132 protein-coding genes, 2 tRNA genes and 2 other annotated features (2 of these 136 cut by a window edge) are annotated in these 115343 nt (G+C 36.0%); of the genes, 19 read left to right on the top strand and 115 right to left on the bottom strand.

The window, feature by feature from the left end; all coding sequences use genetic code 11:
• The 41 genes from U8519_RS00920 to U8519_RS00720 form a co-directional block, all read right to left on the bottom strand.
• Nucleotides 1-123 carry the start of a hypothetical protein gene (locus tag U8519_RS00920; protein ID WP_334328454.1) on the bottom strand. It extends 156 nt beyond the left edge of the window, so the window shows 123 of its 279 coding nt (coding positions 1-123); its start codon is at nucleotides 121-123; its stop codon lies beyond the left edge, outside the window.
• 2 nt (nucleotides 124-125) lie between these two features.
• Nucleotides 126-710 carry a phage tail-collar fiber domain-containing protein gene (locus U8519_RS00915; protein ID WP_334328453.1) on the bottom strand — a complete coding sequence of 195 codons (585 nt, stop codon included), beginning with the start codon at nucleotides 708-710 and terminating at the stop codon, nucleotides 126-128.
• Nucleotides 703-1506, bottom strand: a complete 804-nt coding sequence (locus U8519_RS00910) for a putative phage tail protein (protein ID WP_334328452.1) — start codon at nucleotides 1504-1506, stop codon at nucleotides 703-705. The genes U8519_RS00915 and U8519_RS00910 overlap by 8 nt, the downstream gene beginning before the upstream one ends.
• A complete protein-coding gene (locus U8519_RS00905) occupies nucleotides 1499-2647 on the bottom strand; it encodes a baseplate J/gp47 family protein (RefSeq protein WP_334328451.1) in 1149 nt (382 codons plus the stop codon). Before U8519_RS00905 ends, U8519_RS00910 begins: the two co-directional genes overlap by 8 nt.
• Entirely contained in the window at nucleotides 2637-2999 is a 363-nt protein-coding gene (locus U8519_RS00900) for a DUF2634 domain-containing protein (RefSeq protein WP_334328450.1), read from the bottom strand. Before U8519_RS00900 ends, U8519_RS00905 begins: the two co-directional genes overlap by 11 nt.
• Nucleotides 2992-3360 (bottom strand): DUF2577 domain-containing protein, encoded by a 369-nt coding sequence (locus U8519_RS00895; protein WP_334328449.1) that lies wholly within the window; start codon nucleotides 3358-3360, stop codon nucleotides 2992-2994. Before U8519_RS00895 ends, U8519_RS00900 begins: the two co-directional genes overlap by 8 nt.
• A complete protein-coding gene (locus U8519_RS00890; protein WP_334328448.1) occupies nucleotides 3333-4382 on the bottom strand; it encodes an XkdQ/YqbQ family protein in 1050 nt (349 codons plus the stop codon). The genes U8519_RS00895 and U8519_RS00890 overlap by 28 nt, the downstream gene beginning before the upstream one ends.
• Nucleotides 4379-5068, bottom strand: a complete 690-nt coding sequence (locus U8519_RS00885; protein WP_334328447.1) for a hypothetical protein — start codon at nucleotides 5066-5068, stop codon at nucleotides 4379-4381. Before U8519_RS00885 ends, U8519_RS00890 begins: the two co-directional genes overlap by 4 nt.
• Nucleotides 5069-5081: 13 nt before the next feature.
• On the bottom strand, nucleotides 5082-8174 hold the full coding sequence (locus U8519_RS00880) for a tape measure protein (protein ID WP_334328446.1): 3093 nt from the start codon (nucleotides 8172-8174) through the stop codon (nucleotides 5082-5084).
• Nucleotides 8175-8213: 39 nt separating this feature from the next.
• A complete protein-coding gene (locus U8519_RS00875) occupies nucleotides 8214-8363 on the bottom strand; it encodes a hypothetical protein (RefSeq protein WP_334328445.1) in 150 nt (49 codons plus the stop codon).
• A gap of 44 nt (nucleotides 8364-8407) precedes the next feature.
• Nucleotides 8408-8821 (bottom strand): phage tail assembly chaperone, encoded by a 414-nt coding sequence (locus tag U8519_RS00870; RefSeq protein WP_334328444.1) that lies wholly within the window; start codon nucleotides 8819-8821, stop codon nucleotides 8408-8410.
• 17 nt (nucleotides 8822-8838) lie between these two features.
• Nucleotides 8839-9315, bottom strand: coding sequence for a phage tail tube protein (locus U8519_RS00865; RefSeq protein ID WP_334328443.1), 477 nt, complete (start codon nucleotides 9313-9315; stop codon nucleotides 8839-8841).
• A gap of 14 nt (nucleotides 9316-9329) precedes the next feature.
• The gene (locus U8519_RS00860) at nucleotides 9330-10748 is read right to left on the bottom strand and encodes a phage tail sheath family protein (protein WP_334328442.1); all 1419 of its coding nucleotides are present in this window, start codon (nucleotides 10746-10748) and stop codon (nucleotides 9330-9332) included.
• The gene (locus tag U8519_RS00855) at nucleotides 10748-10903 is read right to left on the bottom strand and encodes a hypothetical protein (RefSeq protein ID WP_334328441.1); all 156 of its coding nucleotides are present in this window, start codon (nucleotides 10901-10903) and stop codon (nucleotides 10748-10750) included. The genes U8519_RS00860 and U8519_RS00855 overlap by 1 nt, the downstream gene beginning before the upstream one ends.
• On the bottom strand, nucleotides 10884-11312 hold the full coding sequence (locus tag U8519_RS00850) for a phage tail terminator family protein (RefSeq protein WP_334328440.1): 429 nt from the start codon (nucleotides 11310-11312) through the stop codon (nucleotides 10884-10886). Before U8519_RS00850 ends, U8519_RS00855 begins: the two co-directional genes overlap by 20 nt.
• Nucleotides 11309-11731 carry an HK97 gp10 family phage protein gene (locus U8519_RS00845; RefSeq protein WP_334328439.1) on the bottom strand — a complete coding sequence of 141 codons (423 nt, stop codon included), beginning with the start codon at nucleotides 11729-11731 and terminating at the stop codon, nucleotides 11309-11311. The genes U8519_RS00850 and U8519_RS00845 overlap by 4 nt, the downstream gene beginning before the upstream one ends.
• A complete protein-coding gene (locus U8519_RS00840; protein ID WP_334328438.1) occupies nucleotides 11712-12110 on the bottom strand; it encodes a hypothetical protein in 399 nt (132 codons plus the stop codon). The genes U8519_RS00845 and U8519_RS00840 overlap by 20 nt, the downstream gene beginning before the upstream one ends.
• Nucleotides 12107-12496, bottom strand: a complete 390-nt coding sequence (locus U8519_RS00835; protein ID WP_334328437.1) for a hypothetical protein — start codon at nucleotides 12494-12496, stop codon at nucleotides 12107-12109. Before U8519_RS00835 ends, U8519_RS00840 begins: the two co-directional genes overlap by 4 nt.
• Before the next feature lie 9 nt (nucleotides 12497-12505).
• Nucleotides 12506-12949: an Ig-like domain-containing protein gene (locus U8519_RS00830; RefSeq protein WP_334328436.1), complete on the bottom strand. Its 444-nt coding sequence runs from the start codon at nucleotides 12947-12949 to the stop codon at nucleotides 12506-12508.
• Between the two features lie 75 nt (nucleotides 12950-13024).
• A complete protein-coding gene (locus U8519_RS00825; RefSeq protein WP_334328435.1) occupies nucleotides 13025-13939 on the bottom strand; it encodes a capsid protein in 915 nt (304 codons plus the stop codon).
• A gap of 16 nt (nucleotides 13940-13955) precedes the next feature.
• Entirely contained in the window at nucleotides 13956-14507 is a 552-nt protein-coding gene (locus U8519_RS00820) for a phage scaffolding protein (protein ID WP_334328434.1), read from the bottom strand.
• A 126-nt stretch (nucleotides 14508-14633) separates the two neighbouring features.
• Entirely contained in the window at nucleotides 14634-14966 is a 333-nt protein-coding gene (locus U8519_RS00815) for a YjcQ family protein (protein ID WP_334328433.1), read from the bottom strand.
• 19 nt (nucleotides 14967-14985) lie between these two features.
• Nucleotides 14986-15195, bottom strand: coding sequence for a hypothetical protein (locus U8519_RS00810; RefSeq protein ID WP_334328432.1), 210 nt, complete (start codon nucleotides 15193-15195; stop codon nucleotides 14986-14988).
• Nucleotides 15192-16049 (bottom strand): minor capsid protein, encoded by an 858-nt coding sequence (locus U8519_RS00805; RefSeq protein ID WP_334328957.1) that lies wholly within the window; start codon nucleotides 16047-16049, stop codon nucleotides 15192-15194. Before U8519_RS00805 ends, U8519_RS00810 begins: the two co-directional genes overlap by 4 nt.
• An 11-nt stretch (nucleotides 16050-16060) precedes the next feature.
• Nucleotides 16061-16810, bottom strand: a complete 750-nt coding sequence (locus U8519_RS00800) for a hypothetical protein (RefSeq protein ID WP_334328431.1) — start codon at nucleotides 16808-16810, stop codon at nucleotides 16061-16063.
• On the bottom strand, nucleotides 16797-18212 hold the full coding sequence (locus U8519_RS00795) for a phage portal protein (RefSeq protein ID WP_334328430.1): 1416 nt from the start codon (nucleotides 18210-18212) through the stop codon (nucleotides 16797-16799). Before U8519_RS00795 ends, U8519_RS00800 begins: the two co-directional genes overlap by 14 nt.
• On the bottom strand, nucleotides 18203-19459 hold the full coding sequence (locus tag U8519_RS00790) for a PBSX family phage terminase large subunit (protein ID WP_334328429.1): 1257 nt from the start codon (nucleotides 19457-19459) through the stop codon (nucleotides 18203-18205). Before U8519_RS00790 ends, U8519_RS00795 begins: the two co-directional genes overlap by 10 nt.
• Complete coding sequence (locus U8519_RS00785; RefSeq protein ID WP_334328428.1) at nucleotides 19431-20234, bottom strand: terminase small subunit; 804 nt, start codon at nucleotides 20232-20234, stop codon at nucleotides 19431-19433. Before U8519_RS00785 ends, U8519_RS00790 begins: the two co-directional genes overlap by 29 nt.
• Before the next feature lie 34 nt (nucleotides 20235-20268).
• Entirely contained in the window at nucleotides 20269-20805 is a 537-nt protein-coding gene (locus tag U8519_RS00780) for a hypothetical protein (RefSeq protein WP_334328427.1), read from the bottom strand.
• Nucleotides 20806-20824: 19 nt separating this feature from the next.
• On the bottom strand, nucleotides 20825-21835 hold the full coding sequence (locus U8519_RS00775; RefSeq protein WP_334328426.1) for a hypothetical protein: 1011 nt from the start codon (nucleotides 21833-21835) through the stop codon (nucleotides 20825-20827).
• Nucleotides 21836-22041: 206 nt separating this feature from the next.
• Nucleotides 22042-22470 carry a transcriptional regulator gene (locus U8519_RS00770; RefSeq protein WP_334328425.1) on the bottom strand — a complete coding sequence of 143 codons (429 nt, stop codon included), beginning with the start codon at nucleotides 22468-22470 and terminating at the stop codon, nucleotides 22042-22044.
• A 218-nt stretch (nucleotides 22471-22688) separates the two neighbouring features.
• Entirely contained in the window at nucleotides 22689-22874 is a 186-nt protein-coding gene (locus tag U8519_RS00765; protein WP_334328424.1) for a hypothetical protein, read from the bottom strand.
• An 8-nt stretch (nucleotides 22875-22882) separates the two neighbouring features.
• Nucleotides 22883-23593 (bottom strand): hypothetical protein, encoded by a 711-nt coding sequence (locus U8519_RS00760; RefSeq protein WP_334328423.1) that lies wholly within the window; start codon nucleotides 23591-23593, stop codon nucleotides 22883-22885.
• Between the two features lie 12 nt (nucleotides 23594-23605).
• The gene (locus U8519_RS00755; protein ID WP_334328422.1) at nucleotides 23606-24352 is read right to left on the bottom strand and encodes a hypothetical protein; all 747 of its coding nucleotides are present in this window, start codon (nucleotides 24350-24352) and stop codon (nucleotides 23606-23608) included.
• Between the two features lie 6 nt (nucleotides 24353-24358).
• Nucleotides 24359-24811 carry a replication terminator protein gene (locus tag U8519_RS00750; RefSeq protein ID WP_334328421.1) on the bottom strand — a complete coding sequence of 151 codons (453 nt, stop codon included), beginning with the start codon at nucleotides 24809-24811 and terminating at the stop codon, nucleotides 24359-24361.
• 18 nt (nucleotides 24812-24829) lie between these two features.
• Complete coding sequence (gene ssb / locus U8519_RS00745) at nucleotides 24830-25360, bottom strand: single-stranded DNA-binding protein (RefSeq protein ID WP_334328420.1); 531 nt, start codon at nucleotides 25358-25360, stop codon at nucleotides 24830-24832.
• Nucleotides 25360-26232, bottom strand: coding sequence for a helix-turn-helix domain-containing protein (locus U8519_RS00740; RefSeq protein ID WP_334328419.1), 873 nt, complete (start codon nucleotides 26230-26232; stop codon nucleotides 25360-25362). The genes ssb and U8519_RS00740 overlap by 1 nt, the downstream gene beginning before the upstream one ends.
• Before the next feature lie 2 nt (nucleotides 26233-26234).
• On the bottom strand, nucleotides 26235-26891 hold the full coding sequence (locus U8519_RS00735; protein WP_334328418.1) for a putative HNHc nuclease: 657 nt from the start codon (nucleotides 26889-26891) through the stop codon (nucleotides 26235-26237).
• Nucleotides 26891-27685 (bottom strand): ERF family protein, encoded by a 795-nt coding sequence (locus U8519_RS00730; protein WP_334328417.1) that lies wholly within the window; start codon nucleotides 27683-27685, stop codon nucleotides 26891-26893. Before U8519_RS00730 ends, U8519_RS00735 begins: the two co-directional genes overlap by 1 nt.
• A 3-nt stretch (nucleotides 27686-27688) precedes the next feature.
• Nucleotides 27689-28600, bottom strand: a complete 912-nt coding sequence (locus U8519_RS00725; RefSeq protein WP_334328416.1) for a DUF1351 domain-containing protein — start codon at nucleotides 28598-28600, stop codon at nucleotides 27689-27691.
• A 49-nt stretch (nucleotides 28601-28649) separates the two neighbouring features.
• Nucleotides 28650-28838, bottom strand: coding sequence for a hypothetical protein (locus tag U8519_RS00720; protein ID WP_334328415.1), 189 nt, complete (start codon nucleotides 28836-28838; stop codon nucleotides 28650-28652).
• A gap of 48 nt (nucleotides 28839-28886) precedes the next feature.
• Here U8519_RS00720 and U8519_RS00715 point away from each other — a divergent pair, with 48 nt between their 5' ends.
• Nucleotides 28887-29393, top strand: coding sequence for a hypothetical protein (locus U8519_RS00715; RefSeq protein ID WP_334328414.1), 507 nt, complete (start codon nucleotides 28887-28889; stop codon nucleotides 29391-29393).
• 64 nt (nucleotides 29394-29457) lie between these two features.
• Here U8519_RS00715 and U8519_RS00710 read toward each other — a convergent pair whose 3' ends face one another.
• Genes U8519_RS00710 through U8519_RS00700 form a run of 3 tightly spaced genes read right to left on the bottom strand, consistent with a single transcriptional unit; the run spans nucleotide 29458 to nucleotide 30723 of the window.
• Nucleotides 29458-29592: a hypothetical protein gene (locus U8519_RS00710; RefSeq protein WP_334328413.1), complete on the bottom strand. Its 135-nt coding sequence runs from the start codon at nucleotides 29590-29592 to the stop codon at nucleotides 29458-29460.
• Nucleotides 29593-29604: 12 nt separating this feature from the next.
• Nucleotides 29605-29943: a DUF771 domain-containing protein gene (locus U8519_RS00705; RefSeq protein WP_334328412.1), complete on the bottom strand. Its 339-nt coding sequence runs from the start codon at nucleotides 29941-29943 to the stop codon at nucleotides 29605-29607.
• Nucleotides 29944-29946: 3 nt separating this feature from the next.
• Entirely contained in the window at nucleotides 29947-30723 is a 777-nt protein-coding gene (locus tag U8519_RS00700; RefSeq protein ID WP_334328411.1) for a phage antirepressor, read from the bottom strand.
• A 50-nt stretch (nucleotides 30724-30773) separates the two neighbouring features.
• Here U8519_RS00700 and U8519_RS00695 point away from each other — a divergent pair, with 50 nt between their 5' ends.
• Nucleotides 30774-31013 (top strand): hypothetical protein, encoded by a 240-nt coding sequence (locus U8519_RS00695; RefSeq protein WP_334328410.1) that lies wholly within the window; start codon nucleotides 30774-30776, stop codon nucleotides 31011-31013.
• A gap of 175 nt (nucleotides 31014-31188) precedes the next feature.
• Here U8519_RS00695 and U8519_RS00690 read toward each other — a convergent pair whose 3' ends face one another.
• Nucleotides 31189-31389 carry an XRE family transcriptional regulator gene (locus tag U8519_RS00690; protein WP_334328409.1) on the bottom strand — a complete coding sequence of 67 codons (201 nt, stop codon included), beginning with the start codon at nucleotides 31387-31389 and terminating at the stop codon, nucleotides 31189-31191.
• Nucleotides 31390-31649: 260 nt separating this feature from the next.
• Between U8519_RS00690 and U8519_RS00685 the strand changes: the two genes are divergently transcribed.
• The 4 genes from U8519_RS00685 (at nucleotide 31650) to U8519_RS00670 (ending at nucleotide 34253) form a co-directional block, all read left to right on the top strand.
• Nucleotides 31650-31964, top strand: coding sequence for a helix-turn-helix domain-containing protein (locus U8519_RS00685; protein ID WP_334328408.1), 315 nt, complete (start codon nucleotides 31650-31652; stop codon nucleotides 31962-31964).
• Between the two features lie 3 nt (nucleotides 31965-31967).
• Nucleotides 31968-32375: an ImmA/IrrE family metallo-endopeptidase gene (locus tag U8519_RS00680; RefSeq protein WP_334328407.1), complete on the top strand. Its 408-nt coding sequence runs from the start codon at nucleotides 31968-31970 to the stop codon at nucleotides 32373-32375.
• Between the two features lie 57 nt (nucleotides 32376-32432).
• Entirely contained in the window at nucleotides 32433-33044 is a 612-nt protein-coding gene (locus U8519_RS00675; RefSeq protein WP_334328406.1) for a hypothetical protein, read from the top strand.
• Nucleotides 33045-33125: 81 nt separating this feature from the next.
• A complete protein-coding gene (locus U8519_RS00670) occupies nucleotides 33126-34253 on the top strand; it encodes a site-specific integrase (protein ID WP_334328405.1) in 1128 nt (375 codons plus the stop codon).
• 188 nt (nucleotides 34254-34441) lie between these two features.
• Here U8519_RS00670 and U8519_RS00665 read toward each other — a convergent pair.
• The 4 genes from U8519_RS00665 to miaA all read right to left on the bottom strand — a co-directional run bounded on the left by U8519_RS00665 (nucleotide 34442) and on the right by miaA (nucleotide 37236).
• Nucleotides 34442-34515, bottom strand: a tRNA-Arg gene (locus tag U8519_RS00665).
• A 223-nt stretch (nucleotides 34516-34738) separates the two neighbouring features.
• Complete coding sequence (locus U8519_RS00660; RefSeq protein WP_334328404.1) at nucleotides 34739-35008, bottom strand: hypothetical protein; 270 nt, start codon at nucleotides 35006-35008, stop codon at nucleotides 34739-34741.
• 55 nt (nucleotides 35009-35063) lie between these two features.
• Nucleotides 35064-36317 (bottom strand): methionine gamma-lyase family protein, encoded by a 1254-nt coding sequence (locus U8519_RS00655; RefSeq protein ID WP_334328403.1) that lies wholly within the window; start codon nucleotides 36315-36317, stop codon nucleotides 35064-35066.
• Nucleotides 36310-37236 carry a tRNA (adenosine(37)-N6)-dimethylallyltransferase MiaA gene (miaA, locus tag U8519_RS00650; protein ID WP_334328402.1) on the bottom strand — a complete coding sequence of 309 codons (927 nt, stop codon included), beginning with the start codon at nucleotides 37234-37236 and terminating at the stop codon, nucleotides 36310-36312. The genes U8519_RS00655 and miaA overlap by 8 nt, the downstream gene beginning before the upstream one ends.
• 84 nt (nucleotides 37237-37320) lie before the next feature.
• On the opposite strand from miaA, the gene U8519_RS00645 reads away from it, so the two are divergent.
• Complete coding sequence (locus U8519_RS00645) at nucleotides 37321-37515, top strand: DUF3042 family protein (protein ID WP_334328401.1); 195 nt, start codon at nucleotides 37321-37323, stop codon at nucleotides 37513-37515.
• An 85-nt stretch (nucleotides 37516-37600) separates the two neighbouring features.
• Here U8519_RS00645 and U8519_RS00640 read toward each other — a convergent pair whose 3' ends face one another.
• The 13 genes from U8519_RS00640 to U8519_RS00580 form a co-directional block, all read right to left on the bottom strand.
• A complete protein-coding gene (locus U8519_RS00640) occupies nucleotides 37601-38005 on the bottom strand; it encodes a rhodanese-like domain-containing protein (protein WP_334328400.1) in 405 nt (134 codons plus the stop codon).
• 22 nt (nucleotides 38006-38027) lie between these two features.
• On the bottom strand, nucleotides 38028-38990 hold the full coding sequence (locus U8519_RS00635; RefSeq protein WP_334328399.1) for an ROK family glucokinase: 963 nt from the start codon (nucleotides 38988-38990) through the stop codon (nucleotides 38028-38030).
• Nucleotides 38987-39217, bottom strand: a complete 231-nt coding sequence (locus U8519_RS00630; RefSeq protein ID WP_334328398.1) for a YqgQ family protein — start codon at nucleotides 39215-39217, stop codon at nucleotides 38987-38989. Before U8519_RS00630 ends, U8519_RS00635 begins: the two co-directional genes overlap by 4 nt.
• Entirely contained in the window at nucleotides 39210-39881 is a 672-nt protein-coding gene (locus U8519_RS00625; RefSeq protein WP_334328397.1) for a rhomboid family intramembrane serine protease, read from the bottom strand. The genes U8519_RS00630 and U8519_RS00625 overlap by 8 nt, the downstream gene beginning before the upstream one ends.
• A complete protein-coding gene (locus U8519_RS00620; RefSeq protein WP_334328396.1) occupies nucleotides 39881-40438 on the bottom strand; it encodes a 5-formyltetrahydrofolate cyclo-ligase in 558 nt (185 codons plus the stop codon). Before U8519_RS00620 ends, U8519_RS00625 begins: the two co-directional genes overlap by 1 nt.
• Nucleotides 40439-40485: 47 nt before the next feature.
• Nucleotides 40486-40635 (bottom strand): 50S ribosomal protein L33, encoded by a 150-nt coding sequence (gene rpmG, locus U8519_RS00615; RefSeq protein WP_334328395.1) that lies wholly within the window; start codon nucleotides 40633-40635, stop codon nucleotides 40486-40488.
• A 91-nt stretch (nucleotides 40636-40726) separates the two neighbouring features.
• Nucleotides 40727-42838 (bottom strand): peptidoglycan D,D-transpeptidase FtsI family protein, encoded by a 2112-nt coding sequence (locus U8519_RS00610; RefSeq protein WP_334328394.1) that lies wholly within the window; start codon nucleotides 42836-42838, stop codon nucleotides 40727-40729.
• 28 nt (nucleotides 42839-42866) lie between these two features.
• Nucleotides 42867-43163, bottom strand: a complete 297-nt coding sequence (locus U8519_RS00605) for a HesB/YadR/YfhF family protein (RefSeq protein ID WP_334328393.1) — start codon at nucleotides 43161-43163, stop codon at nucleotides 42867-42869.
• Between the two features lie 54 nt (nucleotides 43164-43217).
• Nucleotides 43218-43694, bottom strand: a complete 477-nt coding sequence (gene greA / locus U8519_RS00600; RefSeq protein WP_334328392.1) for a transcription elongation factor GreA — start codon at nucleotides 43692-43694, stop codon at nucleotides 43218-43220.
• A 99-nt stretch (nucleotides 43695-43793) separates the two neighbouring features.
• Nucleotides 43794-44945, bottom strand: coding sequence for an endolytic transglycosylase MltG (gene mltG, locus U8519_RS00595; protein WP_334328391.1), 1152 nt, complete (start codon nucleotides 44943-44945; stop codon nucleotides 43794-43796).
• 54 nt (nucleotides 44946-44999) lie between these two features.
• On the bottom strand, nucleotides 45000-47429 hold the full coding sequence (gene pheT / locus U8519_RS00590) for a phenylalanine--tRNA ligase subunit beta (RefSeq protein ID WP_334328390.1): 2430 nt from the start codon (nucleotides 47427-47429) through the stop codon (nucleotides 45000-45002).
• 4 nt (nucleotides 47430-47433) lie between these two features.
• The gene (gene pheS / locus U8519_RS00585; protein ID WP_334328389.1) at nucleotides 47434-48480 is read right to left on the bottom strand and encodes a phenylalanine--tRNA ligase subunit alpha; all 1047 of its coding nucleotides are present in this window, start codon (nucleotides 48478-48480) and stop codon (nucleotides 47434-47436) included.
• Nucleotides 48481-48529: 49 nt separating this feature from the next.
• Nucleotides 48530-48717: a binding site (T-box leader), on the bottom strand.
• Between the two features lie 47 nt (nucleotides 48718-48764).
• Complete coding sequence (locus U8519_RS00580; RefSeq protein ID WP_334328388.1) at nucleotides 48765-49526, bottom strand: TrmH family RNA methyltransferase; 762 nt, start codon at nucleotides 49524-49526, stop codon at nucleotides 48765-48767.
• A 64-nt stretch (nucleotides 49527-49590) separates the two neighbouring features.
• On the opposite strand from U8519_RS00580, the gene U8519_RS00575 reads away from it, so the two are divergent.
• The gene (locus U8519_RS00575) at nucleotides 49591-49866 is read left to right on the top strand and encodes an acylphosphatase (protein ID WP_334328387.1); all 276 of its coding nucleotides are present in this window, start codon (nucleotides 49591-49593) and stop codon (nucleotides 49864-49866) included.
• A gap of 56 nt (nucleotides 49867-49922) precedes the next feature.
• On the top strand, nucleotides 49923-50930 hold the full coding sequence (gene yidC, locus U8519_RS00570; RefSeq protein WP_334328386.1) for a membrane protein insertase YidC: 1008 nt from the start codon (nucleotides 49923-49925) through the stop codon (nucleotides 50928-50930).
• A 23-nt stretch (nucleotides 50931-50953) separates the two neighbouring features.
• Here the strand turns inward: yidC and U8519_RS00565 are convergent, their stop codons facing one another.
• The 27 genes from U8519_RS00565 to U8519_RS00435 form a co-directional block, all read right to left on the bottom strand.
• Nucleotides 50954-52090 carry a sensor histidine kinase gene (locus tag U8519_RS00565; protein ID WP_334328385.1) on the bottom strand — a complete coding sequence of 379 codons (1137 nt, stop codon included), beginning with the start codon at nucleotides 52088-52090 and terminating at the stop codon, nucleotides 50954-50956.
• Nucleotides 52087-52773, bottom strand: coding sequence for a response regulator transcription factor (locus U8519_RS00560; RefSeq protein WP_334328384.1), 687 nt, complete (start codon nucleotides 52771-52773; stop codon nucleotides 52087-52089). Before U8519_RS00560 ends, U8519_RS00565 begins: the two co-directional genes overlap by 4 nt.
• A 328-nt stretch (nucleotides 52774-53101) precedes the next feature.
• Entirely contained in the window at nucleotides 53102-54523 is a 1422-nt protein-coding gene (gene gndA, locus U8519_RS00555) for an NADP-dependent phosphogluconate dehydrogenase (RefSeq protein WP_334328383.1), read from the bottom strand.
• Between the two features lie 71 nt (nucleotides 54524-54594).
• Nucleotides 54595-55152: a YceD family protein gene (locus tag U8519_RS00550; protein WP_334328382.1), complete on the bottom strand. Its 558-nt coding sequence runs from the start codon at nucleotides 55150-55152 to the stop codon at nucleotides 54595-54597.
• On the bottom strand, nucleotides 55152-56255 hold the full coding sequence (locus U8519_RS00545) for a nucleotidyltransferase (RefSeq protein WP_334328381.1): 1104 nt from the start codon (nucleotides 56253-56255) through the stop codon (nucleotides 55152-55154). Before U8519_RS00545 ends, U8519_RS00550 begins: the two co-directional genes overlap by 1 nt.
• 8 nt (nucleotides 56256-56263) lie before the next feature.
• Nucleotides 56264-56992, bottom strand: a complete 729-nt coding sequence (locus U8519_RS00540; protein ID WP_334328380.1) for a class I SAM-dependent methyltransferase — start codon at nucleotides 56990-56992, stop codon at nucleotides 56264-56266.
• Nucleotides 56989-57348 carry a ribosome silencing factor gene (gene rsfS / locus U8519_RS00535; protein WP_334328379.1) on the bottom strand — a complete coding sequence of 120 codons (360 nt, stop codon included), beginning with the start codon at nucleotides 57346-57348 and terminating at the stop codon, nucleotides 56989-56991. Before rsfS ends, U8519_RS00540 begins: the two co-directional genes overlap by 4 nt.
• 1 nt (nucleotide 57349) lies before the next feature.
• Nucleotides 57350-57952, bottom strand: coding sequence for a bis(5'-nucleosyl)-tetraphosphatase (symmetrical) YqeK (yqeK, locus tag U8519_RS00530; protein ID WP_334328378.1), 603 nt, complete (start codon nucleotides 57950-57952; stop codon nucleotides 57350-57352).
• Nucleotides 57945-58583, bottom strand: a complete 639-nt coding sequence (locus U8519_RS00525) for a nicotinate-nucleotide adenylyltransferase (RefSeq protein WP_334328377.1) — start codon at nucleotides 58581-58583, stop codon at nucleotides 57945-57947. Before U8519_RS00525 ends, yqeK begins: the two co-directional genes overlap by 8 nt.
• 24 nt (nucleotides 58584-58607) lie before the next feature.
• On the bottom strand, nucleotides 58608-58922 hold the full coding sequence (locus U8519_RS00520) for a YhbY family RNA-binding protein (RefSeq protein WP_334328376.1): 315 nt from the start codon (nucleotides 58920-58922) through the stop codon (nucleotides 58608-58610).
• Nucleotides 58923-58931: 9 nt separating this feature from the next.
• A complete protein-coding gene (yqeH, locus tag U8519_RS00515; RefSeq protein WP_334328375.1) occupies nucleotides 58932-60053 on the bottom strand; it encodes a ribosome biogenesis GTPase YqeH in 1122 nt (373 codons plus the stop codon).
• Complete coding sequence (locus tag U8519_RS00510; protein ID WP_334328374.1) at nucleotides 60040-60567, bottom strand: YqeG family HAD IIIA-type phosphatase; 528 nt, start codon at nucleotides 60565-60567, stop codon at nucleotides 60040-60042. The genes yqeH and U8519_RS00510 overlap by 14 nt, the downstream gene beginning before the upstream one ends.
• Before the next feature lie 66 nt (nucleotides 60568-60633).
• Entirely contained in the window at nucleotides 60634-60990 is a 357-nt protein-coding gene (rplT, locus tag U8519_RS00505; RefSeq protein WP_125567587.1) for a 50S ribosomal protein L20, read from the bottom strand.
• Between the two features lie 32 nt (nucleotides 60991-61022).
• A complete protein-coding gene (rpmI, locus tag U8519_RS00500) occupies nucleotides 61023-61220 on the bottom strand; it encodes a 50S ribosomal protein L35 (RefSeq protein WP_025024860.1) in 198 nt (65 codons plus the stop codon).
• Between the two features lie 14 nt (nucleotides 61221-61234).
• Entirely contained in the window at nucleotides 61235-61765 is a 531-nt protein-coding gene (gene infC / locus U8519_RS00495) for a translation initiation factor IF-3 (RefSeq protein ID WP_334328956.1), read from the bottom strand.
• Between the two features lie 25 nt (nucleotides 61766-61790).
• Nucleotides 61791-61898, bottom strand: a sequence feature (ribosomal protein L20 leader region).
• Between the two features lie 63 nt (nucleotides 61899-61961).
• Nucleotides 61962-63908, bottom strand: a complete 1947-nt coding sequence (gene thrS / locus U8519_RS00490; RefSeq protein ID WP_334328373.1) for a threonine--tRNA ligase — start codon at nucleotides 63906-63908, stop codon at nucleotides 61962-61964.
• Between the two features lie 305 nt (nucleotides 63909-64213).
• Nucleotides 64214-65125: a primosomal protein DnaI gene (dnaI, locus tag U8519_RS00485; RefSeq protein WP_334328372.1), complete on the bottom strand. Its 912-nt coding sequence runs from the start codon at nucleotides 65123-65125 to the stop codon at nucleotides 64214-64216.
• Nucleotides 65126-65127: 2 nt separating this feature from the next.
• Nucleotides 65128-66522 carry a DnaD domain protein gene (locus U8519_RS00480; protein WP_334328371.1) on the bottom strand — a complete coding sequence of 465 codons (1395 nt, stop codon included), beginning with the start codon at nucleotides 66520-66522 and terminating at the stop codon, nucleotides 65128-65130.
• Nucleotides 66523-66533: 11 nt separating this feature from the next.
• Entirely contained in the window at nucleotides 66534-67016 is a 483-nt protein-coding gene (nrdR, locus tag U8519_RS00475) for a transcriptional regulator NrdR (RefSeq protein WP_334328370.1), read from the bottom strand.
• 21 nt (nucleotides 67017-67037) lie between these two features.
• Entirely contained in the window at nucleotides 67038-67631 is a 594-nt protein-coding gene (gene coaE / locus U8519_RS00470; RefSeq protein WP_334328369.1) for a dephospho-CoA kinase, read from the bottom strand.
• The gene (gene mutM, locus U8519_RS00465) at nucleotides 67628-68455 is read right to left on the bottom strand and encodes a DNA-formamidopyrimidine glycosylase (protein WP_334328368.1); all 828 of its coding nucleotides are present in this window, start codon (nucleotides 68453-68455) and stop codon (nucleotides 67628-67630) included. The genes coaE and mutM overlap by 4 nt, the downstream gene beginning before the upstream one ends.
• Nucleotides 68456-68485: 30 nt before the next feature.
• Nucleotides 68486-71143 carry a DNA polymerase I gene (polA, locus tag U8519_RS00460; RefSeq protein ID WP_334328367.1) on the bottom strand — a complete coding sequence of 886 codons (2658 nt, stop codon included), beginning with the start codon at nucleotides 71141-71143 and terminating at the stop codon, nucleotides 68486-68488.
• Nucleotides 71144-71240: 97 nt separating this feature from the next.
• Complete coding sequence (locus tag U8519_RS00455) at nucleotides 71241-72644, bottom strand: MFS transporter (RefSeq protein ID WP_442892104.1); 1404 nt, start codon at nucleotides 72642-72644, stop codon at nucleotides 71241-71243.
• Nucleotides 72645-72793: 149 nt separating this feature from the next.
• On the bottom strand, nucleotides 72794-73987 hold the full coding sequence (locus U8519_RS00450; protein ID WP_334328366.1) for a multidrug effflux MFS transporter: 1194 nt from the start codon (nucleotides 73985-73987) through the stop codon (nucleotides 72794-72796).
• 199 nt (nucleotides 73988-74186) lie between these two features.
• Nucleotides 74187-75518: a UDP-N-acetylmuramate--L-alanine ligase gene (murC, locus tag U8519_RS00445; protein ID WP_334328365.1), complete on the bottom strand. Its 1332-nt coding sequence runs from the start codon at nucleotides 75516-75518 to the stop codon at nucleotides 74187-74189.
• 8 nt (nucleotides 75519-75526) lie between these two features.
• On the bottom strand, nucleotides 75527-76159 hold the full coding sequence (ytpR, locus tag U8519_RS00440; protein ID WP_334328364.1) for a YtpR family tRNA-binding protein: 633 nt from the start codon (nucleotides 76157-76159) through the stop codon (nucleotides 75527-75529).
• 16 nt (nucleotides 76160-76175) lie between these two features.
• Nucleotides 76176-76502, bottom strand: coding sequence for a thioredoxin family protein (locus tag U8519_RS00435; protein ID WP_334328363.1), 327 nt, complete (start codon nucleotides 76500-76502; stop codon nucleotides 76176-76178).
• Between the two features lie 132 nt (nucleotides 76503-76634).
• Here U8519_RS00435 and U8519_RS00430 point away from each other — a divergent pair, with 132 nt between their 5' ends.
• Nucleotides 76635-76949 (top strand): hypothetical protein, encoded by a 315-nt coding sequence (locus tag U8519_RS00430; protein WP_025024871.1) that lies wholly within the window; start codon nucleotides 76635-76637, stop codon nucleotides 76947-76949.
• Between the two features lie 12 nt (nucleotides 76950-76961).
• Here the strand turns inward: U8519_RS00430 and trmB are convergent, their stop codons facing one another.
• Genes trmB through U8519_RS00415 form a run of 3 tightly spaced genes read right to left on the bottom strand, consistent with a single transcriptional unit; the run spans nucleotide 76962 to nucleotide 79575 of the window.
• Nucleotides 76962-77609, bottom strand: a complete 648-nt coding sequence (gene trmB / locus U8519_RS00425) for a tRNA (guanosine(46)-N7)-methyltransferase TrmB (protein WP_334328362.1) — start codon at nucleotides 77607-77609, stop codon at nucleotides 76962-76964.
• Nucleotides 77610-77614: 5 nt separating this feature from the next.
• The gene (locus U8519_RS00420; protein ID WP_334328361.1) at nucleotides 77615-78844 is read right to left on the bottom strand and encodes an ABC transporter permease; all 1230 of its coding nucleotides are present in this window, start codon (nucleotides 78842-78844) and stop codon (nucleotides 77615-77617) included.
• Nucleotides 78844-79575, bottom strand: a complete 732-nt coding sequence (locus tag U8519_RS00415) for an ABC transporter ATP-binding protein (protein ID WP_334328360.1) — start codon at nucleotides 79573-79575, stop codon at nucleotides 78844-78846. Before U8519_RS00415 ends, U8519_RS00420 begins: the two co-directional genes overlap by 1 nt.
• Before the next feature lie 88 nt (nucleotides 79576-79663).
• Between U8519_RS00415 and U8519_RS00410 the strand changes: the two genes are divergently transcribed.
• The 3 genes from U8519_RS00410 (at nucleotide 79664) to U8519_RS00400 (ending at nucleotide 81395) form a co-directional block, all read left to right on the top strand.
• Nucleotides 79664-80092 (top strand): HIT family protein, encoded by a 429-nt coding sequence (locus U8519_RS00410; RefSeq protein WP_334328359.1) that lies wholly within the window; start codon nucleotides 79664-79666, stop codon nucleotides 80090-80092.
• Nucleotide 80093: 1 nt separating this feature from the next.
• A complete protein-coding gene (locus U8519_RS00405; RefSeq protein WP_334328358.1) occupies nucleotides 80094-80393 on the top strand; it encodes a hypothetical protein in 300 nt (99 codons plus the stop codon).
• Between the two features lie 102 nt (nucleotides 80394-80495).
• Nucleotides 80496-81395: a peptidylprolyl isomerase PrsA gene (locus tag U8519_RS00400; RefSeq protein WP_334328357.1), complete on the top strand. Its 900-nt coding sequence runs from the start codon at nucleotides 80496-80498 to the stop codon at nucleotides 81393-81395.
• A gap of 60 nt (nucleotides 81396-81455) precedes the next feature.
• On the opposite strand, the gene U8519_RS00395 is transcribed toward U8519_RS00400, so the two are convergent.
• The 5 genes from U8519_RS00395 to U8519_RS00375 all read right to left on the bottom strand — a co-directional run bounded on the left by U8519_RS00395 (nucleotide 81456) and on the right by U8519_RS00375 (nucleotide 88531).
• Nucleotides 81456-82394 carry a 3'-5' exoribonuclease YhaM family protein gene (locus U8519_RS00395; RefSeq protein ID WP_334328356.1) on the bottom strand — a complete coding sequence of 313 codons (939 nt, stop codon included), beginning with the start codon at nucleotides 82392-82394 and terminating at the stop codon, nucleotides 81456-81458.
• Complete coding sequence (locus U8519_RS00390) at nucleotides 82375-84840, bottom strand: ATP-binding protein (protein ID WP_334328355.1); 2466 nt, start codon at nucleotides 84838-84840, stop codon at nucleotides 82375-82377. Before U8519_RS00390 ends, U8519_RS00395 begins: the two co-directional genes overlap by 20 nt.
• Before the next feature lie 2 nt (nucleotides 84841-84842).
• Entirely contained in the window at nucleotides 84843-86021 is a 1179-nt protein-coding gene (locus U8519_RS00385; protein WP_334328354.1) for a metallophosphoesterase family protein, read from the bottom strand.
• Nucleotides 86022-86089: 68 nt separating this feature from the next.
• On the bottom strand, nucleotides 86090-86434 hold the full coding sequence (locus U8519_RS00380) for a YlbF family regulator (protein ID WP_125567535.1): 345 nt from the start codon (nucleotides 86432-86434) through the stop codon (nucleotides 86090-86092).
• Nucleotides 86435-86449: 15 nt separating this feature from the next.
• The gene (locus tag U8519_RS00375; protein WP_334328353.1) at nucleotides 86450-88531 is read right to left on the bottom strand and encodes a PBP1A family penicillin-binding protein; all 2082 of its coding nucleotides are present in this window, start codon (nucleotides 88529-88531) and stop codon (nucleotides 86450-86452) included.
• A gap of 87 nt (nucleotides 88532-88618) precedes the next feature.
• Between U8519_RS00375 and U8519_RS00370 the strand changes: the two genes are divergently transcribed.
• Entirely contained in the window at nucleotides 88619-89509 is an 891-nt protein-coding gene (locus tag U8519_RS00370) for an RluA family pseudouridine synthase (protein WP_334328352.1), read from the top strand.
• A 152-nt stretch (nucleotides 89510-89661) separates the two neighbouring features.
• Here the strand turns inward: U8519_RS00370 and U8519_RS00365 are convergent, their stop codons facing one another.
• From U8519_RS00365 to U8519_RS00325, 9 genes are all read right to left on the bottom strand, one after another.
• Nucleotides 89662-90582 (bottom strand): prenyltransferase, encoded by a 921-nt coding sequence (locus U8519_RS00365; protein WP_334328351.1) that lies wholly within the window; start codon nucleotides 90580-90582, stop codon nucleotides 89662-89664.
• A gap of 11 nt (nucleotides 90583-90593) precedes the next feature.
• Nucleotides 90594-92288: an arginine--tRNA ligase gene (argS, locus tag U8519_RS00360; protein ID WP_334328350.1), complete on the bottom strand. Its 1695-nt coding sequence runs from the start codon at nucleotides 92286-92288 to the stop codon at nucleotides 90594-90596.
• Between the two features lie 253 nt (nucleotides 92289-92541).
• Nucleotides 92542-93483: a carbamate kinase gene (arcC, locus tag U8519_RS00355; RefSeq protein WP_334328349.1), complete on the bottom strand. Its 942-nt coding sequence runs from the start codon at nucleotides 93481-93483 to the stop codon at nucleotides 92542-92544.
• 53 nt (nucleotides 93484-93536) lie between these two features.
• Entirely contained in the window at nucleotides 93537-94643 is a 1107-nt protein-coding gene (locus tag U8519_RS00350) for an aminotransferase (RefSeq protein WP_334328348.1), read from the bottom strand.
• Nucleotides 94644-94656: 13 nt separating this feature from the next.
• On the bottom strand, nucleotides 94657-96069 hold the full coding sequence (gene arcD, locus U8519_RS00345; RefSeq protein WP_334328347.1) for an arginine-ornithine antiporter: 1413 nt from the start codon (nucleotides 96067-96069) through the stop codon (nucleotides 94657-94659).
• Nucleotides 96070-96350: 281 nt separating this feature from the next.
• On the bottom strand, nucleotides 96351-97388 hold the full coding sequence (argF, locus tag U8519_RS00340) for an ornithine carbamoyltransferase (RefSeq protein WP_334328346.1): 1038 nt from the start codon (nucleotides 97386-97388) through the stop codon (nucleotides 96351-96353).
• A gap of 60 nt (nucleotides 97389-97448) precedes the next feature.
• On the bottom strand, nucleotides 97449-98681 hold the full coding sequence (gene arcA / locus U8519_RS00335) for an arginine deiminase (RefSeq protein WP_334328345.1): 1233 nt from the start codon (nucleotides 98679-98681) through the stop codon (nucleotides 97449-97451).
• Between the two features lie 565 nt (nucleotides 98682-99246).
• Complete coding sequence (locus tag U8519_RS00330) at nucleotides 99247-99447, bottom strand: cold-shock protein (protein WP_334328344.1); 201 nt, start codon at nucleotides 99445-99447, stop codon at nucleotides 99247-99249.
• 230 nt (nucleotides 99448-99677) lie between these two features.
• Nucleotides 99678-100151 (bottom strand): hypothetical protein, encoded by a 474-nt coding sequence (locus tag U8519_RS00325; RefSeq protein ID WP_334328343.1) that lies wholly within the window; start codon nucleotides 100149-100151, stop codon nucleotides 99678-99680.
• A 163-nt stretch (nucleotides 100152-100314) separates the two neighbouring features.
• Between U8519_RS00325 and U8519_RS00320 the strand changes: the two genes are divergently transcribed.
• Nucleotides 100315-100385: transfer RNA gene (locus tag U8519_RS00320), tRNA-Gly, on the top strand.
• A 254-nt stretch (nucleotides 100386-100639) separates the two neighbouring features.
• On the opposite strand, the gene U8519_RS00315 is transcribed toward U8519_RS00320, so the two are convergent.
• From U8519_RS00315 to U8519_RS00300, 4 genes are all read right to left on the bottom strand, one after another.
• Nucleotides 100640-101359, bottom strand: coding sequence for a B3/B4 domain-containing protein (locus U8519_RS00315; RefSeq protein ID WP_334328342.1), 720 nt, complete (start codon nucleotides 101357-101359; stop codon nucleotides 100640-100642).
• A 17-nt stretch (nucleotides 101360-101376) separates the two neighbouring features.
• Complete coding sequence (locus U8519_RS00310) at nucleotides 101377-101829, bottom strand: MarR family winged helix-turn-helix transcriptional regulator (protein ID WP_334328341.1); 453 nt, start codon at nucleotides 101827-101829, stop codon at nucleotides 101377-101379.
• A gap of 111 nt (nucleotides 101830-101940) precedes the next feature.
• Nucleotides 101941-102465: a GNAT family N-acetyltransferase gene (locus tag U8519_RS00305; protein ID WP_334328340.1), complete on the bottom strand. Its 525-nt coding sequence runs from the start codon at nucleotides 102463-102465 to the stop codon at nucleotides 101941-101943.
• Nucleotides 102466-102606: 141 nt separating this feature from the next.
• A complete protein-coding gene (locus tag U8519_RS00300) occupies nucleotides 102607-102732 on the bottom strand; it encodes a hypothetical protein (RefSeq protein ID WP_263854119.1) in 126 nt (41 codons plus the stop codon).
• Between the two features lie 318 nt (nucleotides 102733-103050).
• On the opposite strand from U8519_RS00300, the gene U8519_RS00295 reads away from it, so the two are divergent.
• Nucleotides 103051-103332: a hypothetical protein gene (locus tag U8519_RS00295; RefSeq protein ID WP_334328339.1), complete on the top strand. Its 282-nt coding sequence runs from the start codon at nucleotides 103051-103053 to the stop codon at nucleotides 103330-103332.
• Between the two features lie 472 nt (nucleotides 103333-103804).
• Here U8519_RS00295 and U8519_RS00290 read toward each other — a convergent pair whose 3' ends face one another.
• Entirely contained in the window at nucleotides 103805-106795 is a 2991-nt protein-coding gene (locus tag U8519_RS00290) for a sulfatase-like hydrolase/transferase (protein ID WP_334328338.1), read from the bottom strand.
• Between the two features lie 265 nt (nucleotides 106796-107060).
• Nucleotides 107061-108389, bottom strand: a complete 1329-nt coding sequence (gene glnA, locus U8519_RS00285) for a type I glutamate--ammonia ligase (RefSeq protein ID WP_334328337.1) — start codon at nucleotides 108387-108389, stop codon at nucleotides 107061-107063.
• Between the two features lie 299 nt (nucleotides 108390-108688).
• On the opposite strand from glnA, the gene U8519_RS00280 reads away from it, so the two are divergent.
• The gene (locus U8519_RS00280; protein ID WP_334328336.1) at nucleotides 108689-109660 is read left to right on the top strand and encodes a GMP reductase; all 972 of its coding nucleotides are present in this window, start codon (nucleotides 108689-108691) and stop codon (nucleotides 109658-109660) included.
• Between the two features lie 275 nt (nucleotides 109661-109935).
• On the opposite strand, the gene U8519_RS00275 is transcribed toward U8519_RS00280, so the two are convergent.
• The 3 genes from U8519_RS00275 to U8519_RS00265 are packed head-to-tail and all read right to left on the bottom strand — an operon-like array spanning nucleotide 109936 to nucleotide 113476.
• Nucleotides 109936-110076: a hypothetical protein gene (locus U8519_RS00275; protein WP_334328335.1), complete on the bottom strand. Its 141-nt coding sequence runs from the start codon at nucleotides 110074-110076 to the stop codon at nucleotides 109936-109938.
• A gap of 15 nt (nucleotides 110077-110091) precedes the next feature.
• Nucleotides 110092-111060: a glycosyltransferase family 2 protein gene (locus U8519_RS00270; protein ID WP_334328334.1), complete on the bottom strand. Its 969-nt coding sequence runs from the start codon at nucleotides 111058-111060 to the stop codon at nucleotides 110092-110094.
• Between the two features lie 25 nt (nucleotides 111061-111085).
• The gene (locus U8519_RS00265; RefSeq protein WP_334328954.1) at nucleotides 111086-113476 is read right to left on the bottom strand and encodes a glycosyltransferase family 39 protein; all 2391 of its coding nucleotides are present in this window, start codon (nucleotides 113474-113476) and stop codon (nucleotides 111086-111088) included.
• A 243-nt stretch (nucleotides 113477-113719) separates the two neighbouring features.
• On the opposite strand from U8519_RS00265, the gene U8519_RS00260 reads away from it, so the two are divergent.
• Together U8519_RS00260 and U8519_RS00255 are read left to right on the top strand one after the other, a co-directional pair.
• Complete coding sequence (locus tag U8519_RS00260; protein WP_334328333.1) at nucleotides 113720-114409, top strand: response regulator transcription factor; 690 nt, start codon at nucleotides 113720-113722, stop codon at nucleotides 114407-114409.
• On the top strand, nucleotides 114393-115343 hold the 5' portion of the coding sequence (locus U8519_RS00255; RefSeq protein WP_334328332.1) for a sensor histidine kinase. It continues 381 nt past the right edge of the window; the window shows 951 of its 1332 coding nt (coding positions 1-951); the start codon lies at nucleotides 114393-114395; its stop codon lies off the right edge, out of view. The genes U8519_RS00260 and U8519_RS00255 overlap by 17 nt, the downstream gene beginning before the upstream one ends.

Below are 115343 nucleotides of genomic sequence, written 5' to 3'. Positions count from 1 at the left end.
GGCTTGCATATCGTCACCGGCTTTAACAGATACATACGTTCCATCAAGTTTTTTTACTTTGATTGCTGCAGGAACCTTTACAATCGTATTTAATATTAGATTTAGAAAATCAGAAACTTTCATAATTATTTATCCTCCAAGAATTTACTCATCATTTGTAGTTGCACTAGCGTCTCCGAATTGTTAATAACATCGTCAGTATTAATATCATTGAACTTACTATCAACATATTCTTTAGACGCCATACCTGTTGGATCAACAGTTACTTCAACATTTTCAGTTCGACCTACAATCACATAAATAGTTAATCTAAATTGTAATAACACCTGATCAGCAAAATCAGGCATATATTCAGGTTGCTGAGCTGTAGTCAAAGCATAAAGAATTTCAGTATCCTTGCCATCTTCTTTAGCATAAAGAGCAACTGTATTGATCGAATAACCTTCCTTTAATCCATTGTTTGTAAACAATAACTCTGTCCCAATAACGGAATTACTATTTGGAATATTCTCATCCTTATTAGCAATTACCCCAGTCTGAACTTCATTGGGCAGTTCAGTGAGCTTTTGTAAATCTTCTTCCGACATAGTCGTTAAATCATCACCCGTTGATGTAGCTCTGGTGATAGTGAATTTCGTTTTTCCATTGGCAGCTCGACTGGCCAAATCTAAGCCAGCCGTTGTCAAAATAGATTCATTATATTTAGACATTCATATTTTTCTCCTTTGATATAGAATCCACAGCAATTTGTGGTTTGATCGTCCCAATAAATTTATTGGTACTAAATTTTGTACTACTCCTCATCAAAGCTCTAGAAGTAGCCTCCACAAATATTTGTGGTCCACTTGCTCCAGTAAAGACAAATAATTTTGAATCAGCTCTGAAAATCAACTTTGGTTTACTAATAGCTGATGAATAGATATTCGGTTTTATGCTACCAAAATACTGATTCATTGAACTCTCAGCAGAAGTTTTCAATCTTGGATTAACACTGGTTAAAACCTGTCTGGAGCTAACTGTTCCAAAATATTCATGAGTATTTAATTGTGTTTCAGAAGTTATAACAATACTAAAAGTGAGATTAGCAGGCAGATAAACGTTTAATAGATATTTCAAGCGTTTGATCTGATCCTTACTTATCTCACTTCTTTTTGCTTTAGTTATCACATTTCTAACAGCATATTCAACATTCACCGATGCAGGTATATCTAACGTCTTCAACAATTCTTTAAAATACTTAAGGGTTATCGGCTTAGGCGGTAACATCCTCATCAATACGTTGTATCTACGTGTCTCCAATGAATCATTGGGATTCACATCAATGCCTAGTTGGTCTTCGTAAATCGATATACCTTGTATATCAGCCTGTATAACAAATTGATTCAATAATGTTCTCAAAATTAAATCATCAAACTTAGTAAAATCGACTTGCTCTGCAGCAACTAACTTCTGCATTTCATAGACATCATCATAATAATTAGGTAAATAGTCTTGTAACTTAACCATTAATTACCACCTCACCAACCACTGGAAGTTGTGATAATTGATTATTGAATATCATCGAAATATCTTCTTCAGCACTATTAAGTAGTGGCACTGAGGAATCAACTACTCCATCAACCTTCATAACTTCACCTAAGATTTGTGATCGATAAATAACTAGTGAATATCCTCGTCCCGTCAATTTATTCAAATTGTGCCAGGATTGACGTTTCAATAGAAAATAATCATTAATTGCTTCGATGATTTTAGGCTTTACTACTTCAATATCAGATTGAACATCTACCTGAATATCAACTGAAACATCAATCGTAACTTCCTCTGGTGCAACTACTGTGACCATATGATCAATTGGGGCTAACCCATATCCCAATCCGGGTGAATCAGGCGGATCAATCTCATTTTTAACTTGTGTAAGAAGTTCTGTACTGGCTGCACGTAAATCATTATCAATGATAACTAACTTGACCGTACCGCCACCATTCCACACAGGATAGACTTGTGCACCACCAACCGTTGAAATTTTCGATAACATATCTAAATAATCAGAAATATTACCACCGTAGGCGATCCACGAATCTGAGGCAAGCAATCTTTCACGCAAGTGATCATCAGTTTCAGCGTCACGAGCAGGTACTATCACTTCAATAATCTCAGACCAGGACAATTCATCATTAGGCGTAACTGGTAAAATCTGTCCTAAATAACTATTTGACCGTACACCAACCTCTTCAGCTTCCAAAATTCCTGTTAAATCATCATTAATAGATTTAACTTTATAAAAAATAGGATCATCACCCAAAGATGCAAACCTGTCTCCAATCTCAACATTGCCAATCGGATTACCTTTTGAATCCAAGAATTTGGCTTTTACTTCAGCGAAAGTTGCTTGTTGTCTGGAAGTACCATGTTCAACCGCACGATAGTCAAGAAATTCATTATCAGCTGTCTTGATATATGCTTCTCGGATCAGCATCCCCATAGTTAATGACTGATTGGCCATCAACATTGCTGCAGGAGCTAACGCATCATAGATAATGGACCCTTGGCGCTTATCAATATCATCAGGAACTTTATCCATCATCTGCTTGAGATAATAATCAAAGTTCTGTGATTCAATCTGACTTGCTAAAATTTCAGGTGTCACTTACACTCACCTCACTTTCAATTGAGATATCACCATAGATAGTTGCACACGAACCATGGACTTTAAGAATCGTTCTATCTAAAACTTCGATGTCATCAATTGATACCGCTAATACCCGATCATCGGCTATCAATGCTTCCTTAACCATTCGTTCAACTTCGACCGTTGCATAATCAAACGACTTACCGAATAGTTCGAAGAAATCATTACCGTACTGATTGTTATAAATGGGATAAACAAACCTTTCCGTCTTTAAAATCTTATCGACAGCTTGAATCATCGCTTCATGACCATCGAATTTGTTCATTATTCGGCCATTCTTAATTTGATAGGTCAACGTAGGATTATCCATCAACATCACTCCTATCATTTCTTCTTTCTAATACATAAAATTGCTGGCCACCGTTCAAACGAATCATGGTAACCTCATCGTCAACTTGAAGTGATCCATCAATTTCAATCGTTTCAGTGACATCAGGCCGATTGCCCGACACCTCCCCGATAGTATCTGAATGTGACAGCACTCTGATACGTTCTTTACGCTTAATTACCTGCCTTCCAAGTATTAAAAAAGATTCAGTGAGTATCATTTGATTACTCGTCTGAATCTTCAATGGATCAGTATTTATTACTTTACCGTAGACTATATCGGCATAATCCGAATCACTACCACCCTTGGCATTCATCATTTGGATGAGTCGTTCTCCAGCCATGGTTCATTCACCTTCATTTCTAAACTGCAATTATAATCTGTTCCAAAATTGTGAGTTGCTTTCATAATTGCTGTATTGCTGATCCAAAAGCCCGCTTTAGACAAATCATCAATCTGTATATTGACTGAATTACCCGCAATCAAAGAAGTATCGCCTAAACAATCTAAATTCAACGTATAAACTTCTCTGTTCTTCTCCTTTAGTAAAGCCTTGGCACGCTCCTTCATTTGAGCATCATTAGCCTTGTCCTTAGCATTCTCAACAATCTGCAACTTACCCCAATCCTGGACATCATGAGCCTTTACATCACTGTATGTAAAACTAGTGCTATTTGGATCATCACCATTTGATTCTTCATCGGTAGAGGTAGAAGTTGTCTGTTGTGACTTAGAAGAATTCTTCTTAACAATACGGACTGAATTAGCAGCATCATCGATTGACTTCTCAAAAGAATAACTAGTTAACAACGATTGATCACCGATAATGATATCCAAACTATTGTATGGTGCCTTCCGTAGTTCAACCACATCATAATTGGCAAATAAGTAATACATCTGGTTAGTAGCTTTTTGGGTGGCATCAATACCAGACTTCAACATATCAAAATACGGCTTAGAATCGGCAACTTCAGCTGGCAACTTGTAATCTGAGCCATCAACGACTTTGTAAGATACTTCAGCCATTTTACAGGCTGTCTCAAAGCGTTGTGAGATAGTTGAAACTGGCCACACTAATGAATCTTGATTTTTTAAATATCTCATCTTGTCATAGGCAGTGATACTGAACTTATCATCCTTGAAGGTGGCTTTGAAAATATATCCATAAAATATTTTCTGTTCATCCCATTGGAATTCAACCACATCACCATTTTGCGGGTAAAATTCATTGTCGAATAGTAAATCAAAAGTAAATGTTCCAGCCGCAAAGTTTAGATCAGTGACCCACTTAACATTACTTACCAAATCAGCAACATTCCACGTGTCACCACTATTTCTACGTCCAATAGTAAATTTAGTAATCATGCTGATCTCACATCACTTTCTTTTACCCAACCACGGGCACCACCATCTAAACTGGTTACATGATATGGATAAGTAGCACCAGGAACCACCAAAGATATTTTTCTCTTAGCATTCTGTTCAGTCAGACCTGGGCCATTACCTTGACTGTCACGATGCAATTGACCATTCACAACGACTACTGAACCCATACCCACCTTTGCAGGTGGACTAGGTCTGATAGGTTCAGCTTTGACAGGTTCAGACTTAGCATTTAACTTCTTGGCAGCATATGGTTTGTATTCCTTAACGACTAAGGTATAAGAATATTCGCCATCATATCCATTCTTAAAGCCATATTGAAAACTTGAAATAGTAGCTTTAAATGAAATCTTTGTTGAGCTGATGACTAATCTCATCGGCTTTTTTGATTTCTGGATTTTAACTATCCAATCTATGTAATCTTGAGCGCTTCCCAATAAATTTTGAGCTGACACATAATGTTCATAAACTGGAACTAATGGCAATGTACTCTGAATACTGATAGAACGTAATTTTGCATCACCGATTAAATTAACTTCTCCCAATCCAATCACAGTTTCACTTTTATCATCGGTTTCAACTGTCAACTGAATTTCAGCGGGATTTAAGGGTAATTCAAATGTAGCATTCATATCATCAGTTATATAAATACCTAAATGAGCGTCCATATTGACCTCCTAACTATGCTAAAGAAGCATTATTCTTTTCTATAATTTTATTCTCGATAATTTGTAACAATCTATCTCCATCATATTCAGCATTGCCCGTTGAATTGATCTGAATTGCTCCGGATTCAATCACAACATTTGAATTATTTGAAGATGAATTGTCAGTTGAATCATTATTACTTGTAATTCCTAAACCAGTTCCATCTGTTCCAAAAGGTGAACTAGTTGGAACATCATTTCTAACATTTCCATTGATTCCTACATTAGTGGTTCCAGCGATACCAGATAAAGCGGAAGCTACGGCATTGATCATATCTAATGCTCTGCTGAAACCACTTGCCAGCATATCTCCAGGGTTCATACCAGATATGCCTGCCATTGTCATTGGTCCAAGTTGCGGATTCATATTAGAAGCCGCATCTACAACGCCTTGAACCATATTATTGGAGGCAGCAGTTGCATTTCCAGCATCACGATTAATTCCGATAGCCAGCCCTTGATCAAGCCATCGACCATATTGTTTAAATATTTTAGATGGTGAACCAATTCCCATGGCTGACTTAGCGGCGCCTACAACTTTACTAGCAACATCCTTAACAGCTCCAACCGCCGAATGGATCATAGATTTAATTCCATTGATCAATCCTTGAATCAAATCTTTACCAACAGAAACTAGCGAATGTACAAATCCTTGAGCAGCATTGACAGCACTTTGAATACCATTGCTTACAGCCGATACAACGTTTGACATTGCACCTACAATCGCTGAGACCATCATAGTTCCAGCCATAATAAATGCTGTGGCCAAACTAATAACTGCTGAAGCAACCATTGTTAATCCTGCAGCAACAACCATCAAAGCTGCACCTACAATTAACAGACCGGCTCCTAGAACAATTGTCGCAACACCAAGTAATAATGCACCTACTGCAGCAATCATCATCATTGGAGCTGCCACCATCAAAGCAACGGCAAAAATCATCATTCCTACACCTGCAACTAATGCAACAGCGGCAATCATGACCATGGCAACAGCCATCAACATCAATCCAACTGCTCCAACTATCGCTAGCACTGATACCATTCCTAATCCAACGCCCAATAGCAGAACTCCGACAGCAGCTAACAGTGCACCTGTTCCAACAATAATCAATGCAACTCCGAATAACAGAGCTCCAACGGCGCCAACAATAAATCCAACACCTAAAACGGCAATTGCAATTCCTAATGCAAGTACACCGATAGCACCAACTATTGCAGCTACACCGAATACAGCAACAGCACCAGCCAACGCAAGTAGTCCAATTGCCGCACTAGTACCATATTGAGAAATAAATGGTAATTGAGTAGCTAGTAATGCAATTCCGGCCGATGCTACAAATATAGCGACACCAACAAGTAATAAAGCTGCACCAAATACAAGGAATCCAGCTGCACCAGCTATAAATGCATCACCTACTAAAGTGACTACACCAATTAATAAAGCCAGAGCCACGAACATTCCAAAAAATACAGCTATTGAGGCTCCACCACCTGAAGCAATCTTTTGAGTTGCAAATGCCATCATCAACATTCCACCTCCGGCTAATGCAACACCAGCACCAACCATCATCAAAGCCGCACCCATTTGCATTAGAGACTTAGCAGAAGCACCAGTTTGTTCAGGATCAGGTATCGGAATAGATTTTTTAGATTTGCCAGATTTACTGAACGCATCAGTAATTGACGTAATCGTATCAGCGACGCCTTTAGCAGCTTTAAACAAAGCAATAGCAATTGCGAATGCTGTCACTGCCTTTGCTAAAGCATTAATATGACTAGGCTTCATTCTGCCCAGTCCATTTAGTCCAGTAATTATTGCTGTAAATACTAGGCCTTTCATGCCCGACTTGAGAATAATAAAAGCACCACCTAAGGCTTTAAGAACATTAGGATCTATTCCACTTATAGCATTTGCGATTGCACTAATAGATTTAGCAACACCTTTGATCCCTCCACCTGCTAATTTTCCAATATTTTCAAATGGATTATCACCACCAGCAAATGATGAATCAAATATTTTTCCAATCGCTGATCCAACATCACCAAACATATCTTGAATATATTTGACGGCATTAGTCTGTTTGAATCCATCAAACACTCCTTGGATTGCAGGCTGAATGGTTTGAAAAACATCAGACACTTTTCCTACTACAGAAATAGCATCATCAGCTAACTTGTCAAAATTGACCGATCCTAATTTATCAGTCAAGTCACTAACCACTTTTATTCCAACTTTCCCAACTCGATCAAAAGCACCTTGCATTTTATTAGCGGCGGTCTCTTTCAATCCATCCATTGCCTGACCAACAGTCTTAAATTGAGTTGCCATTTTTGTAAAGTTCTTATTTGTACCCGTTTTAGCAATTGCATCGAAAAAATCTTTTGTAGCAACATTACCATCTTGAACCTTAGTAACTAAGTCTTTGGTACTCATACCCATTGTTTTAGCGACTGCGGCCATACCGGCTGGAGTTTGTTCCAGCATAAGTTTGAAATCTTGCCATTGAATCATAGGCTTAGCTGCAGCTTGGGTAGCTTGCTGACTAAGCGTCTTCATGGCTTGTTGAGGGTTCTCAGATGCAGCAGCCAACCCACCAAATCCTTTAACTAACTTACCAGTGTTTTTAGTACCAACAGCCGCTAGTTGAGCATACGTTTGAGACATATCAGATGCTGAATAGATTGTTTGTTGAGCATATTTCTGCATAGAACCTTTGGCAGCAGCAATCTGTTTAGGCGATTTACCAAGCATTTGCATATTACCATCAAAAGTCTGCCATGCTTTACTAGCCTCATTAAGTTCCCCAACCATTGCAGTAATTCCAGTTGATGCCATACCAATGCCTTTAGTGATACCAGCACCTATTACTGTCCCACCTAAAACTGACTTAAATAATCCACCTGTTTGAGTAGCTGATTTATTCAGTCCATCAAAAGAATTACCATTCATAACTGATTTGAACTTACCAAAAGCTGATTGACCTTTACTAAGCCCAGAATTCAATTTATTAAGCGGTGCTGTAAATCCATCAATAATCTTAATAGCAGCACTAATAGTAGCCATAATTAACCCCCTTTCTCCACCTACACAAAAAGACAAGAACTAATGTCTTCTAGTCCTTGCCTTTCTTTCAGCTTCACGTTTTTGTTTCTCTTCTTCTTTAATTCTGAGGTCAATTCCAGCTGTGACCAGCGCTTTCTCTCTTCTGGAAAATCCAGCCCAAACTTCTGGTGTCCAGTGATATTCATTCATGCAATAAAAATAATATTGAATATCAGGAGAATCACCAGACTTTACTAGTTTTTTACTTCATCCTTCAACTCTTCGACATCTTCCATATCAAATCCTGATAAGTCTTGAACTTGTTGCATAAGTTCAATATATTCACCAGCACGAAGCATTTTCTTCAATACACCTACTGGATTAGCCAAACAATTCCAACTTTTTTGAATTTGTTCACTATTCAAATCAGGAGTAACGACACTATTCAAAACCATTAGATCAATATACTTAGATTGATCCAATTGACTGATCACTTGACGTGTTTGTTTATCCTTAATCTTACGAGTTGCATCCTTTTGTATTACCGAATTCTCATCTTCAGTAAGGGATTTAATAACAAAAGGTGATTTGAATCTTTTAAACTTCACTTCACGAGTTTCAGGCTTTGTATCTACGTTCTCCATTAAAAAATCATTAACACTAGTCATCTAAAATTCCTCCAATTTTATAAGTCAAATCCATCAAAAGCTGATACCAAATCAAATTCTTCAAATGTGAAATCAGATTCCCATTCCATTACGCCATCATCTGATTCAAAATCAGCGATAGGAATATCATCAAGATTTACTTCACCTAAATGAATAGTTTGCTTACCAGCTCTTGAAGTTTTATCTTCAATTGTCAATGTGATTTCAAAGTATAAATCCTTACCACCTTGAATATAAGGTAGAGCATATTTCAACCAATTAGAACTGATAATATATCCACCTAGCGTACCCGTACCTTCAATGGAAGTAACCTTCTTACGCTTCCAGTGGCTTCCTAATACTTGAATATCTTCCTTGTTCTTTTCCAGTTTTGCAGTGAATTTGTTACAGTCGATCAATCCAATGATTTGACCATTGATTGTTGCATACACCTTAGCATCTTTTGTTGAAATGGTATCTCTACCATTTAGAAATTCTCCAACGTTGTTAGACATTTAAGTTCTCCTCTCTATTGAACGACAATCGTCATATATAGTTTTTCCATTGAATCAATCGGTGTTACAGCAACAGTAGCAATAATCGAATCACTATCTACACCAGGTTCAACAGTTAGATCATCATTAGTAAATGATGCAATAATTCCACCATTTACTAGGCCTTGCATATAAGATAATCTGTTGGCCTTAAATAAATCACGACCTGTTTCATCATTGTTGATTTTTCCAATGAAAGTATTCTCAAACACACTTTCAAAATCTGTCGCAATATCGTCCAAGGTTCTAATAACACGATTCTTAGAAAATGACTTAGGCTTATCATCACTAAATGATGTCAGTGAGTTGATATCTTGTTCAATTACCACACGTCCACCACGTTTAGCGGTGAATACGATCCAACCACTGTTTAAAGCTTTGATTGTTTGTTCATTATTCAATGATGGATATGTCGAAATAGCACCAGGATATTCAGAATAGGTTAGTGACTTACTCGAATCAGTTGCTGATGAAATACCTGCAAAATAGCCAGTAGCAGTTGTTGTATCAATTTGTGTGCCATCTTCCAAAATTACACCATTTGATACTACTGATACTCCTTCATAGTCATATTCATATCCGCCTTCATAGACAGGAACTACAGCACGAACTTTGTAACCTTCATCATCACGTAGTCTTTGAACCGATTGTGCCAATAGTTGATGAATATTGTTATCTGGTGCAAATCCAGCTGCAGTAACGACATTGAATTGTTCTGTTTCAAGTACATCATTCATCAAATCTGTGACTTCAACAGGTTCAGTAGTCCCACCAACCAAATCATACGTAGTCGATGCTGACAATGTTTCAAGTTTATTTTGACCTGGTGCTGCTTTGAATTCAGCACCATCATCAGTGCTTTCCACAGTGGCTACTGGTTCAGTTGCATCACTTAAGTACTCAACATCAATATAATCGTTGGAAACTAATCCTTGTGCAGTAGTGGTTCTAATAACTTGCTGATCAACCACCTCAGTTCCATAAATCGTTGAAACCGTGATACGTGTTAAATCATTAGGATCTTTCACTACTGATACATGAAGTTGATTCCCTTTAGTCCCTGGATACTTAGCAGTGAACTTCCAAGGTAATGCTTCATCAGTAACCTCAGACTTCGTTCCATCATTATTATTGAGTAGTAATACTGTCAAAGCCCCTTTAAGAGTCTCTCTCAACGCACCAAATTCAGGAGTTGACAATGGTGCACCTAACAACGCTTTGAAATCAGAGTTTGAATCCAATTCAATGATTCCTTTAGCTCCCCAATTCAATTGAGTATTGCCGATCAACATTGTTCGACCTAATGAAGTATCTTGCTTAGGTTGTGCTGCACCGATTGTATTGATATACGCACCAGGACGGCGCTTATTTTGAGTTTTCCATGTTCCACCCATTAATTGATTCCTCCTTTAAATTTTCTGATCAAATTCTTTACTTCAATAAGTGAATATTGAGTGCCATCAACTAGAACAATCTTTAAAATGTCACGATCAATAGCACTGAAACCATCACTCTTCACTAATGAATCTTTAGTAAACATCTCTTTCATCAGTAATCTTTCCTTTAAATTTCATATTTTGCTGTTTTGCTGAAACATCAATTTTGTGTGCTCTAATTTGAATATTGAATGTTAATAGCAATGTATTATCATCAGATTGTTTGAAATCCCGATTACGAATCACTGCATAATCGGTTAATTGAGTGAAATTATCTAATAAAATTTCTTCAACTATTTCAATATCAGTCTTTGGCTCATCTAATTTTGGAAAATAAACTAATTGATAACTGTAACTTCTACTTTGGATATCAAACAGTTCAGGATTCACATTAGTAATGATTTTTTCAACAAAAAAAGATGGCTCTTTAAAGCCACCCTTTTGGTTTTCACGATAAATTGGAATATTAGGAAATAACTTTGATAGTTCATTCCCAATCAAATCAATAATACTTACTTTCAATTGAATAGACCCCCAAGATTCTTCATTGCTGGAGTCAGCAGTGCTGGCATCATACTGTCAATCTCAAATAGAGTTTCCATAAGCATATGTTTACCAGATACCCAGCCACCACCGCCACGAGTACGATGACCATCTTCCACATATCCGGCATATTCAACATTATTTTCAACTTCAATTAAGAATAATGTTCCATTGTACGTTGGACCGTTTAAATGCCAGCCTCTTCTTAGAGTTCCACCAGTTCTACCGTCAGTATATTGACCAACAGGAGTTCTGGATTTAACACCTTTAAGTGATTGAGTACCAACTCGCCTAGAACTTTCTTCGACAGCACGTCTAACTTCTTGTGCTTGAATCTTGCCTTTAACTTTGTCAGCAAATTTTTGAAATTCAGCATCTTCAATCGTTCCCCATGCCATTATCAACCACATCCTTAGCCTTTTCGTCCCTGATCATTGCTACTTCTTGATGACTGACATAACCTTGATATCCCTTGCTAGCTCGCTTGTATTTAGTAACATGACCATTTATATCAGTCACATAAATATCAGCTCCAGCTGGAACAAATACGCTATTATCAATCAATAACTTAGCATCATACTGATCAGTACCAAAAAAAGATTGTTCAGATGGCTTTTGACCTCCTAAAACAACCTTTGCTGGATAATTTTCAACTATTGTCACATCTTTACTATCAGAAAAAATTCCTTTTGAAGTCTCTACAACACCTTTAATAGTCACTCTATCATTCCACAACTTCGGCAGCACTCTACCCATATGTTTGAATGCCCCAATCATCGCTTGATTCTCCGATAACTATTCAAAATAGTTGCATAATCATCAGACAATGGATTAATTGATTGCAATTCAGTATATACAGTTGCTGGTGATTTGAATGTAACTGAAGTATCACCTTCAGATAATGACTGAACATCATTATTCTTGTCTTCAATTGGAACTAAGAACTGATGTGAATCTATTAGCTGCATAGAAATACTAACAATCGTCTTATCAAGTTCTTCTGGCAACTCCTCAACTGGAATATGAGTATAGCTAGTTACATCATCGACTACTTTTGAAATAACAAAATCAATAATAGAATCATAACCATCTAACTTGTTCGAATTAGGTAGTAACTTCTTAAGAGTGTCTGTTATATTTTCAATTCTTGGATGTTTTTTCATATGAACCACCTAACCTTCAGCAGCGGTTACAGTTACTTCTGCAGTGCCGATAACTTCACTGTCTGATTTAGAAGTAGCAGTAATCGTTGATGTACCTGCAGCTTTACCAGTTACTGTTCCACCACTGACTGTAGTGATTGCTGTATCGCTGGAACTCCAAGTAACCCCTGTTTCAGTAGCATTATTAGGTTCTACATTAGCAATCAATTTAGATGTATCGCCTACTTTGATAGATGCTGTACTTGGATCCAATGTGATTTTTGTAACTGGCACAACAGGAGCTACTACAGTAACCTCTGGAAAATCAAATTTATCAGTTTTGTTTCCTGATCCATCAACTAATTCACCTTTGAATGTCCCAGCTGGATAAGTGGCAGGATCCAAATCAATGTGAACTGGACTCTCACCAGTTCCAATCAATTCAGAATCCTTATACACATTTAATTTAGTCATAAGTTCCTCCTTAAAATTCGGCTGTGAAATCGGCTCCGCCATCACTTGGCTCTACCTTGATTTGAGAGGGAGCCTTTAAGCTTTTGGGGCTTTATCTGAAACTACAAACTCAATACCTTTTGTCTTAGTATTCAATAGCCAAACATCATCATATGATTGTTCATAGTAAAGATAGTTGCCACTGTTAGCAGCATTAGGTGCATCAAATCCAGCAAAAGCATACTTTTCTGGCGCAATTTGAACACCATTATAAATTAAGAACATTTCAATTTGTTTAGAATCATCAACAATCTTAGATCCAACGGTAAAGTCAAATGATGTTTGCATCAAATCAGATGGAACTACGTTAATAGTTACATCATCCAAGCTATAAACAGTACGTTGGACATTATTAGCATCTTTTAAGGCCAATTGACGGTTGATTGCCTCAGCACGCTTAAGAATTGCGTTGATCTTTGGTGTTAGATAAAGAATACGACCTTGTTGAGGAATACGAGCCTCATCAAAATTCACCATCATTTGATCAAAGGCAGTAAGAATATTTTTTTCATCAAGTGTATCTGTTGTAATACCACCATCACTAGTAGCTTCCTTACGTTGATACAACTTACTAAACATGAATCTATCTTTTTCCGGCATTTTTTCGTCTAAATTAAATTGTTTAGTAATATTAGCCATTGAAATAACCATATTTGACTCATCAACATCAGATGGATCAACTAATGTACTCCAATATCTTTCATTACCAAGTTCATATGAATCCCAATCAGTTGAATAGTTTGCTGTAGGTTGCGTAATTGTACGGCGTTTACGATCTCTACGACCTTCATCGATTGTTAAACGTGGAACCTTGATGTGCTTAGCTCCATCGAATTTAATAATTCCATTTGATGGTGAATTCCAAAGTGCTTGTGAATATAGATGACCATCATAAAAAGCTTCTTGAACTGCTTGTTGATATGATTCAGCATAATTAATTGTTGCTGGCATTTATTTTTCCTTCTTTCTATTTTTTAAACGTATTGACTAAATCTTGAACGGTATTCTTATCATTAGAACCCTGTCCACCACCTGGTTTATATTCCTGATGTTGACCCTCATCAAAGAGATAACCATCAGATTTTTTAAGTGACTCAAGTTGATCATTAACACCAATCAAATTACCTTTTTCATCTAATTTGATGTCATCCATATTGAGTAGTCCTTTGATAGCCTTAGTATTACGAACCTTGGCTGTGTTTAAGGCGTTGTCTAAAGCTCCATTCAACTTTGTAGCTGATAGTTGAGCATTAAGCTTGTCTGTATCCGTCTTATATTTGTCTTGTAGTTCAGAATACTTGTTAGATAAATCTTCGTTATCACCAGCCTGTTTTTTCAATGATTTGATATCTTTATCACGTTCAGCCATTTGCGTTTTGAGCGACTTATTTTCAGTCTTAATAGACTCAACATCCCCAAATGACTTCTTTACATTTTCAATATCAGAACCATTAACAGACATAATCTGATCAATGACTTTATCTTCCAAATTCAAACCCTTTAAAAATTCTCGTTTCATAATTACAAATCCTCTCTCGCTAGATTTACGTGGGGCGACCACAATCAAGGTATAAAAAATAAGCCTTTTTACGTCTTACTTAGGACAAAATGGCACAAAAATAGCACTCAACTCAATTGTTGGGTGCTAAGCTCCAGGAATTATTCCTTTAATATCTTTTAATGTATTTTTTACTCGTTCCATCATTGAATTGCTAAACAAATACTCAATGCCTTTTGGTGTAATCTGAACATCTCCAATGATTTTCATACCTGAGCCACCCCAAGCCTTTATTGGCGTGACTCCAGTAATGTATTCATTTTCAGTTAAGTTCAACAAGATGTAGTTCCAATACTGTTGATTATATTGGGAACCCAGTTCATTTAACTCTTCTTCAGAAATGACCTTTCCATTTTTTAAAAGTGAATACAATCTTTTCAACAACATGTACATTATAACGAAATAGTCATCTTTTGCCATTTAACCACCCCACTAAAAATTAGTTTTTAGCCATCATATTTAATAATTCTTGTTCTGATAAAGAATCAATAAAATTAATAAACCATTCATCTTCGTCATCCGTCATTTCATCCATCCATTTAGGATATTTACCACTATCATCTTCAAACTCGAAACTTGGAAACTCTGACAATTTTGTTTTATGTAGGTTATCTATTATCCATTTTTTCCTATTTTCACTAATCATCATTCTTCCACCTTTCCAAATTTAAAATCATATTTATCAGAATAATCTGATAGTGCTAATTCTTGACTTCTAACTTCATCATAACCTAATTTTACATACTTTCTAATCTGTTTTCCATACATAATATTGGCATTTCGAGTCATTTTCTTATTTGCCTTGGTATACCAATAAACACTACCATCATGACCAACTGTTAATCCCAAACCAACACTACTATTCTTTGATTTTAATGACAAAGTAGCAATATCACTCAATGATGGTGGATATCCTGATGGATGATTATGAATTGAAACATATTGCCCTTCATTACCAGATTTAAATGCATCAGTGATTTGATTATTATAGACGACGCCTTTTTTCTTGGTTGCCTTATTAGATATTGCAACTATCTTACCAGTCTGCAAATCTAATAAATAATAATCTTCAAACTGTGTGCCATTACGATGTTGTAGCATCTTTCGTCCGACCTTAGTAACCTCAGAACTTATCTTAGATAATTTAGGGTTCGAAGAAATTTTATTTTCAAAATCTTTACTACGAACATATTTTAAATTGGAACCATATGTTCCAGAACTTAATTTTTCTTCATGCTCCTGATTAATCAGATTTTTCCATTTTTTAAATGAAATGTTTTTAATCAGTTTACCTTTACCAGTATCAGGATCACGCATCCAACGTTCATCCGTCTCAGGCAATCCATCGATATGTGGAATAGTCGTACATCTACACCTTGGATGGATAATAGGATAATTCATTCCATCCCTACGATCTGATAATTTGAATATCTGGCCATCCAATCTAGCACAAATATCACAAGTATGAGATTCCAAAGTAGCCATATATTCGTACTCTTCAATACCAGATTCTTCTAGGCTCTCAGAGTTGCTTCCTCATTAACGTGTCCCATCTCAGATACAACTAATCTATGAATGTCTTTCTTGTTTACATCTTGAAATCTTGCATGCATCATATTAGAAATTTTAGATGGTGCATATCCAAGTAAAGAGCCTCGCAACATTGTATCCATCAGCTTATCAGGTAGCACTTCTTGATAATCATTCCAAATTCTCTTTGAAAAGTTATTACCAGACCAAGGCTTACTGATAATTGTTTTAAGTTGGTCATCATTAATACCAATAAAATCAGCACTATATTGAAATTTCGTACTCTGATAATTGTAAATGGTTCTCATATAAGAGTCCTTATACTGATCAGCTAGTGCATCCCCCATACGAGATCGTTCGCCTTTAGCAAAATTACCTGCTCTATTTTTAATTTGAATTTCAAGGTTCTGCAATCTGGCTATACGACTCTTGAAATATTCATTATCTAATTCTTTTTCATAACCACCTTTGATAGCTTTTTGTTTGAACTGCTCAAGGGTCATATTCCAATTAGAATTACCAATGTTGTTCAGAATCTTACGGGCTTTCTCTTCAGGAATATCATTATTCTGTGAATACCTTCGATAGTATTGATTAGCCTCAACATCAATTTGATGTAACAGTCCTTTCAATTGAGACTGCAAGGCACGTTCATATTCTTCAGTTGATCTAATCTGACTGGCTTTAGTTTGAAGAAATCGTTTCTCCCAATAAGTGAGATTACTCATCTTCATTACCGGTTAGATCTTCAAGTTGTTTGTCATTACCATATCCATCAGACTTAACGATGTTGTCTTGTCTATCCTGCAGTTCTTGCTGCCAATCAGTAACTAGCGGATTACCTTTAGCAATTGCTTCATCAGATGTAACATTGGCCACTTGTGAGACAACTTGTGCTTGTTCAACATCATTTTGAATAGCCGTACGTGTCCACGTTTGAGTGATTGTACGTCCATCAGCATCAGTTATATTCAACCAATTCATAATTGCTCTTACCAGTTGATTTACACCATCTCTGAAGTACGATTCAGTTACTGAGGCCTTCAATTCCAAATGACTGTACAACATTTTAATTGCCACACCAGTAGCGTTGTTAGTTTCAAAGTCTGATGGATCGATTCCTTGACCATGAACGAATATATCTGACTTTGTAATATCAAGTAATGAATTCCTAGCCTCAACGGGAATATCAATTGTGAGTGTATCCACTCCTGATTTATCACCGGTACCAACAGAATCAATCTTGATTGCCTTATCTTCATTTAGTGTTTTCTTAAACTCATCAAGTGATTCACCACCATAATTAGTTAGAACTAGGATAACTTGCTGCACATCATCAACATCATTCACAAACCCGTTGTATACATTATCGTAAACATCGATCAGACCTTTATACTTCAACAAGTCAGGGCGTTCATATTTGTTCTTAGGGAATGGAATAAAGGGTATACGTCCAAATTGATGATGTAAAACATTGCCGGTCCCAATCTCCATACCCGTGGATACATCGAATGTAGTAAACCTATCAGTCAGTTTAACTAAATCAGAATAATCAGGCATCATCGATTTAAAAACCGTACAATCTTTATCCGTCCAGTATTCATGAATTTTATAATACTTGCCATCATCTGGATTAAGTTGTGAGTAAGTACGTCTCACAGCTAATAACTTCTTATCCAAATCGTTTGAATAAATTGGAGTGATCTGATCAGGCGGAACGATTCCATATCTGAATTGATTATCATCGTCTATCCAATAATGAACCCAGGCTACACCGGCATTAGCAGCATCAACCACTAACTGATTCATTCTGAGATTGAAGTTATCACCCAAAGTATTTTTAATCTTGTCATTGAGATCATCATCTTCAACATCGATTGAGGGAGGAATAGTAGCAACGTACCCGGCCTCTTGATCAACAAGCAGTTGATGATAGTTTGAACTGACACGATTATCAGCGCTTCTCAGTGGTTCTTCATCCTTTCCATGCTCGCTAACCTTAGACTCGCCATCATTTCTCATAGTGATGTCGTTCTTATTAAAGTAATAATGAAGTGATTTATCAAATCGACCATTGAATTCCATTCTTCGTGCATCAGTATTCTGTAATAGTTTCTTCATTGCTTTTATTTCCACGGCTTGAAACCTCCCTTCCTAATAATTGATTCAAGTGCATACCTGGTTGCATCCATCGCATGATCGTTCCCATCAGGATATGTGGCTTTTAAATTACCATTTGCATCCCTTTCCAGTTCATAGCTACTAAACTCCCTAGCAGCATTAGGACAACGAACAGGATCAATAACGATTTCACGTAAATCCTGCAACCATTTGTATCCCTGATCACGACTGCCTGGACCTTTACGAGCTCCAATAACATTCAGATCCATATCTCTGTATTCAGCAATTGAACCAGGTGATGCTGAGTCACCGACAATTGGGTTATTGTTCGTATCAAATTTCTTGATCATTGGAACTGCAACCCTATTCTTCAGTCCAACCTGATAAATCTCATTGAAGATATAAAGTCGATGCCTCGTTATATCAAAATAGACTTCGATATATGCTAACGGATCGCTAGCAAAACCAAAGTCTAATCCACGTTTAATATTATCGAATAATTGTATTTCATCATCAGTGATTCTTCGTTGTACAACATTGTTGAATACTTCTGCACCCGTACCCGTTATTTCACCCATATATTCGTGTGCATAGGCTTTTGGGTTATCTACTTTCAACTGTTCAGCATCAGCGATGAATTCCTTACCTAGCCATTCTTTGGGAACTGACAAGTAATCAGATGAATGAACCAACGTATCATCACGTAGCTTCTCATGATCAGTTGTTTGATTGACCCAACTATTAACACTAGCAGGCGGATTGTACGAGTAAAAGGTAACGATGTTGCTACCACCACGATTCAATGACTGATTAATAGAGCGTATCTCAGCAAAATTTCTAAATTCATCAACTTCCTCATAATGTTTGAATTTGATATAGCCATGTCGGAACTTTTGAGATTTAATCTTCCTCGGCTTATCTGCACCCTTAAATCTAATCTGTTGACCAGTAGGGATGTAAGTCAATGTCATTGGACTAACTGACTCTTTCCAATAACTATTTACTCCAAGTACATCGATTGCCCAAAGGTACTGATCATATACTGAATCTCTGAGTGTTGCTGCAACCTTACGAACAACTACTGCATTGGCTTCAGGGTCTTTCAACATCCCTAGAACAATCTCAATTGATATAAAACTGGACTTAGTAGAACCACGTCCACCTCTTAACCAGTAATTACTGTGCACTCGATTTTTAATATCAATATGAAGTTGTCTGAATGATGGTGCAACCTTACTTTTTAGCAGCATCTTTTGTACCATCACTTTCATCTCCTTTCTCGATATCATCTATAATTTGAACAACATTACTATCATTTTTGTCTTTGTTAGTATCCAATAGCTTTGTAAGGCTATCCATTGCTTTTTGCTTGTCGTATAGCTTGACTACTAAACCATCTTTACCACGATGTAATTCTTGAATCAGTGACCAGTCAATCTGATCACTTGGTTTTAGGAAGATGTCTGCAACATGTTTCTCTACCGGATTATCTTCAGTATCAAGAAATACATTGCCTTCCATATCCATGACTAATTCTTTATGAACTTTGTAATCAATTACATCTCCAAGGCTGGCGAATGATTGTTTAGTGTACTCATTTATGATGTCTTCAATCTCCACATACATATTGGAATGTAGCTGCTTTTTAAGCTTATTTAACTGATCCTTCACACCAACATTTCCCAACAGTCTTGGCCCAGCTCTTAACGCCGTATCATAATTAACCCCGTAAGCATTTTGATAAGCTCTGGTTGCATTAAATCGTTGCAAATAAAAAAGGCAGAACAGTTTTTGCTTTTCAGTAAGCTCACTGTTTGCCTCTAGTTGATCTACTATTTTGGGTGCAACCTTCTTAGATTTGTGTGCACCCTTTTCTGTTTTTGTATGCACCCTATTTTGATTAGGCGCATCTCTTAACCATTTGTATCTACTTTTCCAGGATTTGACAGTATTTATTGATACATTGTACTTACTAGCAATATCTTTATACTTCATTCCTGATTGATAATCCTGTTCTGCTTGATCTCGATTAATCATTACATGCACCTAACCTCCTAAATAATAGCAAAAATTATTTTTTTCTATTCTCCCGTATAATCTTACTAATTCTACTCAATATAGTATCTATCATTAAATCCATCAACGACCAAATTGCTAGACCTAATGATATTATGTCAAAAGATTTTAATACAAAATTAACAGAACAAAATTTATCAAAAATAGATAAATTAAAGGTACCTAAGAAAAGAGAAATTAATCCTGTTACAGCGAAAAGAATTGCTACCCATGCATAAGGAGCAAAAGTATCATAAAAAACAAATCTGCTATCATCACTTTTATCATTTTTATATTTCTCTGACCATTTATAAAAGGTACCCATATCTTTACTTCCAAAAATAGCAACTAATGCTACAAGTAAGGTCATACTAAAAGATAATCCTGAAACAGATACACTCAATAGAGCTAAAGCATTAAAGTTCTTAATTACATTTACATGAAATCGAAAATACATTATTAACATCGTTATCCATATAATAATTGCAACAAACGTTGAAAAAGTGAACCATGTGGAGTTTCTACCCTTAACTAATAATTTTCTTAAGCTCATATTTTATCACCATTTACAGTTACTGTTTTTTTATAAACTTCTTTACTATCTTTTTTACTCCTTCAATATTTAATTTTTTCCCATTTGCACGTACACTCTTTAAATACCCATCTTTTGCTCCAAATAAGTCCGATGCGCTTTTAATTTCCCCTGGAGTAAAATTACTCTCTCCATCAGAATTCATTTTAACCCCCATTGAATCAGAATGAGTTTCTGTAAACACCTTATCCAACACTCTGTTTTGATTATTTCTTCTTTTAGAGTTATTTGGATATACTATTTGAAAAGTTACACTATTATACGATTTATTCAATATTACCTCGTCATAAATAGGATTTATTGTGACTTTACCAATATTAGTACCAGAACTATTAATCCTATTCTGTATTAAGCTCAATTCTTCCTTGAATTCTGCAACGGTTATAATACTTTCAATATAAATTTTTTCACTAGATTTTTCATAAAAAAATCTAATATTATCAGAAAGCTGGTCAATACCATCGTCTTTTTTAGAATCGATGACATAAAATATTTTTTCTACATCAAACAAATACTTTCTTCCATGACCATAATTACTATTTCCAGGTATTCTATCATCAACTTTATCATCAGGAAGATTACTTGATAACTCAATAATGTTAGGAAATTTTGACCTGAATGACCATAACGCTCGTTTCATTCTTGATTTTGTATGTTTTAAATATTCATTTGGCCAAAATATTCCATTATTTTTCTCACTATTTTCTATAACTTTTTTATATTCGTCTAATAATTTGCTATACGCATTCTGAAGCTCTTCAAATTCCGGAGACATTAAAACTAATTGAATATCCTCATTATACCTATTTCCATCAAACAAATATATTTCATCTTCACCTGAAAAATAATCATACTTATTAAATACTTCAATTAAAGAACTAGGTATGACGTAATTCATAAGTTGATTAATCCCTTTATTTTTATCATTCTCTGTATATAATCCAATAATAGTAGGTTTTAAGTTAAGTTTGGCAACATAATATTCAGTCATAAAAATTCCCCATATAACAGTATTTTACCTAAATTAAACACCAAAAAAAGCAGGCATACAATACCTGCTCAATATAATTATAGGGAGGTTTAGAGTTTTTCTTCTCCAAAGTCTTGAAACGAGAACTTGATCACATGCCTCTCAACTTTCCATGATACTAATTTACCACTTAAAGTTGGTCCAATAATCCACAAAAAGTCCACAGATTACATAAAAATTTTCAATTCACTTGCAACTCGTTCAATAAAATCATTTCTGAGCTTAAATGCCTGTGATCTATTACAGTAAATTATATGATTTTTGATTAATCCTTCCATTTGATAACGCGGATATTTTCTAAAATATAATTCACTGATAATATGTTTCGTATCTTCATTAGAGTTATCAAAACACTCCTCGACTGCATCACGTTGCTTCATTAATTGATTAAGTCTTCTATCTTGCTCTAATGTAATAACCATCTGTTCCTGGGGCTTTGAAATTTTTCCAGACTTTCCGCCACCAATATTTTCATCACTGTCACTAACAGGGTGCATCAGTTCTTGCTCTCGCTCATGAATATATTGATCCACTAAAGGATAATCTCTTAATATGTCTTCAATCAATCTTTTTAGTGAAGTTCTAATTTTCATCATCCCCCTCTTTATGTCTCATATCTTTTACTGGAATTGATATTGTAACCAACAATACAAACATAATAATCAATCCAGCAATTATCAATATTAAATCAGACATCTTCAATATCTCCTGATTCAATCTCTTCTAATATTTCAATATTTTTGGGATTGAAATGTGACTGAAGTCCATTGCCTATCATAATAATCCTGTATATATGTTCTTCCATGTCTTCCTCCTAAAAGGGATAAGATACATCCCTCAAAATATCGTTCTTAGTTCTGTCACTTAAATTCCTGCGTGCATGTCTAAAATCAGCTGCCATATTACGTTTTGAAATATATATAATCGTCTTTTCCAAACTCTGACACTGATCATCAAACACTCTTTCAATAGTTGACCTATAAATCTCTTCATCATTCATGCAATCACCTATACCATTTCAAGTTTTCCACGTTCGTAATACGATAACTTTTTTAAAAATAATATTTCACCATTTTCTGATAAGCTAAAGAATTCATTGATATTCATACGCAACAACTCTCTTGTAATACCCATCTCATTTGAGATATCAAGAATAGAGCCTTTAGCCACAATGACATCTTCAATAAGCAACGCATAATAGCCTGATCTATCATATTTGTAATTATTCCATTCGGTAGCATCCAAAGCTCCATATGTGATCTGATTACTCAATAATGGCAAACTGATACCTACTTCCCTACAGATATCGGCTTTGCTTATTCCTTGGTCCAACATTTGTTGGGCTTTTTCTATGTCCCATCTTTTATGTGGTAATGGTTTACGAGCTCTATTTTTATCGACTTTTGTATATTTCTGAGTATTTCGATAAGCAATACTAGATTCAGGGATGTTATCGAACCCACAATACAAATATTCAAGTCTAGCAATCACTGAACTTAAATTAATATCATTGATCTTTAACTTATCCAGTTCAGATAAACTCATATTCATAACTTGTTTTCTAATATATTTCTTAACTGACCCTCGATTACTACCGATACTATGTAAGATGTTATCCAGCACTTCATCAGATATTTCTAACCTATCTGCAATTTGAATCTTAGTTAATCCACCTAGCTTCATTTGCAGAACTCTTGCCTGTAACTCTAAAATATTCATTTCAGTCACCTCCTACGAGATGACAACTACATGCTTTGATTCGATTTCTGTCTCAAGATTTGATTTCAAGAATTCAGTGATATTACGCATGGCTTCATTCTTCCATGCACCACCGTCTGCCTCAAAAATTGCTGACTGCATACCTTCTTGCATTCTGAATACGAATCTACTCTCAGGTTGTTTAACCTCAACAAATGTACGATATGGTGCCAATATCACTGGATTTGGTACTTTGACATTGTCAATTGATGCAACGCCTGATCTGATTTTAACCGCTTGGGATGTCCCATCATCAGTTGATGTGGCAACATTTTCCTCTTTCAAGTTTCCAATGACCTTAAGTAATAGTTGCTGATCATCATTTTTAACAAATTGAGACTGCAACATAATATTCATGTTTTCCTGACTTAGAAAATTTGAATAATAAATATCAGGTAACATTGCATTTACGGTAATCAAATCTTCACGGCGTCCATAACTATCAATTGCTCCATATACATAAATTTCTGATGGTGACTTCACTTGTACGAATAGCTTTTCAGACTTACGTTCATCCATGTTCTTAAGCATTGATACTAATCCAGTTAATGTATTGATACTGATTTCCTGATCAGCAATATTAGGTGGCAAAACTAAATGAATATCACCACGGCCATCGATACTGTACGTTTTATCATCAATTTTCAATGTCTTACTCTCATTAGCCTCTAATGTTAATTCACCAATACTTTCAATCAATTCTGCAGTTAAATCCATCATATTCACCTATGCTTTCTTATTTTGTAGATCAATTACTTTTTCTGACTGTGGTTCTTTATCCGTTGACGAATCTTTTTCAATCTCATCTACTGGTTCCCCGGTATCAGACTTTAAAGTACTGTCTAAAGGATCAAAGTATGTTTGTCCAGGAGCCCCAGACTTCAATTCATTAGCCGCTATCATGCCTGTATTCTCGTCACGACCAACAAGCATTGTTGTGCTTAATCCAACTTGAGGAGCCAAATTAGATTTCACTTCGACCATTACATCAACAGCATCCCTATTGTCATTGGGCTTGTATGTTAGTCCAATAGTAATTTTTCGTTTAGCTTTCGCATCAGTATTTGGATCAAGAATATTTTCGCTTAGTTTTTTCAATTCTTTAGTAAATTTCTCTTGTAATCCACCTTCAGCTATTTCTGAAAGATTAAAGTTGATTACTTTTTTAATATCACTCATTTCATCACCCTCATAAAATTAAAATGGCAATTCATCATCACTAACATTCACTCCACCAGACTGAAACGGATCAGACATATTAGTATTTCGATTATTGTTTTGTGTGTTGTTTCCAAATGGACTTCCAAATGGTGATTGTTGATTGCCATTGCTTGGATAATTATTTCTATTCCGATTGTTAGATTGTTGATTATTACGGTTATTTGAATTTGAACCATTATTACTTTTTGGATTTGTATCAATAAATGAAAATTCATCAACGACTAGTTCAGTCACATAAACCGTGATGCCTTGATTATTCTCATAATTACGTGTTTGCAATCTACCGTCTACTGCAACCAATGAACCCTTGTGAGTCCATTGACTGAATGTCTCAGCGGCTTTACGCCAGATAACACAATTGATGAAATCTGCTTCACGTTCACCTTGAGAGTTAGTAAAATTACGGTTCACCGCAAGTGTGAAACTTCCTGCAGCAGTGCCATTTTGCGTATATCGAATTTCAGGATCACGTGTAAGGCGCCCTACTAATACACTTCTATTCAGCATTAACTTTCCTCCGAACTATTTTTATTTTTGGAGCGCATCTTTTTAAGTCTCTCTTGTAATTCTTTTTGCTTCTTAGTGGCATCTTCTTCACTAATATTGGATTCGTATTTACCCCAATCAGTTGATTTCTCTCTTTTACTTCGGTGATTTTTTTTATTTGAAAATTCACGATTGGCTTGCATTGCCATTTGATCATATTGCTTCCTTAATTTATCAGGTGAAAGAACCACAACTGACCAAAAATCATCAGACTGCGACCACTCGATCATTTTTTTGATTTTAGAGTAGTCCCTATTATCCCGTTCATGCATCAATCGAATTGAATTCGACCATTTTTGCATATTGGGTTCTTTGAATTCAGGATTATTCTCACGAATTTTATCGACAAAATAACTAGCCAATTGATAATTATCATCGGTTTCGTCATAAGTCTTTGACTTAGGACTATTACTATTAGTATTTTGTTTATCAGTACTTGGTTCATTAGTACTTAGTAGTGTTGGATTATCCGACAGCGGATTTCCCGACAACGGATTATCCGTCGACGGGTTTTCCGTCTGCGGTGAAATCGTTGATATATCAGGCTCATCGTATACTTTCCAATCTTTTGGGCCGAACTTACCTTTGCCTTCTCTTTTTTGAAATCTAACAAGATACCCTGACTTCTCTAACTCTTGAAGTCCTTTTCTAACAGAGTCTCTGCCATCTTTGCTATGTTCCATTAATTCTGTTTCATAAAAAGTCCAATCATCTGGCAGGCTTAACATATATGCTAGTAATCCTTTAGCCTTCAAAGACAATCTCTTATCTTTCAAACCAGTATTGCCAATAATTGTAAAATTAGTTTTTCTCTTTGCCCTTACAATCGCCATAACTAACCTCCTATCCTCAATTCTTTTCGATCATCAGCATCTAACTTTACAGGCTTGATGTGATATTTTTGTAGGAATGTCATAACTCCAACTTTGTGCTGCTCTGTATGATGGATTCGACATAATGCCATAAAGAAAAATCCACCATGATTAATATGATGCCTATTGCGACCAATACCGACCGCTTGTAAGTGAGCAATGTCAGCATGTCTGCCACAGATACAACAACGTCTGTGTTTCAAACATCGATACTGCATCGCATAATCATTCGGTAATAGATCCCACGTCCTAGTTTTGAATGGAACATCATATTCAAAACAGAAATCCAATAACCAACTAAGATATTCTCTTGCCTGAGTCATAGAACAATTTGACAAACTAAACTCATCTTTTCCCGTCTCAGTTAAATATCTCCACTTCATAATTTGAGGTGTTTCTTTTTCAACCATATAGCCTGACCAATCACTAATATCCCCTATCAGAGCGTATATTTTGCCTCTCTGATCAACTGAAATAGTTCGACCATCTGAGATACTTAATTCAATCATTGGTTGCTTACCATTGGATAACTTCCTCAATTTGAATGCATCAATATCATCATCAAGTTCAGCGCTGATTTTGTTACCGTTTATTGATGTTAACTTTCCAAAGAATTTCATTATCCAATTTGCTTTAGAGTTTCTTCAACTGATGTTCTTTGATTATTCAAGTAAATAATCATCTGATCAGCTGTGTTGTCTTCCATATGGTTGTAATCGACATTTGGGAATTGCTTCATGACTGTTTCAAAAATATCATTAGGATTAGTCTTCATAAGATCTGCCAGACTCTCCATTTGACGTTTGATCTGATTCATCTTTGCCTGATTGGCATAACTTACCTGTGGCTGTCTTGCTTGTGCTTGATTATTAAAGTTATCGAATACATTGAACTGATCATCAGGTTGATAATTATTTTGTTGTTGATTAAAGTTTTGTGATTGTGGTTGTTGATTGTTGTTCCAATCTTGTTCAGGGTCATCACCAGTAGTCATTAGGAAGGTTTGCATCAGAAAATTCTTCTGTGCACCAGTTTCAGCCTTGTAAATCGCCTTATCTCCTGAGTCCATTCCAATGCCAGGCATTGAGCCATGAATACTATCAATACCATCAGTGATCTCAAACTTACCCATGACAGATACAAAATTTAAATTAGAGCCCTTACCTGTTTTAGTATTCCAAACGTTCAAAATCTCATAACTAGGAATAATACTGATTCCTTGTTCAGCCAGTTTGCTTTGCAGATTGGCTTTAACAGCTGCTTCAGTTACATAGTCATAATTTTGATTCTTGTTATGGCCATCTTTTTCAATCTTGTCTAATCCCTTTTGAACGTTAGAAATTTTAGAAATCAAATTGGAAACATTGTCTTTACTAGTTGTCTTAGTTTCAATATTCTTAATCGCTTCAACCATTGATTACACCTCACTCATTTTTTCAATAACTTCTGTGGATACTTCAAATGAATCCTTAAACCGATTTACTTGTTGCATTGCTTGAATTATTCCAGCTTGAGTTCCAGTTAATTTAATTGAAACGGTGTACTCAGATGGCTTATCATCAACTACCTCACCAGTTTCAGTATTGATGACCTTACCACCAATTTTTTGTTGTAGTGCCTCTTGCTTGGCTTTCTCGGCTTCAGCAAGCTTTTGTTCAGCAATCTTTTGTTTTTCCTGGTCAATTAAGAACTGATCAATTGAATCAATAATTTCTGCTGCATCTCGTTCATTGCTTAGTTGAGCAATCCAACCAGCTGGATCAATCTTCTTGATTTTGCAATGTTCTTCAATTAAACGTTTATTAATTTCATACGCCTTATGTTGACGTTGTAGAAGCTTAACACTATCAGTAATCTGATCAGTAAGCTTCTTTTTGGTAATACTCTTATTTGTCCACTTAGGATCAAACTGGACTTCAGCAGGATCAATATTATATCCGGCCGCAATCTCAGCAATCAGCCCTAAAACATTTTCTTTACGTTCTTGACGTTGATTCTCTTCAATTTTCTTGATACCTTCATCCAAAGGTCCAAGTACATCATCAATAATTGAAGTCATATCTTTAACTTGAGATTCAAATTTCTTTAGTGGCTTATTATATTCACCTTTTATTTCTTTGCGCTTATCATCAAAGCTTTTCTTCATTCGATTAAGATCAGTACGAACTAACTTATCACCATCAACGGACTCTTCGGTAATCACTGACCATCCTTTGTATTTATCAGCGTATTTTTTAACCTGATCTTTAAGTAACTCTTGATTATTGATCTTAATTTCAGTTGGAGTGTATGTAACCCCAAAATCGATAGTTGCTAAATCATTAGCCATATTTAAACTACCTTTCGTGTTATAATTTATTTGTTAAATATTTTTGTTTCTAGTCGCCCGTCATTGCCGTGATGAGTGACTTTTTTATTTGGTTCATTTCATTAGCGGATTTCAGTAATCTACCTGTTGGATAGTCTTTTTGAAATTCACATAATGCCTGTTGCTTTCCATATTCAATGCAGGCATCTTGAAACTGTGTTAGTGAGATATCGACTATGAATTTTAATATGTAATTCATTAGTTCACTTCCCTTGATATAATTAAAAAAATAGGAGTACAAATTAAGTTGAATGATTTTCTAATATTTTTAAAAAATTTACCACCAGCTACATGGATATCATTACTTTCTCTATTGATTAGTTTTTCTCTTGCTTTTGAAAAATGGTTTTCATATAGAACCAAAGTTGACATTAAACAAGTTCAAATTGTCCAGCTATCTAATATAAGTTTTTTTATTCATTTTTATATAACTAACCAATCATCTAGAACTTTAGGAATTTATAACATAACCTTAAATTCATTTCGCTTTAATAAACATCACCACCGTTTTTCGAATATTATTAGTGATCCTGACAGAAGCGTATGGACATCCTATTTTCCAATTAATATAAGCCCGTGGGAACAACAAGATGTGCTTATAGAATTTGTAAATAAAGATGATACTCAATCTATAAAAAATCTATTAAAAGAAAACGGTACTGTTAAAATAAAAACCAACAGAAAAGATTCATCATTTGAAATAAACTTAGAATCAGATTCTATAGAATTAAAGCAAGCAATGAAAGAATGGTAGACAATATGAGTAAGCCCCACCAAATAGATTCTCTTTTTTTCATCTAACACCTCCGGGTGTTTTTTTATTTATCAAAATCAGTCAGTTCTTTCTCAATACCTTTCCAGTTATGGTACTTAGTAAACAAATAAGTAACTCCAACAACCGGAATAGTATAAAAATAAAACCACCAAAACAGTTCCCAAAACGATACATACATTTTCAAAATCTCCTATCTGGTTTTCAATTCCATAATTTCTTTCCAATGCTGATGACAGAATTTAACAAATCGTTGTGGATCAATTTGATAGCCTCCACCTTGATAAGGAATCAATACTGGACCGCCATTTTCCGCATCTAATTCTTTTCTAAATCTCGGATTTGCACATATGGCTCTGATACGCTCAGGTTTCAAATTCATACGTGCTGCAGCCTGCTTAGTATTCCAATTCACTTCTGTCATTGATACACGTTGACGCTTAATTTCTTCTTTAAGCGCCTGTCTAATCCATTCAACTGGTAATCCAATCTCCACTTTTGATAATTCTTCTTGATCAATCACTTCTTGCATGACCTATACCTCCAAAACCGTTTCATCTTGTTCAATCAATGGAAGAACATTTTTTTGTTTCAATAACTCATATAGTCCAAGTCTTCCTTTTTGAGTCCACTTAGTTGTTACCTTGGCATGTTCAGTACCATCACTCGATGTAACCATGAATGTTTCAGAATGAGTCCAACCAGTCTTTTGGTATTTCGCATATAGGAACCAATTCTTGCCTTGTTTAAATTGAACCTTCAAATCATGCAGTAACTTATTCATTGCTTGTGCACTCATACCGTAATCCTTAGCAATTATTGTAATAGAAACTAGTGATGAATTAGTCAATACCTGATCATAATAAGTCGCCTTAGGTTGCAATTCATTTACTTGCTGCTCTGCAATTAATCGACCCTCATGTTCTGTTTTCAATTGAGTTGCTAGCTTAATAAGGTAGTCTGGATCAGTTAATGTTTTTTCGATAGCTGAATCCGTTAGATACGCACCATGCTTTCTGATTGACGGTAAAACTTCATGAGTTATCCAGCGTTTAAAAACTTTAGCCTCCTTTTTTCTACTTGAAAGAATCAAGCTGTACAGGCCATATTCATTCACCAGATTAGTTTCACCAGATAAGCCCCCTAAGTTAAACTTAGTTACCTCATCTGAATCTAAACGTTGCAGTGAAACTGTCGTATTAGACAGTCCCAAAATTTTAGTAATATCTTTGGCAACAAAATACGGTTCGTTATCAATTTGAATCGTTTGTAATCTATTTCCTTTGAAATTAAATTCTTGCAAATCGTTCATTTTCTTAAACCTTTCATTTGATATACTCCTAATGGATAGGAGGTGAAAAAATGGTACATGTTTATGCAAATTTATTAGGAACTTGGACTGATTTAAGCACTGATTCCAACGCCGTAATTGGAAATCACCATCAAAGACCAGATGTTTGGTGGAATAATGGTGCTGAGATGTGGAATCCAAATTCAATGACGCAAGAGAACACTTTATATCAACAGCCATATGTTATGGTTTCATACCATGATGTAATATATCGTGTATTTCCTTCTCAGATACAAGTCGTGGAGAAATAATAGTCGTCTTTAGCTGGTCTAATATCTCATTCTGGTCATCAAGCTCAATCTTGGTGACCTTTTTTTTAAAAATAGAATCAATGATTGTTTTAATTTGAGTCCATTCGAGTTCATTCAAGCCTTCTAGTGCAAAAGAAAGCTTTTCCAATCTATCACTGATAATTATCATTCCCTTCTAAATTTCAATATATTTAAATATTCTTTCTAAATTAGTCTTAGCAGCAGGACCACTAGATTTACCTTTAATAAGATCTAAAGTATATTGTGATGACCATTTAAAATGTCTGGATACATCACTGATATTAAGATTTAAATCAATTAATCTATGTCTAACTGCGCGTTCTGTTGGAGTCATTGGATTCTTTGTAATCATCATTAACCTTCTTTCTTGTTTAAATTTTCAGTTAATTCATAAAAGTGTTGACTAAATAGTACGATTATCGTACTATTAGGGCATAATAAATAAACATTAATAAACGTCTACTATTCCTAGCCCGCCAGCTTTTAAATAGTATTATTTTTTATTGCTTATTTACTTTATTAACTTAACTGATGACATCAATATAATGACTTTCGTACTCTTAGTCAACAGTTATTATGAAATTCGTACTATTTTTTATTAAGGATGTATTTATTATGCTGATAGATAATATTAAAAGATACGCAAAATTAAGAGGTCTTTCACTAAAACAAACTGCTATTAAAGCAGGAATGAGTGAAAATACAATTTACGGATGGAAAAATCATGAGCCTTCAAAAGGCTCAATAATGGCAGTCGCAAAAACGCTTGGTGTTACTTACGAGGATTTAACCGGTATAAAAGAAAAAAAGACACCTACAAAAGTAGATGTCAAGGCTGCCATTGATGATAAAGATGTATTAATGACTTTCGATGGTAAACCCATACCGCCTGAAGATTTAGAATTAATCAAAAGACTGTTGGAGAAATAGCCTATGGATAAAATAACAACTGATCTAATAAATACAGCTATGAAAAATGGATATGGTGTTGAAATAACACATGAAATGAATCCTCGTACCACTGCGCTTACCAGTTACAAACATAAAAAAATAATTATTAATAGTAACTACTACCTGCAAAAACAAATTGTTTTTCAATTTGCTCATGAAGTTGGTCACGTCCTAAATGGTGATGCATCCAATAACCCCCTTTATTACACTCCTACAAAATACAAAATTGAAGGTGCTGCAAACAGGCATGCAATAGATTTACTAATAACTTATTATTTCAATAATGTTCCTAAAGAAGATGCTAATGTCGTTAATTTCATGGAATCATTTGAAATACCTAACAGACTTTCAAAAATGGCAATAGAAGAAATTGCACAATTTTACGATTAACATATTGTCCAAATACTGACTGACATTAAAAGCTGAATTTTTTTGGGGGAATTATAAATGCTATTTTTATTTTTCTTAGCTGTAGCTTTAATTTCTGCAGTGGTCGTTTTTCTTTGGATAAATGCAAAAATGAAAAACAACAAGTCCTTTATCACGGGTAAAATTGCAGGTATAGCATCTGTAATATGTGTAATATCATTTGGGGTCAGTGTTAGTAGTTTGTTCACTGGAAATGATAATGCTTCAACAGATAGTACTGTAGCTGTACCAAAAAAGACTACTAAAAAATCAACATCAAATAATGATCAATTAGGACTGTCAAAAAAAGATGTTGAAACATTCAATCAAAGCCTAATCGATGGTCTTAATGAAGATCAAAATTACGCTAATTCAGGTGATGAGGGTTATAAATTTTCGCAGTATATTGATACTCTTGCTTATGATAGTAACCGTGGATTGAAAATCAAGGTCACATCAGATTTTCTTAATCTAAGTGAATCTGATAAGAACACCGTTGCTGGAAAGGCTGTTGGACTGGCTGAAGCTCAATTAGCAATCATTGGTAAAAATAATGATGGTACTAAAAAGATTCATTCTAATGTCTATCAATCTGATACCAAACTTGCTAGTGCAAAGTTCTCCAACAACCGTGAATTTAATTGGAAATAAGTTATAAATTTAAAAAATTTAAATGAGTCTATGCCCTAGGCTTATTTATTTTACCCAAAATTAAGAAATGAGGTGTTAATTATGGCAAGTATATACAAAGGTGCATCATCATGGTTTTACAGAATTTCATATTACGATGAAAATAAAAAACGGAAATATATCAAAAAAGGTGGATTCAAACGCAAATCAGATGCCGTAGCTGCTGCTACTGAAGTTGAATCTAAGAAGTTCAAAATAGGCCTATCAGCTAATGACAACGTCACTTTAGCAGATTACTTCGATGAATGGGTAAATACTTACAAAATTGGTAAAGTGTCTCAGGGAGTCGAAAATAGATATTTAAGATTAGCAAAAGATGTAAGAAGTCAATTCAAAGATACAAAGTTAAAAGATATAAAGAAGTCACAATATCAAAGATTCATTGATTGGGTCGCAAAGGATCATGTAAAGCACACTGTAATCCGTACTAATGGATCAATAAGAGACGCTGTGAGCGATGCAATTGATGACGGGATAATTTACAAGGACTTTACTCACAAAGTCGTTATAACTGGTTTTACGGCCAAACGACACGAAATAAACTACCTTAATGAAAGTGATATTAATAAATTAAAGGAATATTGTGTTGATAATCAATCAATAATGTACATTACATTGTCAGAAATACTCTTTGCCCTACTAACTGGTTGTAGGTATGGTGAAGTAGTTGGACTAACTTGGGATTGCGTAAACTTCGATGACAAAACAGTTTATATAAATAAACAATACGATTATGTTCATAGAAATGGATTCAAACCTACTAAGACAAAATCATCTGTAAGAACAATATCGATCAACAATGATGTAATAAGAATGTTAAAAAAATTGGAATTGCAACAAAAAGAATTATTTTTAAAACAAGGATTCAAAAATGACAAACAATTAGTATTCATCAACAATCGTCATGAAGTTCCTACCAGCAATGGTGCAAACAAAGCTTTGACTAATGCATTAAAAGCCGCAAAGGCTGACAGAACAGATATTACTTTTCACGGATTAAGACATACTCACGCTTCCCTATTGATCAGTGATGATATCAGTCTTGATTACATTGCTGAACGTCTAGGGCACTCTGATTCTAGCGTAACCGCTAAAGTATATGTGCATTTATTGAAGAATAAGAGAATGAAGGAAAATGATAAGGCAATTACCCTTCTAAACAGCTTGTAGCAAGGGATTCAGCCTCTTAAAAAATGGCCCCAAAATGGCCCCAAACATGTAAAAAGGCCCTAAAAAGGCCCCTTTTTTGGAAATACTTTGCATATACTTTTTTACAAAAAAAGACCTGTAAGCATTGATTTAACAACACTTACAGGTCTTTTACTTTATGTTTGCATATTGTTTGAATATGCTTCTTATGTCACAGGTGAGATTCGAACTCACGACCTACGGTTTAGAAGACCGTTGCTCTATCCAACTGAGCCACTGTGACATCACTTGTTCTATTATAGAGAATGGTTTTAAAAAATGCAACGGGAAAAATTAAAAAATTTTATTTTTTTATTGGCGAATACAAATCTGCTTTTATATTGAAAAAGAAAAATTGTGATATACCTCTGCAATCTTGCAATATAACTGTGTAATAAAGCACAATTACCCTCTTTTAAAAAAATAGACTCAGCATTTACTATGTAAATACTAAGCCTATTCTAAAATCAAACACTTCTATACTGAATATCCTTATCATCGATTGGCAAAGATCTTTCAGCATCTCTCACCAAATCATGAAGTAAGTTAGAGTTCATGGGTGAAATTCCAAATATTTGCTTCTCAATCGTTGTACTCAACGTATCATCAAAACTACGCATGACGATGGAAGACTGATCTAGCAAGCTATTATTCACTAATACCAGACTTCTATACGTATCTTTATTATATCTTTTGTTAAATTCACCAATAAAGTTCTTAAGAATTACGCTTTGCATGTCCTCACCTCAAATACCATTATACGAACGTATGTTTGGTTTGGCAAGTCAATTTTTAATAGAATAACTCTTTACATGCATTAGAGATGGCAATTTTAACGTGCTCATACGTTAAACCACCTTGAATATAAATAATATATGGATCACGCATTGGTCCATCAGCAGAGAATTCAACACTTGCTCCTGATACAAACGTTCCAGCGGCCATAACAACTTCATCTTCATAACCAGACATTTCACTTGGTTCTGGAACGACATTTGAATCGATCGGTGAATATTGTTGAACTAATTTAGTAAACTTGACCATTTTATCAGGGTCATTAAAAATAATTGTTTGAATCAAATCAGTTCTATCTTCATTCCATTTTGGTGAAACATTCAATCCCATTTTAGCAAACAATGCTGCTTCAAAGATAGCACCTTTGATGGCATTACCTGTTACTCTTGGGGCAAGGAAGAAGCCTTGGAACATTTCGTCCAAACGATCGACAGTGGCACCTTCAGATGCACCAATACCAGGTGCAGTTAGACGATAACTTGCTAACTCAACAAGATCCTTCTTACCTACAATGTAGCCACCTGTCTTAGCTAAACCACCACCGGCATTTTTGATCAATGATCCAGCCATTAGGTCAGCTCCGACTTCTGTTGGTTCAATTGTCTCTGAAAATTCACCATAGCAATTATCAATAAAAATAATTACATCTTTAGAAACTGAGCGTACCTCTTTGATGATTTCAGCAATCTCAGCCACTGTGAGGCTCTTACGCGTCGAATATCCACGTGAACGTTGAATTGCTACCACCTTAGGATTTTGCTCTCTAATCTTATTTTTCATGGTCTCAAAGTCAACCTTATCACCTATCATGTCAACTGAGTCAAAACCAATCTTGTAATCAATCAATGATCCACGTTTATTACCCGCAGTACCAACGACTTCTTGCATTGTGTCATAAGGTTCACCAGTAACGTACAATAAATTATCACCGGGTCTTAAAATTCCAAACAATGCTGTTGCCAATGTATGTGTTCCAGAAACAAATTGTGGTCTTACTAAAGCAGCTTCAGTTTTGAAAACATCTGCATATACTGCTTCCAATTGATCACGTCCACGGTCATCATCCCCATAACCGGTCGTTCCTAACAAACTACTCTCATCAATACTTTCTTTTCTAAATGCTTTGAGAACTTTGTCTTGGTTATCCAATACTCTTTCATCAATTTCAGCAAGTTTACCTGCTATTTCGTTATCCACTTGTTTGATTGCTTCTTTCAACTCAACTGGAAAACTATCATTCCATCTAGCCATTATATCCTCCTAAAAATTCTTTGATCCGTTTCTCAACCTTAATTTGATAATTCGGCTCATCACTAATATTATACCAATCAACATCCATTTGATTACGAAAATACGTTAGTTGGCGTTTTGCAAAATGTCTTGAATTCTTTTTTATTTCATCCAGACACGATTCAAGTGTAGCAGTCCCTTCAAAATATGGAAATAATTCCTTGTAACCTATTCCATTCTTCGCCTGAGGTATTTGGTCACGATTCTCATAAACCGGTCTCACTTCGTCTAATAAGCCCATGTCGACCATTTTATCTACTCGCTTATTGATACGATCATACAGTTTAGCCCTATCATCAGTTAAACCGATCAAATAAAAATCTGCCCAGCGATTACCGTTGCTCTGTTCATTAATAGATTTTCCTGTCTCACGATGTACCTCGATTGCTCTGATAACACGACGAGCATTAGAAGTATCAATAACATTCATAGAAGCTGGATCTTCAACCTTTAAGATATTTATTAAACCGTCGATGCCTGAATTTTTTTGGACTTGAAGTAATTCTGACCTCAACTTATTGTCACCGTCAGCCTTACCACCCAAATTTAAATTTTGAATAAGTGAATTCAAATAAAAACCAGTTCCACCAACCACAAAAGAATTCTTCCCTTGATCAGATAATTGATCAACAACACTGATAGCTTTTTGTTGAAAGTCTTTGACAGTATATCTTTCAGTGACATCGCTAATGTTGACTAAGTGATGTGGCACCAGTGTCAATTCTTCAGGACTATCCTTAGCAGTACCTATATCTAAATTGCGATATATTTGCATTGAATCGCCAGAAATGATCTCCCCATTAAATTCTTGTGCCAGTTTCAAACCCAGTGCACTTTTTCCAACCGCTGTTGGTCCTACCACTGCAATAACTTTTTTCAAAAAATCGCCTCTCTGCATCGTATTTTATAGATATTTTATAGAAAATAAGCCATAATGGGAATTAAAGACTAGGAGGTACTTATTATGGCAAAGAAACAAAAACACTTTCGTTTTGTAAAAGGATTCTTATTTGGTTCAATTACAACAGCAACTGCAGTATATGGCGCATTACACGCTTTTAAGAAGACTGTTATCGAACCTGAAGATGCTGAAAACGACCGTATTGAAGAAAACCGTCGTCGTGCAAACCGTAAGAGTCTACAAGCACACCAAGGTTAATATTAACTGAATCCACTAAAAACATAAAAAGGAGACTTGACAATACGTCATAGTCTCCTTTTTTCATACCTCAAAATCATAAATTTTAAAGTTTAGTAGTTTTCTTTGTTTTTCCTTCCCAATCAGAAAAACGACCGTCTAACCATTTGACGTTCTCAAAGCCCCATTTTTGCAACTTAACGGCAGCACGAACACTGACAGACTTACGATCCTCATAAAGATAAACTGGTAAGTCTGGTCTTAATTCACCCTCATTGTACTTTAATTGAGAATATGGCAAATTACGAGCTCCCAAAATGTGCTTAGCATCAAAACTATTTTTTTCTCTTAAATCAACGATTTGAGCTTTTCTCATTGTTGATTCAAATTCTTCATTACTAATAGCGCCGCCCATTTGTTTACCTTTATATAAGTAATAAGCCCATGTTCCGACCCAATAGATCAAGAATCCAATTACAATGACGTACAAAATCGCGTTAATAACTTGCATTAATAAAACCCCTAACTAACTTTTAATCAACTTTGATCAATGATGCAGCGCCGATAACACCAGCACCATTACCAAGACTTGCTAATCTAACTTCGGTTGAATCCTTAATAGTTGCGAACTCATTAGCACGCATAGCTTTTTCAACCTTGTTCAATAAGAAATCACCCGCAGCTGAAACACCGCCACCGATAACAACATACTTAGGATTCAATGAGTTAGCAATATTTGCCAAAGCAAATCCTAATGAATCACAAACATAATCAGCAACGATTATTGCAAGATCATCACCTGTCTTAGCCAAATCAAATACATCCTTAGCTGAAATATCTTGACCATCATCAAGCATAGCCTTCAATTCTGAATCACCAGCGTATTCAGATGCACGATCTCTGGCAACATGAACGATACCAGTAGCAGAAGCGATTGTTTCAAGACAACCTCTCTTACCACAAGTACACATGAATCCATGCGGATCAACAGTAACATGTCCAATTTCACCGGCAGCTCCATTAGCACCATGCAACAATTGTCCATTAGCGATGATACCACCACCAACACCAGTACCAAGAGTTACAAAGACAACGTCATCAGCATTGTTACCTGCACCCTTCCATCTTTCACCAAGTGCAGCAACATTGGCATCATTTTCGATAGTTACAGGAATACCTGTACCAGCTTCAATATCACGGACTGGATAAACAGCATCAGTCCAATTCAAGTTAAATGCACCTTTAATAGTACCTTCTTTGAAATTGATAGTACCAGGTGAACCTAAACCAATACCGCTGAATTGATCAGCTTTCATATCATACATCTTAAGATGATGATTAATAGAATCAATAATATCAGGAATAATTAATTGACCATCAGATAGAATATTTGTTTCAATACTCCATTTTTGTTGAATATCTCCTTCAGCAGTTAAAATTGCAAATTTAATTGTTGTACCACCAAGGTCAACACCGATTAATTTCTTATCTGTCACTTTGATCTTTCCTTTTCTTTTTTTTCTTCTTTTCTATGCTCAGCCTTCAAGACCATTTGAGCATTAATAAAAGTTTTTTTCTCAATCATTCCATTTTCGTACAATCGTTTTACTTCAATCGACATCAGTTCAATATCCCACATTCTCTTACCTAAGTGAACGAAGGTACCAAACTTCTTGAGTAATTGTTGTACATCATAGAGGGTTCTAAAGCTCATTTCATCCATAGACTACCATACCCCTTATATACATATAATAAGAAATAGCGGCAATAATTACTAGAGCAAGTATTCTAAAAATAGTCTTTGGACGCTTGATACCAGGTAGTCCTAATGCTAGCCCAACCAGAAATCCTCCAATCGCACCACCAATGTGACCCCAAATATCAATGCCAGACATCGTTAGATCCAACGCCAAGTTGATCACGATCAAAGCCAAAAAGCTCTTACCTAACTCACCCAAGAATCTATTCTCTTTGTAAATAACAGCCAAAGCTAAGAAGGCTGCGAACAATCCGAATAATGAGGTACTGGCACCAGCAGAAATAGCATTATTAGATCCAAAAGCGAAACTAGCAAGATTTCCCATTATTCCACTTAAAAAATAAATAACGGCAAATCGCACATGGCCAACCATGGGTTCTAATATCTGACCAACGTAATATATCGAAAATCCATTCATCAAAATATGCAAAACACCAATATGCACAAACATTGGTGTAATCAATCTCCACCATTGACCTTCTTGAACTAAATTATTAGTCTTAGCACCAAAAATCAATAATGTATTAATATTTTGAGAACCACCTGAAAGCGTCTCTGCTGCAAAAACACCAAGTGTCAAAATCAGCAAAAACCAAGTTACATATGGTTTTTCTTGCCTATAACTCACTATGAATCCTTTGCCACAGAAATAATATGGTCTATTGGTTTATCCAACACATAAACAGGCCATTGTGTTTGAAGATAATACTGACGTGATAATGCCAGAGCCACGGTCTTAGTAGGATACAAAGCTAGATATCGATCATAATATCCCGCTCCAAATCCTAGGCGAGCTTTTTTATCTTCTGAAAATGCTAATCCCGGTGCAATAATTAGTTCCGGTGGATTCAAAACATCAGTCTGATAATCTTTCGGCTCTCTAACACCAAATGAACTAGTTTCTAATTCAGTATCTTTTGTATACCTTACGAATGTCATCGAATAATCTTTAAAAGTTTTTGGAATGTAAACTTCCTTACCTAAATCCCAACATTCTTTAATGATCGGAAAAGTAGGAATTTCACTTCCCATACTCAAGGTAATACCAATACTCTGAGCAGCTTTAAAATCATTATCATCAAATAATTTTGAATAGACTTCATTGATTTCTTTTTGTGCTTGATCCGACTTCATGAATTCTTCCATGATGTCGAGTTGTTTTTTTCTGAAGCTGACTTTATCCAAAAGTTACCTCCCTAGTAAAAAAAAACAACAGGAATTTTACCTGTTGTTTATTTTGTTTCGCGATGCAATGTAACAACACGCTCACGTGGGCAATATTTTTTAAGTTCTAGACGATCAGGGTCGTTACGCTTGCTTTTGCTTGTTAGATATGTACGTTCATGGCATGATGTACATTCCATTGTTATATTTACTCTCATGTTTGGAACATCCTTTCATATAATGCTTAACTAAAATTCAACTAGTCAAATATACCATTATTATCAACATTTTTAAAGTGTTAATTTTCGATTAACTTTGACCAGTCATTTTATAGTAATCTGTATAGATCTGTTTTGCAACTAATTGTGGGTAACTACCAGATTCACTAGTCAAGTTAGGAAATACGATTGCCATTGAAATATTAGGATCATCGTAAGGTCCAAATGACACTAAACTAGTAGTAATTGTTTCTGGTGGATCTTGATTATCAGGATCATCAGGATTGTAGTAGAAGGATTGGGCAGTACCAGTCTTTGCTGCAACCGCTGGAGATAGATCCTTCAATCTTGTGGCAGTTGTCCAATAGTCAGAACCGTGAACCGCATTATACATACCTTTTCTAACAACATTCAAATCAGCCTGAGTAAATCCAACCTTATTCAAGACAGTCGGTGTTGTAACTGATTCTAGTGCTCCCTTAGTACCATCATTCTTAGTCTTTTGAATTGATTGTACCAAGTATGGTTTCAATCTATACCCACCATTAGCGATAGTTGAGATATATTGGGCCATTTCAATCAAAGTGTATGAATCGTAGTTTCCGTATGCTAAATCCAGTGCCGAACCAGTCTTCAATTGTCCTTGACTGTTTCTAGTTGTACCTTCGATACCAGCAGTCTCTCCAGCAACATCGATTCCTGTCTTAACACCCAAACCGAATTGGTTGAAATACCCTCTCATGATAGAGAAGATATTAGGATCCATTGTCATTGATACCTTGGGAACGTATTTAGCATTAGCTTCTTTCATCGCCAATGCCATCATATACTCATTAGAAGACACTTCTAGAGCTTTTTCAGCGTTCATACTGCTATACGTACCGATTGGGTAAACAGACTTCTTAACTGCACTACCTGGCAAATAAATAGGGTTATCAGCCAAAGTATTATTTGTTGGTGTAATTACTCCATCCATCAAAGCACCTAAAACAGTGGCACCCTTGACAGCAGAACCCATAACAAAGGTTCGATTGATAACACCTAACGCATCTTCTGAAGTTTTACCAGTTTGCGGATCATTTCTGATACCAGCCATTGCTAAAATAGCACCAGTTTTAGGATTCTCAACCACAACGTATGCACCATCAGAATATTGAGTAATTCCGGCTGCTTGGGCAGCTGAATACTGTGTTGTTAATGCATTTTGTACTTTTTTCTGGAACTTAGAATCAATAGTCAAGTTAAGGTTTCCACCTTTTTGACCACTGTAAACTAACTTACTCTTTTTAATTTGATTACCAGAACCTATTTGAACTTCACGCTCACTCTTAGTACCAGAAAGAATTGTTTCGTAACTCTTCTCCAAGTAACTAGTACCAACACGATCATTACGTGAGTATCCATAAGCTAACATCGTATTCAACTCATCGTCAGGAATACCTTGCTGCTCTGTTGATACACCACCAATGATACTGGCGATCGACTTACCTTGAGGGTATTCACGATTCCAGTTAGTACCAATACTGATACCAGGCAGTTCCGTCAAATGCTCACTTACTTCAGCAATTTCTTTGGAAGTTAAATTTTTATCCTTCAAAAAGACCGTTGATAATGAATAGGCGGCACTCATTTTCTTAAAAAGGGTTGCTTTAGATAGTTCAGCATCACTCAGATGCATCCCCATCTTTTCAAGATACTTAATCTCGTTGTTATAGATCTTGGTGTTACTTAATGCATCACCATTTGAATCTACTCGCCAAGATTTGGGCATTTGTTTAGCAACTTTTGCTTCTTTTCCTGGAGCCGCTAAAATATAGTCAGCCTTATCACGATCTGACAAATTTTCCTTTTCAATCGAGACATATTTAGTCAATCGATTAACGATCGTATAAATATCACTAGATTTGACTCCAGAACTCTTAGTATAAGTAATTGCATTTTCAGTCGAGTTACCTACTAACAAGCGTCCCTTTGAATCATAAATCATCCCACGTGGTACGCTTCCTGTCATTACTGTCTTATCTGTTCGATCTACTTCAGCTTCAAACTTACCGCCATAAACAATTTGTAAATAGGCTAATTGAGCTACCAGCAAAGCAAACAAGGCAAAGACAATAAAAAAAAGCAGGTTTAGTCGGAATGGGATAGTAGACTTAGCTTGACTACCTGTTCTTTTCTTTATTATATCCAGTACTCTTCTCATAGGTTTCCCTTCAAAATACTATAAAGCATTATTCATTAGATTTAAAAATATATTTAGGTCCATCTAGATCAGGGTCATATTCAACCTCTAGATCATAACGGGCAAAGAACCAAGTATCGGCATCAGTAATGTAATAAGTAATTCCATCAATAACTGTACTTGACTCTGGCTTAACAGGTTTTTCCTTACGCATTGCAATAGAAAATCCATCGTGAACCATTGTCTTGCCATATACCTTACCATAGAAATGTACACCATCACCGGGTACTAAGTCCAACTCATCTTTGAACCATTTTTGTGCTTTTTCTGTCAATTCAATTTTCATTTTCCTGTCCACCTCATTCAACGTATGAAATAAACATAGCAGAAAACGGTTGCACTATGCAACTTCTACGGCTTTGATAGTGATGTCATAACTACCAACAGGAGTTTCAACTGTAACTAGATCACCGACGTGTTTGCCCATTAAAGCTTTAGCAATTGGTGAATCATTTGAAATCTTACCTGCATCTGGATCTGATTCAGCTGAACCTACAATTGTGTAGACATCAGGATCTTCACCCTCTTCTTGAACTGTAACTTTTTTACCAACTGAAACTTCATCATGGGCAATTTCATCAGTATCAACAACATTAGCATATTGAAGCATTTCGATAACTTGTGAAATACGTGATTCAACAACACTTTGTTCATCTTTAGCTGATGAATATTCTGAGTTTTCTGATAAATCACCAAAACTTCTAGCAATCTTAATACGATTAATAACTTCTGGACGTTTAACCTTCTTTAGATCTTCTAGTTCTGCTTCTAGTTTTTTCTTACCTTCTGCTGTCATTGGGTAACTTTTTTCTGCCATTTTTAAAATCCTCACTTTTTATAATCTTTATTATTTTAATCTCAAAATGTCATCTAACCGTTAGATTAGATGACATTTGCTATTATATACAATTTTTAACTATTGTCCTAGAGAAGAATTCTTTGCTTCATGCTCTGAAAGAGTATGTGAGTAGTAAACTTTTCCAGTCTTCAAGTTAGCAACAAAGTACAAGTAGTCTTGATCTCTGTCTGCCGGATTTAGTACCGCCTCAATCGATTGTAAACTAGGTTGATTGAATGGTCCAGGTCCATATCCAGAATTCTCTTTATACAAGTTATAAGGAGAATCAACAGCGATGTCTTTATAAGTCAATTTAGTCTTGTGTTTGTTCAAGGCGTACATAACAGAAATATCTGATTGAATAGGCATATTAATATCTATACGATTAAAGAATACACCTGCAATCTTTCTACGATCTTTGTTAGTAACACCTTCACGTTCAACCAATGATGCTAATGTAAGTACTTGTTGAACGGTAAGTCCCTTTTCCTTGATAGTAGCATAATAAGACTGCATTTCTTGATTTTCTTTTTGAACCATTTGGTCAACAAGTTCTCTCAAGGTCAAGCCTTTATACACACCATAAGTAGCTGGGAATAAGTACCCTTCAAGATGGTATCTAACATTCTTCTTTTCCATTGTAGAATCTAGTAATTCAGGATATTTCTTTTGAAGTGACTTCAGATAGCTCTTATTCTTCATCAACTTCAAGAAGTCCTTCTTCTTGAAACTAGTACTCTTTTGAATTTGATCACCGATCTGCTCGATCGTGACACCTTCACGAACTAAGACTGTGTTAGGTGCGGTACCTGTTGGTTCGGCGCTACCACCCTTTTGAAGCTGTTTAACAACTTCACTCAGTGACATTGATTGCTTGAACTTATAATATCCAGCTTGAAAATCAGTATAATTCTGCGCTTTGATATAAAAATTGAAAACAGCTGCACTTTTGATAACTTTATCTTGTTCCAACTGCTTGGCAATTTCTTTGCTAGATGATCCTATCGGAACTCTTACCACAACATCTGTCTTACTACTTGAATCATAAGGCTGCATTGAGCTATTTACATAATTAAAACCGATAATAGCTACAACCACAGCTAAGACTGCGATAACACCCACGACCCAGTACGCAATGTGATTTGCGACTGAGCGCTCTCTAGCACGAGTCTGAATTTTTTCCTCAGACTCTTGTTTTAATGCTTCTTTTTTTTCATCCTTTTGGCTCAAGACACAGCCTCCCGAGTTAATTTAATTAGAATTATACCATTAGTTTGAACACAATTATCTAATTTCTACATTAAATTTTTGAACTAAACTGGCTTTTACAACATCAAAAGCTTTTTCAACGGTGTCATCTGTCAATGTGTCTTCAGGATTTTGGAACACTAAGTGATAACCGAGTGACTTGTGATTTGGCTTGATATTTACACCTTGGTATACATCAAAAATATTAACATCAATCAGGTATTTGCCACCATTATTAAAGATATCTTTAATAATTGAACCATTCTCAACGTCTTTATTTACCAAAATTGCTAAGTCACGACTGATACTTGGATACTTAGGCGCAGTCTTAGCTTGAACATTGCGTTTTTGCATACCAAATAGTCTGTCAACGTTTAATTCAAATACAAATGTTTCATCAATACTATGTTCTTCTTGATAGTCTGGATGTAGTTTACCAATAAAACCAACGGATTGTCCATCTGCTATTATTTCAGCAGTTTGACCAGGATGCAAGTTTGAAATTTCATCTGTTGCTTGATATTCAAAGTTAGCATCAATATTAGTAAATGATAACAATTCTTCAACGATACCTTTTACATCATAGAAATCGACTTTTTTAGCTTCGGTATTCCATGAATCGAGGGCAATGTTACCACTGATAGCACCAGCAATGTATTCTACTTCTTCAGGACGGTCAACACCATCAAGTCGATTGAAGATTCTAGCTTGTTCAAAAATACTAATGTCATTATTGTTTCTAGCTTGATTATAGGCAACATTATTAATTAGACCTGGAATCAAACTAGTTCTTAAATATTCATGATCTTCTGTCATAGGATGCAATAGTTTTGTGTAATTAGAAGCAATGACATTGAAGTCTTCGGCTTCTTTTTTGTTCATCAACGAGAAGTTAGTAACTTCATCCATTCCTTGACCTAACAAAATATTACGCAATTTATTGCTGAACTCACGCTTAGGTGAATAGCCTCCAGCTGTTTCCATTCCTGCTGGCAAAGTACCTTTCAAGTTCTCGTAACCATGCATACGGATAACTTCTTCTACTAGGTCAGCTTCGATACTCATATCCCAACGTCTAGTAGGAATGGTTACAGTAACATCATCATTATCCAATTCTGCAGTGAAGCCAAGTTGATCAAAGATTCCCATTATTTCATCTGAAGATAGTTCAATTCCCATCAAGTGATTGATATGAGAGATCTTACCTTTGATAACTGTTGGCTTGGCTTCTGTAGCAATACCAACTAATTCGTCAGAAATTTCACTTGCGTGTGCATTATCATCAACTAATTGTGTGGCACGAATCAGTGCTTCAGAAACGGCACCATTGTCAACACCTTTTTCAAATCTGTTTGAAGCATCCCCACGAAGGTCGTGTCTTTGAGCAGCTTTTCTGACAGATGTACCGTCAAAAACCGCGCTCTCTAGAACAATGTTCTTAGTTTCATTAGTAACACGAGCACTGACTCCGCCAGCAACACCAGCAAGTCCTAGGATCTGATCACCTGAAGCAACAACTAAATCGTTCTTATTCAAAACAGTATTAGTATTTTCTTCGTCGTCTTGGTTATTTAATTCAGTTGAGAACTTCTCACCAGACTTAGCATTACGAACTGTAATTTGCTTTGTTTCAAGCTTATCAAGATCATAAGCTTGGATTGGTTGACCGTATTCGATCATAACGTAATTAGCAGCATCAATAACATTGTTCACTGGTTGAATATTCTGATTCCACAAACGACGTTGCATCCAAAGAGGACTTTCACCAACTGTAACATTCTTCAATGTTCTAACCAAAAAGTCAGGAACTAAGTCTTTATTCTCAATATTCAAAGTTAAGTCATTGGCATCAACAACTTTTGATTCATCGATCGTTGGCTTAGTAAACTTAGGCTTCTCGTCATAAGTAGCACCGATTTCCCAAGCAGCACCACGCATCCCTAAAGTATCAGCACGATTAGGTGTAATATCAAGATCAACCATATCATCATCTAAACCAAGTGCAGTTAGAGCATCAGTACCAGGAGCAACTACTTCTGGGAATACATAGATTCCGTTGTGATAAGCTTCTGGGACATACTTTGTAGGGACACCGATCTCATCTAATCCACAGATCATCCCATTTGATTCTTGTCCACGGATCTTTCCACGTTTAATACGTTTGCCTTCTGGCAAATGGGCACCGTGCAATGCAACAATAACGTATTGGTCATTCGCAACATTAGGTGCACCACAGACGATTTGAATGTCGTCATCTTCACCAACATCGACAGTTGTAATGTTCAAATGATCTGAGTCTGGATGCGGCTTGATACTTGTAATGTGTCCTACTACTAACTTGTCCAAACCCTCACCATTATGGACCGGGCTTGATTCAATACCAGTCAATGAAATCTTGTCAGCCATTTCCTCAACGGTGTGTTCAACCGGGATGTATTCTTTTAACCAATTAACAGAAATTTTCATTGTTTTAATTTACTCCTTTGAATTGTTCTAGGAATCTTACGTCATTCAAGTAGAAATCACGAATATCATTGACACCGTACTTCAACATTGCAAATCTCTCTGGTCCAAGGCCAAAAGCCATACCACTATAAACAGTTGAGTCAATTCCGGACATTTCAAGTACATTAGGATGACTTAGTCCAGCACCTAATACTTCGATCCAACCAGTATATTTACAAATACGACAACCTTCACCACCACAATTGAAACATGAAACATCTACTTCAACACTTGGTTCAGTGAATGGGAAGTAACTAGGACGGAAGCGGATCTCACGATCTGCGCCGAAGACGTGACGACAAAGAGCTTCAAGTGTACCCTTCAAGTCAGCCATTGAAACATTCTTATCAACTACCAAACCTTCAATTTGATGGAATTGATGTGAGTGAGTTGCATCGTCATCATCACGACGATAAACGACACCTGGTGAGATAACCTTTAGCGGTCCCTTTGAAAAGTCGTGAGCTTCCATGTCACGTCCTTCTTGAGCGGAAGTTTGTGTACGCATCAATAATTCATCTGTCAGATAGAATGTATCTTGCATATCACGTGCTGGGTGATTCTGAGGGATGTTTAGACGTTCGAAGTTATAATGATCTTCTTCAACTTCGTGACCAGCATCAACACGATAACCTAAGCCAATGAAGAATTCTTCGATGTCTTCGATTGTTTGGTTCAAAATATGCTTAGTACCATAAGGTCTAGGTTGTGCAGGAAGTGTCACATCGATCGTTTCTTCTTCCAATTTCTTAGCAACCATTTTACGATTCAATTCTGCCATTTTCTCCTCAATAGCAGCTTGAATATCTTTTTTAACGTTATTAGCAAGAGTTCCGATCTCAGGACGCTCTTCAACAGGAACATCTTTCATTCCTCGAAGTGCCTTCGTAATTGGACCCTTCTTACCTAACAAGTTAACTCTTAAGTCATTTAATTCTTGAATTTTTTCAGCACGCTTAGCATCATCGATACCACTAGCACGTAAGTCTTTTAATTTATCATTTAATGACATCCGTTGTTCCTCCTAAAATAATTCTAAATAAAAAAAGTCCTCGTTCCATAAAAGGGACGAGGACTCGCGGTACCACCCTAGTTCATGTCAAATAGACATGCACTCAAGGGTTTTATATAGTAAACCAAGCTTTAAAACTCAGAAAGTGAATTCGTTACTTCGTTCATTAGGCCTTCTCAGCAAACAGCCGTTTCTGAAATAAACTCCGTAATTACTATTTTTCGTCATTGTTTTTCAAATATTATATATATCGATTATACAAAAGTTCTAAACTTTCGCAAGTTTTAAATAGTTTTTAATCCGTACATTAGGATACCTGCGGCAACTGCTACATTAAGAGATTCAGCTTTTCCCAAGATAGGAATATAAATATTTTGATCTGTAACTGACAAGATGTCTGCACTCAATCCATGAGCTTCATTACCCATAACTAGCGCAAAGTCATTCACTTTGTCTAACTTGTTATATGGCATTGCCTTGTCATTTACTTCTGATCCATAGACTTTTAGTCCTGAATCTTTAGCCATTTCGATAGCTTTTTGTAAATCCATTCGATAAATTGGCAAGTGGAATTGACTACCTTGCATTGATCTTTGTACTTTAGGTTGGTAGAAGTCAGCTGAGTTCAAGCTTGTGATCACACCGGCATATCTTGCAGCATCAGCAGTACGAACAATCGTACCGACATTGCCAGGATCTTGAACGTCATCTAAGATTACCCATTGACCTTTCATCTCTGTTAAATCATCATTTTCTTGCACCTTAACTACTGCAAAAATTCCTTGAGGAGTTTTAGTTTCTGAGAGTGATTGTGCAACGTCATCAGAAATTCCCGTAGTAATATCATGATATTTCTTAGCTAAACGATCATTTTCGTTTTTTTCGGTAACGTATAGCTTAACGATTCTTTGATCGTTGGCATCTGCTTCACGTACCAAATGAAATCCTTCGATCAAATATGTACCGGTTTTTTTAATGTTTTTAGTTGCGGAAAGTTTAGCCAGTTGCTTAATTTCGTCATTCTTTTTAGATTCAATATATTTCATTAGATTCATCCCTCTTGTTTTCTATTATATAATGTTAACATATTCAAAGATTGAGGTGATACGTATGAAGCATCTTTCCATTAATGTTTCGGGCTTAGTTCAAGGGGTTGGATTTCGTTATTCCGTATTTCAATTAGCCACTCAAATGGGAGTAGTTGGAACTGTAGAGAATGAAATGGATGGCTCGGTTTCGATTGAAGCTGAAGCTGACGAACGAATATTATATATTTTTTTAAGTAAAGTTAAGGCTTCGCCTTCACCCTTTGGCAAGGTTGACAAAATGGACTATACTTTTTCAGATGACATTAAATCTTATCAAAAATTCAGCGTCATCGGTTGAAACGTCAATTAACTTAACGTATATTACTTTTATATGACTAAAAGGGTGGTTTATAAGTGAATAAAAAATTTGTCAAATATATATCAGTGCTATCACTCGTGGTAGTCCTGTCGCTAGTTATTACTGGTTGTGCTCAACAAACTGGTGCTAACTTGCACGCTCCAACCAGCGGACCTTACGGGGTTATTTACAAGTGGATCGGTACTCCGTTCCAAAACTTGATCCTAGCTACTGCTAAAGCTATTGGTGGCACTAATGCTTATGCATGGGGAATCATTATTATTTCCTTCGTAGTTCGCTTAGTTCTATTGCCACTTTCCTTGAATCAACAATACAAGTCAACAGCTCAACAAGAAAAAATGCGTGCTGTTCAACCACAATTGAAATTAATTCAAGAAAAGCAAAAAGAAGCTAAAGATCCAGCTACACAACAAAAGATCAGCAGTTTAATGATGGAAGTTTATAAAAAGAACGACTTGAGTTTAACTGGTGGACTTGGATGCTTGCCATTACTTCTTCAAATGCCAGTACTGATCGGTATTTATCAAGCCGTACAATATTCTAAAGAAATTGGTGCTGCTACATTCCTATCGATCCCACTTGGTAAATCAAGTATGGTTATTACTATCATCGCCACATTGTTCTACGTTGTTCAAGGTTATATGTCACTACAGATCGTTCCTAAAGAACAAAGAAAACAAATGCAAACAATGCTATTGATGAGTCCTATGATGACATTCTTTATCTCAATGATTTCATCTGCTGCTCTAGCATTGTACTTCCTAGTTGGTGGTATCATAATTGTTATTCAACAATTGATCACAAATTACATCATCATGCCTAAGATCAAACGTGAAGCTGATGAAAGATTGAAGAACAATCCTGTTACTGTCGTTGTTACTGAAGAATCATTGAACAAGATCCTTGGTTCTGCAACAACTGCTGCATCATCAAATAAGTCCTCTTCTGCCGCTACTGTTGACGACGGAGATGAAGATTCACATGAACTACATAAGAGTATTCGTGAATTGAACAAAGGAAAGCAAAACAGATCTAAGAAATAACAAAAAAGATGATTCAAAATCCATTAGGACTTTGAATCATCTTTTTGTTTTGCTTCAATTCGTTTCTTTTTAGAACGAGATTTAGCTTTTTCTTCTGAATCATTCTCATCATTTTGATCTTGCAACAATGGTAATTCAATTCTAAAGACCGTGCCAGAACCTACGACACTTTCTACTTCGAGTGTTCCGTGGTAGATCTCAATCAATCTTTTGGCGATAGAAAGCCCTAGACCGTTTCCTCCACGCTTTCTAGAACGTGCCTTGTCAACTCTATAAAAACGGTTAAAAATCCGTTTAACGTCATTTTTGGCGATTCCTAGGCCATAATCTTGAACAGCAATTTCTAAAACTTCTGAATTAGTTGATGCTGACAAACTTATCTCTTTTCGATCCGCAGAATACTTAAAGGCATTATCCAATAGGATGACTAATACTTGTTCCAAGTGGTTTCGGTATATCTTAACAACACTACCATCCCTAATATCATCATCAAAATTAATGACAAAGTCGGAATGAAGCATTTTGAAATCATTATATACTTGTGTGAACAGTGGCTTTACTTCCGTAGTTTGATCAAGATAATCACTATCAATCTGCTCAACTCTAGTCAGGTCAAGCATTTCTTGAATCAAGGATTGCATACGTTTCAATTCTTGCAACGAAGAATTGATCGAGTCATTCAAAACCTCAGGATCATCTTTACCCCAACGTTGTAACATGCTGAGGTGACCCTCTAACACAGCAACTGGGGTTCTCAATTCATGAGAAACATCTTCCACGAATTCTTTTTGTTGATTAGTATAAGCTTGCATTCGATCAAGCATTTTATTGATATTAACTGTCAAATCATAAATTTCATCGTTTCGCTTACGAATCTTGATTCGAGAATCAGAATCAGGTTTCTTATTCAAAGCATCGATTGTTTTGTTAATAACTTTGATATTATTCAAAACTTGCGTCACAGCAAAAAAGCTGACTGCAACACCGACTAAGAATACGATAATACCGCCAATGATCAATCTAGTATTAAAGACGTGTATTACCTCCGGTGTGGCAACCTTATCAACGGTGTGCATTGCTAAAGTAGCTACAACGATATAAGCAGCTAAAATAACGATGGAGATCATGGCAGTCCATTTAAAACGTATAGATATCCTCATCGACGCATCACGTAACCTTTACCACGAACGGTAGAAATATAACTAGGAGCTCCGCCACGATCGATCTTATTTCTCAAATACTTAATATAAACATCGACAACGTTTGTTTCTGTGCTACTGCCAGTACCCCAAACACGTTCAAGTAAGTCATCTCGACTCAAAACTGTGCCAACATTTTCCATCAAAGCGCTCAATAGATCATATTCACGTCTAGTTAAGTCAATAACTTCACCGTTACGCTTCAAGGTTTGTGTAGTCTTGTCGATCACCAAGTTCTTATACTTCAAGACTTGATCGTTATTACGAGTAACATCGATGTCCAAATCGATACGTCTTAATAATGCACGGATTCTAGCAAGTAATTCTTCAATAGCAAATGGTTTAACAATATAATCATCGGCTCCGTGATCCAGTCCTGAAACACGATCAATGATAGAATCACGTGCTGTCATCATAATGATTGGTGTGTTCTTTTCTTGACGAACACGACGACAAACTTCAATACCATTTAGTTCTGGAAGCATAAGATCAAGTAAAATTAAATCCCATTCTTCACTTAATGCAGCATCAAGACCTGTTCGGCCATCCCGTTCAACAGTTACGTCATAGTTTTCATGTTGAAGTTCGAGTTGAACAAACTTGGCCATGTTTTCTTCGTCTTCAATAACAAGTATCTTAGCCATACTATTCTCCCATATATTAAATTTTTTTAATTATCACTTAATTCATTAAGTGGATTGTGCCCTCTCAAGGCAATGCACTAATGATTTTAACATATAGCAAAAATTAAAAGAAGACAAGTTTTTTATTTTAAGATGAAAAATAATACAATTTAGTTCAAAAAATATAATAAATTAAAAATTATTTACGAGATAAGTCCCTGCTTAATGGCTGTAACATCAAACAATTAATTAAAATACTGATATATTTTAATAAACTTTTATTTTTAATTAAATAAAAAAGCCATACTATCAAAATAACTTTGATAGCACGACTTTTCGTAATTTATTTTTATTGTTCTTCATACCATGTATAGTGGAAAATACCTGGTTTATCAGTTCTCTCATATGTATGAGCACCGAAGTAGTCTCTTTGTGCTTGTACTAAGTTAGCTGGTAATACTTCTGAACGATATTGATCATAATATGTTACAGCTGACATGAATCCAGAAACAGGAATTCCTGCTTGAACAGCGTAACTTACAACATCACGAACAGCAGATTGATACTTGTCAACGATGTCCTTGAAGTAATCATTCAACAATAGATTATCAAGTTTTGAATCTTTGTCATAGGCATCAGTGATCTTTTGTAAGAATTGGGCACGGATAATGCATCCTGCACGCCAGATCTGTGCAATTTCACCATATTGTAGATCCCAGTCATAGTGATCTGAAGCAGCCTTCATTTGAGCAAATCCTTGAGCGTAACTCATGATCTTACTGAAGTACAGTGCTTTACGGATCTTTTCAACTAATTCATCAACGTTTACATCAGGCTTACTTGTTGGTCCAGCTAATACCTTGCTTGCCTTCACACGTTCGTCTTTGTATGCAGAAATGTAACGTGAATATACAGCTTCTGTAATTAGTGATTGAGGAACTCCTAATTCAAGAGCACTTTGTGAACTCCACTTACCAGTTCCCTTATTACCAGCCTTGTCCATAATCTTATTAACGATAAAGTCATCACTGCCTTCATCATCTTTTCTTGTTAGAATTTCAGCTGTGATTTCGATAAGGTAACTTGAAAGTTCGCCCTTGTTCCAGTCCTTAAATACATCAGCAACTTTGTTCAAGTCATTGTTGTACAAATGCTTCAACAAGTTGAAACTCTCGGAGATCAATTCCATATCACCGTATTCAATACCATTGTGAACCATCTTTACATAGTGACCGGCACCATTAGGTCCAATATATGATACACATGGTGCACCATCTTCGTCAGCTTTTGCTGAAATTTGTTCCAAAATTGGAGCAACCAAGTCATAAGCTTCTTTTTGGCCACCGGGCATCAATGAAGGTCCCTTCAATGCACCAAGTTCACCACCTGATACACCCATTCCGATGAAGTTAATACCAGATTCATCTAGACGTTTATTTCTTGCAATAGTATCTTCGAAGAATGTATTACCACCATCGATCAAAACATCACCCTTATCAAGCAAAGGGATAAGTTGGTTGATAACTGCATCAGTACCAGCTCCGGCCTTTACCATCATAAGAATACGACGAGGTTTCTCAAGTGATTCTACGAAGTCCTCAATTGTATAACTTGGATATAATTTTTTATCAGGATGTTCCTTAACAACAGCCTCAGTCTTTGAACCAGTTCTGTTATAAATCGCAACATCATAACCACGACTCTCAATATTTAGGGCCAAATTCTTACCCATGACAGCCATACCAATAACACCAATTTGTGGTTTTGCCATACTTTTACCTCCAACTTTTATTACATAACATACTAATCATAACAAAAAAATAAAAAAGGAGTATATAAAAGCTACTCCTTTTCCTTATTATCTTTAAATAAATTTTTTAATTTAGCAAATTCAGGATTAACTTGTTTGTCGTCCTCTTTTTGCTTTTGGTAATCATCCTCTGAGATAACTTCCCAGTTCTTGCCTGAAGGCATATTCTTACCATTTGCCTCATCCTCAGTCAAAATTTGACTAGGGATATTTAACAAAATATTATCAATTATTGACTTATAAACATCAATCGTTGGATTATCATCATCGATCGGAATGATAACTGTATTCTCATCCAATTCTTCAGTATCGATGTTGTCGATATTATAAGCTTCATTGATCCTGAATTTCATTGGCAATTCTACAGGATCTAAACTTCTTGTTGAAGGCAGAGTTACAGAGATCTCTACTTTAACATCTGAAATAACTAAGCCGTTATCGTTGAAGAGTTGACCATCGACTTTAGCAGTTCCAGCCGTAATAATATCCTCTGAACGTCCTTGTAGTTCTTTTTCTAGATCCAAATTTTCATTAAAAGCAAAGGGTTTGTCTTTGTACTTACGTACATCTTGAACATCCCAATTTAACATTAATTTTCCCCTCTCATGATCGGTATTCTTCCGAAATCTTGTTCTTTATTATCAACTAGTTCTCTAATTCTATCAACTTTTAGTTCCAGTGACAAAAGATCCGTTTCCTTTTTTCCAATACGTGTGATCAACGGAACATCAGTATCTTTTTTTAAATTATTTAAATATTTTTTACCTACTGAATCAAATCCTAAAATTCGTAAATAAGGATTTTTATAGACATAATCTATTTCAGATTTTTTAATATTCAATAAAGTATATAAAGATAATCTTCTAAGTCGAGCCATTGTGTACCGTTTTGATTTTATATTAGCTAAAAAATCATTAAAGTTATCACTATGATTAATTTCTTTTATAAATTTATATTCTAAGCCTTCAACCATTTGATAAATTTGTTGCAATTCTGTGACAGTATTACTTTGAATTTTATACTTCAAAAAATCATAATAATCATCCCAAGTACTTCTTCTCACCTCAGCAAATTGTTGTTGCGTTATATTTGGAATCAAATTATTTATGTCATCATCATTAGTAATTCTGTTTCTAATATTAGTTGCACTAATACCATCTTTTTTACGTATCACAGTTTTGACATCTATGTTATAACCAGATCGAATAATTTCTTCGACGTAATTCAATCCCAGCAGCTGATTAGGGTAATTTAATACGTCTAATCCCGCTTTCTGATAAGCTAAACTGAGATTATTTGCATATGAATTACTGTAATCTTGATCAAACTCAGGGTCGACTTGCATCAGTTGTGTAGCAATATCTTTGAAATCCAAATCATTTTCAGTTCCAAAGACTAAAGTATCGATCCCCAACTTATATAGTAAACTAATACTTCCTCGAGCAAACAAGTTTGCCGGTTCAACCGCATAAGCAAATGGCAACTCAACTACTAAATCTATTCCACTACTGATTGCCGCTTTAGTACGACTCCATTTATCGACAATGGCAAAATCACCCCGCTGTACAAAATTGCCAGATACTACGGCAATTAAGACGTCAGGGTGATATTTTTTTTTGATTTCATCAATAAAAAATTTATGACCATTGTGAAACGGATTAAATTCAGCTACAAATCCATAAATTTTTGTCATAAAATCCTCTATTTCTCTGCTTCAAAGAACCAGCGATTAGAATTTTGTTTTGGCTCTGATTTGCCAAAATCAGCACTTACTTTGATATTCTTGAATCCAATATCTTCAAGAATCGAAACAAAAGTTGTGATAGGGTAAGTTCTCTCACGATGAATCTCAGTATTAGCTTTGTATCCACCGATTTTGTCGTCCCAATCAAAGAAAGTCAACTCATGCTCAATACTATGTGGATGTTCACCTTCAAAACTACTCCACATAAAAGCTGAATCCTCTTCTTTATGGTTAAACATATAACCTGGGAAAACTTCATCCATTTGATACAACGAATGTGCATCGAACAAATATTTTCCGCCGGCATTTAAATGCTCATAAGCTTGATTGAATGCAATCGCTAGTTCATCTTCATCCTTCAAGTAACAAATAGAATCATCAAAACAAGTAATTAAATCATAATTACCTAATTCAAATAAATCTAACATATTACTCTGAATGAATGGAATCTTAACTCCCGCAGCATCAGCTTTTTCTTGAGCAATTTTCAACATTTCTTCGGACAAATCAGTTCCTGTAACGTCATATTGATTGGCTAATAAAATCGTTAAATCACCTGTACCACAGGCAACATCTAATAAATTCTTAGCCTTTCCAGCACGTAACTCAACATACTTAGCCCAATCGTTATACAAATCATCATCCATTAATTCACTGTATACACATGCGAATGAATTATAGATCATTCTTCAGTTACCAAATTAGAAATGTCAACTTCTGGTGCATCTGACCAAAGTTTTTCTAGATTATAGAAATCACGTTCTTCTGAAACAAAGACGTGAATAACAACGTCGTGTAAATCAATTAGAATCCACTTAGAATCACGCTTACCTTCAACATGACCAACATCAACATTGTTCTTGCCCATTTGGTCCAAGATCTCTTGAACAATAGCGTCAACTTGACGTTGTGAACTAGCATCCATAATGACAAAATAATCTGCCATAATACTTAACTCACTGATCTTTAAAACATTAATGTCATTAGCATGCTTGCTATCTGCTGCTTTTACAGCTGTTTCCATTATTTCCTTTGAGTTCAAATTAAAGTTCTCCTTTTGAAATCCAATAATTATAGCTATCAAATGTAGCTGGATATATTTCTCGATTTTTATCAACTAAATGTGCAATCGAATGCTTCAATTCGTACGCTACTGCTGAATCTAATGATTTATCAGCATACTTACGAGCAGCTTCAATTCCAGGGAAATCACGCTTTGGTTCAATGAAGTCGGCCACAAACACACACTTATCAACTTGTGTCATATTAGTTGAGCCAACGGTATGGCGACGAATAGCATTCAAAACATCTTCGTCAGCAATGCCTAACTCATCTTTAATAATCTCAGCACCAACAATACCATGCCAAATGGCATTATTATAATTTAACAATTCTGGATCAAGATGCTTTGATTTGATTTCATCAATAAATTCTTTATCTGATCTTTCTTTGGCATAGTCATGTAGCAGTCCCGCTAAACCAGCCTTATCTACATCAGCACCGTACTTAACTGCTAAATCACGTGATACTTGTTCAACGCGTAAACAGTGCGTGAAACGAAAATCACTCATTTGATTCTTCATCTGATTGACCAATACTTCTCGATCTAAACCATGTTTAACTTTATCGTAATTAAAATTAGTCAAGGAATAACCCCCTATCTTTAATGTACTCTTCAACTTCATCTGGAACTAAGTATTTGATCGAACGACCTTTTTTAACACGGTCACGAATCATACTTGAGCTGATTTCCAGTTCAGGAGTATTTACCCAAAGTATAGGGTATTTTGATTTTTTCTCAAAACCTTTTCGACAGACTCCCACAAAGTGAATCATATTGACCAATTCATCAATATGAGCCCAGTCGGGTAAATTCTCTACCATATCTCCACCGATAATAAAGTAATACTCCGTATCAGGATTGTATTCCTTCAATAACTTGATGGTCTCATAAGTATAGCTTACCCCGCCACGATTAATATCAGTCAAATCGAGATCAAAGTGAATATTATCGCGAATCGCCATTTTGATCATCTCTATACGATCATCACTGCTGATCGATGGACGTTCTTTCTTGACATTCTTATGTGGTGGAATCTTATCAGGCAAAAACAAAACCTTATTCAAGCACAACTGTTCATAGACTTGTTCCGCAATGACCAGATGCCCCATGTGAATCGGATTAAATGTTCCGCCTAAAATTCCAACGTGTCGTCTAGGACGATTAGTATTAAACTGTGGTTTTACTTTAGTTAATAATTGACTTTTTGTATTCATTATTCTTCACTGCGTTCACTAATACTAAAATTTTTCTAATTCTAAAGAAATTTTACGATTCTTGATCTTTGGTGCTTTTTTGTAAATAACAACTTTTGAACCAATTGTTTGAATTGGTACGATTTGGTCATCGAATTCAGCTAAAGCTTCAATCAAATCATGTGCTTCAACCATTGTGTTTTGTAACAACGAAATCTTGATCAATTCATTCTTATTAACTTGCAATTCGATTTGATCCAATAAATTGTCATTTAGACCATCTTTTCCAATTTGGATCAATGGCTTGATAGTTTGAGCTTTTCCTCGCAAAAAACTATTCTTTTTTCCTTTAATTATCATATGTTCTCCTTAAATGATGGCGTCACGAATTGATACACTGACACCATTTGGTACGTAGACACGTACTTTGCTGTTTGCTGGAATTGTTACCCAGCCAAGTCCATATACAACAATATCAGATTTGGCATGAGCTGTGAATTCATGTTTCTTCAATTCTGGGAATTCGTCAATATCAGTTGGTGGAGTCAAATCCTTACCAACGTGTTTCTCGTAGAATTCTTCAGCATTGACAGTCTTAGTACGATGCAACAACAAGTTTTGATTTACGTAGAAAACAACGTTTGTTTTTTCATCCAAGAAATCAAATCTTGCTAATCCAGAAACAAAAATAGATTGTCCATCACGTAATTGGAAAGTGGCTGGTCGTAATGGTTTCTTTGGTGTGATTGTCTTCAAGTCTTTATCATTCAAAAAATGAGCCAATTGATACTTATGAATAATTCCTGGTGTATCAACTAAGTTATGACCATCATCCAATGGGATATCGATTCTATCCAGAGTAGTTCCAGGGAAACGAGAAGTGGTGATCAAGTTCTTTACATCAGAACTTTGAGCGATAATACGGTTGATCAAAGTTGATTTACCAGTATTAGTTGTACCAACCACGTACACATCTTGTCCCTTACGATACTTATCGATCATCGTCATCAACTTATCGATATTGATTCCTTTTTCAGCAGAGACCATCAATTGATCAACTGACTTGATACCATTTTCCTTGCTCTTTTGTTGCAACCAGTTCAACAAGCGATTTTGATTAACTGACTTTGGTAGCAAGTCAACTTTGTTTCCTACTACTAATATATCCTTATCGCCAACAAATCTCTGTAGGCCAGGAATAACACTACCTTCGTAATCAAAAATATCAATAACATTAACGATCAGACCGTCTTTTTGAGCAATTGAGTCTAACAACTTCAAAAACTCATCGTCATCAACATTTACATCGGTAATTTCATTATAGTTTCGAAGACGGAAACATCTCTTACATAGAAGTTCTCTAGAATCGTCATCTGATTCCATATACTTCTTTAATGTAGAGTTTTGGATGAATCCAGGTTTTGTTTGATCTTCTGTTTGAAGTTCAGCCCCACAACCAATACAATACAATTTTTCACTAGTCTCTGTCATTTAATGAGTCCTTCCAATACATATTCGAATCATGTTTCTGTATAAATTTTAAAATAGGACGCTCAAAAAATCTATTAACTCGGGTTTTCTTTGCATCTGTTTTTACAATCGGTTTTACTAATACCGTTTTTAGTTTTGCCATATTACCTGCTAAAACATCTGTCATCACTTGATCACCAACGAATAATACACTTTCGGGATCGATTTTTTGTTCCCTCAAATGATGCATAATTGCGAATGGCAATGGTTTGGCAGCACGAGCAACTATCGTCACCGGCAAGTCAGTAACAGCCTTTTCAACACGTTCGTAACTATTGTTGGATACTATCATAACTTCAATATTTGCTCTATTCATTTGATTGAGCCATTTACGTAAGGTCAATTCGTATTTGTTACTGTTCCATGGTAAAAGTGTATTGTCCAAATCTGTCATTATGGTGGTAATATTCATTTCCTTCAAATCACTGACATTCAGATCAGTAATTCTATTGAGCATAATATATGGTTTAAACATTTTTAATCCTCTTTATTTACTTAGTAAAAAAACGCAATTTGGAATATCCAAATTACGTTTTCATCATTAAGCTAAAGCTTTTTTAGCTGTGTCTACTAAACTTGTGAATGCTTTTGGATCTTCAATAGCTAGTTGTGCCAACATCTTACGGTTGATATCAACGTTAGCTAACTTCAAACCATGCATTAATTTGCTGTAGCTGATTTCGTTCATTCTTGCAGCAGCATTGATTCTTGCAATCCATAACTTACGGAAATCGCGTTTTCTTTGACGACGATCACGGAATGCATAACGGTATGAAACCATTACTTGTGTATGTGCAGCTTTAAAAGTGATATGTTTTGAACCACGATATCCTTTAGCTAATTTTAATACTTTCTTACGACGTTTACGAGTTACTGTTCCACCTTTTACACGTGGCATAATGACTCCTCCTTTAAATTACAAATAAATAATTAGTATGTAGCTAGCATTTGTTTGATACGTTTCATATCACTTGCATTAACCATTCCTGGTTTAGCCAATTGACGACGTTGCTTCTTTGTCTTACCGTGGAAACGGTGACTTGTATAAGCATGGCTTCTCTTCCAACCGCCATTAGCAGTTTTCTTGAATCTCTTTGCTGATGCACGGTGTGTTTTTTGTTTAGGCATTAGAAACCCCTCCACTATTTTTTCTTATTGTCTTTGGAACTAATTGGATCAAGCATCAAGAACATGTTACGGCCGTCCATCTTAGGCTTAGTTGTTACATTAGCAACATCCTTAGTCTCTTCAGCTACACGGTCTAATACTTCTTTACCTATCTCTTTATGAGTAATTGCTCTACCCTTAAAACGAAGAGATACTTTGACCTTATCACCTTTAGCTAAGAACTTGCGAGCATTGTTTACCTTTGTATTAAAGTCATTTGCTTCAATAGTAGGACTTAGTCGAACTTCTTTTAAACTAACGGTTTTTTGTTTCTTACGTGCTTCACGATTCTTCTTTTGAAGTTCAAACTTGTATTTACCATAGTCCATAATTCTGGCTACAGGTGGTTTAGCACCTGGGGACATAAGGACAAGGTCCATATTAGCTGCATCAGCCAAACGTTGGGCTTCTGCTGTTGGTTTAACACCAACTTGATCTCCTGTTTCTGAAATTAATCGTACTTCTTTAGCACGGATTTGATCGTTTATTAATAGATCTCTTGCTATGAGTAGTCACCTCCGGAAAAATCTGATCCCACAAAAAAAGTGGGCGCATACGCACGCCCACTATTATCTACATAATCGTATTAACCTAGCGGCATAAAGCTTAGGTGAGAAGCGGGCGCTTCTGCTTAATCTCAACAGTTAAATACTATAAACCATCAACGTATGAATGTCAACTGCTTAAAATATATTTTTAAAATTAACCATTTCTGCGACTGAAGTTGTTGATATCTGAAACAACTGAGCCAACAAACATTGGTAATACTTCTGATTCTGAGTTTTCTTCTCCATACTTTCTAACTGATACAGTAGCGTCAGCCATTTCTTGATCACCAACAACGGCTGTGTATGGAACCTTCATTGTTTGGGCATCACGGATCTTGTAACCCATCTTTTCATCACGTGTATCGATTTCAGCACGAATGTTCTTAGCACGTAATTCTTTAAGTAGGTTTTCTGCATATGCACCATGAAGTTTTTGGTTAACAGGAATAATACGTACTTGTGTTGGAGCTAACCATGTTGGGAAGGCACCCTTGTACATTTCAATTAGGTAAGCGATAAATCTTTCCATTGTTGAAACAATACCACGGTGAATCATAACTGGTCTGTGTTCTTCACCATCTGAACCTGTATATGTAAGTTGGAACTTCTCTGGTTGCATGAAGTCTAGTTGGATAGTTGATAGTGTCTCATCATTACCCAAGGCTGTCTTTGTTTGAACATCAAGCTTTGGACCATAGAATGCAGCTTCACCTTCTGCTTCATAGTAGTCAAGACCAAGTTCGTCCATGGCACCCTTAAGCATTGATTGTGACTTGTTCCACATTTCATCGTCATCAAAGTACTTCTCTGTATTAGCAGGATCTCTGTAACTTAAACGGAATGAGTAATCTGTAATATCGAAGTCCTTGTATACTTCAACCATCAATTGAAGAGTACGTTTGAATTCTGCTTGAATTTGGTCAAGAGCAACGAATGTGTGACCATCATTAAGTGTCATTTCACGAACACGTTGTAGACCTGTCAAAGCACCTGACTTTTCATATCTGTGCATCATACCTAATTCAGCGATACGAACTGGTAATTCACGGTATGAACGTTTGTGATGGTTGTAAATTTGAATATGTGAAGGACAGTTCATAGGACGTAGTTCAAGCATTTCGCCGTCACCCATGTCCATTGGTGGGAACATGTCTTCACGATAGTGTTCCCAGTGGCCTGAAGTCTTATAAGCATTCAAGTTCATAAGGATTGGTGTGTATACGTGTTGGTAACCCCAAGCAACTTCCTTATCGATGATGTATCTTTCGATGACACGACGAATTGTTGCACCATTTGGCATCCAGTATGGAAGTCCTGCACCAACTTCTGGATCAACGAAGAATAGGTCAAGATCACGACCAATTGTTCTGTGATCACGCTCTTTGATCTCAGCACGACGTTTTGCATCAGCTTCAAGATCTGCTTCCTTATAAAAGGCTGTACCATAAATTCTTTGTAACATTGGGTTACTTGACTTACCTTGCCAATAAGCACCAGCAACTGATAATAAGCTAAAGTGTTTCAAACTCTTCATACTTGGAAGAATTGCATCGTAACCGAAGTCAACGAATCCATCTAATTTGTATACAGGAATTTGAACTGATTCAATAGCACCGATCAATGATGACTTGTATGGATCATCCTTGAACATTTCAACTAATTCTGACTTGTCCATCATGACACGTTCAACTTTGTCGTTGTTCTTAATGATCTTGTGCATGATAGCTGAAATTTCTTCTAGCTCGTCAACACTGATTTGACCATCTTTATCATCTGTATCAACGAAGAAACCGTCATCGTTTGATTCTTTTTCACCGAAGTGAAGATTCTTCTTTAATTCACTAGCAGCAGCACCGAATACTAAACTAGCAGTATTTCTCAAAACCTTAAGTGAATCTTCATCATCTTCACCGGCAATGATTTCAATCTTACCATCTTGGCTGATTGGACGTTCTACATCGATTAAAGTGTCGTTAAGTTTACCAGCAACAGCTTTTTTGCCTAATGATGTACTAATTGACTTAGCAACATCTAGAACAGTTGTGCCTTCATCAAACTCTCTAACAGAATCATCTGGAAATGTTAATTTGATTTTTGACATGTGGTTTCCTCCTAAAATTTGGACAACAAAAATGCGTCCCTGAAGTACATACACAATACTAATATGTATACATACTTCAGGGACGCATTCCTACGCGGTTCCACCCACTTTAAAACTGTACAAAACAGTTTTCACTCTTTTGGTTATAAAGTAACCGACAATTATACAGTTTTTAGTGAAAGTGGTAACTCCAGTAATGGGTAAGCTTTCAGTAATCGTACCCTCCCTGAATAGAACCGAAGTGTTGTCTTTCATGCACTTATTGAAACATTTATAAATCCATTTTGCAAGTCTAAAATGAAAATCTATCTTGAAAATCGTTTATTTGGTCCGCTGACGATTACTTCTTTGGAGAGATATTTTACTCGCTCCATAATCCGCTGTGCCTTTACTGGCTCTTCTTCTCCACGCTGATTAACTGACAAATGCTGTTCTAGCTCAGACATTGAAAAATTCGAAGAGAAAAATGTCGGCATATTTTCTTGCATACGATATTGCAAGATAACTCCTAGTACTTCATCACGGATCCAACTAGACATTGAGTCTGCCCCAATATCATCCAGCATTAAAATTTCAGCATCTTTAACTTTGTTGACACGATCTAATACATTGTTCTGTCCGATTGAATTTTTCATTTCAATCGCAAAGGTTGGAAAATGCATAATCGTTGTTTTGATATCATCTTTGATCAATTCATTAGCGATTGCACCCAAAAGATATGTCTTACCTACACCAAAGTCACCAGCCAAATATAATCCGGGAACAAAGTTATCATTTCGATGTTCATAATTATCTACAAAGTCTAGTGCCGCTTCGAGTGCCTCTTGTCTACCCGCACCACCGTAATCAGACAGTGTAGCTTTGCGAATATCCTTTGGCATATTCAACAAGACAAATTTTGATTCATAATTACTTTCTTTTTCTTTGCTGATAGTTCTGCTATTAGGGGCATAGACAACTTCAATATTGTGATTACTGACCACTAATTGTGGCACATATCCCTTAGACAATTCACTTGGATGTGTCTTGTGATTGTAGAATTCATAAATACTAGCGGCACTAACATCAATAGCATCTGAATTGATTTGTTCAGAATTTTTCTTCAAAAAAACTTGAACATCAGGATCATTCAATGCTTGACTCATCAAACGACGATAATCATCAGTTAGATTTTTTGAGTTTAAATATTCAGCTAATTTTGATCCTAAATTTTCCATGATTAATTATCCTTATTTCTCATTTTTCTGAGTCTCTCTTGTAACTCTTGTTGTTTCTTTTTAGCATCCCCATTAGCTACTGGCTTGGAAGTCACCTTACTCCAATCAGTACTCTGTTCGACTCTTCTGGATGCCTTATTACTGTTATAACGACGCTTGGGGTTACGCGGCTTAGTTTTGAAATCATGCAGCCTTTGCAGAGCTTGTTCTGGAGTTTCAACGTTGTTTTGCTGCCAATCATTAGCCATAGTTTCCATTAAGGGTAACGTCAGCGTTGGCGAATTTTGCAGTATGTAGTCCACCATGATATTCAAAACAGCTGGTGACAAATAAGTCTTCATCGCCATATCTCGTAATGCCCGTGATTCCACTGTACCAGTAAAGCCGCCACTCTTCTTTTTCTCAGCGGCTAAGAAGTCAGCTGGTGCCAAAGTCTTCGCTTGTTGCAACAATACATCATCTGCACGATTAAAATGTGTCACTATAGTATTTTGGTTTGTGTTATTAGCTTCATTATTATTCTGAGTTGTGGCATTCTTGATTGAAATATTAGCATTCTTCTCAAAGCGATCTTGAACCGTCCGCTTCAAACGGACTGGATCGATCTTATTATTAACGATGTCACAAGTTTGACCGATCAAATTAATTATGGCTATTTCATCTATGCCATAAAAAGCGTGCAAACTAATGATCAATTCTTGATTCTTTAAGAGATCATCATTACTGATTTTGAACAACTGACCAATTCTTTCCGAAATCAACTCCCAGTCTAGTTGAGAATCATCTGTTTCTTGGATCTTAGGTTTAGGTTGTGTATTCATATCATCAAAATCACTTTGAGCCGATTTAACTTCTGACGGAGTATTTATCAAGTCATCATTACTTAATTGAAATACTTCCAAGAAATCTTTACTGATCTCTTTGGAATCATCAAGAATATCAGTCGATTGGGCATATTTTTTGACTAACTTGTGATAGTTCTTCTCACCTATCTGTTCATACAAAAAAATACTCATTAGATCATCATTAAAAAAATCATGCGGCATTAAAGGCTCAAACAATTGATATACAACGTAATCACCAATGTCATCATGCTTTTCATATGACCGGATCAAACCCAATGCTTCGGCCTTAATGCGTTCATTATAAAAAGTTTTTAAGTCAAGGTCTAATAAGCTCATCAGATCAGCGTGACTCTGACGCTCACTGACTAATTCTTTATTAGGAACCTTCTCCCACAACAGTAAATAAATACTATATGCACGAGTTCCAAGTAACGGCAAATAAAGATCAGTCAAAACATGACGATCATAATCATTTATTTGTCCGTGTGGCAAACACCAATAACCCGTCAATGGTGTAAACTTTGCCGGATCATAATTAAATTCTTTTGCCAATTCAGCACTTCCTAATCTTTATCAGATTTACCTTCAGATCCATCATTTGCCATCATTTCTTGAACCTCTTTCATAAATCCATTCATATCTTTGAATTCACGATAGACGCTGGCAAAGCGGATATAAGTAACATCATCGACATCGGCAAGAATCTTCATGACATATTCACCGATAGTTTGAGAACCAACTTCATTCTCACCGGTTGCACGAATTTGATTTTCTACCTTATCAACGATGCCATTCATTTGATCAATAGTAACTGGGCGCTTTTCAGCTGCACGTACTAATCCTCGCAATAACTTCTCACGACTGAACTCTTCACGATTCCCGTTCTTCTTGATTACTAATAATGGCGATTTTTCGATTCTTTCAAAAGTTGTAAAACGTGTCCCGCAGTATTCGCATTCTCTTCTACGTCTGATAGCGCGTCCCTCATCACTTGGACGACTGTCGACAACTTTTGATGAATCATGATGACAATGTGGACAAATCATATCATCAGCCTCTTTTCTGTATCATAATTTTTTTATCAAATTATAAATTTCAGTTTCTAAAATATTCAAATTACCTGAATTATCAATCACAATATCTGCACGTTTTTTCTTATCTTCCATCGACATTTGTGAATTGATTTTTTTCAAAGCATCTTCTTCACTAATTCTATCACGTTCCATCAAGCGTTCTAACTGTATTTTTTCAGGAATATAAATAGTTATTACTCCATCAAAATAATTTTGATAATTAGATTCAAACAATAATTGAATTTCAAATATTACTATTCTTTTATCATTTGATTCACGGACTTGTTTTATTGTATGTAGAATTTGCTCTCGAATCAATGGTCCTGTGATATTTGTTAACTTTTTTAGCTGATTTTTATCATTAAAAACGATTGAACCTAATTTTTTTCGATTCAAAGATCCGTCACTGAACAAGATTCCTTTACCAAAAGTACTTACAATCTGTTCCAATCCAATAGTACCAGGCTCGACAATATCTCTTGCTACTTGATCAGCGTCGTAAACTACACAACCGTTCTTTCTAAAAATATCCAATACAGTTGATTTACCAGCTGCGATTCCACCCGTTAACCCATAGATCTTGCTCATTTGATTACCTGACAGTGTGGACAGAAGTGTGTACCACGTCCGCCTACTTTTATTTTCTCGATTTCAGTACCGCAACGAGAACAAGGTGTTCCTTCTTTGCCATAAGCGTGCAAGAAATTCTGCATGTGACCTGCATGACCAGTTGAATCTACATACGATCTAACCGTTGATCCACCAGCTTCAATTCCCATTTTCATTTCTTCATTTGAATATTTAATAATATTCTTAATATCATCATCATTCAAGTGATTAGCTGGTGTTTCTGGATGCAGTTTGGCACTCCAAAGGACTTCATCGACGTATATGTTACCAAGTCCACTCATAACTGATTGATCTAACAAAACCGTCTTAATGTCTTTGCGATGTCGCATTATCCTTGGTTTAACATTTTCAAATGTAAATTCATCTGACAAGGGCTCAGGACCTAATTTTGCAATCGACTTATTTCCCGCAAGATCAGACGTTCTCCACAACTGCATTCGACCAAATTTTCTAACATCATTATAAATGAGCTTTTGTCCATCATCCAAAGTAAAAATTGCATGAGAATGTTTATCGATCATTGCTGGATCGGCAGAAACACGATACTTACCTTCCATTCGCAAATGGCTAATGATCGTAAATCCATTATCTAAATGTATCAACAAGAACTTAGCACGACGACCAATATCTTCAATAGTTGTACCAGTCACCATATCAATAAATTGTTGTACATCCCCCGTTATTAAGTTTTGATATCTGATCTCAACGTTAGTGATTTTTTTACCCTTAACTTGAGATATCAATCCTCGTCTAACAGTCTCTACTTCTGGCATTTCAGGCATACTTTTTCACTCATTTCTTTATAAAATTTATTATTTTGCTTCGTACCAACTTTCACCGTGCGCTGATCCAACTTTTAGTGGAACATCTAATTTAACAGCAGAATCCATTACACTTGGTACGAGCTTCTCCAAAATTGGAATTTCAGATTTTGGTGCTTCAAAAATCATTTCATCGTGAACTTGCAATAGTAAGTTAGCTTGCAAGTTCTCTTTTTTGAGCATCTTTTGCATATTGATCATGGCAACTTTAATAATATCAGCCGCACTACCTTGAATAGGTGTGTTCATGGCTGTTCTCTGAGCAAAATTACGAATATTAAAGTTCTTAGAATGAATATCTGGCAAGTATCTACGACGATGCATTATTGTTTCAACATAGCCATTCTCTCTAGCAAATTTAACGATATCATCCATATACTTCTTAACTCCTGGATACTGTTCGAAGTAAGAATCGATGAACTGTGCAGCCTCTTTACGAGTTATACCAATATTCTGTGACAATCCATAGTCACTGATACCATAAACAATACCAAAGTTAGTGGCCTTGGCTTTCCGTCGCATATCAGGTGTAACTTCGTCCGTGCTATCTAATCCAAAGATTCTCATGGCAGTATGTGCATGAATATCGTAATCTTCTTTAAAGGCCTCTTGCATATTCTCATCACCAGAAATATGTGCTAAAACACGTAATTCAACTTGAGAATAATCAGCTGAGAACATTTCCCAATCGTCATCCTGTGGCACGAATGCCTTTCTGATCTGGCGTCCTTCATCAATTCTAATTGGAATATTTTGCAAGTTAGGTTCAATTGATGACAAGCGTCCAGTTTGAGTTAGCGTTTGTTGGTAAATAGTATGAATTCTGTTATCTGGTTGGATAAATTTTTGTAATCCAACTGCATAAGTCGAGTTGATCTTAGAAATTTGACGATAATCCAAGATTTTTTGAACTACTGGTGACTTACTCTTTAATTTTTCAAGTACATCAACCGCAGTTGAATAGCCTGTTTTTGTTTTTTTAATGACAGGTAATTTTAACTTTTCAAACAAGATCACACCTAGTTGTTTAGGTGAATTGATGTTGAATTCTTCACCAGCTTCTTGATAAATCTGTTGTTCAATATCACTCAATTTCTTAGCAAAGTCATTTTGCATTTCTTTTAAGCGACTTGCGTCTACCTTAACACCCTTGATTTCCATACTTGCCAAAACATTCGACAATGGTAATTCGATCTCGTCATACAAACTGTCCTGGTCGTTCTTTTTCAATTCGGCTAACATCTTATCGTGCAATTCATTGATAATATGAGCTTTTTGACACAAGAAATTCATCAGAACCTGATCATCTTCAGGGACTGCCTTTTTGACACCTTTACCATAGAACTCTTCTTCGTTTGGTAAATTATGACCATAGTTTTGAGCCACGATCCCGATATCAGTCTTATTATCATTAGTATCCAATAAGTACGAAACTAACAACATATCAAAACTTACTCCAGCAAATTCACAACCGTAGCGATGCAAGAGTGCAACGGTCTTCTTGTTATCAAAGACATATTTCTCTTTGTTTTCATCGGCCAACCATTGCTTCAATTTATCATTTTCCAAAATAGATATATCAGTTGTGCTGTAATAATTACCGTTGCTTTCGATTGCTATACCAATGATCGTCGAGATGTGATAATTTTCACCGAAATTTTCAACGATAATAGTCTGTGGACCAGCCTCTTCGACAATTTTGTCGATAGCAGCCGAATCTAACTCAGAGAACTTAATATCAGCAAGTTCTTCTTTAGCATCGTCAGTATCAACATCCATCTTTTCAAGAAATGAGTTGAAGTCCATTCGTTGATAGAACTTAATTAGTTGCTCTTGATTATCGCCGTGATATTCCAAATCACCAAGCTTTAATTCTACTGGTGCTTCACAATTAATTGTAGCCAATTTCTTACTCAAGAAAGCCTGATCCTTATCATTGATCAGGTGTTCTTTGAGCTTACTCTTCTTCATTTCATCAACATGCTCATACAGTCCTTCCATAGAGCCGTATTCATTGAGTAACTTGATTGCTGTCTTCTCGCCGACTTTTTCAACGCCAGGATAATGATCAGAAGTATCGCCCATTAATCCTTTCATATCAATGATTTGTTCAGGTGTGATCCCGAGTTTTTCCTTAACATGTTCTGGAGTATAAGCTTCAGTTTCAGTAACACCTTTGACGTTTACTCGTACGGTTACCTTGTCGGTCGTCAATTGTGTCAAATCTCGATCACCAGTAATAACAGTGACATCCATCCCTTCGGATTGGCCTTTACGAGACATAGTTCCGATAATGTCATCAGCTTCGTAATTCTTCAATTCGTAAGTCTTAATTCCACGTAAATTAAGCAACTCTTGAATCAAAGGTAGTTGTTCCATCAATTCTGGTGGAGTTTTGGCACGAGTACCTTTGTAATCTGAAAACATTTTTGTTCTAAAAGTCGTCTTACCAGCATCGAATGCAACGAGTGCATGTGTTGGTGACTCGTCCTTCAAGATTATATCTAGCATATTATTAAATGCATACAAGGCGTTAGTATGGATGCCATCGCCTGAAACAAATTTATCTAATACATTGTGCATGGCAAAAAATGCTCTAAACGAGACACTATTTCCATCAATTAAAAGTAACTTTTTATTTTTCGTCATTTTTTCTCCCACTGGAATGAAATTAACCATTATTATTTTAACAAATTAAGGGTCTCTATAACAGTTGTTGCGTTTAGAGCAGTAAAAAAGTCTAGAATCAATCTAGACTTTTTTGAGGATATTTAACGGCTGCATAAATTACTGATATTAAGATCAAACTTGCCAATAATGTCAGTAAAGCAAAATCTAACTTAGCACCAGTTAATGTATTGATCACATTATTCTTAGTGTTACTCGTAATCGACACAGCTGAGATAACAACTGATAAGACGTTGGTACCCAACGAGCCAGCATACTGTTGCATCATACTGAACAAGGAGTTCTGATCTGATTTCTTACTACCTTGAACTTGAATACTGCCGTCAGACAATGATGTACCAAAACCAAAGTTAAATCCAATTCTCAACAAGGAATATAACAAAATAATTGCTACAAATGATAAGTGGTCACTGAAGATAAAGAACATTCCCGCTCCTAAAGTAACTAAGACACCACTGATCATCATGGGAATCGTCGCCCCTTTTTTGTCATATATTGATCCTGCAATCGGACCGACAGCAGCTCCCAACAATGAACCTGGCAACAACATGATCCCAGCATGACTAGTATCTAGCTTCAAAACTGTTTGTGCAAAAATCGGTAACAGAAATGATAGTCCAATATTAATAAACTGCAAACCAAAATAACTAAACAACCTTAATCTCAATAGATGATTTTTTAAAATTGAAAAATCAATCAACTGACGATCAGTTTTAGAATTATACCAAGCAAAAATACCAAAAATAACTACGGTAATAATAGACCAGATCAGGAACTGACTAGAGAACCATCCATGACTGCCAGCCTGATCAAACGTAAACAGTATCATCGAGAAAATAATTGCTAATCCAGCAACACTGAAATAATCAAAATTAATTCCTTCAACTCCACGCGCAGTTCCTCGAATCGTGAACCAGCCGAGAATTGCTACAATGACGATCAAAGGTGCAATTCCCGCAAAAATCGCCCGCCAGGACCAAAGACCACTGACCACACCACCATAAGTTGGTCCTAAAGCTGGTGCTAAAGAAACAATAATACTGGCAAATCCAGTATAAAGGCCAATCTTTGAACTAGGAACTTCCACAAAAATCAAATTAAACATCAATGGTATCGATAGTCCTGCTGAAATTGCTTGCAAGAGTCTTCCCGTCAACAAAACTGGAAATGATGGAGCAACCAAACAAGTAATAGAACCAATAAAACAAAATATAACTGCAAAAGAAAATATTTTTAAAGGAGCAAACTTCTTTAAGACATACGCTGTAGTACTCATAATAATAGTCGTCAACAACAAATATCCTGTCGTCAGCCATTGAACAGTTCCTAAACTAACGCTTAAGTCTTTAGTCAAAGTCGGAAACGTAACATTCATCGACGTTTCAACTAAGATACTTATGAATGATAACAATCCAACTGCTGCAATAGACAATTTCACACGTGTACTTACTTCTTTTTCCACGTTTAATTCCTCACTTCTATAATTTTTAAACAAAAAAAGAGACATCGTCAAAAACAACGATATCTCCGTCACAGATTTCTAAATTTGAATTTGAGATACAAATCTCAAGCAAGAATTACTTTAATACAGTGAAATAATTTTGTCAAAGATTAGTCATCTAGGACCTCTTGTTGATCGGTTCTTAAGAAAACTACAAAATAACTCAACAACATTACCAAACTGACCACCAACATAAAAATTGGCAAACTTCTAATCGTTCCGTTATGAATCAAACTAGTCACAAATGTTAATAAGCTCACAACTAAGTAATAACCAAAACTAAATATCCCACTCGCACTGCCGATAACATCTTCATAGCCTTTTAAGGCAAGATTAAGAGCTATTGGTAGAGTTGTGTTCAAACCAACAAAAATCATGAAGAAACCAATTATTAAATATATTGGCTTATCAAACTTCAAGCTCACCAACAATAAAATGCTTGAAATAACACTAAAAGCTAAGCCTCCAAGTGCAATCGTTTCGGAACGTACAAAATTCACTGAGTAATTGACTATGATTGCACCGATAATACTTGCTAACGCTAATGTGATACCCAAACTACCATACTGAACTGATGTGAAATCAAAATGTTTCATAAAGATAAATGGTGCTTCTGAATAGTAGCCGAACAAAATACCGTTTATTCCACCAATCAATAATCCATACACTAAGACTGTTGGATCTCTGAGTAATTTATAACAAACCTTAAATAACGATACTGGTTCAACAACTGACTCAGCTTGTGTCTCTGGTAATCTGTACAATGCGTACAACAACACCGCTACTGACATTACTATCAAGGTACTAAATATGTTCTTGTATCCAAGATAATTCTCTACTAATCCACCGATCAATGGTCCAAATGCTGGTGACAATGCCATTGCTGCACCAACTTTTGAGAAGACCTTGGCACCAGTAATACCATCAAAACTTTCTCTCATAATTGTTTGAGTTACCACAGAACCGACACTGGCACCGAACGCTTGAACAAATCTAGATAACAGTAATAGGTCAAATCTCCAGCTGACTAATAAACTAACATTCCCAATCAAGTAGAAGATGATCCCCCACAACATTGCCGGTCGGCGACCGATACGATCAGATAACTGACCCCAGAATAAAACTCCAATTGCGAATGCTACAAAATAAATACTCATTGTTAGTTGAGCAGTTGCTGCACTCACCTGCATATTACTGCTAATACTTGGCAATGCTGGTGTAAAGATGGATTCACTTATTTGCGGAAATCCTACTAACACGATAATTAATAATAATGATGGTACTTTTTTACGGACGTTTTTCATTTTTCTCTCCTAAAATATTACTCTGCTGAAAAACGTCCTCTTCCGTTTGCTGGGACACAAACCATGATGTTACACATGTCCACAGTATTCACCTAATTTCTTTTTAATCTCCGTTGTATGATACGTGAAAACTATATAATTAGCAAATTAGGCAAAAAAATAGTAACCATCGTTTATGATGATTACTACAAATTATTTATTATTGTTGATTAGGATTCAAAGTACTCAAGACTTGTTCATAAGCAGTTTCATACTTTTGAACATCTCCGGCACCCATGAAGATAATTACTGCATTATGATAGTCCAATAATGGTGACATATCTTCTAGTGCAAGGACTTGTCCGCCCTTGTGAATCTTATCGCCTAGGTCTTTACTTGTAATATCTCCGTGCTTCTCACGAATTGAACCAAAGATATTAGTTAAGTAAACTTCATCAGCAAGATCCAATGACTTAGCAAAGTCATCCATTAGAGCCAAGGTTCTAGTGTATGTATGTGGTTGGAACACAGCTATAACTTCGCGGTCAGGATATTTTTGTCTAGCAGCATCAATTGTTGCTTTGATTTCTTGTGGATGGTGAGCGTAGTCGTCAATAATAACCATATCAGCAACCTTCTTCTCACTGAAACGTCTCTTAACTCCACCAAATGTTTGCAATTCTTTGTTAATCAAGGCGTGATCCAAATGTTCCATGTGACCTACACCAATAACAGCTAATGAGTTAAGTACATTGTGTTCACCGTATAGTGGAATCTCGAAGTTACCGATATTTTCACCCTTGATAGAAACATCGAATGATGAACCTTTAACAGTTCTCTTGATGTTTGTAGCACGAATATCATCTGATTCGTCCAAACCATAATAATAGATCGGAACGTCGGCTTTGATAGCCTTAGCGTGCTTATCTTCACCCCAGATGAAGATTCCCTTCTTTGTCTTACGTGACTCTGACTCAAAGGCATCAACAACATCATTAATACCACCGAAGAAGTAATCTGGATGATCAAAATCAATATTAGTAATGATCAAGTAATCAGGTGAGTAATCTAAGAAGTGACGACGATATTCATCAGCTTCAAAGACAAAAAACTTAGCGTCTTTTTCACCTTTACCAGTACCATCACCGATTAAGTATGATGTCTTAGCAATTCCACTAAGTGTATGTGCTAATAAACCAGTAGTACTTGTCTTACCATGTGATCCGGCAATACCAATTGATGTGTATTGTGAAACTAGCTTACCAACCATTTGTGGGTAAGTTACAACTGGCAAGTGCATGTCATTTGCTTTTTTAATTTCAACTTGATCATCATCAAAGGCATTACCTTTAATAATTGTTAAACCTTCGTGAATGTTTTTTTCATCGAAAGGCAAAATCTTAATGCCTGCTTGTTCAAGTCCTCTTTGAGTAAATGTATATTTATCAATATCTGAACCTTGAACTTCATATCCTAAATCTTTCAAGATAAGTGCCAAAGCACTCATTCCTGTACCTTTAATACCAACGAAATGATAGACTGTTTTTTCCATGATTACTCCTAATTGAACATTTTTTCTGCTTTTTCAAAATCAAATGCCTGTCCAGCGGCACCATCTTCAAGAACCAAAATGCCACGCTTCTTTGGTGCATTAGGGATTCCTAGCTCTTTTGCTGAGCAAATCATTCCATAACTGTCAACTCCACGTAGTTCACCTGGCCAAATTTCACTACCAGTAGGCATAACCGCACCTGGTAATGCTACTACAACTAGTTGTCCTTGTTCAATGTTTGGTGCACCACAAACGATTTGAACTGGCTTATCCAAGCCAACATCTGTTTGTGTAATATGCAAGTGATCTGAATCGGGATGGTCAACCATTTCATCGACGTGGCCGATTACAAATTTAGGCTTATCATCAACTTCTAATGTGTCAGAAAAACCAGCTGCAGAAATCTTTTGATTAAGCAATGCAACTTGATCATCATTAAGGAATACTTGTCCTTTAGCATCTAATTCTAGCTCTTTTGCTAAACCAAAAAAATTGAAACCAATGGCTTCATTAGTTTCATCATTATAAATTCTTACAACGTTATCTTTTTTAGCTACTGCTTGTGTGACACCAGCATCATCTGCTAGCTCAACGATTAAGACGTCACCTAGGACGTCTGGATTATAAAAACTTAATAGCATTATTTCCTCACTCAAATTATTTATTTATTACAGAATCAATAAAGGTCTCAACTTCTTCTTTAGTTTTACGATCTTTATTTACTAGTCTACCAATTTCTTTTCCATTTTCAATAACAACAAAGCTAGGAATTCCCATAATGTCCAACTCTTGGGCAATTTCCATGTTGTTGTCACGATTAAAGCTGATCCATTCAAAGTCAGAATACTCAGCTTCTAACTCTGGCAATTTAGGCTCAATAAACTTACAATCTGGGCACCAATCAGCATGGAAGAATAAAATATACTTACCTTCCTTAGTCACTTCATGCCAATCTTTTGTTTCATAATCTTCAAAATTTTTCATAATTTATATCACCTCTCATTATTAAGATACTTTTTCTTGCTCAACTGGTCAATTTAAATGTTCTTAGCTAGGGAATTAATATATAATAGTGTTAATATATGATTAAAACAAACATCAAGGAGTGATTTTATTATGAGTAAAAAAGGTATCGGTTCAGTACTAGTTGCTGGTACAGCACTTGTTGCAGGAGCAGCTGCTACAGTTTTAGTAAAGCATCACCTAGATAGTGAAAAGATCATTGCTAAAGTTAAATCTGTTCTTGGCGAAGACAGCAAGGTTATCGGCTCATGGGTTGAACCTTTCTACCAACGCGTAAATGTTAATGGTCAAGCATCTTGGGGTATCGTCGGTGGCGTTACAACAATGGATGACTTCGACGTAGCTCAATATCACTTTATCGCCGATGCTGTTACTGGCGAATTGCTTAACATCAAAAAGGTACAATAACAATAACGAATACTAATTATTAAAGTGGGCTTTCAGGTAATTGATCCTGAAGCCCTTTTTTGAGAACTTTTTTTCGTATTCAGTTTCAATATTGTTTTGGTTCAAGGTTTCATCATTATGAAGATCAAGCGAGATCTCATCAAATTTCATTCCAAAGTTATTCATACTAATCAATGAATACTCGAATAATCCTTGATTATCAGTTTTAAATTGAAGATAACCATCATCTTTTAAAACTGTCTTGTATTGTTCCAAGAATGATTTATAAGTTAAACGACGCTTTTCATGACGCGTTTTTGGCCAAGGATCAGAGAAGTTTAAGTACATCCCTGTAATTTCACCCTCGGCAAATAAATCAGTCAAATTAGAACCATTAGCTAACAACAATTGCAAGTTGGGAAGTTTATTCTCAACTTGCTTTTTTAGTAACAACGCAATGGCACCTTCTTGAACTTCCATTGCCACGTAATTATTTTGAGGATTCTGCTTAGCTAATTCAGTTATAAATCCTCCCTTACCTGAACCAAGTTCAAGAAATAATGGTTGTGACTTTTCGAATCTATCTTGCCATTTACCAGCCATGTTCTCAGGTTGAACAGCAATCAGATCAAGGTTGTCATTGATCATATCTTTTGCCCAAGGTTTGTTTCTAAGTCTCATAAAATCTAATACACTCCGTTATCTAAATATTTTTTTAATTGTCTTGGCATGTAAAAATAACCGACAAACAATAATACCGCAAGTCCAGCGACAATAATAATCAAACTGTTAGCACTTAATCCAAACTTATAAAAAATTGCGACTGAACTAACTACCCACTGTACGCACAACACCAGCACGCTCAACTTAGTAAAATCGTTGACCTTATCTTTTCCGTTAACTGGATAAAGTCTCTGCATCATGTTGAGCATCACGTCTTTAAAGTATGGTTTTAGTTGGAAGCCCACTAGATAAATGAATAGCATTTCTACGATCAGTGAAATGTAAAAACTATCTATTAATGCCAGCATGATTGCTTGAATAATAGTCAGTCGCAAGAAAAGTCCGATATATTCGTTGTTTCTGACGAATCCACGTGCAAATAAGTATAAGTATGTATTCTTTTGTACTGGTTTGATGCCATTGAATAAGAAATCCAACCATTTGCGACGTTTGATCTTACTATTGACACCTGGCACATCAGTAAATAGGTTATAAAATCTTTTAACTCTAAACATTCTTTGATTTTCATCCGCAATAGCTTGTTGCCATTGAAGCTGTCCGGATTCACAAATTTGTTTATTTTTAACTTGCATTACTGCAAATAACACAATTCCAACTACCAAATTAGTAAGACTAAACCAGTATACAGAAATTATTAAAGAAATTGTTAATAATATATTCAACAGTAATTTTAAATTCATTCCGGATACTTGTTCCTTGCCGTAGATCTTAAACATTTCAGCATTTAAGAACGCTAATTTGAAAAAGACTAATCCTGCAGCAATCAAACAAATATCAGCAATACTTAACCCCGCACCAGTGAAGGCAAACGGTGACAACAAAAAGTTTACGATTACGATTGCTACAACTGGCAACATAATGCTGTAATTAAAGGCCGATTTAAAGTACTGATGAAATTCTTTTTCCTTTACCAACAAAAAGGTACTGTCAGGATCCTCTAGCAGAGTTGCAATTTTACCAACTTGAGTAATCAGCAACAGAATCAAAATGACAACTGGCTTACCAAGTACGAGCTCACCTTTGATCGTTCCCAAAAAATTAGAGTACCAAAATCCTAAAGCACCTATCAAAACGATAAATGCTAATACAAAGTTGTCATTAAAAATCAATCTTAAATATTTAAATTGATTAAGTTGATGTCTTCTTAATCTATCTTTCCAAAGTTCTTTCATTAGAGGTCCTCGTTTGACATCTTAATGTAGATATCATCAAGATTGGCATCTTTCATATCAAACTTGTCTTTCAATTGATCCAATGTACCGTCAGCACGAACCTGTCCGTGGTTGAGCAAAACAAACTTGTCCGCATGGTCTTGAACAGTTGCCAAAATATGGGTAGACATCAAAACTGAACAACCTGCTTGTTTCTTTGCTTCAACAATATTCAATAAGTCATTGACTGCTAGAGGATCTAATCCTGTAAACGGCTCGTCAATAATAAACAATCTGGCATTAGTCATAAAGGCACAGACGATCATAACTTTTTGTTTCATACCTTTTGAGAAATTTTGTGGAAACCAATCCAACTTATTGTCCAATCTGAAGGTTTTCAATAATTTATTGGCATTTTCCCACGTTTCATCACGATTCAAGCCATAGGCCATAATCGTCATTTCAATGTGTTCTTTCAAAGTTAGTTCAGGATACAAAATTGGCATTTCGGGAACATATGCAATTTTTTTTCGATATGCTTCGACATTATCGTGAAGACTCATACCATCGATCAAAATTTGTCCTCCACGTGGAGTTAATAAACCAATGATATGCTTGATAGTTGTTGACTTACCAGCACCATTAAGCCCAATCAAACCAACGACTTGTCCGTCTTCAACTGTAAAAGTTTCTTTTTTTAATACTGAAACTTGACCGTATCCTCCGGTCAATTCTTTAATTTCTAAAGTCATGGATAAACCACCTATTATTCTGTTTTTACTATCCTAGATATGATAGCATGTTAGTTAATACTAATGTTTTTGAAGGGAGATTTTTTATATGGACGATTGCATTTTTTGCAAAATAATTAATAATGAAATTCCTAGTACAACTATTTACGAGGATGACGATATTAAGGCATTCTTCGATATTTCTCAAGTAACTCCTGGTCATACTCTGGTGATTCCTAAGAAACATGTTCCAAATATTTTTGAATACGACGAAGAATTAGCTCAAAAGGTATTCAAGAAGATTCCTATGATTGCCCGTGCAATCAAAGACTCTAATCCTGATATTATCGGCATGAACATTTGTCAAAATAACGGTGAGATCGCATATCAAAGTGTCATGCACTCACATTTCCATTTAGTTCCCCGCTATTCCAAAGATGATGATTTCTCAATGACTTGGGGCGACAATACTGGCAAGGCTTCAACTGAAGAATTGCAAGCTCGTGCTGACAAGATCAAACAACACTTGGAGGACTAAGATGAAATTTTTTAGCGGATTTATCGTCGGCGCAATTTCAGGCGTCGCACTGGAAATTCTTCAGTCACAAAAAAATGCATCTACAGATAATAGTACCAACTTATTCCACAATATAAAAGATTTAAAGAACACATTGGTCGAACTTAAAGACAATGCGTCTATCGTTCCTGAAGTCGTGTCCGGGTTACAATCAGATATCACTAATTACGCCCAGGACATAGCTCCAGACGTTGAAAACTTAAAATCTTCAGTTTCAGAAATGCAAGGTAATTTGGAAAAATTCAAAGAAATAAGTGACTAAATTATGAATTTTTTGTGATTTTTTCATCAATAAATTAACTATTTCATTTAATTTATGGTAATCTTGTCAATTGAAGACATATTAAATAAGGATGTGTAAAGGATGAACAAACGTTTGACAAAATGGGTCTTAGCTCTAGCTGGCCTATTGATGGTAACAGTTGTTGCTGGTTGTTCTGGTAATAAAACCGTTGCTACATTAAAGGGTGGAAGAATTACCGAAGAAGAATACTACAAGGAAATGAAGAGTTCTTCATCTGGTAAGCAAACACTTCAAACTATGATCATTACCAAAGCTCTAGAAAACCAATATGGTAAAGATGTTTCTACTAAGCAAGTCAACAAGGAATACAACAAGTACAAGAGCCAATATGGTTCTTCATTCAGTTCTATTCTTTCCCAAAACGGTATGACAACTGCTCAATTCAAGAAGAACATTCGTACTAACCTTCTTACAAAGGTTGCTTTGAAGAAGAACAAGACCGTTACAAATGCTCAACTTAAGAAAGAATGGAAATCATATCAACCTAAGATCACTGTTTCTCAAATCTTAGTTGCTAAGAAATCTACAGCTACAAAAGTTATTCAAAAACTTCAAAATGGTGAAGATTTCGCCAAACTTGCTAAGAAGTATTCTACAGATACAGCTACAAAGAACAATGGTGGTAAGATGGACGCCTTTGACAACGATAGTACAAGCGTTGACTCAGACTTCAAGACAGCCGCATACAAACTTGAAAAAGTTGGCGACTACACATCAGAACCAGTTAAGACTAGCTACGGTTACAGCATCATCAAACTTGATAAGAAACCTTCTAAGGGTAAGATGAGTGACCATACTGCAGAACTTAAATCTAAGATCTACGCTAGTTGGATGCAAGATTCAACAGTAATGCAAAAGGTTATTTCTAAGGTATTGAAGAAGTCAGATGTATCTATTAAGGATAGCGATTTGAAAGATGTTCTTTCAGGATACGTTTCATCAAGCTCTTCTAAAAAATAATTAAGTACATACAAAAAGAGATCGATTTATAAAAATCGACCTCTTTTTTTTTGACCTGTTTTAACTGTGCTTATAGAATGAACGATTATCCAAACCGAAGATCCGCTCTGAGAACTTACCCTTTTCGGTCTTATCTAATGCCTTAGTTATCATGTTGATCCCAGCATCCATCTCATCGATATTGTGTAGTACCTCAGCCTCTAACAGCTTAGGACGTTCAGGAGAACCGTATTCCAATAATCCGTGATGTGACAGAACCATATGTCTCAGCAAGATCATATCTTCTGATTCTAGATTAATATTCATATCTTGGGCAGCCTTTACGATTTCCTCATCGATGATCGTGATGTGTCCTAACATATTACCCTCGAATGTATATTCGATGTCTAAGCTACCCGACAATTCAATCGTTTTACCTAAGTCATGTAGACATGCACCAGCGATCAACAAGGCACGATTTATTTGCGGATACTGATCAGATATCTTCTGGGCTAAACGAACCATACTCAAAGTATGATAAGCTAAACCACCTTGAAAATCGTGATGATTACTCTTTGCAGCAGCACTAGTAAAGAATCTATCGTGATACTTCTTAAATAAATATCTAACTATTCTGTTCCATGCACCGTTAGTTATTTCCAAAAATATATCTTCAAACTCGTTTTCCATATCAACACGTTTGATCGGTGCCGTTTGAACAAATTGTGACATATCTACGGTAGATGCATCGAGTACGCCTAATCGGTTAATAATAACTTGAGGCTTGCCTTGATAAACATCCCTCTTACCATCCAATTGAACAACTGTACCGACCTTATAAGTCTCAGCATCAATCTCTTTAGCATCCCAATATTTACCAGGAATTTGACCTGACTTATCTTCAAAAACTAACGACAAAAAGTTTTTTCCATTTTTGGCCAAGCGAAAGTCTGACTTCTTAATAACAGCTTCCAAACTCATTGCGTCGCCATTCTTATAATCAATAATCTTTTGAGCCATTGTTTACCTCCTCCAAATTAATAACATGTTCCTTTGGTAAATCTGAATTCAAGTTGGCTGTAACATAGATAATTTGATTCTCTTCAGCAACTTCTTTAATTAATTCAAAAATACTACTTGTTCTTATTTTATCAAAATCTACGAAGGCATCGTCAATTAATATTGGTAAATCGATCAAATCTGAAATTTCTATTACGAATGCCAATCTCAGGGAAATATATAGTTGCACTGTTGTCGCCTTTGATAATTCATGAACATCGAATTTCATTTTGTCTTTGCGCGTCAATTGAAGATTATTTTTATCAAACAAAATACCGATGTAATGGCCATCAGTTAATAACTCAAAATAATGCTCCGCACGTTTCAACATCTTAGGATAACGGTTTTCAGTAGCCAGATCCAACATAGAATGAATCCATTTGCTGGCAAGTTTGTCAGCTAACCATTGGTCATAAAGTTCGACCATATCAAGCTCATTTTGAGCTAATTCATCAGTTACTCGCTGATATTCATCATTATCAAAAATCTGCTGTCTCTTAGTTTTGATCGACCCCATCTGACGATTCAATTCATCGTTTTGCTTGTACAATGAACTTAGCTGACGACTAACTTGTTCGAGTCGTGATCGTAATTCATCTGAATCAGTAAATTGCTCCAGAGCATGAATATCGTCACCCAAAATAGATTTATCTTGTTCAATTTTGTTGACGATACCTTCTTTCTGTAACTGTTCACTGTGTAGTTTCATAAATTCATCCATCGAATCAACCGCGTACTTAGACAAAGTTTCATTAAGAGTCTCTTCTAACTGAGCTATTTTAGTATAGCTCGCTTGTTGAGACTTTTTATTATCCAAATTATTCTTTTCAATTAACGATTGTTTAGTGAGTAGCGCATTTATTTTGGAAAAATATCTTTCAATGTTACTTGCCAGATCATCGGGATCATTCAACAATTGCAGATCATTTATTTTTGCTTGCCACTGCGATAGATTCTCATTAACACTTTGGAGTTTTGACTCCAAGCCATTTTGTTCTGAACGCAGCTCATCTAACTTATGTATAACCGTCTGCAAAGCTTGGATTCTATCAATCGATAGGCCTCGATAACCTTTATCATCAATGAATGAAGTCATTGTCTGAGGCGTACTTGACGAGTTTCGAGCAGAATCTTGTTGTTGATGCCAAGCGTACAATATTCCCGCTACAAAAACTAATCCGGCTCCGATTCTCAAAGGACCGGACATCAATGTTGCTAAAACAAGTGCAACGATAGACACTCCGATTACTGGCCAGTTTAAATTCTGAGTAGTAACTGTTTCTGGTTTGGGCTGGGTCAACTGGCGCAATTCTTCATCAGTCAGCGGCTGCATTGCATCGCTGAAATCACGATTAGAAGCATGCAGACTATCAATTTTAATATCATTATCATTCAAGCGTTGATTAACAGTCTTTTTTTGAAATTGTAAATCACGAATGACGTCTTTTTTTGAATTTAAATAATCTAATCCATCTTTGTGACTTTGATAGTAATTTAGAATACCCTGCTCTTCATCAGTTAAAATACTTGAATCAAAACTCACAGTATTTTGCCTCAATGTCTTCAATTCTTGGTCGATCTTTAAACTACGTTCCCAGTCTTCACGAGCAATAATATTGTTCAAACTCACATCAACCTGTGACAAATCTCGATACGAGACGAACCTAGGCCACTTGTCATTCAAATTTGATAGTTCATCACGCTGCTTTGACAACGTACGTTCTTGTTGAATATTATTCTGATATTGATCCTGAGCTTTTTTTAATTCCAAATTAATATTACTGTAAGCTACTTGCTGATTATCAAACTCCGATTTACGTTTCAAGAGCCTATCGTGTTTTTCGATACTCTCAGCCAGCGGTTGCTTGCGTCCACGTGCCTTATACAGGCTCTCACTAGCTTGTTCTAATTTATCAGCACTAACTAGCCATTCTTTACTGCCAACGGCTCCTACGGCCATTATTTCGGTTTCCAGTTGTTCTTCATTTAGTCCGTAAATCGAGATAATGTTCTTATCATTCAAGACATGACTGCTTTCGAAGTCTTCCTTAGAGAAGCCGCCAGTTATTCTGGTGATCAACGATGCTGGTACTTCTTTATCATTTCTAAATAAGGTAACGTCCCCACCATTCTTGCCATCAACACGGCGCAAAGTCCAGAGTACCTTGTCTTGGTCAACAAATTGCAGTTCACCTCCATAATTACCACCATTCTTAGGTTTGTACTGTTGAAATTTTTCATCCCCACGTGCTGACGCAAAACCAAATAATATACTTTTAATAAAGGTCAATAAGGTAGTTTTCCCAGCTTCATTATGACCATATATTATTTGATAATCTTCTTTTAAATTCCATTCGACATCGGACCACTTACCGAAGCCATATATCTTAACTCTAGTTAATTTCAAAATCAGTCTCCGATGTATTTTTTGTTAATAGTATTTTTAGTTAATTCTTTAATGTGACTTATGAAAGCTGGATCATTAATGTGATCTCGAATAACTTGCTCACCGAACAATCTGCTATCCAGATCCTTAATATCATCCAAATTAAATATTGAGCTTTCACTTTCATCCCAGTATTTCTGATCTATTTCAACCAGTTTGGCATCACGATTGTATTTGGAGTATATCTTATAAAGTATTGCATTAAAATTATTTTTGGAAAAATGTTCCAGAACTTCGCCCCTATCAAGAGCCTTCACGACTTCTTCATTGAGATTCTGAGCATCATTGATCGTCAAAGTAACTAAGAACTTCTCACTACTCTGACGATATGAATCTAAAACATCAGTTATCTTAGTGAACAAATCATTCATCGTATCACCTTTGATTGCAGCAATTCGTGAATCTTCCCAGACATAGACCGAACTAGGTACGAACTCACTTTGAGTGATACCATTTTTTGCTGATACCAAATAGAATCCTTTAGTTCCTAATTCATTCTGATTACGTCCCTGCGTATCGCCAGAATATACAACCATTGGATTCTGATGCAAAACCTCACGCTTATGAATATGACCTAGCGCCCAATAATCATAGCCTTTGGTCAACAACTCATTGACGGTGAATGGTGCGTAATTCTGATCACCAATTCCCGCATGCAAAATTCCAATTTGATAATCAAACGAACCTCTACTTGGATATTTGGCAACCATATCGTCACTAATATGATTCTGATAATAACTAAAACCCGTTATACCAACAGTCTGTCCGTCTTTAGTTTTCAGTTGAGCTGTAGAGATATCGTCATTAAAAACAGTGACATTATCTGGAAAACCTATAACTGAAAAATCATTACGATAATAATCATGATTTCCATAGACCATATAAACTCTAATATTGTGACTAGCAAGCCTTGAAAATTGATCTCTTAAGTATGTTTGAGCTGACAAGGTTCTCTCAGTATTATCAAAAGTGTCTCCCGCCAGTATTACAAAATCCACCTCTGCTTCAATTGCCGTATCAAATACCTTATCCGCCGCGGTATAAGTAGATTTTTTCAACTCTTCTTGTAAGGAATTAGAAAAATTGTTAATACTAACAAATGGTGTATCCAAATGCAGGTCAGCCGCATGTATAAATTTCATTCGTTCTCCTCTTTACAAAAAGGAGCCGGGACATTAACTGTCTCAGCTCCTTTTCTAGTAATTAATACTTATTTGTTATCTTGATAGATTTCTGCGATTGGTTTAGAAATGATTTTGTTCAATTCTTCCATCATAGAATTCATTTTTTGTTCTTTATCCATCAAGTTTTTGATTTCATCATAATTTTGAAGTTGATCTGTCAATTGACGCATTCCTTCGATATCGTCATCAGTGATTTCTTGACCTTGCATTTGTTTTTGTTGAAGTTCAAATTGTTTGTTTTGTACTTTATCAAAAAGTTTGAAAGCCAAATCATTTGCCTTAACAGCTTCAAAAGCAAGCTTGAGATCAGCTACTTCTGTTGTCTTTCTCAAATCTTGTTCTAGTTGGTTGGCGCTATCATAAATATTCATACAGTCACAGTCCTCCTACTGACCAAAAAAATTCTTAACATCATTATACCATTCTGAAGCCTTGTCTTTAATGTTATTTACACCATCTTGGAAAGATTTAACAATGTCATTGCTGCCACTGCTATTATCATTGTCATTATCTTCATTAGCAATCGTAGCGGCATCTTTAACGCCAAAATCAGTCTGATCTGTGTATGGTAATATGTTGCTCATTTCATTCTTAAATAACGATGCCACACCGTTTTCACTCACACCATACAAGAAATGATTCTTGTCAGTCTTATCAAACCCGATCCAACTGGCAACAACTATATCAGGAGTATAACCGATCATCCACTGATCCTTCGTACCAGCATAGCCATAAGAGCTTGGCACTTCGGTACTACCAGTCTTACCGGCAATCTTATAGCCGCTAGGCTTGGCAGATTTACCAGTACCTTCGTTATAAACTCCTAACATCATACTTGTCATTTCTTTTGCCGTGTCTTTACTAATAATCTGTTTAGTAGAATTACTTGTATTATCAACGACTACAGTTCCTGTTGAGTCTACGATTTTTCTAATAAAGTGTGTCTCTGATAACTTACCTTCATTAGCGAATGCAGTATATGCACGTGCCATTTGTAATGGTGAAACGCCAGTCTCCAAACCACCAAGGGCTAGAGCCAAGTTCTGATCATTCTTATGAACTTTGATACCGAAGTTTTCAACTGATGAAACACCTTTTTTGACACCGATCTTGTCTAACAAAGCAACTGCTGGAACGTTCTCACTTTGTGCCAATGCCTTATATATTGGTATTTCATCCTGATACAATCCATCGGCATTCGTTGGCGTATACTTATTCTTACCAAAACTTGTAACTTGATCCGGTAATTCAGAATCATAACTATAACCGTTCTCAATAGCCGGTGTGTAAACAGCTAATGGCTTAATAGTCGAACCTGGTTGACGAGTCATTTGTGTGGCACGATTGAATCCTCTAAAGGTATGCTCACCACGACCACCAACAACAGCTAAGACACCGCCATTTGCTGGATTAACTGCCACTGACGCTCCTTGAACCGCTGTTCCATCCGTTGCATTACTTGGGAACAAGTAATTATTGTCGAATGAATTTTCCATTGATTTTTGAATGTTCTGATCTAGAGTTGTATAAATCTTATATCCCTTATTCAATATATCGTCTTCACTGATACCGTACTTATTAACTGCTTCAGCGATCACAGCATCAAAGAAGTAAGGATATTTATATGAGTTACCACCATCATAATTATTACTCAAAGTAATAGGCTGATTCTTGTAATAACTTGCTTGTGATGAAGTTAACTTATTATTGTCAACCATCAAGCCCAAGACTAGATTACGGCGTGAAACGGCATTATCCATATTATCGATTGGATTATACATTGTAGAACCTTTAAGAGTACCTGCCAATACGGCTGCTTCCCCAGCGTTCAATTCACTGGCACTCTTACCAAAGTATCTCTCTGAAGCGTCTTGAACACCCCAGACACCATTACCAAAATACGCATTATTCAAGTACATCGTCAAAATAGTTTTCTTTGAATAAACTCGGTTGATCTCAATTGAGAGGAACAATTCCTCTCCTTTACGCCATAGCGTTTGTTTCTGAGTCAATAACGCATTCTTAGCTAATTGTTGTGTCAAAGTACTACCACCACCGGTAATATGGTGATATAACAAGTATCCCAAAGCCGATCTGGCATAACCTTTGATACTGAAACCTGGATTTGTCCAGAAAGTTCTATCTTCAGTTGAAATAACTGCATTCTGGATATTTTCCGATATTTTATCTAAACTTACATATGTTCCCTTACTGGCGTATAATTCACCAGCATCATCATTATCCTTATCTAGCACTGTAGTTTTAGTCTGCAGTGAAGACTTAAGATCCTCAACATTTGCCGTCTTAGCTTGATAAGTCCAAAAAGTACTTAAAACTAAAACTAGCGTTAGGAAAAGCAAGATCAACCAACGTGTCAGTTGGAACCTTCGCCAATATTTCCTAATAAAAGCCCAAGCAATTTGTAATTTTGGTTTTAACCAATCCCAAAAACCATTATTATTATTCATTGTTATACCTCTGCTATAAAGATAAATTTTATCACATTATTGGTATGTTTTTGAAATACAATAACAAACTTAAGGAGACGTTAAGCAATGTATCGCCGTCAAATCAAGTATTTGAACCAAGATAATCAAAATATTACAATTCGAGAATTGTTAAAAAAATGGCTAATTCCCAAAAAATGGCAGCATTTTTTTAGAGTTCAAGAAGATGTTTTGATCAATGGAAAATATCATCCCTTCAATACGATCGTCAAAAATAATGACATAATAACTTTGAATTTTAATTTTTTACCCAGATCACAAAATCAAACTTACTTACCTGGTCATAGATCCATTGATGTTTGTTATGAAGACAAGGATATTATTGTCGTTAATAAACGTGCCGGAATAAAGTCTCATCCGAATTTACCTACGGAAGATGATTCCCTAATGAATGACGTTGAATCATACTTAGCGCCACAAAACCATCCCTACATGGTTCACCGCATTGATATGGATACAAGTGGTTTGATGCTGATCTCTAAGACACCTTATTTAGTTCCCATTCTAGATCGTGAATTAAGTAGCAAAGTATTGCATCGTGAATATCTTGCCATTGTTAAACTCAATCAGCCTATTTTGGAAAATTCTGGAACAATTGATTTACCCATTGGGGCAGACCCAAATGACAAACGAAAACGTATGGTCCGACAAGATGGCCAAAATGCCATAACTAAATACAATGTCATAAAACAAAATAAAAAATATGCTTTATTACGACTAAACCTATTAACAGGTCGTACTCACCAACTAAGAGTTCATTTAAGTTACAAAAAATGGCCAATAGTTAACGATTTGCTCTACAATCCTGAGCAAAAAAATGGTAATCTATTGTTGTTCGCTCATGAATTAATTTTTATTACGCCATTTTCAGACGATGTTCAAACGGTCGAAGCCGATCTCCCCGACTTTATGATCGACTTCATAACCAACGAATTTTGAGCGATGAGAAGTTTTAGGAGTGATTTTTTACACTTTCTGACAAACTAAAAGAAGCCAACCGATCCCCGACAGATCAGTTGACTTCTTTTTTTGTTTATTTCAGAAAGAAGTTTTAGGAGTGATTTTTTAGGACTCTTTCTGAGGAGTTGTAACTAAAGTAATGACACAATTTTATCAATAATCGCCCCGACAGCAATTAAAAATACATATGCTAGAACTAGTTGAGTTACAGCTTGGATAACTAAAGGATAAGTCTGCGTTTTGACTTGCACCTTCAGATAAGGATGGAACTTATCCCAAATCATGGGATATAGTAGTAACGCTAACAGCGTAATGTAAGGTACTACTTGTAACAAAGCTAAGATAGGAATCAACAGAAATGTCAAAGCCCAACTTGCTTTAAACAAACTCAATGCATTAGTTTTTCCAATGTGGTAAACCAACGTATGACGGCCATTTTTTATGTCCGATTCTAAATCACAAGTGTTGTTACACAACTGTGCGGCAAACATTGCAAATGTGTTTGGCAAGCAAACAATTACAATATCGATCGCCGAACTAGAATCAAAGTTTCCAGTCCCAACTAATCCTAAGTAAGAATAAGTTAATGGAATCAGAATGGATATGGCAATAGCCACCACTGCTTCTCCAACCATTGTTGAATTGAGTGGTTTTGGACCTCCCGAATATAGTAACCCGATACCAATACAGATGACCCCGATCACCAAGATCGGCCATCCGGTTCTATATACTAAGAAAGCTCCAATTAATAATGGAAAAATGGTCAAACCGTACATCCATTTTTTGACTATTGCCAGTGACTCACGATTAATACCGATAGTACTGATTTTTTGGCGATATTCCAAATCTTTCGAGTTTTTATAATCCATATAATTATTATGAAAATTAATAATTATATGAACAAATATAACTGTAATAAATCCCAAAATACCGTTGATGAGATCATAGGTATTAAACTTTAAATATGAATAACTTATAACAAGGATAAACCACGCAAGATCGAGAACTGTAGTTTTTATTTCTGATAATTCAACAAATAGTTTTCGATTCAAGTTACCTTACCTTACATTTCTTCTGGTGCTTTGACACCTAATAAGTCTAGTGATTCTTGAAGTACTGTTGTTACTGATTTAACAAGAGCTAATCTTGCCTTCAATCCAGCATCTTCATTAAGAATCTTGCTGTGTGCATAGTATTGGTTAAAGCTCTTAGCAAGCTTCAATGAATACTTAGCGATTACAGATGGCTCATAGATACGTCCAGCACGTTTGATAACTTCTGGGAACTCTTGTAGTAACTTGATTGTATCCCATGCTTCTGGATCATCTAGTGACATATTGTCTGCATCTGCATAATCAACATCGCCAGCTTTTCTCAAGATACTCAATGCACGAGCATTCGTATATTGAACGTATGGGCCAGTTTCACCTTCGAAACGTACAACTTCTTCAAGATTGAAATCAAAGCTGTCACGTCTCTCATTCTTAAGATCATGGAAGATTACCGCGCCGACACCGACTGCTTCAGCGACTTCGTCTTTATTCTTAAGATCAGGGTTCTTTTCGTTGATTTGTTTCTTAGCTAAGTCAACTGCGTCTTGTAGAACATCTTCAAGCAAGATAACTCTTCCGGCACGAGTTGAAAGTTTCTTACCACCAGTTGTGATAAGTCCGAATTCGATATGTGTAATATCGTCTGACCAGTCATAACCCATTTTCTTCAATACAAGTTTAAGTTTCTTGAAATGTTCACTTTGTTCACTACCAACAACGTATAGTGACTTAACAAAGTCAAATGTATCTTTACGATATTTAGCAGCAGCTAGATCACGAGTGATGTACAATGTTGCACCATCAGTTTTTCTGATCAAAGCAGGTGATAGATCGTGATCAGAAAGATCAACGATTTCAGCACCACGACTCTCTTGTAGTAAGCCTTTTTCTCTTAATGTATCAACGATGGCGTCCATCTTGTCGTTATAGAATGATTCACCAGTGTAATGATCGAAAGTAACGCCTAAACGATCATAGATACGGTTGAATTCTTTAAGTGACAATTCCTTGAACCATGCCCATAACTTAAGAGCTTCTTCATCACCGTCTTCCATCTTCTTGAACCAAGCACGTGCCTCGTCGTCTAATTCTGGCTTGTCCTCAGCTTCTTTATGGAAACGTACGTAATACTTCAATAAGTTGTTGATTGGGTCTGCCTCAACGTCTTTTTCAGATCCCCACATCTTGTAACCAACGATCAACTTACCGAATTGTGTACCCCAGTCACCCAAGTGATTGATCTTAACTGGTTGATAATTTAATTTCTTTTCGATTTTAGCAACAGAGTTACCAATAACTGTTGAACGTAAGTGACCCATTGACATAGGTTTGGCAATATTAGGTGATGACATATCGATAGGAACATTTCTGCCCTTACCTTCGTCTTGATTACCATAGTCAGCCTTATCGTTGATAACAGCATGTAATACATTATTTGAAAACTCGTTCTTATCCAAGAAGAAGTTAATATATGCACCTGTATTAACTACCTTTTCAAATCCATTTTGATCGATCTTACCAACTAAATCTTCAGCAATCATGTTTGGAGCTTTGTGTAATGACTTAGCTAAGATAAATGTTGGAAAGGCATAATCACCTAAATCTGATGTCTTAGGTTTTTCGATTAATTTTTGTACCTGTTCTTCTGTAATTTCATCAGGTAGAACTTTAAGCAATGTATCAACTACTAATTTCTTTGAATCCATATTTTCCTCCTCTGGATAAAAAAAACGCCTCTTTCAATAAACTACTTTATTGAAAGAGACGAGATTTCCCGCGGTACCACTCTAATTGATTAATATCCACTCATTAATTTACTTATTTAGTTGTAAAGAAAGTGCGACTTAATCATCGAATCGATCAGCTCTCACCAACATCTGATCTCGCTTAGAATCTACCGACTAATTATTCCTTCTTTTGCACAAATATGGTAGCACATTATTTTCACAATAACAATACTTATTTGTGAATAACAGTTCCCTTGTCTCCGGCGATGATTTCTTTAACATCTTCAAGAGCACCGATAACAGCTGGTTTGCCAGTTGCGTTTACGAAGCTAACAGCAGCCTTAACCTTAGGCATCATGCTACCCTTAGCAAATTCGTTACGGTCGATATGTTCTTGTACTTCATCAGAAGTAACGTCAAAGATTTCTTCTTGGTTAGGTTTACCAAAGTTGTAGAATACACCACCAACGGATGTAAGGATGATCAACTTATCAGCATTAACAAGTTGAGCGATCTTTGATGCACCGAAGTCTTTATCAATAACGGCTTCTTTACCGATCAATTGGTCTCCGTCTTTAACAACGGGGATACCACCACCACCGGCAACGATAGGAATTACACCTGCTTCAGCAATAGCTTTGATTGCTGGGTATTCGTTAATTTCAACAGGCTTTGGTGATGGAACAACACGTCTGTATCCACGACCAGCATCTTCAATAATGCTCCAGTCTGGATGATCTTTCTTAAGTTGTTCAACTTCTTCTTCTTTGTAGAAAGGACCGATTGGCTTTGAAGGATCATCAAAAGCTGGATCGTTCTTGTCAACGATTGTTTGTGTGATCAATGTAACAACTTGTTTGTCGATACCGTTCTTAAGCATAACTTCCTTCATAGCATTTTGGAACCAGTAACCAATGCTACCTTCTGTCATGGCACCACATGTGTCAAGTGGAAGTGCAGGATTCTTTTCGCTGTCAGCAGCAGCTTGTTGTAGCAACAAGTTACCAACTTGTGGGCCGTTACCATGAGTAATGATCAATTCTTGACCATTCTTAACGAATTCTACTAATGATTCACAAGTTCTCTTAACAGCTGCTTGTTGTGCTTCAGCACTAGCATCTGAACTCAAAATGGCATTTCCACCCAATGCAACTACTATACGTTCTTTTGTCATTATAAAATCTCTCCTCAGAAATTAATTGATTTTTTATGATAGAGTTTTCGCTCTTAATTTTTTTCTAGGTAGTCTCCTAAAACTTCTAGCCCCTTCTTAAGGGTTTCTGTTGGTGCACAATAACCTAATCTAGCATGACCGGGAACATCGAAGGCTTCACCAGGCACTAATAGCACACCAGTATCCTTCAATAGATCGCGACAAAAGTCGATACTAGACTTCTTTGTATCCATCTTAATAAATGATGTTGAAACACCATTAGGGAAGACACAGCTAACCTTAGGTGTGTTCTCGACCCATTCCTTGAATATCTTCAAGTTATCAAGCACGATCTTCTTGTTACGAGCAAGAACCTTGTCTCTATTTTGCAACACTAGACAAGCAGCTTGATCACTGAAGACACCTGAACAAATCATCGTGTAATCACGATATTTTCTGAATATATCAGCTAATTCAGCATTAGTTGCTGTCCAACCAACACGAATACCAGGCATTGAATATGTCTTTGATAATGAATTAGTTGAAATACCCTTGTCATACAAGTCAATGATTGGAGCAAAATCAACTGAATCGTCAAATGGAAGATAAACTTCATCCACCAAGACATAAGCACCAACAGTTTTGGCAACTTCAACAACTTGTTCCATAAACTTACGGTCCAAAATTGTTCCAGTTGGGTTATTAGCATTGTTGATACAGATCATCTTAGTATTAGGACGAATCATTTGCTTCAATTCTTCGATGTCTGGATACCAATTATTCTCTTCACGTAACTTCCAGAAGCTGACATCAGCACCTAGTGACTTAGGAATGTCATAAAGTTGTTGATAGCTTGGATAAACACTGATTACGTGATCTCCAGGCTCGATCAATGAATAGATAGCCAGCATATTGGCTCCAGTAGCACCGTTTGTTTGCAAAACGTTGTCGGGATCAACGTTCTTGTATAACTTACTTACTTCTTTTTTAAAGGTTGGTGATCCTTCGATCCAACCGTAATTCATTTTTTGTTGATCCAATTCACCATAAACATCAGAATCAGCTAATTTAACTAATTCATTCATTGAAAATGATGTGATCGTACTTTGTGCAAGGTCATATTTGGCTTCACGTTCGTGAACATTTAGCCAACCTTCAACGCCAAATTCAGGTATTTTCATGCTCTACACTCTCCTAGATAGAAATTGATCCAGTTGCGACCATAATGATACTTGCGACAGCAAGGATAACAAGAACAATTGAATAAATAACTTCAGCCTTTGTTAACTTACCACCATCAATATCAAATTCTTTCTTTGCCTTATAGTAGAAGTAAATTCCAGGAATGTATCCAATACATACAAGCATTAAGAAATGAACACCTGCTAGGATAATAGCAAAGATTTGGAAAGCGGCTGCGAAAATACCGATCCACATTTGTTTCATATCTTTGTGTTGATATGAGAACTTGATTTGATACAAACCAACAAAGATATAGCAAACAACGATAGCAGCTGTACATAGTGACAAGGCAAAGTTATATGCCTCTTCAGAGAATATTAAGATGAACAGGAAGATTTGAATAAGTGCTGCAGTCAATACAAGTGAAAATGTAGGTGCACCGTTCTTATTCTTCTTACCAAAGTATGAAGGTAATAATTTTTCTTCAGCCATCAACATTGTTGTATCAGCTGGTAACATTGTCCATGATAACCATGAACCTAAAATAGCAATAATCAAACCAACAGCGATAAAGATACCGCCCCATTTGCCGACCATGTCTTGCAAAATATAAAGCATGGCAGGTTGGTCAATTTTAGCTAATGCGTTTTGTGACATGTAACCATAAGGCAGAACAGATGCCAAAATGTAAATAGCTAACAAACTGATAATACCAATAATAGTAGCTTTACCAGCGTCATTCTTACTTTCAGCACGTGATGAAAGCATACTTGCACCTTCAACACCAACGAAAACCCACATCATGATCATTAGACATGATTTGAATTGTGTCCAAATGTTGTCGCCACCAGCAACACCAGAAGCAACATTACTCCAGAAGTGAGCTGTGAACATTCCACCTTTGAAGACGAAAATTGCGATTACGATAAATGCAAATAGAGGAATCAACTTGCAAATAGTAATAATTGCATTCATAGCCGCAGCAGATTCAACACCACGGTTAACGATATAAGTCAAAATCCATGAAACAATACTTGCTACAATAATTGATGGAATATTTTGTCCACCAGCGAATACTTTGAAGAAGTATCCTAACGAACTCATTAAAACAGTTGCGAAAGCAACGTTACCTAGCCAGGCACTTAACCAATATCCCCAACCACTTACGAATCCGGCGAAATTACCGAATCCAGCTTGAGCATAGGCATGAATACCTTCAGCTTCAGGATTTTTTAACAACAAATTATTTAATGACATTGCTAACATCATTATTCCGAAACCAACTACGACCCACGCTAGCAATACCGGACCAGGTGCAGCCCCTCCTGCTAGAGAGCTAGTTAGTGTAAATACACCAGAACCGATTGAACTAGTAACTACGGCAGCTGTAAGAGCGCCTAGTGATAATCCCTTTTTTTCTTCCATATTATACATTTCTCTCTAATTTTTAGAATTGGAATAGGAGTTCACAAAGCATGCCCACTGCATTTATAGCGATAAACTATCGCTTCACTATGTGAAACAACAATTAATCTCAATAATGATCCGTGACTAATTACTTTGTTTCACTCTCTTATGAGTCTTGAAAATTGGTTTTCTCTCCACTCTGTATCTCAAGTGAGTTAGGGAACCCCCCGGCTCCCTAACCCTCTGTTTTAAAGCAAAAAAGAGCCAACCCATTAGATTAGCTCTTCTTCAATAACTAATTAAACCTTAGGAATGAACAAGTTACCTAGAGTTGCTGCCATAATGGCCTTGATGGAGTGCATTCTGTTTTCTGCTTCTTCAAATTGACGAGCATACTTGCTTCTGAATACTTCATCTGTTACTTCCATTTCTGTTAAACCATACTTAGCGTTGATATCTTTACCATAAGTAGTTGTGATATCGTGGAAAGCAGGTAAGCAGTGCATAAAGATTACTTGATCATCTGGTAAGCCAGTCTTCTTCATCATATCCATGTTTACTTGATATGGTTTTAGAAGTTTGATTCTTTCGTCCCATTGACTTTCTTCACCCATTGATACCCATACATCAGTATAGATAACGTTTGAGCCTTTGACACCTTCGTCGATATCGTCTGTGATCAAGAACTTGCTTCCTGACTTGTCAGCATATCCTTGAGCAGCTTTAACAACGTCGTCGTCTGGGAATAATTCCTTAGGAGCAACAATGTGGATATTTACACCAAGCATTGAACCTGTAACTAACAAACTGTTAGCCATGTTATTACGTCCATCACCAACGAATGTTAATGTCTTGCCTTGAAGTGTACCGAATGTTTCCTTCATTGTCATGAAGTCAGCAATCATTTGTGTTGGATGCCATTCATCAGTTAAACCATTCCAAACAGGAACGCCTGAATACTTAGCAAGATCTTCAACAACTTGTTGACTGAATCCTCTAAATTCAATTCCGTCAAACATGCTTCCAAGAACGATAGCTGTATCTTCAACACTTTCCTTCTTACCAAGTTGAATATCGTTAGCACCTAAGAATTCTGGGTGTGCACCTAAGTCAATTGCAGCTGTAGTAAAGGCTGAACGTGTACGTGTTGAGTTCTTTTCGAATAGAAGTGCAATGTTCTTACCTTCTAGGTATTTGTGAGGAATACCCTTCTTCTTAAGAGCTTTCAAATGAATACTGAAGTCGATCAAGTATTCTAGTTCAGCTGGTGTGAAGTATTTTTCTGCTAAAAGGCTTCTGCCTTGAAATACTGATGTTTCTTTTCCTTGATAATCCAAATTAGTGTCCTCCTAAACCGCATGATACGTGCAGTCGAATGTTAATTTTTTAATTTATTATTATTTTAGATCTTCACGAACTAATGGCATGCTCATGCAACGAGGGCCCCCACGACCACGTGATAATTCACTTGATATTGTCTCCAATACCTTTAAGCCGTGTTGTCTTAGCATTTGATTTGATACGTAATTTCTATCATATGTAACAACGACACCAGGTGCAATTGCTAATGTGTTAGAACCATCATTCCATTGTTCTCTAGGAGCAACGATTGGATCACCGTTACCTGTTGGGATCAAGTCTAGGTCGTCAAGACCAAGAGCGTTCTTAAGAACAGCCTTTAGATCTTGGTTGTGTTCCATTGTTAGGTCGCCATCTTTACCTGGATGGATTGTCCATGTATCGATCTTGCCACCTTCGCCAAGAATACCTGGGTGAACTGTAAATTGATCTGTATTGATCATTGTGAATACAGTATCCAAATGCATCATAGCGTGGTTATGTGGAATTGAGATAGCAATAACTGTATCAAATCCACTGTCTTCGTTGAACAAGTTTCTAGCAATATCTTGAATAGCAGTTGCTGATGTTCTTTGTGAAACACCAATTGCTAATACGTGATTGCTCAATACAAGTTCATCTCCACCTTCAATACGGTGTGTGTGGTTTCTGTCACGCCATACGTGCAAACCTTTGTTAGCAAAACGTGGATGATGTGCAATGATTGTTTCCATGAACATTGATTCACGTTGTCTAGCAGCGAATGTCATATGGTTGATACTTAAACCGTCACCGATTGAAGCTGCAGGGTCACGTGTGAAGTATGCGTTTGGCATAGGATCCAAGAAGAATGGATAGTCAGGATCTTCAGCAGCACTAACTAAATCTGTCGGGGTAAAGTCGATTTCGTTTCTGCGAACTCCTGCGAATAATTTATTAACCATTGCTTGTGTATCAAGACTCATCAAGTATTCCTTTAATGCGTCATGATCAGCACCTACTGCGTAACCAGATTCTGCAAGCATTTTGTCAAGAAATGCACTTTTGACATTTCCGGCATCGATAGCTTCAGCTGCCAAATTTTCTAGATAAAGAACTTCTGTTCCGTTATCACGTAAAATTTGGGCGAAATTGTCATGCTCTTTTTGAGCAATTGGCAAATATGGGATGTCATCGAACAATAGTCGGGGCATTGTATCGGGTGTAATGTTTTCAACTTCCTCAGCGGGACGTTTCAACATAACAACATCTAGTTTGCCAATTTCTGATGTAACATGAATTGGTTTTGTCATAAAAAATCACTCCTTATTTGTATTCCGTTACCAGTAACCACAATATAATACTAAGTTTGACTTTGCAAGCGATTTCACAACTTTTTCATATATTTTTTTATTTTCTAATATTTTAACCTCCCCTTATTCAGCGCCAACAGTGACAACGATTGCATAAAATTAGAAAGTGTTTAAGACAGATTTAATTTTCTTTATTTACAAAACCAACAGCAAAATTTTATAAACGTTTTCAGAAATAATAAATTTTTGTAAAAAATTGCTATACTATGCCGTTTGATTAAAAAAAGGAACCTTCCGAAAATTCGAAAGATTCCTTTATTTTTTGTTATTAATTAATTTATCACGTAGAACGAATACTTCACCTAAAATGTCGCCGCCTATTGAACCAATCAATGATCCTAATTTAGTTTGAAATTTAAACATGCTTAATCGCCCTCCAAGAAACATTTTATGAAATCATATATGTCCCTTACATTTTATCCAGTATCAACTTTTAAAGCAAATTTAAAGCACAAAATTGGGTAAAAAAAAACAGCCTCTGAGGAGACTGTCTCTAAAACGTTAATTAGTTCTTAACAACGTTTGTAGCTTGTGGTCCACGATCGCTATCTTCTACATCAAAAGTAACGTGTTGGCCTTCGTCTAATGTCTTGAATCCGTCGCCTTGGATAGCTGAGAAATGTACGAATACATCACTACCATCTTCGCGAGTAATAAAACCAAATCCCTTATCTGCATTAAACCATTTAACTGTTCCGTTTTCCATTATGAATGAAACCTCCGCGCTGTGCGCAATTTATTTTTGCATTTAAAGTAAAGCTCAGAAATTCATTCATAAATGTGAAATGAAACCTACACTTAACTACTAACACAATGTCTTAACTATACGGCATAAATTCGATAATAGCAATCATTATCTATTAAAAATTTCAAAAAATAAAAAATAATCGTAAAACACCGATTAATTTCGGTATTTTCGATTATTTATGTTGCTAATTATTTAGCGTGACTTTGAACTTCTTTTACAGCTTTCTTGTGGCTACCTTGATATAGCTTCCACTTCTTGCCATCAGGAGATTTGATTGTTGTCTTGCCAACTTTAACGAAGTTCCATTCGAAATCAGGTTCAGCAATGATTCTGAAACCATCGATCTTGAATTTCTTAGCATTCTTCTTGTTCATAACAAGTTTTGCCTTTTGGAAGTTAGTAATTGTTTTCTTTGAGCCATCTTTATTCACACGAACGTATTGAACCTTCTTATTGTCCTTACCAGTGAAGAATGTGATGTATTCATTCTTGTTATTGTCACTTACACCAACATAGTCATGACCCTTGATCTCTGCCTTAGTAATCTTACTTGCAGAATATTGTTGAGTCTGGCTCGTGCTAGAATTTGAACAACCAGTTGCTACGGTTGCAACACCCATTAGCGAAACAGTTGCTAATAATGTAACTAGTGCTTTTTTCATATTTCAATCTCCTTGAAAAACTTTTCTAAATTAATACTAACATCCTTGATTCTATGGTAACGACGCTGAAAAATCAATTTATATTACAACTTTATCGAACAAATTTAAGTAATCTTTATCATTCTGTAATATTTTGTTGTATAATTAGTAGTTGTTGATAAATGCGAACTTAGTTTAATGGTAAAATGCCAGCTTCCCAAGCTAGTGTCGCGAGTTCGATTCTCGTAGTTCGCTTAAGTAGTTCACTTAAGTAGTTCACTTAATAATATAACAAATACATCTTGTCCTTCCGGCAATTAGCCTGAAGGATTTTTTTGTAAGTAAATAGCCATCGATCAGCTTAAGATTTGCTGATTGATGGCTATTTGTGTAATCAAGATTTCCTTACAAGCAATAAATATACAGGAAGGTTGAAAACGTGACCACTATTAATTTGATATAAAGCCCTATTTAATTATTTATCACATTTATTACTAAACAATCATCGCTTAATACTCAACTGTTGCGGATGGATTTTCAACTGTTAGCTTTTGAATCTTACCATCTATATCAAAATACTTGTCAGTTAATTCCTTTAACTTTTCAATTGCTTCATCAGCACGTTTGGCTTGGTCTGCATTGATTGACTCAATGACCATCACAGCATTCTTAGTATCTTCAGTAAGCATAGTTCTTTGTGCCTCACGCCAATTTAAGCAACGACAAATGGCACCAGTATTATCGTAATAAATTATTTCACCCTCAAGAGCTGGTGAATCTTCGTCAGCACCTAGTGGCTTAAATGATTCTCCCCCCTTAGCCATACCAAGATGTAGATCTCCGTCCATCTTTTCTAGATCTTCACCACCACAAGGAGAGGCAAATTCCAAGGAGATACTATTATAAATATCTACCAGTGGATTAATAGGTGAGAATTCTTTGCCTTGATCAACACGTTTGAGCAGAGCTTCGATTGATGACCGAGCACCTTTCTTAGTCTTGAACTTGCGTAATGCCTCACGCCATTCATCTACTACCGGATTAAGTCTAAAAGTATCTTCCTTCAAAAATTCATGTGACTTTTTGGAAGCTTCCTTCAATAATCCAGCAAAATAAGGATCATCCTTTTCGTCCACTTTGTTATCAATGTTATTCAAAGTCAAAATACTAATTTGACCTTCTGGGAATAGATCCCAAAATTCTTTATCTACTATTACCTGTTTATCCAAAATACATCCTCCAAATTTTAATAATTACGCTTGTGACCTGATTTAACATATTCCCAATCATTAGAAATATTATGTTGTACTTTATTCAACAACGTTACTAATTGATTCTTTTCCTCATCTGACAATCCTTCCAGTGCGACAGAATTAGAATATTCATTCTCTCTGATAATGAAAGGATATACTTTACTACCCTTACTTGTCGGAAAAATCAATTTAATTTTCTTATTATCTTTATCACTGCGTCGTTCGATCATGCCGTTTTTTTCTAACTTTTGAACTGCACGAGCGGCCGTAGTTTTATCTACCTTAATGTTATTAGCCAATTGTTCCAAAATAATTCCGGGGTTCTCACAAACTCTGACTAAGTATAAATACTGGCCTCGAGTCAGATCAACCTCTTTGAATTCAATATTACTAATTGAATCTAATGCTCTCGCAATTATGCCAATTGGCCTCAAGATATCACCCAACAACTCACCTTCCATCCAATTTGTATTTCAAATGAATAAATCTATTCTAAATTAATTATGTTGCAATTGCAACATAATTATCAAAATAAAAGTACGATCTCAAATCGTACTTTACTTCAATTCCATATTAAGAACATAGTCAGTCTGATCTGCATCTCCCATATGGAAAATGTGAGAACTGACTTTTTTGAATCCCATACTTGTATAAAAGCTCAATGCGCGATTATTGTGTTCCCAGACTCCCAGGCAAATACTTGTCCGTCCTTCATCTCTGGCTTCCTGTACCGCCTTATCAAATAGCATTCTACCAAATCCATGACGATAGTATTTTTTCAATACATAGATTCGTTGCAATTCCATATTGCCTTCTTCAGCATCATAACCTAAGGTGTTCTCGCCAAAATTTAATTTCAAATATGCTGCTGGTTTACCTTTGAACATTAAAAAATAAAACTTTGAATTAGGGTTCTGTAACTCACTTTTCAAAACATTGTCATTGTATGATCTCTCTAAATATTCTTTAATGTGCTCATCGGTATTATAAGGTCCAAATGTTTCAGAGAATGTTTTTTTACTAATATTCTGTAACATTTTTAAATCTGCCACTGTACATTGACGTATTTTGATATTTTCCATAATCTTGCCTACCATCTTACTTAATACTTAAATTTTAGCAGAAAACTTATAATATCGTCTACAACGCTATTAACCCACTAAAAAAGACTGAAGTTTTTGGACTCCAGCCTCTGAACTAATATGCATTTAACAGACTTTCAATTAAGCTTTTTGAAGTTTGCCAACAGCTTCTTCGATTGTTTTACCGTTAGCAAAAACATTTGTATTGTTTTTTTCATAAACGGTAAACAATTGAGTATCTGTGTTTAAAGTTACTTGATATTTCATTTTGTTTACCTCCTCTAATAGTTATTAGTTCTTAATATTAACCGTTTTCATAAATTTGTCAAATATTTTGAGCTATTTTCGGTAAAACGTTTACAAAATTAATAATATAACAAGCTATAACCTACTATAATTACATAAATTGACAAATTGGAAACGAATGTAAGTATATAATTTAACAAATAATTATCATGAATTGTTTTCATCTTCAAAGTAACACTTATTCGTCTCATGGTCATGTTTTAAGTCTTGAACAATTTTTCTCTAACATGAACAATGTTTGTTATACTTGGCTTAAAGACAGCAAAGGGAGAGGATACTATGAAACTAGATATTAACTTGATCAATGGTGACTCTATTACAATTACAAGCGATACATATATTTCAGCATGGAAATCTTCTTCATCACGTTTTAGTGACGATGGTGATGATTATTATCTAGAAAGTATTTTTGAAGGCAACTTTGAAGATGGCAAGGTTACGGATGAGGATGAGATAACTAAGATTGAAGGATTAATTGGTGCAGCTGATTGGTTTTCTATCGGCAAAGGAAATAATAAAACTTACAAATCGACTGCAGTACTAAGTATCAGCAGAGATTAAAAGGATTCGACAATTTTGTCGAATCCTTTTTTGTTATCTAGGCACTACTCTTAAAATAGAGCTTCTACTTCCGCTTCCGGTCAGCAGTAATTCCATCTATGGCAGGACCGATTTGAGCCAAAAAGCGGTCTCAAAACTCAGAACTAATCTTAGGTTGTTTTCTTGCTTTACCAAACCAGCAAATCAAGAAATACATCCAGTGCTGTAAATGCGGGAAATACACCCGCATTAACACCACTTTTGCCATGGATTCCATTACTGATGACCTCCAGCTAGTTTATTGATGGTAAAAATAATAGCACGTAATGATATTTTGGATATAACCATATCCATTTATCGTTACATGCTATTTTTTATTGTTTAAGATTGGATAATAAAATTACTGTGCAGTAGTAAACAAACTTAGTACTATCGCAAACTTAGCTGGAGATGAAATTGTTGTTCACCGGAAGCAAAACCCAAAAAGCCTACTTTATTTAACCTTCTGTGTTGCCCATTTAGCTGAATATTGATTTCCAGCCGTAATATCATACTGAATTATCTTATAATCATGAAGCGTTTCTTTTTGTTTGGCAGTTAAACTGTCAGCCTTGATCTTCTTACTGTTATTAGTAATAAATACTTGTGAACCGTTGAAAGCATTAGATCCATTATCAGCTGTGTTGGTCGTAGCAGCTGGCAAGTCATTAGCCACCTTAGTCATCATTGCATAGTAAGGACTGACCTTGATTCCAGCTTGTTTCATAGCAAGAGCTGAGAATTCGTAAGGCGAGATCACCTCAACCTTGCTTTGCTTAGTACGATCACGGATGTACTTATTGTTATAAATAAAGTAATCAGTTTGATGCAATTGGATACCATACTCATCCATTGAATCGTTGTCATACAATGAGGCCAGGTGATCTCCATACCAGACCAATGTAATCGGCTTATTTATTTTGTCTAATTTGGCAAGGAAAGTCTTCGTAGACTTATCAGTATAATTCAAACCTTGTGAATAATAAGCCACTCGCTCTTTGTATACATCTGGTGCAGCTGTTCCACCGATCGTGTAGTCATGCTTCTTGTAATAATTGTTGAAAGGCATGTGATTCTGCATTGTCGACAGTTGAATAAATTGTGTCTTATTAGTCGACTTATCAATTACATCCAAAGTATCTTTGTACGCCGACTCGTCATCAATGTACGGACTATTGTCTATCTTGTGTGTATATTTCAACTTGTCTTTACTTCCAACATAATAGAATTTTTGAAAGCCGAACTTTTTGAAGACATTCTTACGATTGTATAACGATGCTACATAAGGATGCACCGCGATTTTTTCATCAAATAGGTTAGTAATATTCGGTGCGATATTTTGGTTATCAACTAACTGCGTATATGGTGTAGGCAAAGTTGGCGAAAGACTGCTCAAGTCTAGTCCCGTCAATGATTCCCATTCAATATTGGCAGTACCACCACCATAACCGGTTGACATCATTAATCCTGATGTTGTGTTCTTCTTGATATTGCGAATATTAGGCATCGGATCAGAAGAGATAGTTTGATTAGGAACACGTGCTGGATCACTGAAACTCTCACTTAAATTAAAAATAAAAGTTTGATCTTTAGCCCAAGGACTACGAGTTTTATTAATATTGTCGGCTTCTTTATCATACTTCTTCATTACTCGCTCAACTTCAGCCTTACTGTACCCTGCAGGCTTATCCATAACCTTAGTATCAACGTTATTAATGAATTGGACTACGGGGCCATTAATCTGGGCACCTAACTCTTGATTGTAGAAGTAACGATTTATATTCGACATGTTAAAAATTGTAAATGGGATTGACCCTTCGTGATTGACAAAGAAAGCTCCTGACAAGAAAATTGCCAGTAAAATAGTCGAAAGCAAACGTCCTCGCCACTTCATCTTCAAAGTAGATTGTTTCTTAAAGTGATGTTGTAAAAACACCGCTCCAACTATGAAGATAAAGATCAAGGCAAACCCAATTATTAGTACGATTGGATCAACCATCCCTAGGATATCCTTCATTCCACCTAGCATCTGCAGATCAGAAGGAAGTACCGGTTCATTACGAAGCGGCATTTTGAGATAATTAGCAATTCCCAAGGCTAACTCAATAATCAATGTAATTGAAAATGAATACCAAAAACGCTTGGTTACGACATATATCAATAATAGGAACGCCATAACGATAACTGTATTCAATACAATTGCTGCTTGACGATTAAAAGGAATAAACAAAATAGCTGGTTGCCAAGTTGAGACACCGACTTTTATTTTTGCTGGAGAAACAGAAAACATTTGTACAATCGTAACTAAATAGAAAAATAGTGCTGCATAAAAGATTTTTTTACGTGCAACTATCCACTTGCCGATCCCACGTAGTTTGGCCATAAACTCATCAAAGCTACTAAACGACAAAGTATTCGCCGCCGTCTTAAACCAAGGAATCATCGACAAGACGACTAGAACAATTGCCATTGCAATCGAAGCCACAAAAATAATTGCTCCACCTTTTGTCAATTCGATCAACCATTGCTTAGTAGACTCGATCGTGAAACCAGTTAAATAATTTTCTATCAGTGTAACATTGGGTTCCCAATTAATTACGACTTGAGTAGCTATTAGAATGGCAGCTACAACATTGGATGAAACTCTGATTCTCTTTGAAATTGCCAAAAAGAAAACAAATATACTCAACGTTAGATACATTGCAAAAATAGAGTTGGGCACATTGAAGCGTGTCATTGTTTCTACATTTTCGCGGATCATATATGATATTTGTTCCATTAACCAGGTCATGCCAAAATAAATCACTGCGCTAATGATCAGATGAACAAATTTGAAATGTATCTTTGACATTAAATCAAAACGTTTAATTACATAACCAACAAACATCAGATACAACAACCAGACTGGATTGTTGCCAGAATTAAAGAACCACAGGTCCTTACTAAAGATAGTTGGCATAACTACGAATAATATAGTAGAAATTGCCAAGATCCTTCTAATTATGTAATTCTTCTGTTTGTTCAAATATCCAAACATGTACGAAGCTAGTAACATCGTCAGTACAATAGAAGCTCCGTAGGCAAAAATATTCGAGCTGATTGGAAATAGGATCCCCCAGAAATTACGCCAAATCAGATCGGTCGATCTTGTAACCAAAAAAGCATTAAAAGCAAGAATGGTAAGTACATAGTACAAAATATACCGACCGATTCCACTAGTAAATCTCCCCTTCCTAAAGGAAGTTTCATAATATCCCAAATAAAGTGGAACTATATTGAATCCCAGAATAGAGGCTGCAACTAACAATTGATAAGCCAAGTATCGCAATTCATTACTACTGTATTCAGGCATAGTACTAGAAGTCATTACTCTATTGAGTATCATCAGAACTACTGCCACTAAAATAATTATAAGATTATATTTTTTAGACTTTTTTCCAATCAAAATTAAACCTTCTCAGCAAAATATAATTTTTTAAAAATGAAAATTCACATGAAATTATATCATATAAAAAATATGAAGTATCAAGATACAAAAAAAGAGACACAACTTTAACATTGCGTCTCTAAAAATAAAATGATTCTCACGACATTTTATTCTTATGCTCTCTGGGGGAAAGCAGTAATCAGAAATTTGATTACGCCAAATCTTAACACCAAAAACCTTATTAAGTCCAGAGACATGTACTTTGGTTGGCGACTTGTACATTTTAATACAACGGCATGTATGTATCACGTTCCCATTGTGAAACTGTTTGTTGATAACGAGCCCACTCGGAATTTTTAGCAGCGAAGAAACTGTTAGTTAGTCCCTTACCAAGTGATGATTGAACGAATTCATCTTTGCGCAAAGCTTTAAGTGAATTGTGCAATGTTGAAGGAAGATCAACGATTCCTTCTTCACGACGTTTGTCTTCTGACATCTCATAAATATTTTCTTTAACTTCTGGCATTAGATCGTAGTTACTCTTGATACCATCAAGTCCAGCATCAAGGATACATGCAATAGCCAAGTATGGATTTGTTGTAGGATCAACACTACGCATCTCAACACGTTTTGACTTACCCTTTGCGGCAGGTACACGAATAAGTGGTGATCTATTTTTGCTTGACCAAGCAATATAAGTTGGTGCTTCAAATCCAGGAACTAGACGCTTGTAGGAGTTAACAGTTGGATTATTAATTGCTGTTAAAGCACGTGCATGAGTCAAAATACCACTCATAAATTGTTTAGCAACATCTGATAACATATCATTTTCATCATCAAAGATATTAGTATCTCCATCAAACAATGACATATTAATGTGCATTCCTGAACCGTTAATACCTTGGAGAGGCTTTGGCATGAATGTAGCGTACATGCCATTTTCTTTAGCAATAGTCTTAACTACTAATTTGAAAGTTTGGATACTGTCGGCTGCTGAAAGTGCGTTTTCGTACTTGAAATCAATTTCTTGTTGACCAGGAGCTACTTCGTGATGACTGGCTTCAACTTCAAAGCCCATCTTTTCAAGCTTCAAAACAATGTCTTTACGAACATTTTCACCTAAATCAACTGGTGAAAAGTCAAAGTAGCTTCCATCATCATTCAATTGAAGAGTTGGTTGACCCTTTTCATCTGTATTGAATAAGAAGAATTCAGGTTCAGGTCCAATATTGAAATTAGTATAACCCATGTCGTGCATCTTCTTAATAATACGTTGTAAGTTAACACGTGGATCACCAGCAAATGGTTTACCATCTGTTGTATAAATATCACAAATTAGACGAGCAACTTTACCATGTTCTGATCCCCAAGGGAAGATCAACCAGGTTGAAAGATCTGGGTGCAATAGCATGTCACTTTCTTCAATACGTGTAAATCCATCAATTGATGAACCATCGAATGTAATCTTGTTAGCAAGTACCTTATCGATTTGAGATACTGGTACTTCAACGTTCTTAATGATTCCGTTGATGTCTGTAAACATCAAACAAATAAATTCAACATTTTCATCAACAGTCATCTTTTTTATATCTTCAGCAGAATACTTATGCACAATAACCACTCCTATTTTGTATATACCAATTTTTAGCGAGTTATTAACTAGCGCCATTCCTATGGTGTTTTTTAATAATAGAACGATAATACCAATTTCATTTGTTACTGTCAAATAATTAATGAAACAATATAAATAAATTTAATTTACTTATAAATTGTACTAGAAACTACCCCTCAAAATAAAGGGGTATGACAGATTTTTTAATTGACATTTAGTATGTTACCAGTTAAATTATATATGCGAACGAATTTTGATATAAAAATAATTATTGTTCGTATTTTGGAGTGAATAAATATATGCAAGTTTTTGATTATGAAGATATCCAACTAATTCCGAATAAGTGTATCGTAGATAGTCGTTCTGAATGCGATACTAGTGTCAAATTTGGACCACGAACTTTCAAAATTCCTGTGGTTCCAGCTAATATGCAGACAATAATCGATGAAAATTTAGCTGAAAAACTAGCTAAAAATGATTATTTTTACATCATGCATCGTTTCCAACCTGAAAAAAGAATTGATTTCATTAGAGATATGAATAAAAAAGGTCTTTATACTTCTATTAGTGTTGGTATCAAAGATGAAGAATTCGACTTCATTAATACACTCAAGCATGAAGGATTGACACCTGACTACGTAACGATCGATGTTGCACATGGACATAGTGACCGTGTTATTCAAATGATCAAATGTGTTAAAGCTTACCTACCTGGTGCTTTTTTAATTGCTGGTAATGTAGGTACTCCTGAAGGTGTACGTGAATTAGAGAATGCTGGAGCTGACGCTACTAAAGTTGGTATCGGACCCGGTAAAGCATGTATCACTAAATTAAAAACTGGTTTTGGTACTGGTGGTTGGCAACTTGCTGCCATTAGATTGTGTGCCAAAGCTGCTAGCAAGCCTATTATTGCTGACGGCGGAATTAGAAATGACGGAGATATTGCTAAGTCGATCCGATTCGGTGCAAGTATGGTAATGATCGGCTTACTGTTCGCTGGTCATACTGAATCTCCCGGTGAATTGGTCGAAAGAGACGGTAAAGAGTTCAAAGAATATTTCGGATCAGCATCCCAATTCCAAAAAGGTGTCTACAAAAATGTTGAAGGTAAAAAAATGCTAGCACCTTACAAGGGCCCTATCAGCGGTACTTTGAGAGAAATGCAAGAAGATCTACAATCAGCCATTTCTTATGCCGGTGGCAGAACCCTCAATTCGCTTAGAAAAGTCGACTATGTAATTGTTAAAAATTCCATTTATAATGGTGATTAAATTGATATTGACAAGAAGTCTCTTAATGGAAACTTCTTTTTTTTATACAACAAAAAAAGCTGACGACTGGGTTATCGTCAGCTCCTTCAATGAATGGGATAGTTCATGTTCAATTTGGTATTCAGTTGTCCTGTGACAATTGCATTACCTACCAAATTTACCATTACTTTAACACATTGAAGTGAGTTTAAAAAGCATCTAAACTCAAATAATTAAAATTTGTTTCAACATGTTGAATTCTAAGCTAATTATGGTTTAAAAAACTATTGGGAAAACTAGTCCTCACTTCCTTTCTTAGACTTTTTATTTTTTCTATTATTAACAACTTTACTTTGACCATTTCCCGTATCGGTTGGTAAAAATAAGATTCCGATAGCAGTGATCAAACTAGTTATTATGATCAATAAACGTATCATTTTGTCATCTTTCAATTAGTTACGCATTTGCCTTGCATCCACCAGATGGTGAATACCCTTGTTACGTTCTTGGAACCCTTCTGTTTCACTGACAATAAATCTGGGACGATTATTAACTTGATCAAGAACTCGGCCAAGATAGCTGCCTAAGATTCCCACTGATAAGAGTAACAATCCTAAGGTAAATAAGAGAATTGTGATACCCACTGAGGAAGCAGTGTAATTACCAGTCGCAAATAAATATCCTAAATAAAATACTCCACTGACAATTGGTACCACTGAAAAGATATTTGCGAACTGCAATGGTTTCATCGAAAACGATGTAATACCATCAATCGCTAATTTAATCATTTTTGATAGTGGATATTTTGTTTCACCGGCGATTCGTTCTTGACGATGGTACTTGACACTAGTTTGTTTGAAACCGATCCAAGTAACTTGTCCACGAACAAACGGATCTTGTTCATGCAATTTTTGTAACTGTTTTACAGCTTTACGGTTCATCAAACGAAAATCACCAGTATCAAGTGGCATATCTATCGTTGCTAACTTCTTGAAAGTTCGATAAAACATTGCCGCCGTGAATTTTTTGAAGGCAGTTTCGCCGTCACGCTGCATTCTCTTACCATAAACAATGTCATAGCCTTCATGCCATTTCTCAATCATCTGAGGAATAACTTCTGGTGGATCTTGTAAGTCAGCGTCCATCACAACGACAGCGTCCCCGCTGGTATATTGTAATCCAGCCGTGATTGCTAGTTGATGGCCAAAGTTTCTAGAGAATTCAACTAATTTGATACTAGGATTTAGTTCAACCGCATGTTTAATGATCTGAACTGACTTGTCTTTGGAACCATCGTCGACAAAAATCAATTCGTAGTCTTCTTTTTGTTGTTCTGTAAAATTTAATAGTGTATCGATTGTTGCCTGAATGCCGGGTTCTTCATTGAATACTGGCAGGACAATTGAAATTAATTGAGACATGAGCACTCATTCCTTTCATAAAAAACTAATCATATATACTTGATAAATCATAAAGTGTTCCAGATGAACCGCCAGGTCCACCCATGCCACCTGTCATACCGCCCATTCCTTCAGGTGCATTACCTGTCGTTGATCCGGTACCGGATGGTTTCTTGGAAGGCTTCTTCATATTCTTAGATGAACTAGATCCACTTGGGGCTTGACCCATACCACCTTGAGCACCACTTGGTGCATTACCAGTTCCAGATGGCGGTGTACCTCCGGCATTGCTTGGAGCTCCGCCTTGAGCACCAGCACCGTTTGGTGCGGATTCTGAAGCAGTAGTCTTAGTACTTGTAGTTATCGATGAAGTAGCAGAAGTAGAACTGCTTAATTTAATCTTCTTAGCATTCTTCTTGATCCAATTAACAATAGCAGTGTTGCTTCCACCAGTCTTACCACCGGAATAGTAATACTTGACTTTACCTTCTTTAACTAACTTTTTAAATTGTTTCAAGGTGATTGCCTTATCAGTACCATTAAATCCACCAATAGCCATAACAGCCTTGCCAGTAGAAATAATATACGGAGCGGCGGTACTTGAATCGTCTGTAGCGAATAAGTATTCCGCATTACCTTGATGTTTCTCTAAATATTTAAGCAAAGTAGAATCAGTTGAGCTGCCCATACCACCGGCGTTTGTACCCATTCCACCACCACCTTGTTGTAACAGTGAAGGACCAGCAGTAGGAATCTGTGCTGATTCACCAGCAAGTGTCGGTGTTAATGACCAGAAAGATGGAGCTAACATTACTAGGATCACTCCAGCAACTGGCCAAAATTGTTTAGACTTCAAATTACTTGCGATCCAAGGCAATACGAACAATGGAATCGAAACTAATACTCCTAGTCCTAACAATACCCATGCCAAGGTTGAATAATATTGTGCTACGTACCAGGCTTGCAACGCTGCAGTAGCTAAAATTGCCACTGGCAATAACATCGACCACCAGGATTTTTCTTTCCATTGCTTGATCATAGTATAGATACCGACACCACCGAGAACGGCAATGGCTGGTGCTAACATGATTGTGTAGTAAGGATGGAAGAAACTAGCGACTGAGAAGAAACCATATACTGGAACCAGCCAACCAGCCCATAACCACAATTCCTTACGTTGTGGCGTCAATGACCACCACTTCTTCATCCGTGATCCACGATAGTAGAAATAACTAGATATCAATCCTAAGATAGCAATAATTAAGAGCCAACTGATCTGAGGACCAAGATCCAAACCGAATAATCTGAAGGGACCAACAGTACCAATACTGAAAGCTCCGCCTCCAGCACCACCAGTGCCGCCTTTATTACTGCCGCCTGGTCCACCTTGACCACCTTGCATACCTTCAGCTCCATTAGGTGGAGTTGGTGCATTTGTAGATGACTTCTTAGAATTTGAAGTTCCACTAGGTTTAGCTGGCGGAGTATTTGACGATGAACCAGTGGATTTCTTAGTTGAACTACTAGGCGGAGTCATACTCTTTGAACTCTTTTTAGAGCTTGATCCCATCCCTGGAAATGCTCCACCGGTACCGGTTGTTTGGCCTAACAAACGTTGCGTTCCGTTATATCCAAAAGCTAATTCCAAAGCTGAATTAGTTTCGGATCCACCTTCATACGGGCGGTTAGACGAATTAGTCATATCAACTGACAATGGCCAGATCAATGTGAAAACTGCTAAAAATACTGTAGCAATCCCAAGATGTGCCAATTTCTTCTTCCAACCAATATTAGTAGCAATCCAGTAATATAAATACAAAGCCGGCAATATCATAAATGCCTGTAACATCTTGACATTAAAGGCGATTCCCATTAATGAGAAACCGATCCACAAATATCTTTGCTGATGCTTGAAAACAGCTTTTTGAACAAAATATACCGATAGCAGCAAGAAGAATATTAATGTTGCATCCATATTATTAGTTCTTGAATCAGCCACAGCAATTGGTGTCAGAGTCATGATCAATGCTGCAATTCTAGCTGGAATTTTACCAAAGCGTTTATGTACTAAATTGTATATTAAGTACACTGATGCAATTCCAAAGAGGATCGATGGTAGGACAACACTCCAACCATGAACACCAAATATTTTTGCACTAATTGCCATGAACCAGAGGGCAACCGGCGGCTTATCAACAGTAATGAATCCCGCCGGATCAAAACTGGCATACCAAAAGTTCTTAAAACTCTTAGTCATACTTACAATGGCAGCTGTATAGAAACTATTAGCTTCCCCAGCTTCCCAGATATTCCACGCATATAAAAAGGCCGCTAAAATCAAAATGGCTATCAACCAATAATCATACTTAATTAACTTTAGCCGAACCCAGAGACTCACCTTTTTATTTTTTGTGGTACGAGTTGGTTCGTTTTCCATCATTTATCAAACTCCAATCCCTTAAAAGGTAATATTAATTAGAAAACAAATGATCGAGTAAACGATGACCGACAATAAGATAGGTCTGAGTTTTATAATCTTGTCTCTCATCTGTTAAACATCCTTTCCTTTACGATGTGAACAGATTAGCCAAGCTAACTTAAATTAAGCTTAAAGTTAAAAAATTGCTTTATAATAAACATATCGATTAATGGCACGTATTAATGAGGAGAATAATTATTTATGCAAAATATAAAAATATTGGTCGTTGAGGACGACGAGAATTTAGCAAGTAATATTGCATCTTTCTTGGCAGACTTTGCCGAAGTAGATATTGAAAATGACGGACTAAGTGGTAAATTTGCAGCTACAGAAGATGTTCACGATTTAATAATCTTGGACTTGATGCTTCCAGGAATGAACGGTTATGACATCCTTAAGAGCATTCGTGCTGACAAGATCACTACCCCAGTATTGATCTTAACCGCCAAGGCTGAACTAGATGACAAGGTTCACGGCTTTGACCTAGGGGCTGATGATTACTTAACTAAACCCTTCCACCGTGAAGAACTACAAGCACGTGTCAAAGCATTGCTCAAACGCAGCGGTGCCTTGGCTGATGATTCTATCCTAAAAATGAATAGTATCGAGGTTAATTTGAATAATCATGAAGTAACTGCTGATAACCAATCCATTGCACTTAACGGTAAAGAATACGATTTATTAGTTTATTTATTGCAAAACAAAAATACTATTTTGACTAAAGATCAAATCTTTGAACGAATCTGGGGCTTTGATTCTGACACTTCGATTACTGTTGTCGAAGTATATATGAGTAACTTGCGTAAAAAACTTCGTCCTTCCAAGAATGATTATTTGATCAAAACTATTAGAAACGTTGGGTATATTTTCCAAGATGAAAATCAAAACTAGACAAAATAAAATTACTCGTCGGCAGCAATTCAGACTATTCTTATCGATCATGACGACCTTTGCCATATTGTTCTTGACGCTAGGAATAATCATTTTTAATTTGTTCCAATCTTCTACTTACAAAAGCATCGACAAGGACATCAAGGAACAAGTAACCTCGATTCGCAAACAACCTAAGATGAATAATCAAATTCAAACAGGACCTCAAGGACCTGACAGAGGCGATGCCGATACTGGAAATAAACAACCCGAACCACGTGCTCCCTTCCAAGCCTCGATTTTAGTTTTTGACAATAGCGGTAAACTGCTGAATAAATCTAGTTTGGGTAATAGATATTCTGTTCTCAAAAATATTAACTTGAACAAAAAGAATCTGAATAAAAAACAGACTTTAACTGTTAAAAAAATGAACTTCCGAGCTTTACTGATAAAGGTTTCGAAGAAGAACAACAATCCGATGTACGCTGGACATTATGTCTTGATCATGCAGAATATCGATACTCAAATTCAATCAACAGCTAATTTCCAGCGGATCTTAATCATTACCTTCTTCATTTTTTGGGTTATCGCCTTGATTCTTGCTTACGTCCTAACTCGCATCAACATGTTCCCTATCATCAAATCTTGGAAACAACAGAGTGAATTCGTAAATGATGCAGCCCACGAATTGCGTACTCCTCTGACGATTATTCAAGGAAAATTAGAATACATGCTAACAAAGCCCAATAAGACTATCATCGATGAAGCTGAATCGATCTCTGTTTCACTAGATGAAGTCAATCGACTGAATTCACTGACGAATAACCTGTTGATTCTAGCAAGATCAGATCAAGCTACTACTAAAATGGACTTCGAATTAACCAAGCCTGAATTTTTCTTAAAAGATCCGATTATGCCATTTAAAGAAATCATCAATTCACAATCTAAAGTGTTC

The sequence above is a fragment of the Companilactobacillus sp. HBUAS59699 genome, assembly GCF_036913575.1.
In the GTDB taxonomy this organism is placed as follows: Bacteria; Bacillota; Bacilli; order Lactobacillales; family Lactobacillaceae; genus Companilactobacillus.
Note: the sequence above shows the minus strand (reverse complement) of the source record. Positions and strands in the feature narration are given on the sequence as shown.

Bases quoted from the DNA above. Each gene is read 5' to 3' on its own strand.
- U8519_RS00670 (WP_334328405.1), top strand. From the start codon at position 33,126: ATGGCAAGTATATACAAAGGTGCATCATCATGGTTTTACAGAATTTCA.
- U8519_RS00580 (WP_334328388.1), bottom strand. From the start codon at position 49,526: ATGAAATATATTGAATCTAAAAAGAATGACGAAATTAAGCAACTGGCT.
- U8519_RS00305 (WP_334328340.1), bottom strand. From the start codon at position 102,465: ATGGAAAATATCAAAATACGTCAATGTACAGTGGCAGATTTAAAAATG.
- U8519_RS00880 (WP_334328446.1), bottom strand. From the start codon at position 8,174: ATGGCTACTATTAGTGCTGCTATTAAGATTATTGATGGATTTACAGCA.
- pheS (WP_334328389.1), bottom strand. From the start codon at position 48,480: ATGTCATTAAATGATAAATTAAAAGACTTACGTGCTAGTGGTATCGAT.
- U8519_RS00700 (WP_334328411.1), bottom strand. From the start codon at position 30,723: ATGAACGATTTGCAAGAATTTAATTTCAAAGGAAATAGATTACAAACG.
- U8519_RS00400 (WP_334328357.1), top strand. From the start codon at position 80,496: ATGAACAAACGTTTGACAAAATGGGTCTTAGCTCTAGCTGGCCTATTG.
- U8519_RS00695 (WP_334328410.1), top strand. From the start codon at position 30,774: ATGGTACATGTTTATGCAAATTTATTAGGAACTTGGACTGATTTAAGC.
- arcC (WP_334328349.1), bottom strand. From the start codon at position 93,483: ATGACAAAAGAACGTATAGTAGTTGCATTGGGTGGAAATGCCATTTTG.
- U8519_RS00380 (WP_125567535.1), bottom strand. From the start codon at position 86,434: ATGAATATTTATGATAGCGCCAACCAACTAGAACAAGATTTGAGAAAG.
- U8519_RS00560 (WP_334328384.1), bottom strand. From the start codon at position 52,773: ATGGCTAAGATACTTGTTATTGAAGACGAAGAAAACATGGCCAAGTTT.
- U8519_RS00735 (WP_334328418.1), bottom strand. From the start codon at position 26,891: ATGAAATTCTTTGGAAAGTTAACATCAATAAACGGTAACAAAATCAGC.
- U8519_RS00680 (WP_334328407.1), top strand. From the start codon at position 31,968: ATGGATAAAATAACAACTGATCTAATAAATACAGCTATGAAAAATGGA.
- U8519_RS00385 (WP_334328354.1), bottom strand. From the start codon at position 86,021: ATGAAATTTATACATGCGGCTGACCTGCATTTGGATACACCATTTGTT.
- rpmI (WP_025024860.1), bottom strand. From the start codon at position 61,220: ATGCCTAAACAAAAAACACACCGTGCATCAGCAAAGAGATTCAAGAAA.
- U8519_RS00330 (WP_334328344.1), bottom strand. From the start codon at position 99,447: ATGGAAAACGGAACAGTTAAATGGTTTAATGCAGATAAGGGATTTGGT.
- U8519_RS00865 (WP_334328443.1), bottom strand. From the start codon at position 9,315: ATGTCTAACAACGTTGGAGAATTTCTAAATGGTAGAGATACCATTTCA.
- U8519_RS00840 (WP_334328438.1), bottom strand. From the start codon at position 12,110: ATGATTGGGGCATTCAAACATATGGGTAGAGTGCTGCCGAAGTTGTGG.
- U8519_RS00855 (WP_334328441.1), bottom strand. From the start codon at position 10,903: ATGAAAGAGATGTTTACTAAAGATTCATTAGTGAAGAGTGATGGTTTC.
- U8519_RS00890 (WP_334328448.1), bottom strand. From the start codon at position 4,382: ATGATTACTAAATTTACTATTGGACGTAGAAATAGTGGTGACACGTGG.
- gndA (WP_334328383.1), bottom strand. From the start codon at position 54,523: ATGGCAAAACCACAAATTGGTGTTATTGGTATGGCTGTCATGGGTAAG.
- rplT (WP_125567587.1), bottom strand. From the start codon at position 60,990: ATGCCACGTGTAAAAGGTGGAACAGTAACTCGTAAACGTCGTAAGAAA.
- U8519_RS00410 (WP_334328359.1), top strand. From the start codon at position 79,664: ATGGACGATTGCATTTTTTGCAAAATAATTAATAATGAAATTCCTAGT.
- U8519_RS00450 (WP_334328366.1), bottom strand. From the start codon at position 73,987: ATGAAAAACGTCCGTAAAAAAGTACCATCATTATTATTAATTATCGTG.
- U8519_RS00710 (WP_334328413.1), bottom strand. From the start codon at position 29,592: ATGTATGTATCGTTTTGGGAACTGTTTTGGTGGTTTTATTTTTATACT.
- U8519_RS00575 (WP_334328387.1), top strand. From the start codon at position 49,591: ATGAAGCATCTTTCCATTAATGTTTCGGGCTTAGTTCAAGGGGTTGGA.
- U8519_RS00870 (WP_334328444.1), bottom strand. From the start codon at position 8,821: ATGACTAGTGTTAATGATTTTTTAATGGAGAACGTAGATACAAAGCCT.
- U8519_RS00770 (WP_334328425.1), bottom strand. From the start codon at position 22,470: ATGATGAAAATTAGAACTTCACTAAAAAGATTGATTGAAGACATATTA.
- U8519_RS00435 (WP_334328363.1), bottom strand. From the start codon at position 76,502: ATGAAAAATTTTGAAGATTATGAAACAAAAGATTGGCATGAAGTGACT.
- U8519_RS00785 (WP_334328428.1), bottom strand. From the start codon at position 20,234: ATGATTAATCGAGATCAAGCAGAACAGGATTATCAATCAGGAATGAAG.
- U8519_RS00565 (WP_334328385.1), bottom strand. From the start codon at position 52,090: ATGAGGATATCTATACGTTTTAAATGGACTGCCATGATCTCCATCGTT.
- U8519_RS00780 (WP_334328427.1), bottom strand. From the start codon at position 20,805: ATGAGCTTAAGAAAATTATTAGTTAAGGGTAGAAACTCCACATGGTTC.
- U8519_RS00685 (WP_334328408.1), top strand. From the start codon at position 31,650: ATGCTGATAGATAATATTAAAAGATACGCAAAATTAAGAGGTCTTTCA.
- U8519_RS00325 (WP_334328343.1), bottom strand. From the start codon at position 100,151: ATGAAAAAAGCACTAGTTACATTATTAGCAACTGTTTCGCTAATGGGT.
- U8519_RS00705 (WP_334328412.1), bottom strand. From the start codon at position 29,943: ATGCAAGAAGTGATTGATCAAGAAGAATTATCAAAAGTGGAGATTGGA.
- argS (WP_334328350.1), bottom strand. From the start codon at position 92,288: ATGGATTCAAAGAAATTAGTAGTTGATACATTGCTTAAAGTTCTACCT.
- U8519_RS00790 (WP_334328429.1), bottom strand. From the start codon at position 19,459: ATGGTACAAAAGATGCTGCTAAAAAGTAAGGTTGCACCATCATTCAGA.
- U8519_RS00280 (WP_334328336.1), top strand. From the start codon at position 108,689: ATGCAAGTTTTTGATTATGAAGATATCCAACTAATTCCGAATAAGTGT.
- pheT (WP_334328390.1), bottom strand. From the start codon at position 47,429: ATGAAAATTTCTGTTAATTGGTTAAAAGAATACATCCCGGTTGAACAC.
- U8519_RS00910 (WP_334328452.1), bottom strand. From the start codon at position 1,506: ATGGTTAAGTTACAAGACTATTTACCTAATTATTATGATGATGTCTAT.
- yqeH (WP_334328375.1), bottom strand. From the start codon at position 60,053: ATGACAGAGACTAGTGAAAAATTGTATTGTATTGGTTGTGGGGCTGAA.
- U8519_RS00525 (WP_334328377.1), bottom strand. From the start codon at position 58,583: ATGAATACAAAAAGTCAATTATTAACTAAAGTAAAACCACAGTTTAAT.
- rpmG (WP_334328395.1), bottom strand. From the start codon at position 40,635: ATGAGAGTAAATATAACAATGGAATGTACATCATGCCATGAACGTACA.
- U8519_RS00265 (WP_334328954.1), bottom strand. From the start codon at position 113,476: ATGGAAAACGAACCAACTCGTACCACAAAAAATAAAAAGGTGAGTCTC.
- murC (WP_334328365.1), bottom strand. From the start codon at position 75,518: ATGGAAAAAACAGTCTATCATTTCGTTGGTATTAAAGGTACAGGAATG.
- thrS (WP_334328373.1), bottom strand. From the start codon at position 63,908: ATGTCAAAAATCAAATTAACATTTCCAGATGATTCTGTTAGAGAGTTT.
- U8519_RS00755 (WP_334328422.1), bottom strand. From the start codon at position 24,352: ATGATGGATTTAACTGCAGAATTGATTGAAAGTATTGGTGAATTAACA.
- coaE (WP_334328369.1), bottom strand. From the start codon at position 67,631: ATGAGCAAGATCTATGGGTTAACGGGTGGAATCGCAGCTGGTAAATCA.
- U8519_RS00295 (WP_334328339.1), top strand. From the start codon at position 103,051: ATGAAACTAGATATTAACTTGATCAATGGTGACTCTATTACAATTACA.
- U8519_RS00420 (WP_334328361.1), bottom strand. From the start codon at position 78,844: ATGAAAGAACTTTGGAAAGATAGATTAAGAAGACATCAACTTAATCAA.
- U8519_RS00350 (WP_334328348.1), bottom strand. From the start codon at position 94,643: ATGAAAATACCTGAATTTGGCGTTGAAGGTTGGCTAAATGTTCACGAA.
- nrdR (WP_334328370.1), bottom strand. From the start codon at position 67,016: ATGATTTGTCCACATTGTCATCATGATTCATCAAAAGTTGTCGACAGT.
- U8519_RS00520 (WP_334328376.1), bottom strand. From the start codon at position 58,922: ATGATAATTAAAGGAAAAAAGAATAGTTTTTTGCGAGGAAAAGCTCAA.
- U8519_RS00270 (WP_334328334.1), bottom strand. From the start codon at position 111,060: ATGTCTCAATTAATTTCAATTGTCCTGCCAGTATTCAATGAAGAACCC.
- U8519_RS00395 (WP_334328356.1), bottom strand. From the start codon at position 82,394: ATGGCTCAAAAGATTATTGATTATAAGAATGGCGACGCAATGAGTTTG.
- polA (WP_334328367.1), bottom strand. From the start codon at position 71,143: ATGACGAAAAATAAAAAGTTACTTTTAATTGATGGAAATAGTGTCTCG.
- U8519_RS00545 (WP_334328381.1), bottom strand. From the start codon at position 56,255: ATGACAAAAATTTATGGATTTGTAGCTGAATTTAATCCGTTTCACAAT.
- U8519_RS00645 (WP_334328401.1), top strand. From the start codon at position 37,321: ATGGCAAAGAAACAAAAACACTTTCGTTTTGTAAAAGGATTCTTATTT.
- U8519_RS00885 (WP_334328447.1), bottom strand. From the start codon at position 5,068: ATGGACGCTCATTTAGGTATTTATATAACTGATGATATGAATGCTACA.
- U8519_RS00605 (WP_334328393.1), bottom strand. From the start codon at position 43,163: ATGAAAATTGAATTGACAGAAAAAGCACAAAAATGGTTCAAAGATGAG.
- U8519_RS00750 (WP_334328421.1), bottom strand. From the start codon at position 24,811: ATGAGTGATATTAAAAAAGTAATCAACTTTAATCTTTCAGAAATAGCT.
- ssb (WP_334328420.1), bottom strand. From the start codon at position 25,360: ATGCTGAATAGAAGTGTATTAGTAGGGCGCCTTACACGTGATCCTGAA.
- greA (WP_334328392.1), bottom strand. From the start codon at position 43,694: ATGGCAGAAAAAAGTTACCCAATGACAGCAGAAGGTAAGAAAAAACTA.
- U8519_RS00405 (WP_334328358.1), top strand. From the start codon at position 80,094: ATGAAATTTTTTAGCGGATTTATCGTCGGCGCAATTTCAGGCGTCGCA.
- U8519_RS00845 (WP_334328439.1), bottom strand. From the start codon at position 11,731: ATGGCATGGGGAACGATTGAAGATGCTGAATTTCAAAAATTTGCTGAC.
- U8519_RS00675 (WP_334328406.1), top strand. From the start codon at position 32,433: ATGCTATTTTTATTTTTCTTAGCTGTAGCTTTAATTTCTGCAGTGGTC.
- arcD (WP_334328347.1), bottom strand. From the start codon at position 96,069: ATGGAAGAAAAAAAGGGATTATCACTAGGCGCTCTTACAGCTGCCGTA.
- U8519_RS00660 (WP_334328404.1), bottom strand. From the start codon at position 35,008: ATGCAAAGCGTAATTCTTAAGAACTTTATTGGTGAATTTAACAAAAGA.
- U8519_RS00730 (WP_334328417.1), bottom strand. From the start codon at position 27,685: ATGGTTGAAGCGATTAAGAATATTGAAACTAAGACAACTAGTAAAGAC.
- U8519_RS00815 (WP_334328433.1), bottom strand. From the start codon at position 14,966: ATGGCAAAAGATGACTATTTCGTTATAATGTACATGTTGTTGAAAAGA.
- mutM (WP_334328368.1), bottom strand. From the start codon at position 68,455: ATGCCTGAAATGCCAGAAGTAGAGACTGTTAGACGAGGATTGATATCT.
- U8519_RS00415 (WP_334328360.1), bottom strand. From the start codon at position 79,575: ATGACTTTAGAAATTAAAGAATTGACCGGAGGATACGGTCAAGTTTCA.
- U8519_RS00825 (WP_334328435.1), bottom strand. From the start codon at position 13,939: ATGCCAGCAACAATTAATTATGCTGAATCATATCAACAAGCAGTTCAA.
- U8519_RS00510 (WP_334328374.1), bottom strand. From the start codon at position 60,567: ATGTTTAAACCATATATTATGCTCAATAGAATTACTGATCTGAATGTC.
- U8519_RS00630 (WP_334328398.1), bottom strand. From the start codon at position 39,217: ATGGATGAAATGAGCTTTAGAACCCTCTATGATGTACAACAATTACTC.
- U8519_RS00915 (WP_334328453.1), bottom strand. From the start codon at position 710: ATGTCTAAATATAATGAATCTATTTTGACAACGGCTGGCTTAGATTTG.
- U8519_RS00740 (WP_334328419.1), bottom strand. From the start codon at position 26,232: ATGGCGATTGTAAGGGCAAAGAGAAAAACTAATTTTACAATTATTGGC.
- U8519_RS00800 (WP_334328431.1), bottom strand. From the start codon at position 16,810: ATGAAGATGAGTAATCTCACTTATTGGGAGAAACGATTTCTTCAAACT.
- trmB (WP_334328362.1), bottom strand. From the start codon at position 77,609: ATGAGACTTAGAAACAAACCTTGGGCAAAAGATATGATCAATGACAAC.
- dnaI (WP_334328372.1), bottom strand. From the start codon at position 65,125: ATGGAAAATTTAGGATCAAAATTAGCTGAATATTTAAACTCAAAAAAT.
- U8519_RS00830 (WP_334328436.1), bottom strand. From the start codon at position 12,949: ATGACTAAATTAAATGTGTATAAGGATTCTGAATTGATTGGAACTGGT.
- U8519_RS00690 (WP_334328409.1), bottom strand. From the start codon at position 31,389: ATGATGATTACAAAGAATCCAATGACTCCAACAGAACGCGCAGTTAGA.
- U8519_RS00655 (WP_334328403.1), bottom strand. From the start codon at position 36,317: ATGGCTAGATGGAATGATAGTTTTCCAGTTGAGTTGAAAGAAGCAATC.
- U8519_RS00820 (WP_334328434.1), bottom strand. From the start codon at position 14,507: ATGAAACGAGAATTTTTAAAGGGTTTGAATTTGGAAGATAAAGTCATT.
- U8519_RS00275 (WP_334328335.1), bottom strand. From the start codon at position 110,076: ATGATACGTTTATTGATCATAATAACTAGTTTGATCACTGCTATCGGA.
- U8519_RS00895 (WP_334328449.1), bottom strand. From the start codon at position 3,360: ATGGCTGGAGAACGACTCATCCAAATGATGAATGCCAAGGGTGGTAGT.
- U8519_RS00610 (WP_334328394.1), bottom strand. From the start codon at position 42,838: ATGAGAAGAGTACTGGATATAATAAAGAAAAGAACAGGTAGTCAAGCT.
- U8519_RS00640 (WP_334328400.1), bottom strand. From the start codon at position 38,005: ATGCAAGTTATTAACGCGATTTTGTACGTCATTGTAATTGGATTCTTG.
- U8519_RS00775 (WP_334328426.1), bottom strand. From the start codon at position 21,835: ATGACTGAATATTATGTTGCCAAACTTAACTTAAAACCTACTATTATT.
- U8519_RS00260 (WP_334328333.1), top strand. From the start codon at position 113,720: ATGCAAAATATAAAAATATTGGTCGTTGAGGACGACGAGAATTTAGCA.
- U8519_RS00300 (WP_263854119.1), bottom strand. From the start codon at position 102,732: ATGAAATATCAAGTAACTTTAAACACAGATACTCAATTGTTTACCGTT.
- U8519_RS00375 (WP_334328353.1), bottom strand. From the start codon at position 88,531: ATGAATAATAATAATGGTTTTTGGGATTGGTTAAAACCAAAATTACAA.
- U8519_RS00720 (WP_334328415.1), bottom strand. From the start codon at position 28,838: ATGAATTACATATTAAAATTCATAGTCGATATCTCACTAACACAGTTT.
- U8519_RS00860 (WP_334328442.1), bottom strand. From the start codon at position 10,748: ATGGGTGGAACATGGAAAACTCAAAATAAGCGCCGTCCTGGTGCGTAT.
- U8519_RS00540 (WP_334328380.1), bottom strand. From the start codon at position 56,992: ATGATCTATAATTCATTCGCATGTGTATACAGTGAATTAATGGATGAT.
- U8519_RS00810 (WP_334328432.1), bottom strand. From the start codon at position 15,195: ATGATGATTAGTGAAAATAGGAAAAAATGGATAATAGATAACCTACAT.
- U8519_RS00875 (WP_334328445.1), bottom strand. From the start codon at position 8,363: ATGAATGAATATCACTGGACACCAGAAGTTTGGGCTGGATTTTCCAGA.
- U8519_RS00725 (WP_334328416.1), bottom strand. From the start codon at position 28,600: ATGGCTAATGATTTAGCAACTATCGATTTTGGGGTTACATACACTCCA.
- U8519_RS00550 (WP_334328382.1), bottom strand. From the start codon at position 55,152: ATGTTAAATTGGGATGTTCAAGATGTACGTAAGTACAAAGACAAACCC.
- U8519_RS00370 (WP_334328352.1), top strand. From the start codon at position 88,619: ATGTATCGCCGTCAAATCAAGTATTTGAACCAAGATAATCAAAATATT.
- arcA (WP_334328345.1), bottom strand. From the start codon at position 98,681: ATGACAAAACCAATTCATGTTACATCAGAAATTGGCAAACTAGATGTT.
- ytpR (WP_334328364.1), bottom strand. From the start codon at position 76,159: ATGCTATTAAGTTTTTATAATCCAGACGTCCTAGGTGACGTCTTAATC.
- U8519_RS00760 (WP_334328423.1), bottom strand. From the start codon at position 23,593: ATGAATATTTTAGAGTTACAGGCAAGAGTTCTGCAAATGAAGCTAGGT.
- U8519_RS00900 (WP_334328450.1), bottom strand. From the start codon at position 2,999: ATGGATAATCCTACGTTGACCTATCAAATTAAGAATGGCCGAATAATG.
- U8519_RS00835 (WP_334328437.1), bottom strand. From the start codon at position 12,496: ATGAAAAAACATCCAAGAATTGAAAATATAACAGACACTCTTAAGAAG.
- U8519_RS00430 (WP_025024871.1), top strand. From the start codon at position 76,635: ATGAGTAAAAAAGGTATCGGTTCAGTACTAGTTGCTGGTACAGCACTT.
- U8519_RS00765 (WP_334328424.1), bottom strand. From the start codon at position 22,874: ATGAATGATGAAGAGATTTATAGGTCAACTATTGAAAGAGTGTTTGAT.